Genomic DNA, 115,343 nt, shown 5'->3' with positions numbered 1-115,343 from the left:
TGTCGACATATTTCAATGAAACTGAAACAAGTACCGTACATTCACTACAAGAAATATTCTTTAACCTCCAGTTTATACATAGAACTTATTGCCTATCATATCCTCGCCAGACTGATATGTTTATTCCAGTGAAAAACGTTTTTTTTTATTATGATCTATCAACAAACGAGGTAAGATTGTATTGTGAATTATCAGAAGATTTCAGTAATAGAAACATTTTAAAAAGGTTGCCATCTACATTTATATTTGATAGAAAAGAAAAAGAAAGATATTTTATTAAGTCAAATGGCTCAACAACTATTAGCAATCCAACAAAGCCTTCAGTTTCTGACATTAATAATTTAATTAATTTCAATGAAGCTTTAAGAAAAGATTTAGTATTCATAAATGGTAGTTCCACATTGTGGTATATAAAAAGTAATGTTCGCGGACCAGCAAAAATTGACAGAAAATCAAGTACCTTAACACTTGGTGCAATGCATCGTTTAAGTGAGTTATGTAGATACAAACCACTGGAGTTTAGAAAATTCATGGATAGTGATAAAAATTGGTTAATAAACGAATTTATCCAACAATCTTCCGAACAATTTTTAGATGAGATTGCTAGTGAAATAACAGGTTATCATTTTTTAATTCCTAACATTAGATCAGCCAAATAATGAATATTTATATAGCTACAAGCCTAACACATATTCCACGAGAACATTTCGAAACATATGTTGAATCAATTCATAAACTTGCAAATCATATAAAAGAATTAGGACATGATGTAAAATACGCATTAATAAATAGTGACCCTCAACTTGAAGAAATTGTTGAAGAAAAGAAAGCTGAATATTGCTATTTATGGGATAGACAAATGGTAGAAGAATCTAATCTAATAATAGCAGAATGTAGCTTTTCATCAGTTGGTTTAGGAATAGAACTACAAATAGCTGAAGGAAGAAATATTCCTGCCATCTTACTATTTAAAGATTTTGGTGATAATAGAGCCTCAGAAGTTGGATATCAAAATCCAGATAAATCAGAACATAGATTACAAATAGGTAAAGGTTATATATCTTTAATGGCTCTAGGATTACCAAATGTAAATAAAGTTATTCAGTATTCAGAAATTGAAGATTGTTTTACTGAACTAAACTTTGAATAACAATACAGTATTTAGAAAGAATAAACAGAAGTTATGGAAATTTTTACAGAAAAAAATACATATTGTTAGAAGTAATTACTGTAAAGAATAAAAAAATTACACATACTGTCAGATCGGAATGTAGCTATAAAAATAATTTTAAATCCGATAGAATTATTTTTTTAGACGTTGCTTTTAGCATAATCACAGCTTCGTAATGACATTTTTTCAATTTTTTTCCACTACCACAATAACACATTGAATTTTGCTTAGTTTTAATTTGATGACAATATTCTTCTAGAAATTGATAGATTATTTTTTTGTCCGTTGTTTTTAACAGCTCTTGGTAAAACTGAATAGTGCCCTTTTCATGATGCTGATATTCATCTAGAATTTCTGACCGCCCGTATTTTTTAACAAGAACCCAAGAAAAATATTTTGTTAGATAATGATTAATAAAATCATATACTCTAATACCACCAGATTCTATTTTGTTTAAGTTATAGGTATGTTCTAAACATACCAAACCATCTTTGCTAAGATGATTATCAAGATTTTTTTCAATTTTATCATCTGTTAAAAACAACAAGGGAAAACTATTAGGATATTTTTTTCGATTAACGACAATGACAATATTAAAACTCTCAATTAGTTCACCTTTGTCATTCTTCAGATAAAAGCTGCCAGCAAATTTGTGAAACCCTTCAACTACCCCGAGATATTTCAATCCCGGGTTTGCTGAAATAATGGCAGCTTTGTCTTCCTCAAAATTTCTAATCTTGAAATTTCTATTTAAAGTAAGGTTTATAGCCTGTTGCATTTCTTTCTAATTCTGAAATATTATTTTGGATATGAATATTTGGTTGAACCGTATTTGGAAGCAGAAGTCCTCCGTTTCCGTCGTCTTGAATTTTGGGATGATTTCTCAGATATCTTTCCCAATTAAAATCATATTGTTTATATTTAAAACCTTCAGTAGAAATTTCATATATATAGTCTTTTTCTTCACCGTTTGTCTTATACTTTTTATACTTAAAGTAATCCTGATGATGCGGGCGGAAAGGTAAAATATTATCTCCTACTACTATGCCGTTGCTTTCTGCTTGAGCTTGCATTTTACAGGAAAGACTAGTATGAAGACTGGTCGTTGTTACTTCGCTACAATCGCCAATCCCTGTATTATGCCATAGTGTTGCATCATCATTTCCAAAGTCAATTCCAATTCTTGTATATATTCTACTTACCCCCTTTTGCTCAAACAAATCCTTTAAATCGTTTTTAACAAAATAATTAATAAAAGCACCTGCTAAAAGAGCATTTTCTACAGAAGTCTGTTTTGAAATACCTCGTCCTCCAAAATAAACCATTAACCCATCCCCTTGAAGTCTATGAATATATCCGTCAAAATGCCAACAAGTGTGAATAGCAGCATTTTGGATTAATCTACAAATTCCGGCTACAATATCAGGTGAATATTTTTTGAATAATCCTGTTGAGTTTTTCACATCTATAAACATAGAAACTATGTAATGATATTCCCCCGTTTCGGTATTTTTCAAATGTTGAAAACTCGGATGAGCTCCTAATTTCTCTTCATATTTACGAGGAATACCTGTGATAGAATCTAAAGCGCTAAGGCTTCTAAAATTAGCTTCATTCTTAGTTTTGTCTAGCCATGACATTTTTGGTATCTTATTGACACTTTCATTTAAAGTACCAGTACTAAATGATTTTTGAAATTGAGTAGATTTATCCTGATTAAGATAATAAGCAATTTCATCTGCGTAGTTTTTGTAAAGTTTTTCCATAATATTAATTAAAAATTTTTATTCCGATTATTATTATACAAGTAAAACAGCCCCCTAATAAACAAGTGGCAATCTTTAAATAAGAGAATTTTTTCTGAAGTCCCTTCGCCAAAAGATGTGACTGTTCAAGATAGTCTTCATATTTCTTATCCTCTGTTAAATCTTCGTACATACGCTTAAGACTTCCGAGTGATATATTGGCAACATTATTAAAATTTAGAACTGAACCACTTACGCAATCCGCCTGTTTACTGATGTATGGAATTATCGCCAATAAAGTTGTCCCGATACTCAACAAACAAAGAATTAAAGCAATCCAAACAAAAAAGATAACATCAATTTCTCCATTGATGTTATCTTTAATACTGTAATATCCAGTTATAATACCTCCCAGTAAAAAAGTATTAAGGGTTAGGAACAAGTTGCCTTTATTGTTGATACTGTCAAAATAATGATCATATCGATCAATTGAATGTTTCAACATTTCAATCTTATCTGCGGTTGCAATAGTATTAATGTTAGTACTCATATTTTAACCTTTTACATTTTTAGGGTCATTTCCATAGCTGTTCTTTTCTCTAATTGCACCATCTCGACCATGTATCAATAATTCTGATTCCTGATTCTTAGCAATTTCTCTAGCTTTCGTAATAGCTTGTTCTTGGGTATCAGTTATTAAAGTGTTTTTCTGATTACCCTCTCCTTTTACTGCCCATTTCCCTTGATGAGGCACGACGTGTTGATTTTTATTCATTATAAACTATTTTAAATATTAAATTTATTCCAATGACCTGTGTCAAATTTTTCATATGATGCTATTTTATCATTAGTAAGTACGAAATTAGCTACTATCTGCGCAATGTTTTTGCGTAGATATTTGAAGGATAATTTTTAACAAAATTTTATGATTTATTTTAGGAGAACTTGTATTGTCTTTTACGTTTTACCGTAAAAAACAATTCGCATTAATTAGTATATTGCCCATAACTAATTTTAAATACATGAAAATTCTAAAAATTGATTTCGAAAACTGTTTTGGTATTGGAAAATTGAAACATGAATTCGACTTTTGTAAAACAAATTCTTATCTGATTTATGCTCCAAACGGAACAATGAAAACGTCTTTTGCTAAAACATTTGATTTAATCTCCAAAAATGATAAAAAAGACCAACCAAAAGATTTAGTCTATAACAAAAAGTCAAAGTTCGATATTACATTTGATGATGAAGAGATGATCTCAGATTCAATTTTAGTAATTAATGCAGAAGACAGTTCCTACGATGCAACTCATAAAATTACATCATTTATAGCTCGAAAAGAGCTAAAGGAAAAATATGATAAAATATATAGTGAACTTGATGATGCCAAAAGTGAACTACTAAAAAAACTTAAAGCCATTTCAAAAAGCAATGATTGCGAAGTTGAATATGTTGGGACCTATAGTAATAATGCTAATATAGATTTTTTTGAGGTACTTACTTCTCATACTAAGCAACTTAATGAAAGTTCTGATAAAATTACCTTTAGATACAACGCAGTGTTTGACACTAAAGGAAATGTGAAAAAATTCTTGGATAAAAATGAAGATTTATTAGATGATTATGTAGAAAACTACAATCAAATCCTTTCAAATTCGAAACTGTTTAAACTGACCGGTGAAAATACATTTGGAACCTACCAAGCAAATGAAATTATTAAATCGATTGAAGATAATTCTTATTTTGATGCTGGTCATAAGTTTGTTTTAGAAGATGGAACAGAGATTACAGAATCATTTCAGCTAAAAGAAATCTATAATGCAGAACTCGCTCGAATAATTGCAGACGAAAAACTTAAAGAATCCTTTAATAAAGTAGACAAAGCAATTGGAGCTAATGTAGATTTAAGGTTGTTTAAACAAGTGATCGAAAAGGACAACTCAATTCTTGTCAGTTTAAAAGACTATGATGGTTTCAAAAAGAAAGTCTGGACTAGCTTCATGTCTGAAGTAAAAGAAGATGCTGAAAGCTTATCTAAAAAATATGAAGTGAAAAAGAAAGAACTTGACACTATCATTACAGAATCAAAAAAAGAACAAGAATTGTGGAAAGATATAATTGAAAAGTTCAATGATAGATTTTACGTTCCGTTCGAGGTTAAATTAGGCAATTTACATGATGTTATTTTGAAACGTGAAACGGCTAATCTAGAGTTTGTTTTTAAAGATAAAAATGAAGAACCTAAAAGACAGAGTAAGGATAATCTATTAAAAGTTTTAAGTAAAGGAGAAACAAGAGCATATTTTATATTACAATTTTTATTCGAGATAGAATCAAGAAAAAATACTGATGATAAAACTTTAATAATTTTTGATGATATCGCCGATTCTTTTGATTATAAAAATAAATTTGCAATAATCGAATATATAGCAGACCTCCATTATTCTGAAAATTTTAAATCACTTATTTTAACACATAATTTTGATTTTTACAGAACAATTGCCTCCCGTCTAAATATCGGACAACAATGCTACATGACATCGAAAGATGAAAATAGAAAAATTCACATTATTGAGTGGGTATATAAAGAGGATTTGTTTAAAGAATTTTTAAATAATTATAATGACCCCAAAACATTTATTAGCCTTATTCCGTTTGTTCGTAATATAATAGATTATTGTGATTCAAAAAACACAGACGACTATAAAAAGTTAACGAGCTGTCTCCATGAAAAACCAGATTCCAAAGAGATAACAATTGAAGATGTTTTTAGTATTTATAAAAATAGAATCACTAGGCTTAAAAGTTGCGAAATGGAACTTGAGAAAACAATCAAAATCCAAGATTTTATCTTTTCAACTGCAGATTATTTGATTGAGGAAAAAGAGATTTTAGAAATCTTATTGGAAAATAAGATTACACTAGCAATCGCATGTAGATTAAAAACCGAACAGTATATGATATCAAAGTTACCAAATGTAGATTTTATAAAACTAAAATCTGTTCAAACAAGAATTCTATCGAATATGTATAAAAAAAGATACCCTACCAGTAACAATCTAGGAATTATCGATAGAGTAAATTTGATGACACCTGAAAACATCCACATAAATTCTTTTATGTATGAACCTTTAGTTGATATGTCGGTTTATCATTTAATAGATCTTTACAAGAGTATAAAAAATTTAAAATAAGTAAAGTAAGATTTTTTTGAGTTTTTATAAAATTAAAATATATTTGTAAACGTAAACAGGTCATAGCGATTTAAGTTATAATCTTTAATTTTAAATCCATTAATTATGACAGTACACTGTTTACGTTGTGCTGGTTGGAAACCAGTGTTTGTGAGAGCCTATACAAGAATGCGCTTAGGCCGTTTAGAAAATGTTATCCAACACTGCAGGTCTAGACCTGGTCAGCACAGAAATTAGAAGCAAAGTTTCATTACTTTGCTTCATTTTTTTACCCCAATTTTGTTAACAGTTTATTCTAGGCGAACTTCGATTAGATAACAGATTATTATATTTACTAATAATTAGTAACCAATGTATACAACCAACCACGAAAATTTTAAATCGCAAGCAATCTACATTGATGGTAAAGACAAGACTGATGAGATAAAATCTTATTCTTTTGAGGGGAATAAATGTATAGTTGTGTATAAAAGCAGTGGTAAAGCCTATTCTTATCCTCAATATAGAATTAAGATGGTGAGATCTGCTATTCAAAGTGAGAGAGCCGGAAATATTTTTTCTTATCTAAAGGCGATTGCAGAAAGTGTTGGTTTGAAGACAGAGGAAGGCAATAACATTCTTGCCAATAGCTATGGAAGTATCCGTTTTATTCCTGAGACTTCTATTCTTTATAATTATCTTAACGGAAAAGAACCCGAAAAGAATTACCAAACCTATCCTATTGACATCTTTCCTTTTGGATTTAATCTGAGTCAGAGAACAGGAGTTGACCATGCATTTTCAAATCCTTTAAGTGTTATTGAAGGTCCTCCCGGAACAGGAAAAACCCAGACTATTCTTAATATTATTGCCAATGCAGTGATGAATAATCAGAGTGTGGCTGTTGTTTCAAGCAATAATTCGGCGACAAAAAATGTATTTGAGAAACTGGAGAGCAATGGAGTTTCTTTTATAGCGGCATTGTTGGGAAGCAGCCAGAACAAAAAAGAATTTATCGATGCTCAAACTGAAATCCCGGATCTGTCAGATTTTAGATTAGAGGAAGAACAGGAACAATCCCTTATGCAGTCTACTCCACTTCTTTTTACTGAACTTGCTGAAAAGTTGGAATTAAAGAATGAACTGGCTTTACTCAAACTGGAAATCGATAAGATCAAAACAGAGCATCAGCATTTTATGGATGATGTAGCTTTGGCAACGGAAATCCGTTTTAAAAAGAATATCAGTTCAGATCAGCTGCTTTCATTATGGGTGACATTGGAAGACTATGAGAAAACTGGTAAGAAGTTTTACTGGTGGCGCAAACTGATATTCCCTTTTTTGTATGGTGTGAGAGATAAGACTTTCTATACCTTAACATATGAAGAAATGATTAGGATTGTTCAGTCAAAATACTATGGAGTAAAAATTTCAGAGCTTACTCTCAGAAAGCAGGAGCTGCACAATACGTTCCAGCATTTTTCCTTCGATGATAAAATGAAAGAATATACGGAAGGATCCATGCAGCTGTTTAAAAACAAACTCTACCAAAAATATAAAGGAAATGAACGTTCAGAATATACTGAATGGGATCTTCGTTTTAATTCCGAAGAATTTATTAAAGATTATCCTGTCATTATGAGTACAACCTACTCATTAAGAAGAAGCCTTGCTGAAAATGTAGTCTACGATTATGTAATTGTTGATGAATCTTCGCAGGTGGATCTTGCAACGGGTGTACTCGCATTATCCTGCGCAAAACAGGCCGTCATTGTAGGAGATTTAAAACAGCTTCCCAATGTAGTAGATTCTGCAACAGCAGAAAATACGGATCAGATTTTTAAGAACTATGATATTCCGGAACCCTATAGATATTCTAATCATAGCCTCCTTTCTTCCATTATGGAAGTATTTCCAGAAATACCCAAAACACTTTTAAAAGAACATTATCGCTGCCATCCTAAAATCATCGATTTTTGTAACCGTAAGTTTTATAATGATCAGTTAATTATTCTTTCGGAAGGACAAACAGAAAGAGAACCTTTATTAATCTATAAAACAACTGAAGGCAATCACGCCCGCCAAAGAGAGAATCAGCGGCAGATTGATGTGATTATTCAGGAAATCATTCCACAGCAAAAGCTGGAAGGTGTAAATCTGGGAATTGTCACCCCTTATCGAAATCAGACCATCGCATTACAAAGAACCTTTCAGGGAACAGATATCAAAGCCGATACGGTGGATAAATTTCAGGGACGAGAAAATGATGTGATCATTCTCTCCACAGTAGATAATGAAATCTCCGAATTCACCGACAATCCAAACCGTCTGAATGTAGCCATTTCCAGAGCCAAAGATCAGCTGATTCTATTGGTGAACGGAAATGAAAGTGATAATGAAACGAATATCTCAGATCTTATCCGTTATATTGATTACAATAATTTCACTACAATAAATAGTGAGGTACACTCTATTTTTGACTACCTGTACAAAGGGTATGAAGAAAAAAGAAGAACACTTTTATCAGATCAAAAAAAGAAATCTGTTTTCGACAGTGAGAATCTAATGTATGCGTTAATCAGGGAAGTTTTGTCTGATGATCAATTTTCAAAATATGGCGTTATTCTTCACCATCTATTAAGAAATTTATTGTTAGATTTTTCAAGATTAAGTATTGAAGAAGAGCGTTACGCTAGACATCACGCCACGCATCTTGATTTTCTTATTTACAATAAGCTGGGAAAAAATCCTGTTTTAGCTATCGAAGTAGATGGATATGAATACCATAAAATGGAAAGTCAACAAGCAGAAAGAGATGTCATGAAAAATGAGATCTTGGAAAAGTATAAAATTCCTTTGTTAAGGTTTTCGACCACGGGAAGTGGGGAAAGAGAAAGATTAATAAGTACATTAAATCTTTTAAATAAATAACTTAGGAAGAGCTATCAAAGTCAGTTTGTAATTATTCCAATTTTGAAAAAGGATATTGAATCGTAAGAATTGAAGATTTTTCATGGCTATAAGAGCAAGCAGTCAATCTCAAAAATATAAATATTACAAGTTTTAAAACGAGCTATAGTCCTCTCAAGATTATCAATTAAAAACTATATTGAATTTAAGAAAGTACAACACTACTAATACCATTAATTCACTTTAGCCAATGCTTGTTAATTTACGTTGAAATAGATATTTTAGTCATTTTATAAATATGCAATTTGTTCTATTGTTTTGTGAGAATTAGTTTCTAATATCTCGACCATTTTTTCAAATCTGTTCTGCGATCTTTTACGCGAATTCCAATTCTTTTGAATAACGATTTTTCTATTTCTACTCCTTTTTCTATCTCAATTTCATAAACTTCGTATATGTCTTTAAGATAATAAATTTCTGAATCAACAAATCCCCATCTTTTTTTTAATAATTCAAATTCATTTTGATTTAGTTCTGCGGGCTTTTTGGAACTAAAAAATGCACTCAATTCGCTATAAATTGTTGCAATATGTTCTTCAAACAATGAAACGTCTCCATTTGCAAATCTTTCAGCATAATCTTTTGCCGTTGGATTTTCATTATTTAGTTTTTTGAATTCGTGACCATAACTTATTGCCATTGTGAAAAATTCGACAATATCAACATCGTAAGGTTCTCCCATGAGTTCTTTGAAATCTTTTACAAGATATTCATCTTCAAAATTATTACTGCGTTTCTGATTGCATTTTGAGCACAATAATCTAATATTATGTTCTTCTGTTGCTCCACCTTTAGACCACGGGATTATATGGTCAAAATGAATATTTTCATCTAAAACTGCATTTCCACAACTACGACAAATTTGATTTTCTCTTTTTAAGACTTTAAATTGAATAGTTCTTGGAATAATCCGGGAAATTCTTCTTAATTCTTTTGTTTCCGTAAATGGTTCCGCAACATAAAATACCGGACAGTCATGTCCGAAAATTCGACAACTCTTTTCGTCATTTTCAGTTTGAATAGGAAAATCTTCAACTAATGGACCGTAGGGACAATATTTTAGTTCCCAACAAGGTTTGCAGACCGAAGTAACTCTTTTATTCCAATCTATTTTCTTTCCCCAAGTTAAGAAGAAATCGTCTGATTTATCCATAGCATTATAATATGTTGGTTTTTTTATAAATCGTTTTTTGAGATTAATGCTTTCTTCTATCATCAATATATTTTATACTCACAATTTTATCTCGAATAAATTCAGTTTTGTTCTTTCTATCAATAAAAACATCATCAGAAATTCTATGAAAAAATTCACTTTCAATTTTTTCTCCTGTAATTAAGGTGATTACTCCATCAAACGTACTTGTTTCAACCTGCCTAATATTTTCCTCCAAACGTTTTTGTAGATCTTTTAGACCTTCAAAAGATTTTTCACTCTCTCTTTTGTTATTGTAATAGCTAATTATTCTTTGGGTTAGAATTCCCATCAAATATGAAATTAAAATTAATCCTAATATTTTCATGTAATCGTTTTTTGAGACTATTTTTTTAATTATTAATGTTACTGCTAATATTTAACTCCGAAATTAATCACTTATGGGTTATTTACAATCATTAAAACTGGAGCTCTATTAAGTTCTTTTATTTTTTCTTTAAGAAGTAAAATGCAGGTTCATTTCAGAATTTTGTGACTTCAAGACTTATTAGCATTGCTTTTTAAAAACTGCCCATCTTTGTATATATGCTTTTTTTGTAAGCTATACTCTACAGCTTCAAAAACCCTTTTTTTTATATCGTCCGTCACCCGGGAAAAACCAAATAATTTAGATACTAAAGGCACTAATTCTTTTGGCTGTATAGCAATAGAGTCGGAAATAACTTTTTGTATACCCAAATCAATTTCTTCGATAGAAATATATGATATTTTTCTAGAAGCAGATGGAAGAGTAGTTCTATTTCTAATCTCCAATTTTATTTCAGGATCATATAAAAAATCTCCTTTTTTTATTAATAGATTATTATCGACTGCGTAATCAACCGCATTTATTAAAGATGTACGGATACGGCTCCCTACTTTAGAGATACCATTGGCTTCGGCCATTCTCCTAGCAACTTCTTCAAAATGGACAGGACTTTCAGTTTTCACAACATTACAAATCCACTCACCAAGCTTTCCCACAGTATGTAGATGGAGCTCGCGGTCTGCAATTTCTGAAGATAATACAGCCTGTTCATATTCTGGATATACATGTTTTTCTTCTGCACTGGACTCCTCACGGATCAGGTTTCTGAGTTCCTCCATAAGTTCTTCCTCTAAACTATCATTATGTTCAACCTGTGTTTTTGCTCTTTTTACAGCTTCAGCAATCAGCCTAAGCTCTTCAGCTGTATTACGGAACCAATCCAAACTCCATACGTGAATTAGAGTCCAGCCCATGCCTTCAAGCACTGAATTTCTTAGTCGATCCCGATCTCTCGTTGATTGAGCATTTTGATAAGATCTTCCGTCACAGTTTATACCTAATAAGTATCTTCCCGGATGATCAGGATCTGCAATTGCCAAATCAATATAGAACCCTGCAGAACCTACTTTTTCCCGTACAATATAACCCTCTTTTTTAAGTGTTTCCGCCACTATGCTCTCAAACGGCTGGGGCTGGTAAGGCAACTCGCTCTTATTACTTTCAAATTTTCCATACTGAGCGAAATAGAGAAAACTTTTCAAAGCACGGATTCCAAATTTTGCATTAGGACCTATGATCATATCTGCCGCTGTAATATTAGTAAAGACCTCACAGCGAATTTTCGCTCTTGTAATCAGCACATTGAGTCTCCGTTCCCCTCCTTCATTATTAAGTGGCCCAAAACTCATCGGTACTTTCCCGTCTTCAGTTCTCCCGTAGCCTAAACTTATAAAAATAACATCTCTTTCATCTCCCTGTACATTTTCCAGGTTTTTCACAAAAAAAGGTTCGTCTGCATGCTCTCTAAAATAATTTTCGACCTCAGGATTTTTTCTTCTTCTTATTTCTATAGCGTTTTGAATTGCCTGCATTTGCGCTGTACTGAAGGCAACTACTCCCAGACTTAACTTGTGATTATTCAAGGCGTGTTGAATAACGGCATTTGCTACTTCCTCCGCTTCTCTCGGGTTGGTACGGGTTTTACCCTTATCATAATATGTATCCGGCAAATGATTAAATACCAGCCCCATCCTATTCTTTGATCCCGGGCTTGGGAAAATTACTAACTTATCTTCATAAAATTCCTGGTTAGAAAGACTAATCAGGGATTCATGTCGGCTTCTATAATGCCAACGCAACATCCGTTGTGGGGCTCCTTGTGCATCGCACATGCCTAAGATACTTTGCATATCGGCTGTAACGTTGTCTTCATCTTCTGTATCAGTATTCAGCTTATCAAAAAAGCTAGTCGGAGGCATTTGCTTGGTATCTCCTACTACCACAATCTGTCTTCCCCTCAGGATGGCTCCCAGTGCATCAACTGGTCTTACTTGGCTGGCTTCGTCAAAGATTACTAAGTCAAAATCAATACTGCTTGGAGGTAGAAAACTAGCAATTGACATTGGACTCATCATAAAAACAGGCTTGATCGCTTGGATTGCCATACCTGCCTCTTGCACTAGTCTCCGTACCGGCATATGTCTCGCTTTACGGTTAAATTCACTTTTCAATATATTGATCTGGCCACCACCGTCTTGCTTAGGCACTCCTTCCCAGTGCTTTAAAGCAACCTTTGCCCTGTTATAGTATTGTTTCAATACATCCATTCTTCTAAATCCAGCAATGGTTTCTTCGTGGGTAGAGCGTTCAAACTTTCTCAGTTCTGCACTTTCAATCATTGCCTGCTCAAGAATATAATCATACCAGGTCTTCTGAAAAGCAGTTTTTAAATAAAATGCAGCGTCGTCCCATTTTTCAACTGCCTTAATAAGAAAACCAGCTCCATTCTGTTGGATCTCATCCTTCAAAACATTCCATTGAACGACTTTATGGATTTCTTGCAGCTGTTCCTTCCAAAGGTTCAGAACCGCAACTTGCTTAGAGAGCTTAAAGCCTTCAATACCATTGCCCTCAAAATTCAGATGTCTAAATATTGCTTTGAAAGATTTCTGCTGCTCATCTGCAAAACGGCTAGTATTTTCTGAATATTGTCTTATAGTATCCTGATTTTTATTTTTTTCTAACAGCTCTATAATTTCTGGATAACCATCCCCTTTAGCTACAAAATTATGAACTCTCTGTAAATATTCTGTTCCCCTTTTCAACATTGCCCAATCTTTTTGCCGTTGAAACCAATTCTGACTATAAAGTTGGGTTCCCAATCTTTCGAAAGGCTGTAATGCTGAAGAAAGTCTTTTTTCTTCCATTATAATATTCACCAGCTCTAGCTTCTTTTCTAAAAGATCTGGCATTGGAGAATTTAACATGGAACCAAGCTTACTAACACTTTTTTTATAATCTCCGATAATGAATCTGTACCACTTTTTACCATGGACGATTAAATTTTGTCTGATTTCCATCATATCCTGGTTCCATGCTTCAGGAATAAATACTGAATCATAAGTACGATGGATCTCATCCAGTCTGCTACCAATCTCCAGCATCGTATCAATATCAGCTTTATTATTTAGCCATGCATTATCTCTTACAGACATTGAACCTATCCCAGGATTTTGCAGGATAAGGTCAACAGTATCCAAAGTTTTGTTGATTTCTTCAAGATCTAGCGGGATCCGAAATTCCAGATATTCAGAAAGTGTTTTTGAAGCATTTATGAGATTTTCCGTTAGCTCTATCCCATTTACCAGCAATTCTTTTGCAAGCTCTTCATCCTTAGGAAGAAAAACTGATAACGTACTGCCATAGAAGACCAGGTTCTCGGGAGATCCTATTTTATTAAGCCTTACCTGAATCTTTTCGGCACTTCGTTCAAGATCCCAGATTTCCGAAGAAGTTAACGTAGAGAGATTTTCTACATTGATTTTGGGAAATCTATAGCCTTTATTTTCGGCATCTATTTTTAACAACAGTCCTATTATGTCATGAACAGATAAGCCGCTTTGTCCGGCAGGGCGGTTTATCTCATCTGCATAGGCATTCAGCTCATTGATTACCGGTTCCAATAAACGGATTTCATTTTCAAGATGGGCCATCGTGGGTTTACCCAGTTCTAAAATTCGTTTCAACTCTCCGTGGAGTTCACGTTTATTAGCTTTATTACTGTGTAGCTCGAGACAGGCTTCACCTAAACCGATACTGTCCAATCTCCTTTTTACTACTTCCAGCGCAGCCATTTTTTCCGCCACAAACAGTACCTTTTTTCCGGTACCGATCGCATTGGCAATAAGATTGGTAATAGTCTGAGATTTTCCGGTTCCCGGAGGACCCTGAATGACCATATTTCTACCTTCATGCACTGCAAGCATTGCGATAACCTGGGAACTGTCTGCATCTACTACCTGCAATAACTTATTTGCATCTGTCTCCTTATCCAGCATGTGTTCTTCTCCAACTGTAGGTTGTGGCTCAGCAAATCCGTTTCCAAATAAAGACTGCAATATAGGATGGTCGTATGGTTTTTTGGTCTGTGGCCATTCGTTGCTGTCAAGATCATGATAGATCATGAATTTACCAAAGGAAAAGAACCCTAACTCAATAGCATTGGATTCTACCTTCCAGTTTTCAAGATGATTTATATGCTCCTGAATTGTATTAAAATATTCCTCGATATCAAGATCTTCATCCTCGGGGAGATTCGGAATAGTGATATTAAAATCCACCATCATTTTGGCCTGAAGAGATAAATTAGTTCCGATTTCACCACCAGTATATCGTAACCTAAATCTTTCGCTGGCACTTGACCGTTCTAATGCAACAGGAACAAGTATCAGTGGTGCTAATTTAAGATCCTCTTTGCCTGTTTCAAACCAGCAAAGCATTCCCAGTGATAAGAATAAGGTATTTACTCCCTGTTCTTCAATACTTGTTTTTGCTGCGTAGTAAGTATTTAGAATTTTTGTCTGAAGCTTTTGTTCTGATTCATTAGTTTGGAGTCTGGTATCGTTATAAGCATCCTGCAGCTCAGCTTCTGAAAGCGGTGGCAATTCAAAAAGTTCATCATCATCTTTACCAGGCCTGCCTAAAAAAGTCATCGCTTTATTCTGCTTTACCAGAATATTATAGATGGAAATTGACTGCTCCTGGACAATGTGTAAACCTCGGGCTTTTGGAATTTTGTAATTTAATAATGTATTACGCATCCCAAGATCCAGCAGCTCCTTTCTTGCCGCTTCTAGCTTAGGAGATAAGAGATCTTTCATATTCATGATTATTATAAGTCTCTAATGTAGAAAAAAAAGAGGATATTGAAAAACGGAAACACGTAAAAATTGTAGCGTCGTTTCGTTTGTTCTTATTTTAAATGATTGCTTTTGCTTCGAAACTTATTAAACTACCAAGGAAACTTGTCAGTTTCACTATCAGTCTGGTCTGGATATTCATAATGGCTATTCTTTAACCTTTCCGTAATTACCGTCAATACATCATCAGGTAAATCAGTAAATTTTTAATAATTTTATCCTTTCATTTCTTATGGATTATTACTTAAAATACAAAAGAAAGTGACAACAATCGGTCACTTTAAAAATCTCAAAATACTGCCCTTATTTAAATTTGACAACTCCCTAAAAGCTCGTGAAATTAACAACGTTCAAATTGTAATAGTAGATTTAAACCACTATTCATTTCTCTATATTAACAAAGGTTAAAAATGAAATAATAAAGAGCTTTCATTTTTAACCTTTAATTTTAACAATAGTGGGGTAATTCAAATTGCTTTGTCCTAATGACGACCTTTAGAAAATTACAGATCGTCATTACTATCAATAATAATTTATTTAACTATTATATTTAGATACCCATTTCGTTTTAAAGTCTGCACGGGCATTAATAAAATCAATATCAGTTCCTTGTGCAATTGCGTCAAGGGGAAAACGTAATGGACGTGTACCTTCTTCCATCTCGACTAACTCCAAAATTCCATCTGCAATTGTTTGAGGATTCATATTGAATTCTTGCATTTTACCAAAAAGTCCGGCTCCAATAGCATTGAACATTTCACTTGCAACAGGATTATATTCTTCTGTTATCTTTTCAAGATCTGAATTATTGCCCTGCTTAATTCCGGAATTCATTTCAGTAGGGTATACGCCAGGTTGAATGGTCACATTTTCTATATTGAACTGCTTCAGTTCATCCTGTAATGACTCCGTAATAGCTTCTACACTAAACTTTGAAGCAAGATAAGGACCCATAAAGGGTAAAGAATGAGCACTGGCACCTGATGTAAGATTAATGATCAGTCCATTTTTAGCCTGACGCATTGAAGGTAAAACTGCCTGATAAGTACGAACCACACCATAAAAATTAACCTCAAAGAACTTCTTTATCTGATCAATTGAGAAAGCTTCTACCAGTCCAAATCCTGCCAAACCTGCATTATTAACCAAAACATCAATCTTTCCGTATTTATCTAATGTATATCTGAAAGCATTTTTAACAGATGCATCGCTGGTAACATCTATTTCTACCACTTCCACATTTGGAATGCTAGAAAGTTCTTTGGCAACTGTCTCATTTTTGCCATTTGTTTCGCGCATTCCGGCAATAACAATATAACCTGCTTTTGAAAGTGTAATTGTAGTTAATTTTCCAAATCCGGTACTTGTTCCTGTTATGAATATTGTCTTTTTCATTATTTATAAATTTTAAGTTATTTAACAGGACAAAGATCAGAGATTATGCATTTATTTTTCATTGATAAATGCTTGAAAATAAACTTGACAAATGTCAATGAAATATATAATGATTATTTTTTAAGAATACTTTTTCTTATTCTGGTAAGGGTTTCTGGCGTAATCCCAATATAAGAAGCGATCATATGTTGTGGAATTCTATTAATAAGCATAGGATATGTTTGTATAAAGTTTTGATATTTTTCTTCAGCTGAGAAGCTAATATTTGCATGAATTCTATTTTGAGAAACTACAAAACTCTTTTGTAAAACTTTGTTAACTAAATCGTTTAATGTTGGAATTTCATTACAGAGCATAGTAAAATCTTCCTGTTTTATTAATATGACTTCTGAATTTTCAATAGCATCAATATTATACTTGGAAGGAGTTCCCTGAAGAAGACTTTCACGGTCGCCGGTCCAATAGTTTTCTGGAGAAAAGTTCATAATATGCTCTTTACCATGCTGATCAATAGAGAATGTTTTCAAAAATCCAGTACATATAAAGGCATTATACTTCCATATTTCTCCTTCGTGAAGTAAATATTGTCTTTTTCTTAATCTTTTAAGTATACAAACAGATTCAATAAGTGTTAATTCTTCATTTGACAAGTGTATTTTGTCTGTAAGATAACTTTTGAATATATTGAACATTTTGATATTTTAATACAAATATATGAAAGGGTAATTATTAAATTTAATCCCTAATAAATTAAAATATGACAATAGCGTTCTTATTTAAAATTAACAACTCCCTAATATAAAGGTTGAAACTGTAATCCCCTAAACACTTACTTTCACCCCAAAAGCAAAAACCTTCCCACAGAAGGCTTTCATATCCCCCTACCTCTCTTCCTACTCTGTTTCTTCTCCCCCTTCCACACATTCCTAAACGAAAACTCAAACTTCCCAATTCCCTTATCAAACCTCAAATATCCCTGATACCCCTTCCCATTCCTATCCACCAGCCCAACCACATACGCTACCTCCCCAGCCTTTAACTTCTCCACCTGCCATTTCTTAAGCCTTTTCCCTCTGAACACCTCCGGAACCTCTCTCAAATCTCCCGTTCCTATCCTCCTTACCTTCTTATCCAGCAAAAACTCCACATATCTTTTATCCGCATTATACTGAACCGCTGCATTAAACAGGGTCCCCCTCGCTGAAAGCATATTTTCAATAAACAGCGGTTTCCCTTCCCTAAGTATCTTTCTCTGCTCCTGATCCAAGGTCACTCCTTTGATCACCAGCGGAATTCTCACCCACTCAGCCCTTACCTGTACCAACTCATTGGTCAGCCTGTCCCTGCTGATAAGAGAAGGCACTAACTCCCCTGTAATCCCATGAACCAGATCCACCACCCTTCCCATATTCCCACTTACCATCAGATTCCTTTTATCTTCTTCTGAAAATACATGCACAAAGAAAGGCTTGGAAAAATCAGGCATTCTTCTTACTGGATGAAACCTGAGTTCCACTTCTCCAAAATCATTAGCCTGAAGAGAAAGCCTCGCTTCAATCGTACCCGATACTGTTCCCAGTTCAATACGTACCGGAACAAGCATCGGAGTTTTATATCCTTTCAGCATGGGTTCCAAAGCTCCCAGCTCTTCCAATCTTTCCTTATTCCACCCCAGCTTCTCAATCATCTTCCAGTCCACCTGTTCAGCCTTATATACATAACTATTTCCAGCATCCTTTCCCTTACCTGCTGTTTTCCCCTCTCCAGCTTTTCTATGTGCCTCCACCACATCAATGGAAATCTCATACTTCTTTAATACCTGTTTCACATCATTCGGAGCCTCATCCATATACTTCTGTAGGTTTAAAGCCGTCTGCTTCGCTTCATACTCTGTTACCTTAAAAAACGAAAACTCCAAAGGCTCTTTCAGCTGGTGATAAAATGTCGAATAAAACTCAGTAAAAGAATTCTCATTATGCTCAATACTCAGCATTTCATTAGGATTCAGATCCTCAGGACTTACTCTATTTACTTCTCCATTATCACCCAACCCCTTAACAATTCCTACTGTACCCGTTTCATGATGGAGCACCAGTAAGGTATCACCTGTTTTCCTAACCGTAACCCATTCATCATTTTTATTGTTATCCATAACCTAAATTATTGTGTACCGCGTAAGATATAAAATCGGACAGGTTTGTTACTATAATGGCAGGGAAAGGTCATAGTTGACATTAAGATCGGCAGGGAAAATAAAAAGATTACTTAAAAGAATAAAAAAATCCCGCAGAAGCGGGATTTTTTTATATCAATTCAAACTCAAAAACTTTCCGAGAAAGAAAGGAATTTTATAAATATGAAAAGTTAACTTTATTTTACTATTTCATATCAGGTGGAATATCTAACCTTTCCACATACTGAATGGAAGGAATATCTAAATGATCTATTTTATTGGCTCTATTAATATTTTCCAATAATAACTTATTTATCCAAGCCAGAAGCAAAGAATATTCTAGATTATTTTGGGCATTGTTTTCATGGGTAAAAACTTCATTTCTCCTTCTATCATCTTCCAAAACAATTACATTATTCAACTTAGCATCTGGAGATACTTTGTTATTTTTCCTATCTTCTAAAGAAATTTTGTAAAGCAGCTGTCCCAAAATTTTGCTTGTGTGCCTATCTATTTTAAATTCATAGCTTCCTTTTAGATCATAGGGATAATAAATATTTGACTTTAAAACTCCTGATTGACTTATCTGAACATCATATTCAAACAGATTATTATTGTTAAAATTTGTTTCTCCGAGTACATTAGAAACGTAAATATTATTATAATTCTCTTGCTCAGAAACAAATTTGTATGGCCTGAATTCCTTTAATTGATCTGCAAATATTACATTACTTTTGTTTCCCTCGGTTTTGGATATAAGCTCCATAGCTGAGGGTGTGCTATATGCTATCGTTGAAGGAGCTTCAATGAGAAATGAATACTGACCGTCATTCTTCAAAAATAGTACTTCCATATTCTCCTTTTTCTCCATGCACTGTACAACAGTACTCACTAAGGCTAAATTAATACCTAAAGCCGTCAATGCTTTTATCAATGGAATCTTTTGTAACATTTTGTTTTACAGATTTATAATATTGTTGTAAAATAGGTGATATATATTGAGTCCTTGCAGTATGATTTTGCTTTTCCTGATAGTGATCATAATATCTAACGCTCTGATATTTTTCATTTCCCGGTTTCTTTAAAAAATTAATAAGTCTATTATCATATCCGCTGCTTTGATTAAATTTTTTATCATCAGCGAAATCCTTTGCCTCGGGAAATGCATGTATAAAAGTTTCATGAGCGAATGTTTCAATCTGATTAGCCATTCTGTTCGGAGTATTATTATTCTCTACACTTACGGTAAAATTAGTTCTCCCATTTTTGTTTTCGACAGTTGTTTCACCGGATGCGCCTTGTGAAGCTGACGTTTTTGATATATTATTATCAAATGTCAGATCCATTCCCTTCTTATGGAATTCTCCGCTTTCCTTATACTTTATCCCTGCAATTACCTGATCTTTTTCTGCAAATTTTGATATCACAGCCTGACCTTCTTTAGATTTCGCAAAAAATTCAAAAGCTTTTATCTGTTGCTGATTTCCTTTCTTATAAATCTCTGATGGATCAACATGGGCCGGGCTCCTGCCATCAGGATCTGTAAACATTACCGGGTTATTAAAAGCATAATTGTAAGGACTATATCTTGTCATTTTCTCTGCCAATGGATCAATTACACCCCATCTGCCCAAATCACTCATATACATTCTCGCTCCGAAATCATGCCAGCCTGTTTCCTGCATTTCTTTTCCTCCAAACTTATAGTTATAATAACTTCCAAAGTTTGAGTAATTTGATCCTCCGATATGGTTTAACCCAAATGGATAATAATTATTGACATCCATTGTCTGAACTACCCCTGCATTGTTCTTACCAAAACTTACCCTTACATTCCCTAAATGATCTTTATAGTTGTAAATATAACGGTTTTCTGCAAAACTGTAAAACCCTTCTGGGGTACTTACAAAATCCAGTTTCCATGCCGCAAGCGGCGGAAGAACAGGTTTAAATGTTGAATAAGCCTGCGATTCATAGGCCGATTCCGTCTTGCATGTGATGCAGATCCCTCCATCATCTTCATATGAATACTGAAACCCATCCAGATAATCCGTCATTCGTATTGTTGGAAGCCCCATATGAGCCTGCTGACTGTATGTTTTACGAAGTTTCACTCCATCAGCACGGTATAAATGATTTATATTTGTTGTGCTTATATTTCCAACAGGATTAGTAAACTGCATACTAATTGAAACAGGCAGATTGATATGATTATAAACTATGGACTGGATTCCTTTATCCTTCATATCAGTCATATTTCCATTAAGGTCATAGCCAATAATATTGTTCCCACCTTCATATCCTGAGTTGTTAGGTGAATTTTCTATTACCTGATTCAGACGGTTTCCTATATATTTATATTCAAGATCATCCACCTGTGTGGCTGTAGTTCCTGATACAGGATAAGCATTCCTTTTCAGGGTCATAATATTTCCATTTAAATCATAGCTCAGATTTTCATTGAAATTATTATTATAGGGATTGGTAGCGCCAGGTTCTGTATAGATAGCATCTTTCAACCGGTTAAGAGGGTCATAAGTATAAGAATATCTTTTCAAGGCACCCTCCGAAGCATTTCTCCAATCTACCTCTGCGATATTTCCATTATACTTACCTGATGCTAAATTAGTGTATACAGGATTGTTATATTTAATTTCATACCCAAAGAGCTTTCCATTTAAAACAGCCGGATCATTGATTTTAGTCAGCCAGCCTCTTATATTATATTGGTAATCTATAGACTGTAATGGACTGGCAACATCAGTTCCTCCTACTTTCTTATTGGTAATCTGAGAAATCTCGTTATAAGTATTTTGTGCCAGAATCTCTGTTGGATTGCTGTCTACCTGGTGCTTATGTACCAACAGTCTGTTCTGGTTGTCATAATCAAACGTTTCTGTAATGACTCTTTCAGTATCACTATCCAGACGCTTATGTTTTGTTATAGTCTGCTTTGCTACCCCTGCAAAATCAAGTTTGGATTCTGTTTTAGTATATCCTCCTAAATGATTGATGGAATAAGTTCCTATCACTCTTCCTTTCTTATCATAATAGGTATAATCCTTTGACCAATTATCGTCATCAATATTCTTTACTAAAGTAAGGACAGGAAGGCTTTTGGTACTTAAACCTTCGGGTGTAGGAATAGCATTTAATGTGTGCTCTCCTAAAATATCCGTTGGAAAAGTAGGATTAAAAGTATATCCTGCAGGATAGGAATCATAATAATTAACACTTAAGACTTGTGCCAGACTTCCCGGGAGAGCCCTGTTGGTATAATAAATAGGCATTCCGCTTACGGTAAACGAGCCAGCACTTCTTATCTCAAAGGTATAAGCAGCTCCTGTAATAGTAGTTTGCAAAGACTGTCTTGTACTATTATTATTAGTAATAGCTGTAAACACCACTCTACCGAACTGGTCATACTTGGTTACCAACCACTTACCCTGATCTTTAAGATTTGTATCTTGGCTCATCACCAATTGATCGGCCTTATTATAAATCAGATATTCCCAGCCTTTTCCGGGAAGCTTCTTTTCTACTAACCTGTTCTTCTTATCATATTTGTACTGATAGCACAAATTGTCAAGAGTTACATCAGGGAAGAAGCCCGTTGTCAGACTTTTAACTGCATCTGAGGCAAGAGGAGGAATAACATAGGTAAGATTGCCATAAATATCATAAACATAATAGGTATCAGCTTTCTTCCCATCTACATATTTTCTTCGTAAAACAGTTCTATCTTCATTATTAATAAATTCCTCTGAAGTGTTGTTGTTTCCGTTTGCAGAGGTCCAATCCTCATTTTTGATTACTTTTTTTATTAAGCTACCTGTCCCATAAGTGGAACTGAATGATAATTTAGGATTATAAATATCCTGAGCAACTGCCAGATCAACATTATATTTTTTTACTTCGTCAGAAACTGTATTTACATCATCAGTAAATTTTATTTCGTGTCCGCTGTTTTTCTTCCAGGCCGTTCCAGGTGCTGACTGCATCAAAACCCTGTTTAATGGAGAGGCTTCAAATACATTTTCCGAAAATGCCGGTTCACCATTGTAAACAGATGAAGCTAAACCTGAAATTGTAGCTGCATCAACTAAAAGACCATTGTTTTGCATGGTTGGAACGGGTAAAAAATCCTTCGACTTCCTTCCAAGGTTATCATACTCAAAAGGAGTCACCAAATCTTTTCCTGAAGGTGTCTCTCCTTTGGCAACAATCTGCAATTCCCTTCCTAAACCATCATAATATACGATAGATGCTTTCTTCTTTCCAGAATCTCCTTGGTCCGTAAGATAGTTTACCGACATTATCTTATTCTGCGGAGTCCAGTTAGAAAGGTACGTCGAAATGTCCGCGGGTATGGGAACTGGCGATGTTAAATTCACAGATATGGTTCCCGAAAATCCAGTTAAAGAAATGGGCGTATTATGATAAATGGCTAACTGATTATCAACAATGAAGAACCGGTATCCTTTATCAGTAAAAAAGCTTCCAGCCGGAACAGGAATTTCTGTGTTGGGTAACGTTCCTACATAATCAGTTGGCCCTATTTTTCCTTGTTTTAAAGTGGTATCCGTAAAACCAGCACTAAAACTAAGACTGAGTACATTATTGGTGATACTCAATGTTACCCCACCACCACCACCATTGGAATACGTGGTAAGCAGATTCCAATTGTAATATTTGGAATAATTCGAAAATTGGGCTTTGATAATTGAGGTACTAAATACAAGTACCAATAAAACAATTCTATATATTGACTTCATCAGATTATTAGTTTTTAATTTCATATGTAAAACTCTTTACAAGTTTTCCATTCTGATCCTTCACATTCATCAACCGTCCAATATTATCATAGTTATAATATTCAATCACACCTGATGAATTCATGATACTGCTAACCCCAAACTCATTCTTGTAAGTGTACAATGTACAAAGATGATTAGGCAGAGCATTAATGATATTCGCCTGCTGCTGGATAATTTGGGTATAGTTAGGTGAGATTACGTTAAGCAAAGGCTTAAGCGTTGCCAGATATCCTAAAACAGTACTTTCATCTGTAATCTCGACACCTTCTATCTTCAATATCGGATATTTGTTATCGTAACCATAATAATAATAAGTATAGTTTCCGGTTGGTAGGTGTGCCTTCAAAATATGCCCGTCAGTATCATATTTATCAACGATCAACTTTTCGTCAAGTGCATTATTACCCTTAGCTTCCGATACTTTTTGAGGAAATATTCGGGAAGCCACAGCAGTTCCATTCGACGCCACTGTTGGAATAAGAGCATACTCTGTTATCGTTTTACTTAACAGCTCCTGATTGGCAAGTTTACTCGTTTCTACAACTGGGTACTCTCTTCGATTTACCATGGTTGTGTATGGCTCAGTACCATTTTTATCAAAAGAATAGAGGTAATTCTCGGATATTGATTTCCCATTGGTATCAATGAAGGATTTATTCTTCAGAAAATTATCCCCAAAGTTTCCCTGATCGGAAAAATTGCTATTTTCAACCATTTCAAAATACTGCCCGGCACTTCCATAAGTTCTGTTTTTTTTTGTGGTAAGGTTAAAGTCAGAATAGTACAATTCATATGCAGTTCCGGCAATAACAAATTCTTGTGTCTGCCCATTAGATTGAGGACAAGCAAGAAAAAATTTACCACTCAGCCCCCTTGCTGCTTGGGGAGAAGTTTCACTATAGGTGAAAATTTCCTCTTTTAACAGATCATTACTTGAATTATAAAATCTTCTTTCTTTGGGAAGACCTCTTTTATAACCGAACTCCGTATGAGGATCAAAAATGGAATTATTTTGTCCTAGTTTTCCACTATTAGGTAGATTAGGAAAATCTGAATAATTAGTAAAATTATTGACAATATATCCGTTATTCTCTGTTTTCTCAACCACTGTTGAATACTCAATCTGCGGTCCCATCAAGTTGGAAAGCTGTACTACAGATCCTATACTGAACTGGGTTTGATAGTAAGGAATACCATTCTCAGTAGGAATAAGAAAATTCTTTACATAATACACATTTTTTTGAAGCAATGTTCCTGAGGATACAGTAGAGTTGGTATCAATGGTATAGCTGTAGTCTTTTACAATCTTATTTTGTGGATCACTGAAATCCGACATTCTTTTTATCCTTACCCCACCGATAATTCCATTCCCCGAAACCAGGCTGCTGTTTGAATCCAGATATTTGGAATAGGTATGAGGTTCATATTCAAATATTGTATAGCCTTTCAAAGGATATGTAATTTTTGATAAGGTTCCAAAATACACTTTTGTAGGATCTGTTTCCCTTGAAGGCTCATGAATTGTAGGTGAATTATAGTCCAGAGAAAAAGGAGTAGACTTGTAATATCCGAAATGGTCTACATTAGTAGAAAGCAAGCCCGGAAGCTGATTAAAATTATTGTATTCGAAGGTATGATCAAATTGATTATCCACCGTTAATTTTTCCAGTTTCAATCTTTCAGCTGGGGTATTATTATAGCTGAATGAAACCTGTTTTAAGACATTGTTTTGGCTGTCTCTTGCTACAAATCCATCTAATTTTCTCCATTTCAATGCATTGATATACGAGTCAAAGTGTCCTGATGTGACATTGGGATTTGGGGTAACTCCATTCTGTAATCTTTTGATATAATAGAACATCGCATTTTCATAATCTCCCGGTAGGGCCAGCCCCGCCAGATAACTTAAGATATTGGAGAAAGCACTGTCTAGAGTAGGGTCTCCATTATTGTACCTGTATTTCAGTGAATTGTTAATTGATGATGAGAAATTAATTGTTCTTGCAGATTTTGTAGTAATGGATTTCAAATAAGTAGGAATGATCAGCTGTCCAGCAGCAACGACCTGATTACTTATACTGCTTCCGCCGCTACATCCCACCCCCGGAACGAATATATTACCATCAAACTGTTTGCTATATCCGCTAAAAGAATTCGTATTATAGAAGGATGCTATATAATCTCCTCTCTCATATTCAAAGGAATAAATCTTAGTTCCTTCTTTATCATATACTTCCGAAAGATACCAAGCATTAGCAATAACTGGATTCACCAATTGATTATAGAAGTCAGGAATGGTATATTCTATATTATCCTGTATACCTCCGAATATATATTTATTGCCTTGATCATCAGTCATGGTAATTTTACCAAGAACCTTTAAAAATGGTCTCTGATTGAAATTATTGGTAGCAGGAAAGTTCATTGGTGTAATCTTATCATTCATATTGATTTCCACCTTCATATTATCCTTAGAAGATACTTTCCAAACTCCATCAGAGCCCAGAAAGAATTTTCCTACATGGCCCATAAAGTTGAAAATAAAAATATCGGGTTCCAGGTCTGCTGCCGGATAAGTACTATTGGTTATACCTCCGTTTTTTAATACTGTTGTCATATTACTAACACTATTCCACTGGGCCCCATTAAGGGCAGGTGTATAGTAATAATAACCGCTCGCTATCCCCCATTGGCTGGAGCCCATAGGAACATCATTGGTGAATTTTTCGTCGAACGAAGTACCTTTAACGACTCTTGTAATCACACCTCCTGCATTGAATGTCCAGTTTTGTCCTACCCATCCAGGGGTATCACTCACTCTCACTCCTCCTGTATCATAACTTACACTTATATCTAATGGAATACCATTTTCATTAAGAGAATACAAAGGTATGCTTACATTGGCTCTTCCCGAAGAGAGATCCATTGGTACATCCCCGTATTTCCCTAAAGAAGCAGCATTGGGAGATTGTATATTTTTAGGCAGTTGTAGTGTCTGTGCCCATATCGAAACATTCGATATTAATGGCAGTGCCATTATTAAGAATATCTTTTTCATCATTATTTTTTTATCAGTTTTGCGTTTGAAGTTTTACCCGAATCAGTTTTTATCGTCACCAGATAAGCTCCCTGAACCAAAGCCTGAGTATTGATCTTTGTCACTCTGTTCTTAGTTTTTATATTTTGAAGCTGTCTTCCACTCATGTCGTACAACAAAATATCTGCATCCTTAAAATCAAAACCGATTTCTACATAAGCATAATCAGATACAGGGTTCGGATAGATCTTTATATCATACTGGGGAAGAAGCTCACTTACTTGCTTGTCTCCCAGCTTTACAATCTTCCAGTTTTCTTTACCTAACTCTTCTGCACTTGTTCCTGCAAGAATAATAGAACCATCTCTATTGAGTTTCAGATCTGAAAGTCTTTCTTCCTTCTTTCTGGATTCTCCTTTCACATGTTTTCTCCACTGTTCATTTCCATTATGATCAAGATATAGCATCCAGAAGGTTTCATCATCAGTTTGTATTCTTCCCTCAGCTTGAGTATAGCCCCCTAAAAGAATTCCTTTGGATGATTTATCGTCTGCTGAATGAATCACAATCATTCCCATCAGGATATCACGATTCTTGAAATTATAGGATTTCTGCCACTGCTCTTCTCCTCTTTCATTTAAAGCAATCAGCCAGAGGTCTGTGCCTTCTTCAATACCAACAGCTTTATTGCCTGACCTTTCTGATCTGGATTCTCCACCGACAATAAAACCATTTGAAGTTAATGCCAGTGTTCTGATATGGTCATCATCTTTCCCTCCAAAATTCTTTTCCCATTCAACTTTGCCATTTTTATCAAGTTTGACAATCCAGTAGTCGCCTTCACCAAAGTTTTCTGTCTGCTTACCCGTCTTATCTCCAATTACAACTCCACTTCTGGAATAAATTCCAAGCAATGCTCCGCCGTCTTTCGTTGGGATCATCTTTTCAACTTCATCAAGTCCGCGTCCTCCCAATGTTTGTTCAGATAATATTTTCCCTTCTTTGTCGAGTCTTACAATCCAGACGTCCTTAGAACCATAACCTTTAGAGGAGTTCTGTACATTCCCGGCAACAAAGAATCCCTGATCTATAGTCTGGATAACTGCTTTAGCTTCTTCATTCGAAGAGGTACCTAATGTTTTCTGCCACAATTCATCACCAAATTCATTGATCCGAATGAGCCAAATGTCTGAACCTCCCTTAGAATCTTCTTTTTTATCAAGTCCTTTTTCTGAATATGAGGTCCCAGAAATCAGAAAACCACCATCCTGGGTAGTGACAGTGGAAGATAAATAGTCGTGATTATTTCCTGATAAATATTTCTCGAAAACCTGTTCTCCCTGTTGATTCAATTTTATCAGGTGAAAGTCATAACCATTGTTTTGTTGGCTGTTTTGTTGGAGTTTTTCCGTTTGGATACTGCTTCCCGCGATAAGGTATTGCCAATCAATAGTAGTAGTAACCTGGCTTAAAAAATCCTGCGAACTGGACTTAATATCTTTCTGCCAGAGTACTTCCTGAGCAAATATCCCCATAGTAGTGCATAAGAGTAATGCACCCGTGTAGAGTTTTTTCATGCTTGTGCTGTAATTAATTTTAAGTAAATACTGATTTAATTATTGTGTATATTAGAAATACACAAAATGTATAGAATAATTATTGTTCATGGTTATGTTTTTGATGACTGCAAAATTAAACTTTTTAAAGTTTCGTCCAAAGGAATTGATTAACATTCTTTAATAATGCAAAGATATATCCGCAAAGCGACAAAATACGACGTATTATATTCTTGCTTAAGCAAAATATGAATCTAAAATTTGCACCATAAATAATCTGGATTATCCAAGGGATCATCTACTTTAGCATATTCTCTTCCCCAGCCTTTCTATGCACTTCCACCACATCAATAGAAATCTCATATTGCTTCAGCTCTTTTTTCTCTTCATCACAAGCCTTATCAATATGCTTCTGAAGATTTACAGCCGTCTGCTTTGCTTCATATTCCATTACTTCAAAAAATGAAAACTCCGAAGGCTCGCTCCTTCAGCTGGTGATAAAACGTAGAATAAAACTCAGTAAAAGAATTCTCATTACACTCAATACTGAGCATTTCATCACGGTTCAGCTCCTCAGGACCCACTCTATTCACTTCCCCATCCTCACCCAATCCCTTAATCCCAACAGTACCCGTTTCATGATGAAGCACCAGTAAAGTGTATCCTGTTTTCCTAACAGTAACCCATTCATCGTTTTTATTGCTATCCATGACTTAAATTATTGTGTACCATGTAAGATATAAAGTCGGACAGGTTTATTTTAAGTAATGGCAGCTAAATACCATATTTGTCACATGAGGGTATTCAAAAAAAAGCAGCCTCAATGAGACTGCTTTTCTATTACCTTACTTTATTTAACTTACGTTTACCATTTTAAATTATCAAGCAACTTGTCTTCATTTAAATTTAAGATAGCTATATTATTATTTTCTTTTCCTATAATATTGAATAAAACGAAATTATTAAATTCCTTTATCGGTAGATTTTCAGACAATTTATTCTCTCCACTAAAAGATATTAACTTCAAATCTCCATTAAGATTTTGATAGTAAAATTGGTGATTATTAATAAAGATTATAGGTCTCGAATATGCGATTGTACAAAATAAATAAATCGAATTACTACTAAGTAAATTTTCGTTAGTTTTAATATTGTAAATGTTAAATTTATTGTTTTGATATCGATAAGAATAATCACTATTATTGCTTAATTCTTTCACTATGTTAGGACGTTCAACAGGCAACATTAAAACTTGACTAATTTGCTTGGAATTTGCTCCCCTTAAAATTTCATTATAGTTCACATCAGTAGGAATTTTTCCTTTTTTCAGTATAGCAAATTCTATTATTTTTAGATTATCCAACAAATCAAAATTGTATGCATTAACATGTAAAAAAATATTTTTTTTATTTCTGAAAAAATATTTTGGGTGTTGATCTGGAATCATTTCTAAAAAAATTTCAATAGAATCATTATAATTATATTTTTTAGATAATTCTTGAACACATTCACCAATTATGATCCCTTTGTTAATTTCCTCTCTGTAAGAAAAACAGGATATATGTACTGTAACATTTCCACTAGTATGATGCAGTGTCACGTTTTTTGCATCGATATTTACAAAAAAAACACATATTAAAAATATTATTAGTTGCTTTATCATTTTCTTTGAATGTAGGTAACGATATACTTGAATGCACCATTGTATAGTGCGTTTTTGGAATAGGTTTATTATATGATAATCCAATCTAAATTATAATATATCATATTTTGTATCGAAATTAAAGATTGGTTTTATTTATAAAATTAATTTGATGATCATCTTTAATAAAGACTCACGCGCTGGTACATTGAGGTATATCATTACCAAAAATACTTCATAAAAATGAACTTTGCAATTCTTGTTTAATTTTACTTAAACGTACCAAATCATCAATAAAAGTGTTTGAAGATACACTCGTCTTGCACTTAAGGAGACAACTATTTGATAGTTGTCTCTCTTTTTTTATGCATAAGTAAGTTTTCTATCACAAACAGGACATGTCAAAAAGCCTCTAAGAAAAAACACTGATTGCAAATCATCTCTTTTAGCAGTAGCCTTTCTTTTCGTATTAACAACAGACTGTACCTGATCAAATAATGATTCCGATATTAAGGGTTCGTGTAAACCCTGCACAATTTGTTCTTCATTAGAGTTAATCTTAATAGATATTAATCCACAATAAATTGGATTACGCAAAACCCTAAAAAAGTGTGACCTTGAACACATTAATCCCTTATCATTAGCTATTTTTCTAATCTCAGAAATTCTATGATCATTCTGGATAACTTGATTGAAAGCCCATTTTATAATTTCGGCTTCAGGTTCTTTAGGAACAATAGCTTTTTTACCATCCATCAATGTTACATTGATAAATCCTATTGGCGCTTTATTAGGATATCTCCCCATTAGTTTTGCACGGCGAATACCATTCGCCGTATTTTGAGCTCTTCGGGTATTTTCTGCCTCTGGAACCGCTAAATACACAGCTAACATAACCGTACTTTCCGGCACGGAGAAATCAATAGGCTGATCAATAGCCATTGCCGTTGTCTTATACTTCCTAAGCTTTCCAATCATCTCGTAAGCATACTCCACATTACGGCTGAATCGATCCCATTTGATGAATAATATGTTTTTATTCTCTCCTGCCGATTTCTTTTTAATTTCGAAGAATAATTCTTTCCACTCAGGTCTATTGAAGTTTTTTGCAGAGTAATCTTCTCGATAAATTCCTTTGACTTCAATATTGTTGTATTTACAATACTTTAGTAATCTATCCTCCTGTTCCGGCAGGGAGTAACCTTTTCTTTTTTGTTCGTCTGTACTTACACGAACATATAAGTAAGCTGATTTCATATAATTAATGTATTTATTTGATTTACAAATTAATAATTTAAAAAAACATTAAATAAAAAGCTCTATATCCTATTATAACATTGGATTTATATTGTAACTGCAAACTCTAATAAATTGTTAAATATATTTTAGGAGTCAACTCAATTTGATTTCAATTACGGATTCCCATAAAAAGTTCATATAAAATAGATTTATTTTTGTTCAATGAGCAAATCAAATCGGCAGTTATACCTCCGATCCAAGTGAAGGAATTGGTGCAAATACTATTTTATTTGCAAAATCAAGCGAATCGGAATATGAGGATGAATACCGAATTACGAAGCATTATGAAGCAGATAAAGTTCACAAATTTCCCAATGAGGCTGTTAAGGAGATCATTTTAGGATTAAAGCTAACAGAAGAAGAAAAAAATGAAATACTTAAGATAGCACACAGCAAGTCTTCTCAAGCAAAATTTTACGAATCTAGTATGAACTTGTCTGAATTCAAATTAGACATCATTCCTTCCTTTAACTATGAAAATACTTCGAGACTGCATTTTAGGTATGCCCTAAATAGTCAAATTATGCTGTAATTCAATAAAAAGAAAATAACCAATGAAAATGAAAACAATGTTGAACATTTTAAACTTATATCCGATCTTGGAAAAATAGATTTACCAAGCAAAGAAGAACTTCAAAAGCATTTTGACGAAACTGGGCAGGGCTATATATTCGTTTTAGATACCTCCGTGTGTATTGATATTAAAGCTTAATAGGCTGGGGTAAAAACTCTAAAGCTGAAAAATCCAAAATTTTCAATTTAATCCAGTTCTGTCAAAAAAACAATGTCGAATATTTTGCAGTCTGGGGGCTCTTAGAATCATCATATGATCGTAAAAACCTTGAGGTAAAATATGACATGTTTGATGATTATTACAATAAACTACATTTTGCATTCAATATCCCTGTAAAAGAATTCAAAAAACTGGATTTTGACTACTACAGGGACTTTCATGTTGAAAATGAAATCCGAATCGATAAAAATATTGTCAAGTCAATAATCGAAAGTCGTGTTAATCCCTATTATGTTGGTCTATTAAAAATCTGTGAAATTGCTCAAAGAGGTCTGGGATTAAATCGTGCCGAAAAGAATGTAGAAGAATTTTTTAACTGGATAGAAAATGATCTAGGATTTATGCTAGGTTATGAACACCGATTGGCAATGCAGATTTTTGGAGGAAATTCAGATTATTGGAAAATGCTTCGTATAGGCTCAAAAAAAAGAAGTTGTTCTAAAAGAGGCAATGAAGACAGCATGGGATATATTGCATTCTAAACTCAGTACCAATAACGAACTATTATCTGAGTTGGTAGGCAGAAATATAAGAGCAATATTTGTTACTAAAGATGCTAGACTTTCTGATCTGCTTGCTCCTAAAATTGGTGAATATATCAGAGTATCCAATACAAAAGTTTCGACGATCGATCTTGATGATTATCCTAAGGTTTATTCGGTGGATTTCCTTACAAAAATGAATGAAAAAACGAAAAAACTTGCTAGAGAAAGGCTTTTCAGAGAGGATGATATAGATGAAAACTATGTTAGGACACTCATTACCGACTTAGAAAATAAATTGATTTGATTTTAAATGAGCGAATTTGACTTTTATAAGATGCTAAATTATATTTGGTTTAATACCATTGAAAATAAAAGATTTAACATGAATGCAGGACAAACATATATACTTGTTATAGCTGTAGAAAATTATCACGAAAGTAAAAACTTTGACACAGTTGATTTCGCCGAAAAAGATGCAAGAGATTTCATAGAAGCATTTAGAAAATTAAGTTTAGAGGATAAAAGTGTCTTCACAGAGCTCATTAACGATAAAGCAACTTTAAGCAATATCATTCAAGAAATAAAGAAGATCAGTAAAATAGCACAGAAAGACGACCGAATTATTATCTATTTTGCAGGACATGGATTTTACGAAGAAGGCGAAAATCTTCTTGCTCCTGTTGATGCGAGAAAAACTGAAAAAAAAGAGACTTGTGCTTCCGTTGAAGTTATTTTGGGACATTTGAAAAAATCTGCATCAACTCAGAAAATATTGTTCTTTGACTGCTGTCACAGCGGCTTCGAAGGAGGAGGAAGTGTTCGTGCTGCAGCTGATAGTTTTGAAATAGATGAACTTATATATCAATTTAGAGAAGAACAGTTCGTTGTAGGATTTGCCAGCTGTCAGAATCATCAAACTTCTGTCTCTAATGCAGCTTTAAAAAACGGTGTTTGGACACATTTTTTAATTAAAGCATTGACAGGAGAAGCCACAAGTATTTATGAGAAAGGATTATTATTCAGTGATCACTTACAGGATTATCTCAATAAAAACACTTCCGAGTACGTTAAATTTAACACTGTTAAAAAATTAGACCAGACACCAGTAAAGTTTGGAACAGAAACAAGCAGATTTATTATTGCCAATCTAAATCCAATCTTTGAAGCACAGGTAAAAAAAGCAGAAAATACGGACATTGCTTTGTTGAAAGTTTCCTTATTAGGAGAGGAGATTGATACAGTTAAAAAACTCCCAGGATTTCAGAGTGGAAGCCACAAAGTTCCAAGATTTGTTGCACAGTCCACAAGAAATTTTATTAGGGGAATTGCTGCTGATCTAATAAAAGATGAAATCAATGATTTAAGCAAAAAAATCCGAGATAATGTTGGTTACAATAGAAAAGACATAAGAGCTACTCTAGATAGCGGCAGTGGATCTATTGAAACACCGCATTTTGATTATAGCATGAATGTCGAGCAGTCAGAAGATGAACCAGGTGAATATATTCTAATCAGAAGACTTGAAAATTTAACCGATCCGAATCTGGCATCCAGTCCAGCTCTAAGTAAAATTTTCAGCAGTCATTTTGATAAGCTATCCTTTGAAACTGGGAAAGAAATCAACATAAATGATTTAATTGATAGAATTGAAGATTTAAAAAATCCCGCAATAAGAGTAGATTATGACGACGCAGATCTAAGTTCGTGTCAAATAAAAATCGAAGGATTAAATTATGAAATAGAGGTTGATCCTTCTTCTATAAATATTATTTACGACTACCAAACCAGTCCGGGCAATCTGGTATTAGCTTTCCAAGAGACTCGTAAAGCTTTACAGCAAAATCCGGAATTAAGACTTTTAGAATAAAATAATAGATATGTAAAATCGTATATTAATTTAAAAACAAAACTAAAACTATGCACCCACTCAATTACTCACTTCAAGATTTTGAAAAATTACTGAAAAGTAAAATTACTATTGATTATAAAAATTACAATGGAGAAATTGAAACAATCTCAGGCTATCTTATCGAAATACATCCAACTGATGCAGGAGACATTATGCCGCACAGTATCACCTTAGATCTTGGTACTGAGCAAAGAAATGTCAACGTTTTTACCATTGAAAAAATAACATATTAGATTGAATAAATAAAACTTCTTTTATGAAAGATAACTTGCTTATCCTAGCCGGTGCAGGTATAACTGCAGGACCGGATTTTTTTCATATTACAACTTCTTCTATTACAAAATCTTTTATCTCCTATAATCATCCAGATCTTACTGATGACAAAGAATTGGTCAAATTCATCTATAATGAATTCTGCTACTGGAATAAACTGGACGAGACAAAAATTGAAGATAATCTGCACCAAATCAATTTTGAAACAATTCTACAAATGATTGAGGAATTGTATTCTTATGTTGAAGATTATGAAAGATCGAATCGGTTTAAAAAATACCAGAATAGTGTAAAAAACTCCGTTTTTTCCTTAAATAAAAAATTGATCACCCAAATAAATAGAGTTCGCAATCCGAGAGGAAATCATTTCATTTTTATATTTCTTGAAAAATTATACAATCATCTTATAGATGAAATCTCAAGACAAATAAAGCCACATAATGAGAATTCCACTAATAAAGGCATGGCGGAATTCAGTAATTTCCTGGACGTAGCCTTTGACAAAAAACATACAACAGAAGAATTTACACACTAAATTATGATAATTGGTTTAATCAATTTAGAGATTATTTTGATGGATTTCCGTCAGATGTTTTTGATTCAAATGAAGTAATCAGCAACAGGTCTACAGATTGTTACTACAATCTCCACGGATGTATCTTATGGGAAATATGGAAGCCTATAAAAAAGAATAAAGAACCTGAGGAACGAAAATATATTCAAAGTTCTGGTAGCTATACTATTTCCAGGGAAGCACTACTCCATTCTCCTATCATTTCAGGTTATAATAAACTGACTAGAATCAATTCTAGTCCTTTTTTGGAAATTTTCCATTCTTTTACATCCGATTGCATTTCCGCTAAAAAAGTATTGATTATTGGTTACAGTTTTAACGATCCACACGTCAACAACAACCTTCAATTCATCGATAAAAATTCTAAAATAATAATTGTCCTTTATTACAATCATTCCTGTTTGGATGATTCGGAAAGTGATTTATATCGAATAATGCATGAAGTAAGTGATATTTTTAACACTAAATTTTCAACTTATAAAGTTAGGAGCGGGTTAGAACATACAGTTGATAGTGATAATGGGAGAATATCAATTTTTATTAATGGAATAGGTCAGTCATTTTATGATGAGTACCCTAAAATTTGGAACTAAAAGCGATCATTTTTAATGATTACTAAAATTAAAAATATTATAATGAAAAAGACAGATGTCATCAAATCAATAATTGAAACAGGATCAGAAATCTCAGGGGGCATAGGAAGCGCATTGCTTAGTGCCGTAATTCCAGGAACTACAGGAATTATTGTAGGCGGAGCGGCAGCACCTATACTAACAAAGATCTTTACCGATATTGGTACTGAAATACAAAACAGATTTTTAAGCTCAAGGGAAGTAATGAGAACAGGAGCTGCGTACACCTTTGCAATCGATAGGATACGACAAAATGAGAATGAAGGGCATACGCTAAGAGATGATGATTTTTTTGAGCCAATTGACAATAACCGCCCGGCATCAGAAGAATTATTGGAGGCTATAATCTTATCTGCCCAGCGGGAATCAGAAGAGTTGAAATTAAAATTTCTAGGCAATTTGTATGCTAACATTTGTTTCCATCCAGAAATCAATCGTGCGCACGCAAATCAAATCATTAAAAACTCCAACACACTATCATTTCAACAGTTTTGTATCTTGCAGCTATTTTATGAAAAGCTGCAAGATACAAGAGCTCTTAAGGTTCCCAAATTAAGAGCTGATGGAAATTGGGAGATTAAAGTGATAGATATTATTTCTGAGACACGGGAACTACAGCAAAAAGGTTTGATAAGCATTGACAGCAGAATGAATGAAAGTGATTTGTCTTCACCGATTCCTTTGGCAAAGGTAAATATCACTTCGGTGGGTAAAACTTTTTGCGAGTTGTTGTCATTAAATCAGATTGATAATGGCATTTTATCAAAATTAAACGACGTCACAGAAATTAAATATTAGATCATCTAAGCATTTGTTTTATTGGTACATTATGAACCTTGAAGTACCGGTAAAATAGTATGAAAAAATAAATTAAAGCAATGATGATTTGGAAAAAATCCCAGCTTTTGCTGGGATTTTTTTTCTGAGCAAAGTTGATTAACTATACTCAGAAATTAAATAAGATTAGTTTTATAAATGTCCCTCGTCTGCAAATGAATAATAACTTTCAGATGTCAGAATAATATGATCCAATAGCTTTAAATCTAAAACATTACCAGCTTCCTTGATCTTATTTGTCATTTTTATATCTTCGGTGGAAGGTTTTAGATTTCCAGAAGCATTATTATGACAGATAATAATTGTACTTGAGTTACATAACAGCGCTGCCTGCAAAATAATCCTTAAAGCTGCCTGCAACTATCAATATCAGTAATTACCACTAAGGAAATCATAAATAACGATATGTAGTCTTTTACAATGCAAAAATATCTTCAACATTTATCTATAATGATTCACCTCATTTATCCCTCCACATCTGATCCGTTACCAATTGTCAGCTTAACCAAATCAATAATGTAAAATCTTTGCAACCTCAGCTAAGGCCGTTTTTATATCACCTTTTTGAGATTGTGCTAAATAAAATTGATGTTCCAACCTCTCTATAAATGGATAGAAAAAATTAATATGTTCTATTATTCCCTGGTTTTCTACAACAAACAACCTTAAAGCTTCGGTTACCTTATTTAAGCCCTCTTCGCTTCCACCTGCCATATTTGCGAGAACCTCAGTAACATAGTTTTCAAGACGGTCAAAATCATCCCTGTCTTTTTTGGTTTTGGCTATTTTTAGCAAATCCATTATTTTTGGTAAATAAACCAGGTCTGTAACATTTTTCAGATAGGCTGCATCATAATAAAAATCAAATTCATCTTCGCAATCGTCATCGCTATGATTTAACATGTAGTTTAAATAATATAGTGTCCCCGCAGGATCTCCAACTCTTGTTAGTTGCTGTGATGCACGATATTTCTCTTGTTCAGGCTCCTGGTTATTTTCAATCAGGATTGTTAGAAATTCAGTAATTTCATTTTTATAGCTTCCTCTTACGAGGATAAGATTTATAATTTCCCATTTGATTGAATCATTTGGCACATTATAAAGAAGTGACAACAAATCTTTAGGATCTTCAACAAATTTATCAAAAGCTCTTAGAACTTCATTTTTGGCATAATGATCATGATCAATACCAGCTAAAGCAGTTAAAATAAATGGATATGCATCTTCCAATCCATTTTCAACAGCATAAATGGCATTATTCTTCCAGGATGTGTCATAATGAATATCATTTTTAAGATTTTCAATCACTCTCCTGGTAACCTCTTGCTTTCCCACTTGTTTTTCAATCACACTAAAGTCTAATGATTCTGAACTTCTACTTAAATCATCATAGGTTGTAAAATCAAGAATCTTTTCCTTATCTACGTTGATGTCAAATCTGGAAATATAATACCATAAAATCTGAACCTGTCTGTTAAATTTAACCCTGCTTCTATCACCATCATTAACAGTAATTGCATTTTTGATATCAGCTTTGGAAACCCTGTCTTTTACCCAATCAGCTAACTGATCTATCTGTGATTTTGTTAATTCTATTCTGGAATCTCCAGCCAGTTTATCCTTCAAATTATTAAAAAGATAGTCTTCAAACTTACCAGTTTGCTCAACAAAATCCAAAACCTGCTTAAGGTTAACGGTATTACCTCCTCTGGTGTACTCTGCAAGAAGCTCAAACGGACTATGAAGAATATCTGTTTCATCATATTTTTTGTGATTGTACAATAAATCCCAAGTAAGCTCACCAATATTATTTTGATCGAAAAACTGCACCAACTCCTGTTTGAATTGTTCTGGAGAGAAAAAAACAGCGGTATTCTTTTGTGCCCATTCCTTTTGCGCTTCTGTTACTTTGGGTTCACTTACATTATTCAATATTTTTGAGTTTGCCCTGATCTCTTTTTCCAGATACAGCAATTCATCTTTACTTTCACTGCTCCCGTACCATTTCACTTCATTGTAAAATTCCAAAAGTTTGTTATTTGTCAAATCATGCTCGTTGTACAGTCTGATAACATAATCTGTAACATCTTTATTTATTAGTTTTTTATAAAGACGGGCCCTTTCATAAGATGAAATATCACTATTTCCAAAAACCTCTTTAAATATCATTAATGAAGTCTTGGTTTCAATAAAAAAGTTACTGAAAATATCCAAGCTTTTTTCGTCACCAAGGCGTATATTGTATTTATAGGCCTTACTAATAAGATCATAAATATCAGGATACTGAGTGTACAGGTCTGCCGAATGATCAATGATACTCCTGAGAACTCTTTCCCTATGGTCAAGCCTGAACAGCATTCTTTTATTATTGTCATCAGAAAAATACTTAAGTATCTTTCTGAGTGCATCAATTTCAAACTTCGCTGAGAAGGCTTCTTCCAACTGCATACTTTCGTCTATTAAATTCACCTTCTCCCTGTCAGGATCTATCTCAGAAATATTCAGTCCTTCGATTAAATAATCAACATATTTACTTTCAAGCTTTGCCTTATGAATCAGCCTGTACATTCCCGAACGGATATACTGATTGTTACTTTTTCCATAGGTTGTCATCAGTTCGTCAATTAGTTCCTGATCTGCATATTTCAGAGATCCCATCGCATAAGCTGTAGCATTAAAATAATGGACGTCAGACACATCTTCAAAAATAAAGGTTCGCAGTGCTTCCTTTGTTTTTACATTTTCCTGAGACCCAAGAATCTGATCATCAATTAAATGAATGGCGTTCAGTCTGGTATATCTTGTGTTGTTTTTATCCAGTAGTTCTTTTAGCAGAAATTCATTGGCAGATTTCACCGGTGCGAAACGTGCAAGTTCCGTTGGAGTAAATTTGTTTGATCTTAGCCATACTCCTTGTTTTTTATAATGGTTGAAAATATTTGTAAAAATTTCCAATCTTATTTTAGCATCAATTTTATCTGGTTCGATCTTGACCAAAATTTCAGGATCAATATTCAGTATCCATTCGATTAATCCCTTTCTTTTTTCACTGTCAATAATACTCATTAAAAAAAACAACGTATTGACCCAGCTTGGTTTGATAATCTTACCTTTAAAAGAAATTATCCCCTTTATCTCTTCAACCGTCATTTCATGTAATGAGCTTGCCGCCAAAAATTCCTGAATATTGTTATGCTCAAATCCCCACATCTTGGGATCTGCATCAAAATTTTTGAATGTTGTAGAAAATTTTAATAATTCAAGTTCAGCAGGCTCTGGCAAGATTTGGGATAACTGATCAAAAGTAACATAATTCTTACCCATAAACTCCATAGTTAACGCCACTTTTCTCAACAGGCCCATTACTTTAACCTTCTGCAACTTTAAATTGGTTGTTCCCCTAAAATGTTGCTGGTCAAGGTCAAACCTTTTGTCAATGAATTCATTCAGTAAATCCACTTTACTGATTTTCAAATTCTTATGCGTTTTGTACTTTTCCAATAAAAGCTGAAGGAAAAACGGTTGTGTGATAAGATCTTTGAAATCTTTATCATAAGCCTCCTGTACAAAGTCACTACCGTTAATATGATATTCATCATTTGCATAGGTTACAATACTTTTAATATTAATTTCATCAAATAAATAAACATTAAAATCAGAAAGTGTACCTCCGGAAATGCCCGATGGAAATTCATAAAAATTAGTCCGGCAAGCGATAACAATGCGAATATTCTGAAATTTAGATGAAAAGGAATTTATCTTTCTGACCGCAGTATTAAAATTTGCAGGTTCAATCTCATCCAGACCATCCAAAATTACCAAGCAAATGTTTTCAGGGATTTTGTCCCAGTGTTCTGGTAGAAAATCTTCTATATTTTCATTAACATAGGTATTCATCCTTTGAAAAACCGGTACAAATGGCGAATCTGCTACAGAATGGATCGCTGCAAGATTAGATAATTCGGTAGACTTTCCTGATCCTGCACCTCCCAGTAGTACGATTCTTGATTCCTTTTCAACCAATTCGACCAATTCTTTTCCTTGATGAGCTCCAAAAAATACATCAATTGAATCTGCTTTTGTATCAAACGGACTTAGAGTGCGATGTATAACATTCTTATAGGGTTGCACCCCAATAATAAAGCGTGAAAAATCAATAGGATCGGAAGTATTGGTGCTTTCTTTGATCTCTTCAATAAATTCATTTTTGCCTTCGATTCTCTTTTTTCTTTCAACTTCCCATACCCACTCATCAAGTATTTGATAAATGCTGGTAATAAACTTAGTCGGATCCTCTGTATTGGGAAAAGAATGTACCCAACCATTTCCTTGGATTTCCCTTTTAAATTTCTTTACTTTCGACAACTCCTTTTTTTCATCTTCATCCTTAAAGTCCCGAGGCTCCTTGAAGAAAAAATAGATACCAATTTCTTCCCCATCTTTACGCTTTTGGACAGCATTACGGAACTCCTCTTCGGTTCCTGAACCATATGGTATTCCGGTAATGGGATCTTCAGCACCTGAAACCGTACCATACCTCATCCATAGCAATCCTATATAAATATCATATCCTGAAAATCTGATATTTATATCTTCCTGTGATCTGTTTCCCCAGGGAGCCACAATATCTTTAAAGTCCAAAACCTGAAACATGATTCCTCGGTTATTTACCGAAAACACATGATTTCTGGATTCACAAAGTTTTTTAATAATATCTTTCTCACGACTGACATCGCCGGGACAGGAAACAAAAACTCTTATCAGCGTAGTATTTACCATTAAAAATAAATTTGCGTAAATTTAACACTTTTTACATTTTTTTACAATATAAGGCAAAAAAATATTCAATAGAATTAAAGAATTCTATTGATAACTGATTGTCTGATCTTATAAAACAACATGTAAAACTAATCAGTTAAATAATCATCAAACTATCAAATTCATTATTGAAAAAGCATTTCTTAAACTAGTTGGAGTTTATTACGGATTTTAAATAAGAGATTTGCATTGTTCTAATAAGGAACTGGTAGTAGATAATCTTAGCATTACTAAGTACGAACTTCACAGAACATCATATCAGGCTAACCAAATAATATTGAATATACATGTCTAACATCTTAATTACCGGCGGAATCGGAAACCTCGGAAAAAGCTTACTTCAATATTAAAGCATGAGAAGATATCTTTCACAACAGGCGGGGGAAATAACAGGTCTCTGGCGGCCAATGATGTTCAATCGGAAGCTGAAAATTGCAAAAATAAACTGGGAAAGAGCGTAAGAAAATTTTTAAATTGGATAACAACATTTTACCATATTAATTAAAATATGATTTTTTTATTTAACAATTTAATTGAGATTATTTTGAAGCAACCCTATATCATAATGTACCAAATCTAATTTTATTAGTTTTTGTAGAATAATAGAAGCCACTCAAAAAATCTGTCACTGTTTTATTATGATAAAACTTTAAATACAATTAATATTTTTTTTGATTGATTTGTATATAGCAAAGTATAACTTAGATATTATTTAACACATTCAAAACGTTATCAATATCTGCAGCTAATTTGGTTGAATAGAGTATGATGTTCACAAGGCAGGATTATTTAATTCTATAATTTTTCTAAATTTTCCACCAAATGTTTCGATATTTCTTCGGTTATGGGTACAAGATCAGAACAGCTAATTAAAGACTCACTATTCCAAAGCTGATTTCTATCAGTTATGAAAATTAAATTACATGAAACATAAGCTAAAAGAAATTACTTAATAAAAGTGAGCTGTTTAATTCTTGTTTAATTTGACTTAATCGAACCAAATCCTCTATAAAAGAGTTTGAATAGACGCTCGTCGAGGTCAACAAAAGCCAAATGGTGCCACTTTAAGACAAGTGGCGCCATTTTTTTATTTTACTTTAATAAGAAATTAGTTTATTACCTCACCGCTTAATTGTATAAAAAGGTAATAAGATCAAACGGAGAAACTAATTATGAATTAGCTTTATAGAAAGGATTTGGCATGGTTTGTATATTCAATTGTATAATGATTTTTATCCTTTCCCACATAAATAAACTTATATTTTGGCAATTGTACTTCATTTAATTTGATCTCCTTCTTATTATCAATAATAATTATAACATTTTTATTATTAAAAATTGTACAAGCAGTCGTAAACCCTAACATTGATGCGGTTTCAGCCTTTTTATTAATAACTAAACTGTCTCCGTTTTTAACTGTTATTACATTCTTAAATTCGGATGTAAAAATTAAAAATGATTTATTTTTATCATATGCATTAAACTTTTCGATTAGTACCCTTGAGCGCACATTATCAACAACATTCATCTCTACACCATATTTCTCGGAGGTTTTAACAGTTGAACAACCGATAAAAAAAAATGAGAAAAAGCATATTATTTTGTTAACTATTTTCATATTTTATCTTGGTTGCTGTTGTTCTATTAGTTTTATTATCTCTGTTCTTTGCGCTGGAGTCAATTTTGTTCCAGGCGCTCCTTCACGCATTAAATTATCGGAGGGAGATGCTAAAGTAACTTTACTTTTATGTTTTTGCCCTGCTGTATGTATGTCTTCATGAGCACCAGTTTGTGCTAACTTTTTAGTATCTCTTTTCTCAAAGAGTAGATTTCCGTTTGTATCTTTAGACATTCCGTCAGTTGTATAAACGTTAATTTGAGTTCTATTTGTCTGAGTGTTATTATTATTATCAGCCATCCCATTAGTGTTTAATAATGTCCAGGTTAAGCTATCAGGATCCATATTTTTGAAATCATCAACATTGTTCGTATCATACGAAATAGTATAATCTCTAACAATGGTAGCATTATCACTTTCAGTAAAAGTAACATTAGTTAAGTTACCTTCAGAATCTTTTCCATTAAGTGACAAAGCAGTTTGTGCGTTTCTCTCTTGATTTAATATGGCCATTTGTGAATCAGACAAAACTCCATTCGTATTATTAACAGGCTTATACTTATAATTAATATTAACGGTTTTATTCTCTAAATTTCTGCGCGCTGACCACTCCAACCCTTCCAACTCTCTTCCGTCAATTACTCTATTCTCGGAAAATGCATATGTACTATTATATACAAACTTTTCAGATAAGGGATCAATATTAAAAAATCTTCCTAAATCAGACATATAATTTCTCCATTTAAAACTGTAAAAACCTGTTTCCTGTAATTCTTGTTCCTGATATTTATAATTTTTATACCCTCCCAATAATCCTTTATTACTTCCAATATGGTTCATTCCAAATGCATAATAATTATTGGTGTCAGTTATCTCTACAGCTCCAGTACTACCCTTGGCAAAACTTAACCTGCTATTTCCAAGATGATCCTTATACTGATAAATATAACGATTTTCCGTGAAACTGTAAAAACCTTCTGACGTAGAGACAAAGTCTAGTACCCACGAGGGTTGAATCGGCTTTAGAACATTGGCTTCACTTTCGTTTTTAAAAGCTTCCTGCTCAAATGCAACACTTGTCCGGCACCAAAGGCATGTTGATATTTCTGAATACTGGTATTGGAAACCATCCAGATAATCTGTCATATTGGTGGTTATCATTGTGCTTCCTTTACCGCCTTCGCTTCTATAGGTTTTACGGACTTTTGTTCCATCAGCTCTGTAGAGATAATTTAACCCAAAACCAGTGACCACCCCAAGAGGACTGTTTTGACTGATTGTATAAGTGTTAGGTAAATTGAGATAGTTGTACACAATACTTTGTATTCCTTTATCCTTCATGGTAGTCATATTCCCATTTGAATCATAATCAATAATATTATTACCACCTTCATATCCTGTATCATTCATCCCCGTTTCTATCACCTGATCCAAACGGTTTCCTGTATATTGATAGGTGAGATCATCTACCTGTACAAAAGTAGTTCCTTGGGATACAGGAGCGGCATTTCTTTTTAATGTCATGATATTCCCATTCAGATCATAACTCAGATACTCATCAAAATAACCGGTATTTCCTGTAGATGGTTCTTTATAGAATGCATTTTTTAACCTGTTCAATGCATCATATTCATAATTATAACGTTTCAGAAGATTTTCCGATCCGTTATTCCAGTCAATTTCAGCAATATTACCATTAAATTTTCCTACACTCTGAGAATTTACCGGATTTTGATACTTTATTTCATATCCAAACAGCTTTCCGTTCAGATTAGCAGGATCATTGATCTTTGTCAGCCATCCTCTAATGTTATACTGATAATCTATTTGTTGAAGCGGAGAGGCTACTGCAATACCTCCAACTTTCTTAGATGTCAACTGAGAAATTTCGTTATATGTATTTTGAGCTAGATATTCTACTGGGTTACTGTCAACCTGATGTTTGTGTAGCAGAAGCCTATTCTGATTATCATATTCAAAGTTTTCTGTGATAATTCTTTCGGTATCTGTTTCTAATCTCTTATGTTTGGTAATGGTCTGTTTGGGGAGTCCTGCAAAATCCAGTTTAGACTCTGTTCTGGTGTAGCCTCCCAGGTGGTTGATAGAATATTTCCCAATAACTCGTCCCTTAGCATCATAATAAGTATAATTCTTAGTCCAGTTGTCATCTTCAATATTCTTTACAAAGCTCATAACAGGAAACCCTTTCGTACTTCTTCCGTCTGCTGTAAGAGTTCCTGTAAGAACTGGTTCTCCCAAAACAGATAAAACAGATGGATTGAAACCATATTGAGGATAAGAATCATAATAGTTCACAGATAATAAAGTAACCCATTTAGATTCGTTAGGATAAGTAGTATCCGGATCGTAAAAAACATCCATGCCCTGCCTGTTAAAAACAACTGAACTATTTCGTAACATATTTCCAGAACCATCAGCTAATATTTGCTCTGCATTTCGGTCTCCTCCAGTAGCTATACCAGTAATAACAACTCTTCCAAACTTATCATACTGGGTATACAGCCATTGCCCTCTTTCATTTAATTCAGCATCCTGAGTTCCTACAATCCTATCTTGCTTGTCATATACCATGAATTCCTTCCCTTTTCCCGGAAGCTTTTTTTCTACCAGCCTTCCTCTTCCATCATATTTATACTGATAACACAGATTATTCAAAACCGTATCTGGAACCAGTACCCCAGGGCTTAAGTTTTTAATAAGATCTACCGCCTTAGGAGATAAAACATAGGCCAATTGATTATAGTTATTATAAACATAATAAGTGTCAGTACTTTCAGTTAGACTCAATATTTTTCTTATCATCACAACCTGATCCTTACCATTTTTAAATTCGATGGTTTTATTTCCATCCTCATCCGTTACTGTACTTTTATACAATTGATTCGCTGTATAAGGAGTAGAAACCGTGATCAATGTTTCGAAAGTATTATAATTAAAAACCGCATTATATTTCTTTACTTCGCCATCAACATTTGCGTTGTATCCAAATTTCACAGGTTTTGTGCTCCATGCCGTACCTACTTGTTTTTGTTCGAAAATCCTGTCCAAAGGGGAATTTTCTAAATTTTTGTGCACAAAAGGGGTATTGTCACCATAATAAGTTTGGGCTGCACCCCCTGCTCCTGATTGAATTCCACCGTTTAATGTATTCATAGGCGCTGGAAGCCAGGTATCAACCTGTCTTCCAAATCCGTCATAAGGTATTGTTGTTACCAGATCTTTTCCTGTAGGAGATGCTTTTATATTGACAATTTGTTTAGGTCTTCCCAACCCATCAAAATACTGAACGGTTTCAGTTGTTTTAGTTGGCTGATTATTGGTATCATAATCAAGATATGTTTTACTGTAGGTGTAGTTTTCTGTAGTGCTCAACTGGGCTTGTACAAAACCTGATATCATCAAAGCACCGATTGGAATTATGAGTTTCTTCAACGGTATTAGTTTTTATAGTTATATTTCATTTCTTTTAACACTTTTCCATCCATATCAATGATTTTTTCAAGCCTGCCATAAGCATCATAAATATAGCGTTCTCTGATACCTGATGGCGGAGTAATACTCCTTACCCCTACTAAAGGATCATAACTGTACGTAGTAATATTATAGTTTAACAGCCTGAAATAAGTACGGAAAGCATCCAATTTAGTAACAAGCTGGTTTTCTGCATCTTCTGGTTGCATGTTATAGAATGCGGGATTAGCATCTTTTTCAGAAGCTGTGAGAATATCTGCCAGCTGAGCCGAGGCGGCTTCTCCAATCTGTTCATAGGTAAGCCCTTCAACTTTAGCAATAGGATACGTCTTATTATATCCCCAAACTAAAGAAACCGGAACCCCACTCTTTGTAGTATACTGCAGAAGATTTCCTTTGTCATCATACTTATCATATTTGACTTCAGTATCCCAGCTGCCAGCTTTGATATCATACGACTGAACAGAAGTCGGAAGGTAGTTGTCCTGACTATCATATTTTGTTTGTGTAAAGCTTAGGGTTTTATTATCCGAAGTAACCTTTGTAGATAACGGAATACCAGTCATGTTTTTATTAACCAAACGGGTGTTTCCCCAGTCATTGGCATAGTCATAATCTGTATAAATAATTTGACTATCAGAAGTTGTCAATTTACTTGTATCCAGGTTTCCGGAAGCATTATATGTCAATTCTGTTTTTTTCACCAAAGCTGAGTTGCCAAAGAAAGAGGTTTCAATGCTAGTTTTAAGTCTTCGTTTGCCTGTAATGAGAGGACTTACCAAAAACTTATATTTAGTGACCGGCAAAGGATTTTGGTAAGTGTCACCAGTATAGGATAATCCAATTACAGGACAACCTGAGTTAAACTGATAAGGATAGAAATTATTACTTGGGTCATAAAGCCCTGTTGATGTTTTAACAATCCCAAATGAAGGGTATACCCCATAGGTATTGGGTAAATTATCATAGTTATTTATTTTTGAAGAGAGTTTATTTTGATTCTGATCAAAAACTTCAATCAATGTATTCTCCCCGTTGGAAGGAACATCTACTTTCGGCATACCTTTCAGGTAAGCTCCTTGTATATTGGTAAAATAGTATTTTGTATAACCTTTAGCTATTCCATCAATAACACTGATATCTTTCTCTGTAACCTCACTATAACCAAAAGGTTTATTTCCCCCTAGTCCAAAATCACTGGAATTGATTGAAATGTCATTAAATATTGAAATAGATTCGCTAGGACATCCTCCAGTAGTTGATGAAGGAAGAGATTTAGATGTTGCACCGCTGATAAGATTTATAGGATTAAATGCATAAATTAATTTTCCATCATTATACGTATATTCTTTATGGGATAATAATGTATTGTTTTCATAATTTTTTAATGACTTTATTCTTAAACCACTTCCATAGGATATGGAGGTATCAATATTCGTATTATCAAAATATGAAATACTACTTGATACAATTGCTCTATGCGTTCCATCTGTACTTCGATAATTGATACCATTTTCAACATATACATAATATTCTGTAGTTGGATCTACATCATCAACTACTGTTATTTCCTCATTCCAGGTGAGCTGATGCGTTTGTTCAAAAACACTACCCGGAACATCTACTTTCCATTCTTTAATAACGGTCTCAACCTGTTGCCCATTAACTATCTTTTTCTTACGAAACTGTATTTTGCATTTCGCCATCTCATTCCAATCACCATAGTGAACTTCCGGATAATTTGGTCCCATATAGCCATCATATATGGTATTGTAAAACTTTATTGTTTTGTTGGGAAGCTTGAAGGAAGAACCTTTGACAAAAATAGCTCCATTTGGCTCAGCTCCACGATGATTAACGGTTTGACTTTTATTACCATTTTGTAATTGAGTAACAGTTGGTATAAATTGATTGGTAAATGTATTGGATTCATACTCGAATTCAGTACGTCCACCTGTGGGGTAAGATATTTTTTTAAGGATGTTTGTTGCCACATAGTTGACATTTGTATATCTCATGCTCCCCAAATAAGAACTGGGTGTTAGTCCATAGTTTTTATAGGGAGCTGTTTTGAAATAATCAAAATATGATAAATCCGGAAGAAGATTTACGCTGCCTTCTCCATTATTATACCCGTAAAAATCTGAGCTTTTCATCTTATCAGGCATTATATTGGTTGTGTCATATTCAAAAGTATACGGAGGAATAGCTATAGGAACAGAATTACCCATTGGATCATAATTAACTTCCTGGATAGAATTTAATTTTAACCTTTTATTTTTATAGCCTTCTTCCGGTGTATTGTTAATGGAATTAATTGGAAAATAATTTTGATTAAATACAAAACTTTTAATTTTTTTATTACTGTATTTCGACAGAATATCAACAGAACTTAATTTTTTGATTGGGGTCGCAGTAAAATGCGGGCGGATATCCTCCCTGTTATCCAAATTAAATTTTATCTTGGTATCTTCAGTTTCGATACCTATCAATGTTTTCTTATCATTAATTACAGCATTCGAACTACTACTTTCAGCAGGGCTACTAGAAAAATTAGTCAGATGAACGACTTGTGTAGGATATTGCTGATAGGTACTCTCATCCTGATAGGTGAATATAATAACTTTACCACTTACAAGTTCAATTCTGTTCACTTTAAAAGTATATGATAAGTCAGCTGTGCTGGTCTGATCAGTTGTTGATTTTTCAATAGCATAAAAATAAAATTTATCACCTTTGTTGGTAGTTGCTATCCAACCATCCGTATTTCTGGAGAATTTCACATCATCATTACTTTCTAAAAAAAGTATTTCATTATTGTTTTCCGGATTGTAAAAAAATCTACCTGAATATCCATAAAAATTATAAGAAAAAATATCCGGCTGTCCCTTTTTACTCTTTAAACTGGTTATAATATCATAAGAATCATCTGTCGCTGGTTGAGCTCCACCAGGAAGAAGACCTACATTATAATCATTTGCTCCATATTGAAGTCTATACATTGGGCTTTCCGATTGAACAGTAGAAAAATTATTTTTAAAAATACTATAACCCAAAGTGCTGGCAAAACCGTCTCCTCCTGTTACAAAGTCTTCGCTGCCTCTAATTTCCTGTGTAATGGTTCCTTCAGGCAAAAAATTCCACCCAAGGCCTACCCATGTAGCTTCATCAGCAACTTTAATACCTGAGGTATGATAACTTAAAGCTAATGGAATTTCAATATTATCTATTTTAAGAGTATAAAGAGGTATTGAAACTTCCGCTGTTCCAGTATAATGACCTACAGGAATATCTCCAAACCGGCCTAATAATGCAACTTCAGGAGATGTAGGAACATTTTTCACACTTGGGTCATACTGGTTGACTGTAGTTTGCCCTGAAGCATAATTTAATGTAGCTAATAATAAAATTATAGCTATTGTAGTTTTCTTCATGAAAATAATTAGTTTTTATTTTTGATCACCTTTGCATTCGCTGTTTTGTTACTATCAGTTTTTATGGTTACCAGATAGGCTCCCTGAATAAGTGCCTGAGTATTAATCTTGGTCACTTTGTTTTTAGTTTTAATACTCTGAAGCTGTCTTCCGCTCATGTCATACAATAGAATATCTGCATCCTTAAAATCAAAGCCGATTTCAACATAGGCATAATCTGATACAGGATTCGGATAGATCTTGATATCATACTTCTCGATTAATTGATCCACCTGCTTGTCTCCAAGCTTTACAATCTTCCAGTTCTCTTTACCCAATTCTTCTGCACTGGTTCCGGCCAAAATAATCGAACCATCTCTGTTGAGTTTTAAGTCAGAAAGCCTTTCTTCTTTCTTTCTGGATTCTCCTTTAACATGCTTTCTCCACTGCTCAGTACCATTCTGATCCAAATACAGCATCCAGAAAGTTTCATCATCGGTTTCTATTCTTCCTTCTGCCTGGGTATAGCCACCTAATAAAATTCCTTTCGAAGATTTATCATCTGCCGAGTGAAGAATGCTCATACTCATCAGAATATCACGATTACCAAAATTGTAGGATTTCTGCCACTGCTCTTCGCCTCTTTCATTTAATGATATCAGCCAAAGGTCCGATCCTTCTTCAAGGCCTGCCGTTTTATTCCCTGATCTTTCTGATCTGGATTCACCACCAATGATAAAGCCTGTTGAAGTTAATGCCAGGGTTCTCAAATGATCATCTCCTTTCCCTCCAAAGTTCTTTTCCCATTCTACCCTTCCGTTTTTGTCAAGCTTCACGATCCAGTAGTCGCCCTCACCAAAATTTTCAGTTTTCTTTGTTCCTCCAAGTGTACTTCTTGAATAAATTCCCAGTAATGCTCCGCCGTCTTTCGTCGGGATCATCTTCTCCACTTCATCCAATCCTTTTCCACCTAATATTAACTGTGATAGTTCTTTTCCATTTTTGTCCAGTTTTGTGATCCAAACATCTTTGGAGCCGTAGCCTTTTGAAGAACTTTGCACGTTTCCAGCAACAAAAAATCCCAGATCTGTTGTCTGGATAACAGCCCTTGCTTCTTCATCAGAAGAACTGCCTAATGTTTTCTGCCATAGTTCATCACCGAATTCATTGATCCGGATCAGCCAGATATCGGAGCCTCCCTTAGAATCATCTTTCTTATCCAACCCTTTGGAAGAATAGCTGGTGCCTGCTACTAAAAATCCTCCATCTTGTGTAGTAACAGTTGCTGACAGATAATCATGGTTTAATCCTGAAAAATACTTTTCCCAGACCTCTTCTCCCTGTTGGTTTAGCTTTACCAGGTGAAAATCATAACCGTTATTTTGCTTCTGGCTGCCAGCCGCTTGCGACTGGCTTTTAGACTGTATTGAACTTCCTGTGATAAGATACTGCTGATCAATAGTTGTGGTAATCTGGCTTAAAAAATCCTGGGTAGAGGATTTGATATCTTTCTGCCATACCACCTCTTGGGCAGAAGTGCCCAGAAAAGTGCATAAAGTAAGCACTCCGAGATAGATTTTCTTCATTCCCGTATTGTTGTTTTTTGAGTTAGTAATTAGTTTTATTAAAACGTTGCAAATTTAACATTTTTTAAGAAACGACAAAAATTTGCTTTTATTATAGTTAAAATGATTACAATTAGATTTAGACCATATAATTTATACTTATTTCACAAAAATATATTGCTTAAACGACAAAACATGTCGTTTATAAAATATTCGGCTTCCTTAGCAAGTAGAAATTATCTTTGTAGCTATAATAATAGTAGATCCATTACGCGCTATTATTAAATAATATAGGGTCTAGAATACCACATTTAAATTCTTTTTAACTGAGTTTTTTATTTTTGTCAGTATTATCTATTTTTTTTCAATTTAGCTTATGAAACCATCTCCTGAATTTGAAGTTCGATACGTAAAGAAGTTCTTTATCATACTTTTTTAAGAGATCTGCCGGATGAAGAATTGAAGCCAATTAAAAATTATTCAATTTCTAATTATAGCCAGTTGAAAAGCTATTGACGCTTCAACGCTGGCAACCGGAAGCTATCTTCTTTCAGCAAAAACTAAAAATGGAGAAATCCTGCGTCATACATTTATCAAAAAATAAATGTAATGGTAAAGAATTTTAAGAGATAACAATTCAACTGATATTGTAGTACTGTTAGAAAACAAGCATTTCTTAGAGCACTATTTTATGATACAAGTAACAAACAAATCCCTAACGTTAAAATTCGTTAATTTCAGCTAGTATATAATAATTATTTGTGAGATTTGTTACGAACATAAAAAATATTAGTATGAAAAATTTAAAAAAGCTTAAAAAAGCAGAATTAAAAACAATCGTTGGCGGAGCAGATTGTACCAGGCTATGTTTTATCAATGATAAATTAACATGCGTTCCATACAGTTCATGTGGCGGCCCTGGACTTGAGCCATAAAAATTAATAGCCTGTTTTTCAAATACGTATTTCTAGAATATTTTCAACACTCTAGTAAAATTTCTGAAAAACAGGTTATTATCTTATACAAAACATCTATATACACCTAAGAATCAAGAACTAATCTAAATGTCAGATTAATCCGCTCTTTCATGGGCACTATTGATTTAGCGATCCGATGCTCCCAGTTCTCCTGCAAATCCCCTTTCATAATAAGCAGCGAACCATGCGGAAGCGGTAAGCTGTACTTGCTTGCATGATGGTCTTTTTTCCTGAAATCAAAGTTTCTGGTTTGCCCAAGGCTGATAGAGGCAATCACAGGCCGTTTACCATACCGGCTTTCCTTGTCTCTATGCCAGGCTACAGAATCATTATGGTTTCTGTAAAGATTCAGCAAGACTCCATTAAACTGACAGCCAAACTCCTGTTCTATCCTTTCCTTTAACGAAAACAGCTCAGGAGTCCACAGATTCGTTGGTCTTTTCCCTTCTTCAGGCCCATAATCTTTCGGATCCCCATACCACGCGGTTAACCGTGGAGTCAATACCATTTTATCATACATCTTCTGGGTACGCTGTTCCCATGGAGCGGTATTGAGCAGCGTATCTTTCAACCGGTCAGCTTCTTCCTTACTTAGAAAATGCTCCCTGTATTCCAAAAGATCCTTTGGAAATTCATAGAATTCTTCCGTATCAAATAAACTTAACTGATTCATAACTCTTACTAACAAAATTTCCCAAATTATTACTGTATCTTATGTCTTGGCAGTCCAATCTCATGGGCCTGCGGATAAGGTTTTCTATAGGTCATGCTCACGTCTACCTTAATCTGCCTGTGGATATCATATTGTTTTTCTTTATCATAGGCATAACGGGGATCAGGAATCATGGGCATCTTTGCCATTTTATGAATGGTAACGGTAGGAAAATGAAAATCAACTTCTACTGTTCCCAAGAGCAAATAGCACCCGCCTCCCTGAAAATCATATTGCCTAAGACTATCCGGAAAATGGGCCGTATCAAAATACTCTCCGTTCACATCAATCCAGGTTCCAAAATACATGGTCCCTTTCTTGGTTGGCACATGCTTTCTTGAAATCAGATAAGCCAGCATCTTAACCTGCCGTTTATGAAACTTCAATAAATCTTTTACCAAAACAGAACCCCGGTATCGGGTCTGCAGCAGATCAAAAGGACTGCATGAAACAGGAAATCCAATGAGTTCAATTTCATCAAATGCATCCTCAAAGTGTTCCCGTTTTAATTCAGGAAGTTTAAATTCCTGAACTGGTTCTTCAATCAGCATAAGCCCTCTGTATTCAGGCTTAAAGTTGACCAAGAGCATTCTTGCTTCTACCAGGAGCTCATTTTTAGGCTTTCCCGTAAAGCGCAATGCTCCGGTAAAAATCAGGATCTGTACGGTTTCAATACCTATGGGAACACGCCTTATAAAGTTCTCCAATGAGGTATACAATCCATTGATTTCCCGCTCTTCAATAATACCGTGGGCAATTCTTGTTTCAAGTCCTTCCAAAAGCATTAAACCCAGGTAGATCTCCTTTCCTTTCAGTGTTGTTTGATATTCGCTGGTATTAATACAGGGAACCTGGATGTTTCCCCCTGACATTTTTGCTTCATGAATATAGACTTCAGTCCGGTAAAACCCTCCCTGGTTATTGATCACTGACACCATAAATTCCAATGGATAATACACTTTTAAATACAAACTCTGATAACTCTCCACCGCATAGGATGCCGAATGGGCCTTACAGAAAGAATACCCTGCAAAAGATTCAATCTGCCGGTAAGCCTCAGCGGTAAGCAGTTCTGAATGGCCCTTCTCTTTACAGGAAGCAAAGAAATTGGCTTTTACTTCCTGAAGCTTTTTAATAGATCTTCCTTTTCCACTCATAGCTCTTCGCAGAATATCACCATCTGCCAGAGATAACCCACCAAAATACTGGGCAATTTTAATAACATCCTCCTGGTACACCATAATGCCGTAGGTTTCTTTCAGATGCTCTTGAAATACCGCATGAAAATATTCAAACTGATCCGGATGGTTATGCCTGAAAATATATTCCCGCATCATTCCGCTTTGTGCCACTCCAGGCCGAATAATGGAGGAAGCAGCAACAAGGGTTCTGTAATTATCACATTTCAGCCTTCTTAAAAGACCGCGCATGGCAGGAGATTCTATATAAAAACAGCCAATAGTTTTTCCTACCGCCAGATATTCATTGGTCTTTTCTTCATCTTTCGACAGTGCCGTATCCCGGATATCCACGGTGATTCCTCTTGTCTTCTTAATAAGAGCTACCGTATCATTAATGGTTCCCAGCCCCCTCTGTGAAAGAATATCAAATTTTTCCAGCCCGATGTCTTCTGCCACATTCATATCAAACTGAACAATCGGAAACCCTTTGGGAGGCATTTCAAGAGCCGTATAACAGGTAATAGGCTCTTCAGAAATCAGAATCCCGCAGGAATGCATGCTCCTTTGATTGGGGAATTTTTCGAGCAGCTTCCCATATTTTTGGACCATCTGAACCACTGTGTTCCGGTCATGATTTTCCATAGGTTTTGCCACCAGATCATCCAACTCTTCTTTAGGAAGCCCGAATACTTTTCCCACCTCTCTGAAAATCGACCTGTATTTAAACTCTACATTGGTTCCGCAAAAGGCCACATGATCTTTTCCATACCGGTCAAAAATGTATTCCAATATCGCATCCCTGTTCTGCCAGCTCCAGTCGATATCAAAATCAGGCGGAGATTTGCGGTTAAGATTTAAGAAACGTTCAAAATACAGATCCAGTTCCAGCGGACAGATGTCCGTTATTCCCAGACAGTAGCTCACAATAGAATTAGCACCACTGCCCCGTCCCACATGCATAAACCCCATACTGTTGCTATAGCAGATAATATCCCAGGTTATTAAAAAGTAAGAACAGAAATTAAGCTCATCAATTACTTTCAGTTCTTTTTCCACTCTTTTTCCAGCCACTTCATGATCCTTTCCATAGCGCTTTTCCAATCCTGAATACGCCAGCCTCCGCAGTAACTTTACATCATCTGCTTTTGACTTCGTGTAAAACTGCTTATTCCTTACTTTTTTAAAATCAAATTCAAAGCTGCACTGCTTCAGCATTTCTTTTGTCTTTTTAACGATCTCAGGATATCTTTCAAATGCTTTTACGATTTCCTGCCCGGTAATAAAATATTCTGACTTCCTGCAGACATCCCTTTTAGTGAGCTTTGATAATAAAGTATTATGATCAATGGCTCTTAGAATTTTATGCAGTTTATATTCTTCATCGGTCCTGAACGTAACGGGATGCAGGACCACCATTCTTGAAATCAGTTTTTGATATTCGGGTCTTATCAAGAAATTAAGTTCTTCTATTCTGACTCCTATCCGCTCATTTTCCTTTAATGTTTCAGGAATATTACTCATAGGATAGACTACAAAGACATTTTTAAATTCAGGCGCCGTTTCTGAGAGCTCCATACCGTCACAGTTATGCTGAGTAATAATCGTATTGACTTCTCCTATTCCCGAAAACTCCTTTGCTATAGCAATATACAAGAGCTTCCCCTCCTTACGGACCTCAACTCCCGCCATTGGTTTAATACCGACCCGTTCACATTCTTTCTTAAAATCATAGATCCCGGTAATGGTATTGATATCCGTCAGGACCAGTTCCCTGCTCCCTGATTCATAAGCCTGCTTCACGAGTTCTTCTATGGATAAAGTTCCATAACGAAGGCTGTGAAAAGAATGACAATTCAAAAACATTGCTGAAAATTTAAAGTTCTATTTTTCAAAATCAAAACCTGAAGCCCTGCCTACTGCTCCCATACCATAGCGGTTCTTCAGATAATCCATGGTCTGGTACAAGTTCATCTGCTCTTCAGTATCTTCAAACAGGTTCATTTGATGGTTTCCGTGAACGAGCCCTGTAAAACGCAGTCCTATCAGACGGAGCCGCATTCTTCGGGTATACACTTTATTGAATAATTCCAAAGCTACTCTTGACAAAGTATGATCTGCAGAAGTATAAGAAACTTTGATTTGTTTGGTTTCTGTATCAAAATTGGCATACCGTATTTTTACAACCACTGTTGAAGTCAGCCATTTTTCCTGTCTCAGCTGATATGCTAACTGTTCAGCCATTCCTGATATCAGTCTTTTCAGTTCTGCAACATCCATAGTATCATTGGTAAAAGTTCTTTCTGTAGAAATTGATTTTCTTTCCGAATAAGGAACTACAGGATTTTCATCAATTCCATTCGCTTTTTTCCAAAGTTCTTTTCCGTTCACGCCAATCATCTGTTGCAATACCAACATGGGCATTTCAGATAAAGTATGAATGGTACGGATTCCAATCCTTGATAGTAACTGAAAAGTCTTATCTCCCACCATCGGAATCTTTTTAATGGATAGTGGATTTAAAAAAGGTTTGATCTCCAGATCTTTAATTTCCAGTCTGCCTACCGGTTTTGCTTCTCCCGTCCCTATCTTTGAAACCGTTTTATTGGCAGATAAGGCAAAACTTATGGGAAGTCCTGTTTCTTTGGTAACGGCTGCGGCAATTTCCCGAGTCCACTGATAACAGCCAAAAAACTGATCCATTCCTGAAAGATCCAGATAAAACTCATCGATACTCGCCTTTTCCATCACCGGAACTCTTTCCTGAATAATTTCAGTCACGGTATGCGATAAATTAGAATACAGTTCATGATCTCCCCGAATTACTTTGGCATCCGGACATAAACGGAGTGCCATTCGGATCGGCATGGCGGAACGGACTCCGAATTTTCTGGCCTCATAAGAGCATGATGCTACCACTCCACGGTCACCCCCGCCTATAATGAGGGGAATCCCGTTAAGTTGAGAGTTGTTGCGTCTCTCACAGGATACAAAGAAGGTATCCAGGTCCATATGTACAATCGCTCGGTTCACGTTACAAAATTAGATACTAATTGTATCTTTTTTTATATATTTGCAGATACAATTTGTATCAATGTCAATTTTTTCAGATAACATCAGGTTTTTAAGAACTCAGAAAAAATTATCCCAGCAGGAGCTTGCGGATAAAATTTTAATGAGCAGGGTCCGGTATTCAAAATATGAGGACGGACGTTCAGAAGCTCCTTACGAACTACTGATCAGAATTTCAAAGTATTTCAATTTGAGCATTGATTTACTCCTTACAGTGGATATCAGGAAATATCCTTTAGAAGATGTGTTAAGGCTCCCGGACAATAGAATTGTTTTACCGGTTGTTGTTGACCAGTTGGGTAATAACAGTATTGAAATTGTTCCCCAAAAAGCTTCCATGGGATATTTATCAGGATATAGTGATCCCGAATACATCGAGAGTCTGCAGAGAATTTCATTACCATTTCTGACCAACGGAAAATACAGGGCATTCCCGGCGCAAGGTGATTCTATGCCGCCCTTTAAAGACGGCTCTTATATTATCGGAAAATATATAGAGAACATCGAAGATCTTAAACCGGGAAAAAGTTATGTTATCGTCACTCTAAATGATGGTATTTCTTATAAAAGGTTTACCTCTTTTAATGAAAAATCAATAACTGTGGCAGCTGACAATTCATTCTATAAACCGTATGATATCCCTTTAGGAGAGATTGTTGAAATCTGGCAGTATGCTTCAGGAATATTTCCGGAGGATTTTGAACCTGAGCATTTTGAAAACTCTAATGTAAAGGAAATGCTCCTTGAGATCCGAAAAGATATCCGGATACTCGATGAAAAGCTTTCAAAGACCGATTAAATTAAAACAGTCTACTCTATACTATTTACTATAACTATGATTATCTCTTATTACGATTTTCAAAACTTAACCGACCGTCAGGCACAATATGATTTTGTACTTGCCCATGGACATATCATCAGTGAAAGAACAGTTTCACAACTAAGATATGTTTTGTATGAAGTTTCAAATTTTTCAGTGGAACTGATCTATGATATTACTAACGATAAAATCAATGGAATGAATCTTTTTGAAAATAAATCTCATTATAAATAGAAGAAATAGTTATGTTTTTTAAAGACTTACAGAAGGAGAAATAAAGAATATTTTTCCAACTTGTTAATTTTTCATTTATATTTTTGGTGGTAGTTTTATTTCTATTTATCAAGTCCAAGTTGTTTTCTAAACTCAAGGGTTAATCTGTAATGTTCTTCAATTGGAATTTCTTTTTTTGATACTTTATTTATATCCTTACCTTGCTCAGTCCATAAGTAAGGAAAAAAGCTAAATACTTGGTCATTTTTGAGTTTTGTTACATCTTTTTTCCAATCTAGCCATCTATAATCTTTGTAAAACTCTTTCAAATTGTTATTAAAACAAAAATTTAAAAAGTCACTGTAAGTAAGATCAAGAGGTTCATACTCTAAATTATCAGGAGCCAAATAATAAACTTTTCCTAAATCACTACCAAGTCCACCCCCATTAAGAATAAAAATACCCCCTATTGCATCGTCAGCAATTAAAAGATATGGAGCTGGCTGTCCATAATCCTTAAATGTTTTTCCTTTATTCCATTCAGGTAGTGACCTGTTCAATTTGTCGCTACCTGAGCCCAGAATTCTTATCCATCCATTATCAACTAAAAGTCCACCTGTCATATATATAATTGAACCCATTGGGGAGTAGGTTGTAACTTGAGTTTTATATAAGGCATCCTTCGCTTTGTTTGTGTCACCAGGCAAGATTTCCACTTTATTTTCAGCAGAGTCTATCCATTCTTTTACAAGATTCCACCCTGGATCTTTATCATTTATTAATTCATCAATAGATCGCATTTTTGTTTGTCCATAAGTTGTTAATGAGAATAAGCATAATATGATAATTGTCAAAAATTTTGTCATATCGGATCGTTTTTTAAAACTTTAATTTTTATTAGAATCCAAAGTTCCAGCCCCCAGTTATCAATCTATTTATTCTCATTCCTTTTCATACTTAGAAAAAAATTATAAATAAGATAATTACCACAATTAACGCGAAAGTATAAGACTCTTTTTTTATAAAATATTGAGTTTTTATTACCGTTATTGGGGATAGGAATTTTTATTTTACTTCATCTTCAAATTCTAAAAAATCTTCATGAAGGCCTTGGATCATCTGCCCTGTAGATTCAAAATTCTCATCGGTCTTCATCAGTGTCCAGCTTATTTTATCTCGGTCAGCTTCCTGGTTTCCTTCATCTAAGAGTCCAACGACATTGTAAATAATACCTTTAGAATAGGAGGTTAGAAAACTCAATAATTTGTCCTCTCCAACGATGTCTTTTATAGCATTATATTTTTCCTCTACTTCATCATCAAAGTCAGCGGCCATAGCGATATTGTCATCTGTAGATTTTGCAATATCGAATAGAGACTTAAGAATAAGAAATCTAGCAAACTGTGGTATTCCCTCCATGACTTCACTAGAAGCCCAACTGGACGGATTTTTGGCACCTGCTTTGCGCAGTCTCAGGACTAAGCTTTCATATTCTTCTTTTTGTAAGTCTGTGAATGTAGATCTCATGGGTTCTTTATATTTTTTATCAGCGGAATAATGCTGAATATTTTTATTCTTTAATTAAAATACAACTCAAATTGATGGGTACCAAAATACTGTTATCTGAAGAATTATATATTATTTAATTTTCAAATTTTATTGGTTCGCTCCATAGAATTTCATATTTATTGTTCTTGACTTTTTCCCAGTAAGCTCCAAAAGAATAATATTTATTTGGAAAAATAATTTTTTTGAATCCAATTTTGAAATATTTCCTTTTTGAATTAGGATTTTTTGTCACCAGTAATTTATATTTTTCAGAAGTATTTTTTTCAAAATTTATATATACAGGAAAGTTAGAATCACATCTAAAAGTTTCAAACGAAAAATCATTGTTGTCAAGTAGGAAATTGCTATTATATGAGCAACTCATAATTCCATATAATTTATTATTATTTTTATTTTTTATAAATTGAATTTCTACTTCTTGACCAGTTTTTTCAGGATGATATTCTTTTAAGTATTGATTATTATTTCGATTTAAATTTATATTCACAGTTTTAATATCCATTTTTAATTCTGGTTTTTCTTTGCAAGAAAATATTAAAAGTAGCATTGATAAAAATAGTGGCAACCTCATTTGGAATAAAAATTTTGTGATATTGCGTTGGAACTGATCTACGATACTACTAACGATAAAATCAACGGAATGAATCTTTTTGAGAATAAGTCTCATTATAAATAGAAGAAATAGTTACGATTATTATTTGATTCTTTTTGGAGGCAAATTGATAATGTTTTAATCTACTTTCTCTAATTCAAGAACAGTTTTTGTGTGGTCAATATTGGTGTATTCAAGTTTTACAAAACCATATTTGGGATTGAAATAAGAAATAAGTTCAGTTTTACCAATTCTGCTATTTGCTGTTGCATGAACAATATAACATTCCAAATTCCCCAACTTCGTTAGTATATTTTTTTTATCCTTTATTTCATAAGAGTATTTATTTTCAATGCTTCCTTTCCATTCAAGCCATCTCTTTTCTGACCAATGATCTCCAATTTCCAGACTCCAGGTCCATTTTGTTCCTATCTGATAAGGTGCTTTGATGTAAGGAAAAGGATTAATTTCTAAAATTTTAAAAAAATCATTTCTTGGCGGATGTATCCAGACGTTCATTTCGTTCTCAATTGCACCGGTTTCTTCTGAGCTCATAAGTTCGTTATTAGCCATGACATACTCGTACCCTATGGCTGTTTGATTATAATCAGGATTAATTCTTTCAAACGGATTTCCTGGCCGAGGTCTTAGAATTAAATGATTTATAGTTTCCATATTTTGTCTATCAATCTCCACAAATTCCCAATCAGCAATACTATAACCTTCGGGCTGTAGAATTTCCTTCCCTTTTTTTATCAGAAATTTCTCTCCTTTTATATTCTGATAGAAATAGGAGTAAGTAAATTTTTTCCCAATTGTGTATATGATATTATTGCTGTTATAAACTTCATTCAACATTCTGATGCCATCAGGTTTTTCAACTGTTATACCATCATCAATAATATATTTTTCAGAATCTGTTTGTGAAAAACAAGAAATACTCAATATAATGAATGGTATTATTTTAATAGGGCTCATTTATAAATATTTAGGCTGGTGATTGTTTCAAATATACTGCTTTTTTGAACTCAGAAATCATCACCATTTAATTCGATACTGTTCTGTGATTTACCTAAATAAAATCCTGTTTCATTATTCATAAAACAGGATAAAACACAAATGATGAAAAAATACATCTCAAGATTGAGACATATTAAAATTAATTATTTTTTTTAGATAATACAGTAAAATCGGTTACAAAAGATTGTTTTCCAGACAATCCAAGCCAAATACTCATCTTTACTGCCATTTTCATCTGATCTGGTCCTATCCTCTTAACTTCACTGTTAATTCAAAATTTAACATCATGGAAGATAGCACAAACACTCAAAACCCTGATCCCTCTTCACTCAATACTCTATTGGTTTTCAATTCCAAAACCCAGAAGATTGAAGCGGTAAAGACTGTTGATGAAAAAGGAAATCTGATGACAGTACCCAATACTCAAAAAAATCAAAATCAGTTTTTAAAAATTGATAAAAACGGTGACCCGCTCTCCAACTTTTTTTCCAATTTTCTTAGCCAGCTCAAAAACCCGACTTTATTCAACTTCTTCACTTGCCCATTCAAAGAATCTGAAAAGATTGGAAAACAGATTCAGCACCACCTAAAACATCCAAGTACGGAGGGCCAAGAATTTCTAAACACCTATAAAATAGTAAACCCAAACACCAATATTATGAGTACAAACCCATTATCAGAAAAAGAGTATCAATATTCCCCGGATCAGATTGACTGGGAAATGATGTCAAAATTTGGCTTAACCCAGGAAAAATTAGAAAAAGCAAATGCTTTGGAACCCATGTTAAGAGGATTTAAAACCAACGGCCTTCTCCCAATTAGTCTGAATCTAGGAACAGCGCTTATCCGAATAGACGCCCGCCTTTCACTCAGCACCAATGATGCAGGAGATGTAAGGATTAATCTCCATGGCATCAGAAAAGAACCCAATTTCAATTTTAAGTTTCTGGGCCATGAATTTACCCCTGAAGACAGACAGAATTTAATAGAAAACGGAAATATGGGACGTGTGGTGGATCTTATCAACCCAAAAACTGATGAAATCATTCCCTCCCTTATCAGCAGAGACCGGCTGACCAATGAGCTCGTTGCTTACAAAGTAGAGCATATCAGAATTCCTGATGAGATCAAGGGTATCAGATTAGATGAATCCCAAAAACAAACGCTGATAGAAGGCAAAGCCCTTTATCTGGAAGGAATGATCTCTACCAAGGGAGAACCATTCAGTGCCCATGTTCAGTTTAATGCAGATAAAAAATATGTTGAATTTCTTTTTGATCACAATCAGAGTCAGCAACAATCTCAATCACATTCACAGACCGAAGCCCCAAGAACATTCAGAGGCAAGGAATTAAATGATGACCAGTATGACCGGTTTAAAGCCGGCCAAACGATTTATTTAGACGGACTGCTGGATAAAAAGAATCAGCCTTACCAGGGATATATCACCCTTAATCAGGAAAACGGAAAGATCGATTTTTCATTTCAGAATCCTGACAAAATCCAGCAGCAGACAAAACCTACGGAGGAGCACAAAACACAGACAGCAGTGAATTCGGAAGGCAAAACCAATGAAGCCACCAAACATGTAAAGGAACCTTTACAGAAAGGCCAGCAGTCACCGAAAGACAAAAGCCAGCAGGTCAAACAGAACAAACCTCAGCCCCGCGCTGGAAAACGTATATAATACCAATTTCAATCTATATTATTATGAAAGTAGTATTAGCAGAGAAGCCAAGTATTGCCAGAGAAATAGCCATAGTCTTAGGAGCAACAGAAAAAAAAGAGGGATATCTGACAGGTAATGGCTATGCCGTTACCTGGGCTTTTGGTCATTTAATCACCTTGGGTATGCCGGAAGATTATGGAATTTCAGCTTTTAACAAGCAGGTGCTGCCCGTTTTGCCCAACCCTTTTAAACTGATCATCAGAAAGGTAAAAAAAGGCAGTCAGCTGATCACTGATCCGGACGCATCCAAACAGTTAAAAATAATAGAAAAGTTGTTTCGTGCATGCAGCAGTATCATCGTTGCTACGGATGCAGGAAGAGAAGGTGAACTGATTTTCCGGTATATTTATGAATATCTGAACTGTACCCAGCCATTTGAAAGATTATGGATCAGTTCTCTCACTGAAAAAGCCATAAAGCAGGGTTTTCAAAACCTGAAGCCCGGTCACCTATATGATGGATTGTTTCAATCTGCTCAACGCAGAAGCAGAGCCAATTGGTTATTGGGAATCAATACCACTCAGGCATTGACTATTGCAGCTGGTAACGGCTTATATTCACTAGGCAGGGTTCAGACTCCGACATTGGCCTTACTCTGTAAACGTTATCAGGAGCATACAAATTTTAAGAGTCAAAACTACTGGCAGATTGAGCTGATGCATCAAAAAGATTTTATGGAGTTCAAAAGTCTTGTTGAGTTCAAGTTCAGCGAAAGAAAACAAGCTGAAGACCTTGTCAAATCACTAGAAAGAACCCGGGCAACAGCAACAGTCTCCACTATTAATACAAAAACAATAACAGAACAGGCTCCCCTTCTGTTTGATTTGACCGGCCTGCAAAAGGAAGCCAACAAAAGATTCAGCTTTAGTGCTGAGAAAACACTAAATATTGCCCAAAGCCTCTACGAAAGAAAGTTCATTACTTATCCACGGACCGGCAGTCCATACATTCCTCAAGATGTATGGCCCGACATTCCCGATCTCATAAGAATTCTGCAGAAAATAGAACCCTATAAAAGCACAGCAGGCACAATCCCATGGGGAAACTTCAATAAAAGTATCGTGAATAACAGCAAAGTTACCGATCATCATGGAATTCTTATTACTGAAAAAATTCCTTCAGCACTTACTGCAGAAGAAAATGCAATCTATGAGATGATTGCTTTTCGTCTGCTCGAAGCCGTTTCACAACCTTGTGTCAAAGAAATCACAGAGATCACTGTACAGGTACTTCACCATGATTTTACCGTTAAAGGATGCAGGATATTGCAAACAGGCTGGCGTAGTATCAACAGAAACTTTTCTGAATACCTTGAAGAGTTCCGGGAGCTTCCTGATCTAAAGGAGGGCGCAGAAGTAAAAATTAAAACGATTACAGTACTGGAAAAGAAAGCCCAGCCTCAAAATCTTTTTACTGAAGGGACTCTGCTGTCTGCAATGGAAAATGCAGGCAAAAGCATTGAAGAAACAGAACAGCGAAAAGCCTTAATGAAGATCGGCATCGGCACTCCCGCAACACGCGCATCCATTATTGAAACGCTTCTTGAGAAAGATTATATCAGAAGAGAAAAAAAACTGCTAATTCCTACTGACAAAGGCTTAGGGGTATACAATCTGATAAAGGACAAAAAAATCGCAGATATTTCCATGACTGCAGAATGGGAGCTGTCATTGCAGAATATTGAGAATAACGAACTGAGTGCAGCTGAATTCCAAAAGAACATTGAAAGCTATACAAAGTCTGTCACAGAAGAATTACTGCAGATTCACCTTGAGAAACCTTATCTCCCTGTCCTTCTGTGTCCTAAATGCAGAACTCAGCAATTGATTATTGATGACAGTATGGTACAATGTCCTGATACACATTGCGACTGGCAGCAGTTCCGACATGTCTGCAGAGTCCGGATTGAAATTCCCGACATTGAAAGACTTATCAAAAATGGAAGGACTTCATTGATCAAAGGCATGAAAAGCAGATCAGGAAAACTTTTTAATGCGTATATGACACTCAATGACAAGGCTGAAAGTTCTTTTGAGTTTGAAAGCAAACAAGGAAAAACAGCCAAACCCGCCTCGTCTTTAGCCCCTCAAAACAACTTCTATAAAAAGCTAACCTAATTTATAATACAACCTATAGACACTGTAAATCGAAAAATAGGATCATATGTTTTAAATTTGCACCCGATTCTCATAGTTAATTTGAGTTTTCATGGTTATTAGTTTTTATCCCCGGACTCCGGGGATTTTTAATTTCATTTTACTCCTTTGGTATTAAATGCTGCAACTCGGGGTCAGCTTTAATGCGCTCCATTTCATTTTCAATAATCCTGACAATATCAAGCTTCACTTTTTTATAATTCTCTTCAATAAGCGCTGTCATCCTATCTTCTCCATGTTCATTGACAAAAGATAGAATCTCAGGGATGGGCTGATACGACTTCGTTTCATCTGCTACCTTTTCATGATCTACAACGATCTCAGCATGAAACATTTTCTGTTCAATCCTTTCATCAAAATTATCAGATACAGCTCCCACAAACATTCCCTGGCTTAATGTTGAAATTTTAGAGGCCGGTATTAAACTGTCCAATTGAGTAGATATAGAGCTCGATGTATCATTTCGGTTGATGGTCATGCTCTGCCTTTTCTGCAAAACCTTTCCAAAACGTTCCGAAAGATTTTTCGCGGTATCTCCTACCACCTGTCCGCTGAATATATTGCCCACTGTATTCTGGATCACTTTACTTTCTTTATCTCCATAATCTCTTGCCAGCTGTGAGAAATCCTGAAACCCCAGACATACTGCTACCTTATTGCTTCTTGCTGTTGCAATCAGATTATCAAGCCCCCGGAAATAAATGGTGGGAAGCTCATCAATAATGACTGAACTTTTTAACTGTCCTTTTTTATTGATAAGCTTTACAATCCTTGAATTATACAAACCCAGCGCCGCCGAGTAGATATTCTGCCGGTCAGGATTATTTCCGACACATAAAATCTTAGGCTCTTTGGGATTGTTGATATCCAGGGAAAAGTCATCTCCTGTCATTACCCAGTATAATTGAGGGGATATCATTCGTGATAAAGGAATTTTTGCAGAGGCAATTTGTCCCTGAAGCTGATCCTGCGCCCCGCCCTGCCATGCATCCATAAAAGGAGAAAGATAATTTTCCAGATCAGCATAAGAAGTCAAAATGGTAAAAACATCGGAATACTTTTTATTCAGCAGTTCAATGGCATGAGGAAAAGTACAGTATTTACCCTTTTCATACATCTTCAGGAACCATATAATAGCTGCCAGTAATATAATAGGAGATTCCACAAAGAAGTCTCCCTGCTTTTGGATCCAGCTCCGGTTCAGATTTAACATGATGGTGTATGCCGCTTCATAGGCATCCGATATATCGGTCATAAAATCAGGATTCAAAGGATTACACCGGTGGCTTCTTCTCGGATCATCAAAATTAATCACATAAAACTTCGGTTTTACTGTATACCGATCATGATATTTCAGTACATGGTTATAGGCTATAGTCGAGAGATCATCAAACTTAAAATCATAGATATACATGGAAAAACCCTTTTCTATCTGCTGTTTGATATAGTTGTTGACAATAGCATAGGATTTCCCTGACCCTGGCGTCCCTAGAACAATAGTTGCCCTGAATGGATTGATAATATTAATCCAGCCCTGATTCCATTTTCCTTTATAGTAGAATTTAGTGGGAAGATTGACAGAGTATTCATTTTTCATCAGCCGGGTTTCCTGCATAAAGCTTTCATTCTCATTGTTGAAGACATCATCCATCAGGTTATTTTTTAATAATCTGCTCATCCATACGCCAGCCATCATCAAAAAGATATATCCTGCTGACATTAAGGACATATAAAGAATATTCCCAATACCTCCAGGCCATTTTAACAGAAAAGTATTGAAGAAAAACAATATAAACCCAATTCCCAGAAACCCACTAATCTGAGTCCATGTGATTTTCTCATTTTTTACTCCTTTTGTTCCCAAACAGCTTAAAGAGAGTAAGAGAATAGCAAAAACTTTCGTATACAAAGGATGAGAAAATAGCCCCGCTGTTCTCTGAAAATTCTGCAGTATTGTATTAATAACTTCCAATGTCCACCCTTTTTCCAGAAAAAAAGGATAGCAGTACCAGTAATAATGCATCAGCAGCATTAAAATACTGACCGACCGCATAAATGCCATAATTTTGGCTAGTCCTCTGAGATCATCTTCACCCTGCATATCAATTTTTTTAAGTTAGGATAATGAATTTAGTGGGTGACAGAAAGTAGATTTCTACGCTGGCAGTTTCTGTCGTTATAAGGAAGTATTTGGCACCGTAAAAAAACTATTTTTACAATGAATCGTATAATCTATTGATAAAGGAATTTCTAAATTTGTCCCATAACAAAATGTCTATGAAACCCATCCCATCAAAATACACAGATCTACTCGACAGCATAGGATCCGCTATTGAGGTAGCAAGACAAAACGCAGTGAAAGTAGTCAATACTGAACTGGTGAAAGCGAATTGGGAATTGGTAGGCACAATGTCAATTTTCGAGGAAAAACAAGAACAGGTTCTGAGATTCTTACTTCAAATCTCAGAAAAATGGTCGTTTTACAATATGTTTATGCGAAATATTTTTATTACAATACTTTTTTGCGACTGTAAAACTCCAAATGTTTGGAGTGTTTATAAATCATTAACCATGAAAAACGACATTTACATTGTCTTTTAATCCTACAGTAAATTTTGTAATTTTGATAGATGATAGAGAGAACACAAGAATTCAACCAGGATCTTTACAGCTCCATTGCAAAAATTATTGCTGATGCTAAAGACCAAGTTTACAGAAATAGCAATACTATATTACTTAAAATGTATTGGGAAATTGGACAGCTTATTATTAAAGATGAACAAAATGGTGAATTACGGGCAAAGTATGGTAAGTCTGTTTTGAAAAATCTTGCAAATCATCTATCATTGGAATTTGGAAAAGGGTTTGACGAGAGAAATCTTAATAATATGCGGGCTTTTTTCGTTGCATTTCCAATTTGGAACGCAGTGCGTACCGAATTGAGTTGGACGCACTATAGGATTATAAGCAGGATCGACAATCCAGATCACAGGATACAGTATGTGGAACATTGTGTTGAAGGAAACTGGAATACCAGAACTCTTCAAAGAAACATTGACAGTCAATATTTAGGAAGACTATTAAAATTTCCAAAAGTAGAAAGCAAAGAAATATCGAGTTATATTAAAGATCCTTATATTTTTGAGTTTTTAGGTCTTCCTTCAGATAAATCACAAACTGAAACACAAATAGAAACAGCTTTAATTACTCATCTTCAGCAGTTTTTAATGGAATTGGGAAAAGGATTTGCATTTGTAGCAAGACAGCAGCATATTGTTACTGATACCTCAGATTTCTTTATAGATCTTGTATTTTATAATTATTATCTGAAATGCTTTGTGTTAGTTGATCTTAAAACCCACAAACTGACCCACGAAACTATAGGGCAAATGGATATGTATGTCAGAATGTATAATGATCTTAAAAAAGGAGTTGATGATAATCCCACAATAGGTATTATTTTATGCACCGAAAAAGATGAAACGGTTGTAAAATATTCTGTCATGTCAGAAAATGAGAAGTTGTTTGCAAGTAAATACAGAATATATCTTCCAGACGAACAAGAACTGAAACAGCTGATAGAAGCAGATAGGATAAAGCTTGAACTAGATAGTTTAAATTAATCAAAATACATACATCTCTATATCTCGAGCTAATTTGGTTTATTAAAATTTCTGCTGAAGTTATAGGAAAATTCGAAAATTACTTTGGAAAAGATGTGATTAAACTGCATAAACTTAAATAATACTTCTAATAATAGTCTATTTCTAAAATATAAAATAACTAAGGTGTGATGCATTGTATTTTTATATTTTAAAAGTATTTTATCTTAATTTTATTTGTAATTTAACAATCTGACCTAAGTGTCACATATAGAATAACTTGGTGCAAACCTGAGATATTTCCATATTGTAACAAGAAAATAGATAATCAAAAGATTGCAATAAAACAGTACCATGATAAAATCTGTCAATATCAAATTGTTATTAGTCCTTCTTGCCATTGTTTTTGCGTTTGATTTAGCATTTATTGCTATGGATCATAGTTCCTGGCGGTTTTTTACCAAACCACTGTTGTTACCTATTATTATCTGGTTTTATTTTACTTATTCTAAACAGGATGTATTTCGGATAAACCAATGGTTTTTGTCTGGATTAATTTTGAGCTTTTTGGGTGATGTGTTTTTGTTATTTGGATGGGGATTTATGCCCGGTTTGGGAAGCTTTTTATTGGCTCATATTTGTTACATCGTTTATTTTTTTAAGATTAAAAAGAAAAATGTATGGAGTTGGCTTCCCTTTGTTTTTCTATATTTAGGCTCATTTATTTACTATATATATCCTTATTTAAACGAAATGAAGATACCCGTGGTGATTTACGGAATTACCATTGCTACGATGCTGTATTTTAGTATCAGCACTTATTCTTTATTATTAATCCTAGGAGCTATTTTGTTTGTAATATCAGATTCTGTATTGGCCATTAATATGTTCGTACAGCATAGTACTGAGAAAGAACTTGTTGTGATGATTACTTATGTTTTAGCTCAATTGATGTTGGTGTTGGGAGTGGTTGGTATTGAAAAAAAGAACAGAATTATTCAATAAAATGAAGACCTATGAAAAGAAAAGATAACCGATTTTTTCATAGTATTGGCTTGTTCTGTCCGTTGGATTTTACTGATCCTGTTACTTATTTTATCCCTGTGTTTATCTTGTTGATATTAGGGGAAATATTTTTGTATCAAATTCCTCAAAAAGTATTCACAAAAAGACTCATCAAAGATAATGTATCGAGTATCGGATTGGGGATAGGGGCAGTAATGTTAGACTTTGGGATGAAAGCTATTTCATTATCCTACTTTTTTTGGATTTACAATCATTTTAGACTTACCGATATTTTCGGAATCAAAGATTTCAATAAATTCTTCACTTTAAAATGGCATGCAGATCACTGGTGGCTTTGGTTATTGGTTATGATTGTTCAGGATTTTGGCTTTTATTGGCATCATCGACTGAGTCATAAAATCAGATTATTTTGGACAGGCCATGTCAATCATCATTCAGCTACTCATCTGAGTCTTGCTATTGCATTGCGTCAAGGATGGTTTGAAATCATATATCGAGACATTTGGTATATCCCTTTTATCATTATTGGTTTTCATCCTATTATGATTGCTATGATGCATCAATTTAACTTGATTTTTCAATTTTGGCCGCATACCAATGCTATTGGAAAATTAGGGTGGTTCGATAAAGTATTCAATTCTCCATCCAACCATCGGGTGCATCACTCCCGAAAAATTGAGGATTTAGATAATAACTATGGGGGCATTTTGATGATTTGGGATCATCTTTTCGGCACGTACAAAGCGGAAGAAAAGAAAACGACGGATTACGGAATCTATCATAACATTCATACTTATAATGTTTTTCATATCGTCTTTGATGAGTTTGGAAATATGATAAAGGACATCCGAAATGCACCTACATGGAAAGCGAAGTTGGGGTATATTTTCAATGCTCCGGGCTGGCATCATCATGATAAAGATGAGCGGATTTCTACTTTGAAGCGGGAATTAGAAGAAAAGACGAATTGATGGTTGTCTTGCATAAAAGTGTAAATTAGCAAAGAAAACAAATACGATTCTCGTCAGATATGCAATTACAGCGCAAAGTTCAGGCTATTCTGGAGAAAGAAGGATAGCATCCACTACCATTTTCTTTTCTTTTTACGTTTCTTTATCCGCCGGGCAAAAATTTCCTCTTCATGATCTTCTCCTTCTGCCATAGGTAAAAGCCCGGGAAACAGAACTGACGTTTCATCATTGGAAGAGGTATCATTATCCCCATTCTTCATAAATCCAAATAAAGGATGAAGCTGATCAGAGCGTAATTGATCTAACGGCGAATGTTTAGACAGAGGAAATTTTAGTTCAGAAGATTTTTCCGTGTTTTGCTGATCCTTCCAAAGATCATTAAAGGCATTGGCTGAATACTCCTTTCCCAGATTTGAGCCATTCCATACAGTTTTTGAATGGTGATCAATGAAGGTGATCCCATAAATACGCCCGGAATCATTTCTTCTGACAACGGTAGTAATATCTCTGGACTTTAACCTTTCAATAAAATCACCTTCCCCTTTACTATATTTGAGAGCATTGTCAATTCCGGTTTTAATCTCAAACCTGCCGGAAGAGTTTAAAACTAGTTCTTTGCTTTTTAAAAAGTGTAATTCCAATACAGCCAGTCCGGCACCCCTACCAATCCTGGAAGCCTTAATGGGAGGTCCGATCTTGTTTTTACTTGTATCCAATGCAAAATACACCAGTCCACGCTGAGGTTCACCGTGCAACTCTCCTTCAATTTTCTCAACCGCTATATTAAAAAGTGAAAGCAGCGCATTATACTCTCCAAGGGTCTTAAACGAATACTCCCAAGATATATTTCTGATCACGGAAGCTATCTGACGTCTAACATTTCCCTTATGATAATCAACAGGACTAAAAATCAGGCCTTTTTCAGAACTCTTCTGCTCTACTGCGGGCAGTAAATTATAAGTCTTTTCCAATTTTCTGCATATTTCCATTGAACGCCTTTTTTCAAACTTATCTGAAATTTTGCGGCCGTTTTCATCGACGCATACAGAAACAATATGCACATGAGTACGGTCAATATCGGTATGCTTGAATACAATATAGGGCTGCTCTCCATAACCCATCTCCTCCATGTACTTTTCTGCCATCTTTATAAAATCCGTCTCACTGACCTTGTCCTTGGGATCCGGGTTAAGTGATAGATGAAGGGTATGCTTTTCCGTATTTCTATTGGCAGCTAAATAAGGATCAAAAGATTCTGCCAGCTGTGATATGGTATACCTGCCGTTTGGAGTTTCAACCATTTTATTCATGAATAAAATCTTACCTTTTTCCTGCTCTACTTTATTATGATTGTAAGCCAGCACACCATACAAATTACTGCTTCTTCCAATTTTTGCAATCATTATGCTGTTATTTTTTCAAGCTCCGGTTGTTGAATTCGTCAGTCAATTCAATAATTCCCCTGCATAAAACCGCCAGTTCAGCGGTATTTTTTTCCAGGCGATACAGAAATGCTGCTGCTTTTTTTTCAGTAAAATGCGTATATAATAATTTAACCACCTGATTGTAATTGACTCCTACTGCTCTGAACTGAGCATAAAAAGAAGTTAGTCTCATATAAAAATCAACGGTTCCCTTATCTATTTTCACTGTTTTTATCTCTTTTGAGAATAGCAAAGACGTTATAAATTGAGCTTTATTATCCATTCCCGAAGCTTCAAAAAGAGAGAGGAACTTATTATTATCCTTATCATTTAGCCGAAAAACATACCGGTGGATGCATGGATCTATCTTTGGCTTTCTTCCACCTTTACACCTTTGTTTTTTTCTCTGATCATTCATTAGACATCCATTTAAAGTTAATAACCTCGACTTTGGAGAGCGTTTCCATGCTCCCGGCAGGGCAAGTTGTTTTGAGGCACAAAAAACAGTTATGAGACACTCAAAACACAACTTGCCGTGTTCCGATGAACACCCTGTCTACCTCATCACAAAACTTATCGTAACAAGTGCCCAACAAAATTCAGATGTTGTATAGAACTGCAAACTCTCCCTAAAAATCACTACAACAATGTATACAGAATCAACCATATATATATACTCCTGCCGGCTACCAACTACTGCCAAATCATTCCATTAACCACTTAAAAGTCAGCATTTGTTTTGGTTTTGTTTTCATTTACAGTAAAATATAAAACTGATTATAAAAGGAGTAAAAAATAAAGAGGTAAAGTTTTACAAGTTTAAAAGTGTAAAAGCAATTTTAAGTCTTTAAGAGTCATCATATAACCAACAAAACAATTGCAGATAGAAACAGAAACGAAGGTAAATGTATACAGACATCCAAAATAATACATCCACTAAAAGATATGTAAATACATACTGATCAAAAGAAAATAAAATTACAAACCAATAATAAACAAGTATATAATGAAAGCAACAAAAAATCCTTTAAAAGTAAGTTTCTTTACCCAAAAAGGAGGCGTAGGAAAATCAACGATGACCACATTAATATCCAGTATACTGCATTATCGATTAGGCTTTAATGTTTTAGTCATGGACTGCGATTTTCCGCAATACAGCATTAGCAATATGAGAGAACGTGATAAAAAGGCAATCATGGTCCATGAATACCATAAAAAAGCGGCGATGAAACAGTTTCAGCTGATTAACAAAAAAGCTTTCCCCATTATACGCTGCAAAGCAGAGGATGCATTAGAGCAAACATCAAACTACATTAACCAGAGTGCTGCAGTTCCGGACCTAATCTTTTTTGACCTGCCGGGTACCGCTAATACCAAAGGTGTTCTGACCACCTTGAAAACAATGGATTTCATCTTTGCTCCCATAACCGCTGACCGGCTGGTTGTAGAAAGCACATTGGGATTTACCAAAGCATTCCTGGGTCTTCCCCATGCAGCGCATGGCAGTAAAGAACAAGCGATCTGGCTCTTTTGGAATCAGATTGATGGAAGAGAGAAAACAGGATTATATGAAATATACGAGAAGACTATTGCAGCACTCCAGCTGAATATCATGGGAACAAGGATTATGGATAGCAAGCGTTTTCGTAAAGAGTCTGAGGATACAGGTAACAACATTTTCAGGTCTACTCTATTACCTGCGGATCTTTCACTCTTAAAAGCGACCAGAATGAATCTATTTATCGAGGAATTCCTACAAATCACACCACTATAAAACTTGAACAATGAGAACAGATAAAGAAAAAAATGAGTTTGAAAAACCCCATATTGATGAAGAATACCTGATGCAGATCATCAGTGGTGATCAGAGTGCTCCAGAGGTGAAGAGCAATGAAGCTAAAGAATCTATGCATCAAAAGCCAAGGGAAAAAGTAAGAAGCAGTACATCCAAAAAAGCGCACTATGAGGGCCTCTTCCTCATCAACCGGTTTCCTTCGGGACGTAATGGTAAGGTTGTTTATATAAGACCCGAATATCACGAAAGACTTTTGAGAATTGTACAAATCAGCCGGGAGGAAAGAACAACGTTATACTCGTACATCGATAATATCCTTGAGCAGCATTTTCTGGAATACGGAAATGAGATCACTGAGTATTTCAACAATCATTTTAAACCCATTTTATAACCATGGAAATTCTCATTATTACAAGCCTATTGATCATTATCCTGCTATTACTGCATGAAAAAATCAGTATTAAAAAATCCCCTTCTCCCATCATAAAAAATCAAACAAACATTAAAAAACCCTATCCTATTATAGGAGAAACCAAAACATCACTAAGCCACTCAGAGACAATACCCTCCCTTAAAGGACAAAAAGAAGAACCTGAGTTTGATCCCTCTAATTTAGACATAGAATATGACATCAGAGAAAATGTACATCTTCAAAATCCGCAGGAAGAACCGGAATATGGTTTTAATAGCAGCCTTGATTTTACTGAAGAGGAAGAAGAATGGAAAAAATATAGAATAATTGATGAAAATGACGGTTTTGCCCAGGGAGCTACCTTTGAAGAACTAAGCGCTGTGCAGATGATCTTACAGCAAAAAGTTGGTGATCCATCTGAAAAGGAAGCAGCAGCAGCGGCAGTTCAGAAAATATACGGAACCGAATTATTCATCCTATTGGAAAATTCTATGGAAAACGCTTCCCAAATCATTGCCGAGCTATTGGATAATAGTTTTACTCATGCTGAGGAAACCGGTTCTTCCACTTTGCGGACAGACGATATGAAAGATTTCAATATTGAAAATTTCACCTGATCATTTAATTGAATGAATTCCTAAATTCTACAGGAGAAAGCCCGGTCTGAACCCTGAACATTTTACTGAACGACTGTGGATGTTCAAAGCCTAATTCATAGGCTATTTCAGCTACCGTCAAATCAGTGGAAATCAATCTTTCCTTAGCTTTTTCAGTGACCTTCTCACGAATGTACTGCTGGGTATTTTTCCCGATCACCGAACGTAAAACATCACTCAGATAGCCCGGTGAGATATTGAGCTGATCTGAAAGATACTGCACAGTGGGAAGACCCTGATGCATTAAATCCTGATCATTAAGGTAATCGTCCAGGATGGTTTCTGTTTTTTGAAGAACATCGTTATTGACTACTTTTCTGGTAATAAACTGACGTTTGTAAAATCTGTTGACATAACTTAAGAGCAGTTCTATCTGCGCAATCACTACCTCCTGACTGAATTCATCAACGCGGCTATTGAGCTCCTGTTCCATAATCCTGAAAACAGAAAGAATGATTTCCTTCTCAGGGTCTGATACATGCAGAGCCTCATTAGATGAGTACGAAAAATAGCTGTATTGCTTTATTTTACCGGCTATAGGATGCCCCAGCAAAAAGTCAGGATGAATCAACAGCAAATAGCAGTAAGTTTCGCTGTTGTAATCCGTGCTCCCTACCAATTGATTAGGAGCCAGAAACAGCATGCTGCCCTCATTGTAGTCGTAAAAACTTCTGCCGTACTTGAGTCTTCCTTTGTTTCTTGTGATAAAAGTAATCTTATAGAAACTCAAAAGGTTGTAGACTGGTGCCATCTCTGCATTGAAAGGATTGTCTTTATTGAAATGGATAAGACTGATCAGAGGATGCTGTGGGGCAGGCAGTCCGAAGGCTTTATGGCTTTCCGATATCGATATAAACCGTATCAATTTATCCTCTTTGCTTTTCATACTATAAATGTATAAAAAACCTATGACTGTGGATCATAGGTTTAATGTTAAAAATCTTACCACGGAAGATCATTATCTTTTCTGCCAAAATTCGCAGGGCCGGTAAAACTACCTGTCGGAAGGTCTTCTGCCAACGCTACTCTGATCGGTTCCTTTGAACCTTCTTCAACGGAGTCAGTTCCCTCAAAATTATTAAGTGCCGTGGCCGTAAAGCCCGGACTCACCATATGAACTTTGATATTGGTCTTCTCCAGTTCTATGGCTAAAGAGAGAAAAATTCCATTGAGCGCCGTCTTAGAAGCCCCATATACTGCATCAAAATGTACACGATACGGGTTTTCGGGATTAGCATTGATCGTAAGAGAACCCAAAGCGCTGGAAACCGTCACAATACGTGAAGCAGGAGCTTTATGTAATAATGGCAGGAAAGCCTGTGTAAGAGAAAGGGTTCCAAACACATTGGTATCCCATACCGATTTCAGTTCATCTATTGGTACAATACTCGCACGCTGCGAGCCCAATATTTCTTCCATAGTGCGGCCGGCTTTTCCCACATGAGAGATCGCCGCATTATTAACAAGCAGGGTAAGGTATCCGTATTCACCTTCAATAGTTTCTACAGCGGCTCTAATCGACTCATTATCGGTAATATCCAGCTGAATTGCTTTTGCTTTCCCACCTATTTCAGCTGTGGCTGCCTGACCTTTTTGTAAATTACGGGAACCTGCATAGACCACGTATCCGTTTTCTGCCAGCGCTTTAGCAATCTGAAATCCCACTCCGGTGTTAGCACCCGATACCAGTGCTATCTTATTTTCATTGTTCTTTATCATATTCATTGATTTAAATTTTGTACAGCAAAGTTGCAGAATACAGAAACTATACATGTAGTCAAATTGAGGATATTTGAAGCCGTATTGAGGTTTCAATGGGAATGTAACAGGATATAATTCTTACAACAGGAATCCGGCAAGATAACTTATCGATGCCAAACAATTCCTCCGGACTCCGAATTTCAATTAAGCACCCTGCTACCCTACATCTTTGTCTCAGCACCCGTAAAGTGCGGGTTTTAGTCAACCAAAAATCTACTATTATGAAAAGACAAAGAAAAAAAATCATGCTCACGGCTTTGCTCCTGGCAATGAGCTGGAGTATCAATGCTCAAGGTAATGGTTCCGCCGGAATTACTGAGGCCACACAGATGGTCACTTCTTATTTTGATCCTGCTACAAAGCTTATTTATGCGATCGGCGCTGTTGTAGGACTCATCGGAGGGGTCAAAGTATATAACAAATTCAGCAGTGGTGATCCTGATACCAGTAAGACTGCTGCCAGCTGGTTCGGAGCCTGTATCTTCTTAATTGTGGCGGCAACCATTCTGCGCTCATTCTTCCTTTAATCAAATAATGATGAACATCTATCACATTAATAAAGGAATAGGAAGGACCGTTGAGTTCAAAGGATTGAAAGCACAGTACCTGTTTATTTTTGCAGGCGGATTATTAGCAGTACTGATACTGATGATGATCATGTATATGACTGGTGTAAACACTTATCTCTGTCTTGTTTTCGGCGGAGCCAGTGCCGGTATTCTGATTTGGAAAACCTTCTCTCTCAACAGAAAATACGGAGAGCACGGACTGATGAAATTGGGAGCTAAAAAGAAGCATCCCCGATATATCATCAGCAGAAGGTCAATCTATAGATATCTAAAATCGAACTCCAAAAAAGCTTCACCATGAGAAATCAATCAAAAGCGGCAACATTGGAAAGCAGGTTTCCATTACTGGCTGTTGAAGAAAACTGTATTATCTCTAAAGATGCAGATGTTACCGTTTGCTTTAAAGTCAGTTTACCTGAGCTGTTTACTGTAGCTTCAGCTGAGTATGAAGCCATTCATTCAGCCTGGTTCAAGGCAGTGAAAACACTACCGGACTATTGTATTGTGCATAAGCAGGATTGGTTTATTAAGGAAAACTACAGAGCGAATCTCTCCGGTGATGATCAAAGCTTTCTATCCAAATCATTTGAGAGGCACTTTAACGAAAGACCTTTTCTGAATCATTACTGCTATCTCTTTATCACCAAAACCACTAAGGAAAGAATGAAAATGCAGAGCAATTTCTCATCCCTCTGTAAAGGGATTTTAATTCCTAAAGAAATAAGGGATAAAGATATCATTAGCAGATTTATGGAAGCGGTGGATCAGTTTGAAAGGATCATGAGTGACAGCGGATATATTTTTCTAGAGCGAATGACTGCAGATGAAATTACCGGAACTGATAAACAGTCAGGCTTGCTTGAACAGTATCTCACACTATCCAGAGAAGCCAACCCATCTTTACAGGATCTGAATCTTGGTGCAGAAGCAATGCGTATCGGAAACAACCGTATCAGTATGCATACTTTGTCTGACACTGATGATCTTCCGGCAACTGTTTCTTCCCACAGCCGATATGAAAAGCTCAGCACGGACCGAAGTGACTGCCTGCTTTCATTTGCATCTCCGGTAGGACTGCTGTTAAGCTGTAATCATATCTACAATCAGTACCTGTTTATTGACAACAGTGATGATAACCTTCGCCAATTTGAAAAATCTGCCAGAAATATGCATTCTCTGGCAAGGTACAGCAGAGCCAATCAGATCAACAAGGAATGGATCGAAAAATATCTGAATGAAGCCCATTCCTATGGACTTCAATCCATCCGTGCCCATTTTAATGTGATGTCATGGTCGGACAATCCGGCTGAACTCAAACAGCTAAAGAATGATACCGGGAGCGCCTTGGCACTTATGGAATGTAAACCCCGTCATAACACCACAGATACTGCTACATTATACTGGGCAGGTATTCCCGGAAATGCCGGAGATTTTCCGAGCGAAGAAAGCTTCTACACCTTCATAGAACCTGCTTTATGTTTTTTCACAGAAGAAACCAATTATCAGAGCTCACCATCCCCGTTCGGCATTAAGATGGCAGACCGGCTCACGGGTAAACCTATCCATCTGGATATTTCTGATCTTCCAATGAAGCAGGGCATTATCACCAACAGAAACAAGTTTATCCTCGGTCCCTCGGGAAGCGGTAAATCTTTCTTTACCAATCACATGGTCAGGCAGTATTATGAACAGGGAGCTCACATTCTTATGGTCGACACCGGAAATTCCTACCAGGGATTATGCGAACTGATCAAAGGCAAAACCAAAGGCGAAGACGGAGTTTATTTTACCTATACAGAAGATCATCCAATTGCTTTTAATCCTTTCTACACTGATGACGGCGTATTTGACATTGAGAAGAGAGAAAGCATTAAAACACTGATTCTGACTCTATGGAAAAGAGATGATGAACCACCGACACGTTCTGAGGAAGTGGCACTGTCTAATGCTGTCAGTGGATACATTGAAAAGATTAAAAGCTTTGACGGGCACTCTTCCTTTAATGGCTTTTATGAATATGTCAGAAATGATTATCAAAGAATATTGGAACAGAAAAAAGTCAGGGAAAAGGATTTTGACATCGCCAACTTCCTGAATGTTCTGGAGCCTTACTATAAAGGCGGTGAATATGATTATCTGTTGAATTCAGACAAACAGTTAGATCTACTGTCCAAGCGGTTCATCGTTTTCGAGATTGATGCGATTAAAGACCATAAGATCCTTTTTCCGATTGTAACCATCATTATTATGGAAGTCTTCATCAATAAGATGCGGAGACTGAAGGGAATAAGAAAACTCATCCTCATTGAAGAAGCATGGAAAGCAATTGCTAAAGAAGGCATGGCAGAGTACATCAAGTATCTGTTTAAAACCGTAAGAAAATTTTTCGGTGAAGCGATTGTGGTTACGCAGGAGGTGGATGACATTATTCATTCCCCTATTGTTAAGGAAAGTATCATTAACAGTTCTGACTGTAAGATCCTTCTGGACCAGCGTAAGTACATGAATAAATTTGATGATATCCAGGCTATGCTGGGATTGACTGACAAAGAAAAGTCTCAGGTTTTATCGATCAACATGAATAATGATCCTAAAAGACTCTACAAAGAAGTATGGATTGGCTTGGGTGGAACTCATTCGACAGTGTATGCCACAGAAGTTTCTACAGAAGAATATTTGGCGTATACAACCGAAGAGACTGAAAAAATGGAAGTCATGAATCTGGCTCTGGAACTTGATGGCAATGTAGAGCATGCCATTAAGAGGATTTCTCTTAGGAGAATCAAACCAAACAAAAAAGAATATTAAATCAATTAAAATTTTACGACAATGAAACATTCAATCATTACAACAATGATAATACTTGCTATGATAATATCATCATTTGCAAAAGCACAATTTGTGGTTACCGACCCTGCCAACCTGGCATCGGGTATTCTGAATTCAGCCAATGAAATTGTACAGACTTCATCCACAGTTTCCAACGTGGTCAAGAACTTCAATGAAGTGAAGAAGGTATATGAACAGGGCAAGGAATATTATGACAAACTTAAAGCTGTAAATAATCTGGTTAAGGATGCCCGTAAGGTTCAGCAGACGGTTTTACTCGTGGGAGATGTTTCGGAGCTGTATGTCAACAATTTCGGGAAGATGCTCAGTGATCCTAATTTCAATGCGCAGGAACTCACAGCTATTGCCAATGGCTACTCTACCTTACTCAATGAAAGCACCGAACTGCTCAAAGAATTAAAGCAAATTGTCACTTCAACCAACTTATCATTGAATGACAAAGAAAGAATGGATATTATTGACCGGGTATACAAAGAGGTCAAGAATTATCATAATCTGGTTAGATATTATACCAATAAGAATATCTCTGTCAGCTACCTGAGGGCTAAAAAGCAGAATAATACCCAAAGGGTCCTGAATCTGTATGGAACAGCTAATCAAAAATACTGGTAAGATGGAACCTAATAATTTACATGAAGTCCTTCGTTCTGTCTATGAAGAGATGATGCCATTATGTGTAGATATGGCAGCAGTAGCAAAAGGAGTAGCTGGACTAGGTGCATTATTTTATGTATCATTAAAAGTATGGCAGGCATTAAGCCGCGCCGAACCTATTGATCTGTTTCCGATGTTAAGACCCTTTGCTATCGGTATCTGCATCATGTTTTTTTCAACGCTGGTACTAGGAAGCATTAACGGGGTTTTGAATCCGGTGGTTCAGGGAAGCCATTCGATGCTGGAAGGTCAGGTCTTAGATCTCAATGAACTGCAGCAGAAAAAAGATCTTTTGGAAAAAGAGGCCATGCTTCGAAACCCTGAAATGGCCTATCTTATTTCAGATGAAGAATTTGATAAAAAGCTGGAAGAGCTCGGATGGTCACCATCAGATCTGGTCACCATGTCAGGAATGTATATCGAAAGAGAAATGTTCGCCATTAAGAAAGATATCAGAGACGGATTCCGTGAATTTCTGGAAATACTCTTTCAGGCTGCAGCTTTGGTCATCGATACGATCAGAACATTTTTTCTCATTGTATTATCTATTCTCGGACCTATTGCTTTTGCCATATCGGTATGGGATGGTTTTCAGTCCACTCTTACCCAATGGTTAACCCGGTACATCAGTGTGTATTTATGGCTTCCCGTAGCAGATATGTTCAGTGCTGTTCTTGCCAAGATCCAGTCATTGATTATTGAAAGGGATATCGAGATGCTCGCTGATCCCGACTTTATCCCTGACACTTCCAATACGGTGTATATCATCTATATGATCATTGGAATCATCGGGTATTTTACGGTTCCTACGGTTACAGGATGGGTCATTCAGGCAGGAGGTGCCGGAAACTTTATGCGCAATGTTACGCAGATGGCACAGAAATCAGGAAATGTTGCAGGGGCTGCGGCCGGTTCAGCAGCGGGCAACATATCCGGCAGGCTTCTTAAATAATAAAATCATAAAACAATGGAATTTAAAACCTTAAGAAATATAGAAAACAGTTTCAAGCAGATCAGGCTGTTCACTTTTGTATTTGCCCTGCTATGCCTGGGAGTTGTTGGTATAGCTGTTTATAAGTCATACAGCTTTGCAGAGCAGCAGAGACAAAAGATTTATGTATTGGACAATGGTAAATCATTGATGGTCGCACTTTCTCAGGATATGTCCATCAACAGACCGGTAGAAGCAAGGGAACATGTACGACGCTTCCATGAACTGTTCTTTACTGTAGCTCCTGATAAAGATGCGATTGAAAGCAATGTGAAAAGAGCATTCAATCTGGCAGACCAGTCGGCGTTCAACTATTATAAAGACCTTTCTGAAAAAGGATACTACAACCGAATCATCAGCGGAAATATACAACAGAGAATTGAAGTTGACAGTATAGCTGCGGATTTCAGCAGCTATCCCTATGCAGTCAAGACATATGGCAGGCAGTTTATTATTCGTTCAAGCAACCTGACGATAAGAAACCTGATCACCCGGTGTTCATTGGTTAATTCTGTCCGATCTGACAGCAATCCCCAGGGATTTACAATTGAAAAGTTCAATGTCGTTGAGAATAAAGATTTAGAAACAGTTAACCGATAAAAGGAAGGAGCATGAAAAAATTAACAATAAGAATTGATCAGTGGGTAAAAAGTTCTGAGGCCCAATGGAAAACATTTCCGATAAAAAAGCAACGTTTTCTGACCGCACTATTTTTTACAGGATATTCACTAATGACCTTACTGATGATCATTCAGATAGCATCGAAAAAAGGAAGTGACAGCAAAGATATGCCATCCATAAGGCATATCATTACCAAGCCTGCCGATATAACAATCAAAAGTAAAGAAGGTTACCACTCAGTCTATAATTCCTCACAAAATAATCAAGATGAAAGACCAAAATAGTTCCAATATCAGAGTAACGGAAGATGATAAAAATGATGAACCAAAAAACCGTAAGCTGACCATTGACCAGTTGAAGAAACCTGTCATTTACTTTTTAATGACCATTGCATGTGCAGGGTGTTTGTATTTGATTTTTAACCCCAAAGAAGAGAAAGACCATAGTGCAAAGACAGGGTTCAATTCAGTTATTCCCCAGGCCTCTGATGGCCAGCTGCAGTCCGATAAACAGAAAGCGTATGAACAGCAATTACTGGAGCAGAAAAATGAAGAAAAGAAAAATGCGCTCACAACCTTATCGGATTACTGGACTGATTCTTCACAAGATACCTCAGCTCCAAATCCGATACTTTTACAAAATGAATCTGGCGCTGCACCACTATCCAATCAGAATCCAACCAGCAGTTATCGGAATGCCCAGCAGGCATTAAGCTCATTTTACAGCAGGGACGATCAGGAAGTCAATACGCTTAAAAGGGAAATCCACAGACTAAAGACAGAAGCTTCCCAACGCGAAGCAGTACCTGCCGGCACCAGCATTAATGATCAACTGGAACTGATGGAAAGATCTTATCAGCTGGCCGCCAAATATCTTCCGGCATCCAAGCAGGAAGTGTCTGAAAATAAAAGTGAGATAAAAGAAGTATCAGCTTCTGCTAAGGTCAGAATCACTGTTGCAACACCTGTCAAGCATTCTGTGATTTCAAGTTTGTACCGGGATTCTTCAGACAGTACTATTTTCCGCAGTTTAAATAATAAAAGATTTACCGGAATTCAAGATGAGCAGTTTCAGCAATCTATACCCGGAAACAGCATCCGGGCTGCTATCCATGAAACAAAAATCGTAATCTCTGAAAGCATAATCTCAATAAGGTTATTGGAGTCTATCATGCTTGGAAAAATACAACTCCCTGTCGGAACCCTGTTGAAAGCTAAGGCTAACTTTCAAGGTGGAAGATTATACCTGAACATCTCTACCATAGCGTATGGGGGAATTATTGAAGCTGTTGATATTAATATCCATGATAATGATGGACAATTGGGACTGTATATACCCTATTCCTCCGAACAAAACGCTCTCAGTGATATTGCTGCCAATATGGGCCAGAACTCAGGAACAAACATCATGATGACCCGGTCTGCAGGACAGCAGATGACTGCTGATCTGACCAAAGGACTCATTCAGGGAGTATCAGGATATTTTCAGAAAAAAGTCAGACAGCAAAAAATTACTGTCAAAACGGGACACCTTGTGTTTTTAGTTTCAAAAAATAATTAACAAATACACATATAATAATGAGAATAACATTTAATATTAAGCTATTGGCAATTGTTTTAACTTCTTTCCTATCCACTGTTACAGCTCAGGATACCATTGGGTTTAGAGCACTCTATAAGGCAAGGATTGATCCACAGAAAATGCAAGTCACATATGATAAAACAACACACCTCTTATTTCCTTCTCCTATAAAATATGTTGATTTAGGCAGTGATTATATTACGGCTGGCAAAACTAATGATTTAGAAAACGTTTTAAGAATTAAAGCTGCCGTAAAAGATTTTGAACCCGAAACCAATTTTTCAGTGGTTACCCAAGATGGCAAGTTCTATAGTTTTGATGTATTGTACAGCCCTTATCCTGAGGCTCTCAGCTATGATCTTTCAAAATTACGAACGGACACTTACAAAGGAAATATTTCTGAAATCCTTTTCGAAGAACTGAAAGGTGATTCCTCCTCTGTTACAGATCATATCATGAAAACACTTAGTGAAAGTTCAAAACGCAGTATCAGGCACATCCATTCGAAAAGTGATGGCATAGAATTCATAGTAAAGTCATTGAACCTGTATAATGGAAAGTTCTATTTTGTTCTGCAAATTAAGAACAGCCGAAATATTAATTATCAGGTTGATTATATCAATTTCAAAATCACTGATAAAAAAAACCTGAAGCGTACCGCTGTTCAGGACAAAATACTATATCCACTTCGGGCATATTCTTCTACACTGAATGTCAAAAACAGGTCTACAGTTGAAAACGTTTATCTTTTTAACCAATTTACTTTACCTAACGATCAGGTATTGTTTATTGAAATATTTGAAAAAAACGGCGGCCGTCATCGGCGGGTCAAAATAAAGAATAAAGACTTAATCAAAGCAGAGCTCATCGAAAAACATTTCTAATACCAAAATAAAATTTTACTGCGAAAAGACACTTTGACTGTAGGGGGATCTGTCTTTTCGCCCGAAATTTAGAAGCAAAAACGGCAATTAAAACTTGCCGTTTTTTATTGTTCGTAAAATTCCAAAATCACTTAAAGCAATCCTTCATCAGCAAATGATAGATATTCCGTAGAAGTTAAAATACAATGGTCAAGCAGTTGTATACTTAAAAACTCCGATGCGTTCTTTATCTTACCAGTCATTTTTACATCTTCGGATGATGGCTTTAAATTTCCTGATGGATGATTATGTGCAACAATAAGAGATGATGCATTACATAAAAGTGCGGCCTGCATGATAATTCTAATGTCTACCAAGGTTGAGGAAATTCCTGATTCCGAAATTCTTTTTATTCCCAGAACCTTATGGGCGTGATTCAAATAGAGTGCATAAAATGATTCCCTATAATCAATTTCACCACTATCAAAATGTGCCCTGAATACTTCAATGGCATCATTGGAATTAGTTATTAATTTTTCAGCATTCCCCTCCCTTGAATAGGTTAATTTAATTTCATTGACAATATTAAAGTTCATTTGTTTTACTCCGTGTACGGCGGAGCCTTTATTTTCCCGTACCTGCTTAATAAAATTAATTCCCTTTTCCTATTAAAGCCCTCGTGTTGCTGATATTTTTCAAAAGAAAAACCGGAAAAAAGAAAGCAGAAAATTGTTACGGGCAAGGTAAAAGCCAAAAGGAAACGGAATAAATGGAGGGTACCATTTGGGAGGAAACCGTTTATGCCGTAGTCTTTTGGCAGGACTAGGAAGGCTGGCCGTTACAACTTGGCTGCCTTTTTACCGGTTTATTATGCAAAATAATGATGAGTGTTTTTTCCACCATCAGACACCATATCTTGACTCTTACAATACATAGATATATTTGAATTGTTATCATCCGGCTGCACTATCTATTCAATATATTAATGTGTTTTTATTATCAGTTCAATATGCATCTTTAAGATCTGTACTATTATGATCTTACTCATATCATGACTAAAGTTAAATTTCGAAATTTGATTTTCAACCCATACACCAATACAATATTTTATGAAAAAATTATTTTTATCAATAGCCGCAGCAGGTTTCCTTATTTCGGCATGTAAAAAGAAGGATACAACAAATAATATCTCTGTTACGGACTCCGCTCTACTCAGAGAAGTTACTCAGATACTGTAGCTTCAACAGTCGGGGATACTCAAGGCATTAAAACAAGCAATGACAGTATTAATACAAAGAATCACGTCGGAGGAAGAAAAACCAGTAATAATAATACGGGTAATGGTACGGGCAATATCAATGCAGCAGTTTCAGACAGTGCACACAATCTACAAGGAAGATCTCGTAGTGTAAACAAATAGGTAGCTATTCTTTACGTATTTGTTGTTTTTTCCGATGCACTTTAATAGAGAAAGTGTGTCTAAAGTTTTCTATCCTATTGAGTACCATTTGCAAATAGGTAACATAGGATATCCTATACCTCATTAGATTATAAAAAAGACTGATTAAAAAAAAGGATTTTCTCCAGTAAATTATAGGAATAATACTGAGATATTTTTACGGGAAATCTCAAAGAATAAAACAAACACGCTTATCTATCCTCTCAAATGAATAACACAATAATCCTACACACAGCCAATGAATTTGTATCAAAAGGCGATTATGAAAGTTTTTTAGCTTACTGTACCTCTGACACGAAATGGGTATTCGTTGGTGAGCGCATCCTTAATGGGAAAGAAGAAGTCCGTGCGTATATGAAAGAATTCTATAAAGAACCACCTATTTTCAGTGTCGAAAAGACTATCGAAGATGGCGATTTTGTTATGGTAACGGGGAAAATCCAATTAAAAAATAAAGCCGGAAAGTATGAACATTTTGATTACTGTGATATCTGGCGATTTGCTGATGGCAAAATAGCAGAACTAAAAGCGTTTGTTATAGAGAAGAAACCTTAAAGCATCGTTTCAATTATCTTAATTCTGGGGATAATTTACTTGAATGAACTGAAGCCGTGTTTCAAGCATCATTATTTTTAATATTGATCTATGCCATTAGGTTTATGAAATTTAGACTATCATTCTAAAAAATATTAGAATGAATAATCTATTGGCAGAACCATGGCCACCATTAAAGTAATATTAAAAAAATAGGTTTATTACGATCTAAGGAAATTAATTCGAATCCTTCACTTTCTCAAAAACGGAAAAAAGCAGCTTTCGTAGGTAAAATCTAATTCATATTTATGCTATTAAGCTAATCGTATTCCGCTTTCCTATTTTGAAATAACGCAATCTTCGTTGAGCAGAATCAGGAAAATTATCCGTTAATTTGCCCTCAGTGATTACAAATGAATTGGTCTTCTTTGGAAACAATTAAGTGAATGGGAAAAGTAAATTAGCAGCTTCTATTATTACAAGAAGGCTGTTTCTCAATGATCAATACAAAATTTGTCACCCATCGAGCTTAAGAATATCATCCGCTGCCATTTTTTTAATAGTACGTATAACTGTTTCGACACGTAGCCCCGTTAAATTGGCAATTTGCTGTCTGGTAAGCGGAACCTGATATAAATAAGAACTTTGCTTTAATGAATTTTCCTTATAATAATCCAGTAAAGATTTTATTTTCAATACCGGGTCTATGACTGAATTACTAAGCAGCATTATATATTTATAGAAAAGCCGGTCAGAAAGATAACGGAACATGGTAAAAATCAATTCCATATTTTCACTCAGCATATTCAAAAAGCTGGATTTTGGTAATTTAAGAATTTTGCAATCAGTTCTTGCAATGGCATTCATTGGATAGTTCTTATCCCCAAAAAGTAAAGATTCTCCGAAGCTCTGCCCTTCAAAAATGATATTGAGTGTAAACTCCTTCCCGTCCTCATAGTAATTATTTAATTCTACCGTTCCCGTAACAATCTGGAAATAATAATGGGGAATGCCTCCCATTTCATAAATAGTTTCCTTTGCGGGATAATTTTCGTAAACTGCTCAATTTTCGAGCAAAAGATCTTCATCGATAATCATACTATTAATTTTTTTGGTTATTGTTACGAATGAATCTCTCAATAAAACGGCCAGTATTTTAAGTGCAAATTTTAAACAAATCAGGTTTTTTTATCCTTTGAGGATAAAGACATGGTTGCTGATCATTATTTCGTAAATCTTCAACTAAGAATAGATACCAAATTTATTTCCCTAAATCATATAAATTCAGGTTGTTATTAATAAGGTAAAGTTTGAGGTATAGAAAATATAGGTATTCTTAAGTAAGCATAGTATAGTTATATTGGGAACATAATATCTCCCTTTGTAACACTATGAGAATATTCGACATAATCATTGGTGACTAATGCAGTTATGCATTAATTGGCAATACCGCAATATTATTAGGCCTGGAACCTTGATAATATAAGTTTTTACTGGTATCTATTATCTTAGTAATTCAGTACATCTTTCAAAAGGTAATAATATGCTCCTTTCTTTGCCATTTGATGAAAATAAGTTTCTAACAACTGTTGATAATTTTAGTTTAGGTTCTGCTGTTCTTATTTTCTTTAATCTTATTATTACAAATATAGCATAATAATAAGATTTATATTATGATGCTGATCATATAAAAAAAAACCAAGGACAAATCATTTTTTAGTAATTGTATTTTCATGGCTGTTTCACAAGTTTCTTTTAAAATAATTTTCCTAATTATACTTCTGTCGTGAATAATAATGCAGCTATTTAAAATTTTAGCGAAGGCTATGATATACTTAGCTGGTATATCTAAGTATATCATAGCCTAAATTAATATTTGATTAAGAACACTTTTATAACATCCTAAAATAAATTCAGTATAATACAACTGTGCATCCAGTGCCTGAGTCTTATCATGAAGTTCTATGCGTTTGGAAAGCACAATCTCTCCTTTGTAACTGAATGAACAGAATGAATACACTTTAAATCCCGAATTTCTTACAGATGCAGCATATCCAGTAGAAGCAATTCCCCAATCTGTTCCAAATGATTCAGCGACCTTTGCAGCCATTGTATCAGCCATTTTTTGAGTTTCAAAACCATTTTCCTTAACTTCAATTTGATTTATATCTAAAAATTGAACTTTTTCAGGTAATGTAAAAGTCGTTATTCCCCCTTTGTAAAACAGTTTTGCATTAGCCATTTGGGAAAAAGCGAGCTGTATTAATCCCGAGGTTACGCTTTCTGCTATAGAAACCGTTTCATTCATTGTAATAAGTGAAGTACTGATATAATCAAGTAAACTTTGCTGGAATTTCATTGCATCTACTATTTAATGTTGATATAAAAAAACTTTTTACACTGCTGAAATCAATTTTCAAATAACGTCATAATCATTCATGGTTGTTACAAAATAATGTTCAATCATTTCCTTGGCATTTTCGCACATTGACAAAAGATCTTCTATGGCCATATCTTCAAAAATGAAATCATCATGAACTTCAATAATGAATTCAGTCACTTTTTCGGTGTTCATCAGGTCATAGGCCATTAAATCATTTAAATTATTTAATCTGCATTCTTCCTTAAAAAAAGGAAGCTTCCGGGAAATTGAGTTCTTAAACTGAAAAAGATGTATTGTTTTCATGACTTGCTGTATTGAATTTATAATAAGAACGGTCTGTTTTGTATGTGAAAAAAATACTTATTTATATTCAGACAGACTCTTTTTGTGGACTCAGTTGATGAAATTTATTATATACCAACATGGCTAAAAAGGACAGAGACCATAGGTTCCTATCCTTAATTAATTAAAATCTTGTGAAAACAGTCTCCTATTTTATTGGGATTTTAATATACTCATTATCAAATTTGAGAATCCTTAAGCCTATTAATTTTATCATGGTTTATATTGGCTTTTTACAGTCTTTTTTACTAATAGAATGTTTTAATACCGGAGACCAGCACTTTGTATGACAGATACTTTCAACCGCTTACTCTATTTTTCAGTCTAAAATTATTTATGATGATATAAACTTTATGGATCTGATAAGTTCCTGATTATTATACTACAAAGATGGCCTTTAGAGTATATACTAAGCTATATATATCCGGAATAATCTTACATATATCCCACCTTTTATAAGTCTTCCAGATTTCCAAGACGCCTTTGTTTCAACTGCTTGTAAAATGAAGGGGAAAGCCCTGTAATCTTTTTAAACTGGTTAGAAAGATGGGCTACACTGCTGTAATTGAGTTTATAAGAGATTTCTGTAAGATTGAGTTCATCATATAACAGTAATTCTTTTACCTTTTCTACTTTATTAATAATGATAAAATGCTGAAGTGTCATTCCTTTTACTTCTGAAAAGGTATTGGCAAGATAAGTATAATCATATCCTAATTTTTCACTTACATAATCTGAGAAATTTTCTTTTGGGAGTTCATCTGAATAATGAATCATTTCTATGACTACATTTTTTATTTTTTCTATCAGGATACTTTTTTTATCATCTAATACTTCAAGTCCTGTTTTAAGTAAATTTTCTTTCAGAATTTGTCTTAGCTCAGCGCTGATATCATCCAATAATTCTACAGTTCCCAAATCGACAATAGCATTTTTAATGCCCAGCCTTTCCAATTCCTGATGGACAACCATTTTGCAGCGCAAGCTTACCATATATTTTATATACAACTTCATCTCCCTTACTATTTATATCTGTCAATTATTTCATTAACAGTTATTTAACCAAAGTTAGTCTATTAAATCGGAAATATCTATGATTTATGCAACAAATTGAAAGACAATTGCAAAGCTTTCCCTTTTTAATGATTGAAATTTACAATTACTAAAAAATATTTCAAATGTCAAAAGAAAAAGACGGAAAAAAGAAGTCGGATAAAACGCCACCCGCAAAATCCGCAAAAGAGAAACGGGAAGATAAGATGAATAAACGAAGAGACAGGGAAAACGAAGCCCAAAATACCAGCAACTAAATGGTATCCCTGAAAAAAGACGGAATTATACTCAGAAAAACGACATTAGACTTTGAGAGTGAAGGTGTTTTAAACCCCGCAGTTATTAAGGATAACGGAAAAATACATTTATTATACAGGGCTGTTGCCAAGAATAATTTCTCCAGTATCGGATACTGTATACTCTCAGATTATAAAACTATAAAAACCCGGTTAAGCAATCCGGTTATCATCCCTGAGTTTGAATACGAAAAACATGGTGTTGAAGATCCAAGAATTGTAAAAATCGATCACTTATTTTACCTTACTTATACCAGTTATGACGGGGTTAATGCATTGGGAGCTCTTGCCCTATCTGAGGATCTTATATCATGGAAAAAGCTGGGCATTATTGTTCCCAAAATTCCATACAAAAAATTTAGACTTTTATTAAAATCTCAAGGTGAAATAGGAGAAAAGTACAGACGCTTCAATACACTACCGTCTATTCATAAAAAGAATAAAGATGTCTTCCTTTGGGATAAAAATGTAATATTTTTCCCAAGAAAAATTAAAGGTAAGCTTTATTTTCTTCATCGCATAAGACCCGATATCCAAATTGCAAGTATAGAAAATATTGAAGATCTGAATACTGATTTCTGGAAAGACTATTTCCTTCATTTTAAAGAATATATAGTTTTATCTCCTCGATATGAGCATGAAGTAAGCTATATTGGTGGCGGATGTCCTCCCATAGAAACAGAACATGGATGGCTTTTAATCTATCATGGCGTACAGGATACCATTGAAGGGTATGTTTACAGCGCATGCGCTGCTTTACTGAATCTTGATAACCCTGAGAAAGCAATTTCAAGACTTCCATATCCTCTTTTTAAACCCGAAGAAAAATGGGAACAGAGGGGGGAAGTGAACAATGTCTGCTTCCCTACCGGAACTATCCTAAAAGGAGATACACTCTATATTTACTACGGAGCAGCAGATAAAAGAGTTGCTGTTGCTTCTTTAAATATCCAGGAATTACTGAAAGAATTACTACAGTACACATCATAACTGACTATTCACTACAGAATATCAGACTTTAAAACAGATATCAACATGAACAAAAATATAAAATCAGACGTGGAGGAAAAGGCAAAAAGACGATCTGTACACAGTAATAAAAACACAATTTATCATAGACCTGAAATTATCTTTATAAGTACTTTTCCTCCTAAAGTGTGCGGTATTGCAACCTATTGTCAAGACCTTATAAACTCACTTCAGCTAAAGTTCAAAGAATCTTTTACCATCACCATCTGCCCAATGGAAACTGAAGACGAAAGCTATCGATACGAAGAAAATCCTCAATATCGGCTCAATACATCCGATGCAATTTCTTATTTGGAGCTAGCTGATAAAATCAACAAAAATGACAATATTCAATTGGTTATGCTCCAGCATGAATTTGGATTTTTCACTGAAGCTAAAAACGGATTACTGCTTTTTCTTCAAAATTTAGAGAAAGACGTCATCATTACTTTTCACACCGTTCTGCCGAAACCGGATTTGGAATTAAAAGAAAAGGTAAAAGAAATCAGCAGTTTTGTAAAATCTATTATCGTAATGACCGGTATTTCTGCGGATATCCTTTCTTATGATTATGATATTCCGGCTGAAAAAATTAAAGTAATACCCCATGGCACTCATTTACTGCCATTTATCGATAAGATTTCACTAAAAGCGAAATACGGATTTAATGATAAAAAAGTTCTTTCAACATTTGGTTTATTGGGTTCTGGGAAAAATATTGAAACCACTTTAGAAGCTTTGCCTGAAATTATTACAAAAAACCCCGATGTAATGTTTCTGATTATTGGAAAAACGCATCCCGGCATCATTAAATATGAAGGTGAGAAATATCGTGATTTTTTGCAGGATACTATTAAAAGGCTCCATCTGGAAAAACATACTTACTTTATCAACCAGTACCTGCCTTTAGATGAGTTGTTGGATTATCTTCAGCTTACCAATATTTATCTTTTCACTTCAAAAGACAGAAATCAGGCAGTAAGTGGTACTTTTTCCTACGCCATCAGTTGTGGTTGCCCTGTGGTTTCCACTCCTATTCCCCATGCTTTGGAAGTACTGAATGAAGACCTGGGAATCATTATTGATTTTGAAGATCCGAAACAGCTTGCTGTTGCCGTGAATACATTACTAAAAAATGAAACTGCACAGGAAAAATTACGGTCAAATAGTTTGGAAAAAATGGCTCCCACAGCCTGGGAGAATTCCTCTATTTCACATGCCCTATTATTTCAACAATATAGCAAAGACAACATGACATTACATTATGCATTTCCCATCATCAATCTCAGCCATATAAAAAATATGACAACAGATTTTGGAATGATCCAGTTTTCTAAAATCAATAAACCTGATATCAATTCCGGATATACTTTGGATGATAATGCCCGCGCTATGATTGTAGCCTGCAGACATTATGAGCTGAGCAAAGATGAATCTGACCTAGACTTAATCTCCACTTATCTAAAATTTATTAAGTTTTGTCAACAACCGGATGGTAGTTTTCTTAACTATGTGAATCAAAACAAGGAATTTGCTCAGCAGAATTATGAAACCAATCTTGAAGATTCCAATGGAAGGGCTGTCTGGGCACTGGGATATCTACTTTCAACAAAAACAATCTTACCTCAACAGTTTTATGATGAAGCAGAATCAGTAATTGAAAAAAGTCTTCCATTGATTGAGAAAATCCATTCTACCCGAGCAATGGGCTTTATCATCAAAGGTTTACATTATCAAAATTCAGAAATCAATATTCCATTATTGAAAAAGCTGGCCAATCGTCTGGTGAAAATGTACCAGCATGAAAAGCACAAAGACTGGCATTGGTTTGAAAGTTATCTGACCTATGGAAACAGTTTACTTCCAGAGGCTTTATTATGCGCATGGATTACTACCAAAGACGAAATGTACAAGCAAATTGCCAATGAATCATTCAGGTTTCTGCTTTCTAAAATATTTATTAAGGGGGAAATCAAAGTAATTTCCAATAAAGGATGGTTGCAGAAAGAAACGATTAAAAGTCCTGAATCAATTGGCGGGGAGCAGCCCATAGATGTTGCTTACACCATACTGACATTATCTACATTCTATCAAGTTTTTAAGGATGAAAAATACTTGCAGATGATGAGGAGTGCTTTTAATTGGTTTTTAGGAAAAAATCATTTACATCAGATCATTTATAACCCTGCAACGGGTGGCTGTTATGACGGTCTTGAAGAAAAAAATGTTAATCTTAATCAGGGAGCAGAATCAACCGTCAGCTATCTCATGGCAAGGCTCTGTTTTCCAAAATAAGTAGTTTACTTTTTCAACCAGCAACCAACCCTATGATCAAAACTCTGATATCAGTCATTTATCTGCAACTCTGTAATAAGACCTCGCATTAAAAAGTCATGCTTAAAAAAAATACCCTAAGGAGAGTTAAAAATAAATGTACTAATTCTACTCCATATACGACAATAATAAAAAGAATCACATGACTTGCAGCATATTAATGTAATTTATTTACATATACATTTACTGTTCATAATAGTTGTACATTCTCATTAGTACAATTAACTCTCCCCTAAAAAGGAGGGTTTTGTTATATACTCTCCTCCTAGGCATTAGAAAGGTTAAAGTGAAAATTCTAATTTTCATCATCATGCTACCGCTGACCACTCCTTTAAAGATGTTATCGTTTTAGTAAGAGTAACAAATACTATAGCTTTCAGAAACCATCAAAACGAAATAAGACAAAGCAACGATATTCCAAACAAATTTGAATTCTAACATTATGCTATGATCGGAGGAATAATAAAGTATAGTAATGTTATGTTTTCTGAATGGCGTAATTATATATTGTATCTTCACTAAGATATAAATACAATCTTGTCTTAAAAATTCCTAAAAATGTTTTTTTCAAGATATAGACACGCTCTATTGTATGTAGCTTTTGTAACTGATAATCAGCCAGAAAACATTCTATATCATCTATATTTCCTCCAATTAATTGATCTTCTGATATAATATTCCGACTTTTATCGTGGAAGTAATATTTTTTACTAGTCATATCGATAAATAATTTTTATTTGCAAAATCTTTTTTCTGTTCAGAGTACTTCTTCAAACTTTTAAAGTATTGGCTTAACCCAAGTTGTGAACCAGTTTCTATATTATCTCATTAGTTTTTATTTGATATTTCAATATTTGGGCAATACCTTTATAATTATGAGCCTTCAAACGTTTTTTGTGGCTTCATTTGATGAAATATATTCTATATCAACCATCATATCATATAAACTACAGCTAGCCGTTTCAATATATATCAAGCTATAATGTATAACTTAAATAGGTTTATGGTACAATTGTAATAAAAAGATAAATTAAAAATATAGCAATTAGTACAATTCCCTGCATGATATTAGTTCTGCCTGTTGCCAGTGAAACAGTAATAATAAAAAGCGATAGTCCTAAAAGTATTGTTGATTTGATATCAATTCCTAATGTCATTCTTATACCGGTTATTACAGATATAATGGCAATCGCAGGAATACTTAGTCCGATACTCGCCAAAGCTGAACCAAAAGCCAGATTTAATGACGTTTGGATCTGATCACTTTTTGCAGCTCTGAATGCAGCCAGACCTTCCGGAAGCAGAACAATACCAGCAATAATGATACCTACAAGAGATTTGGGGGCACCCACAGAAACAACTATATGCTCAACATCCTTTGAAAGAAGTTTTGCCAGCAAAACGACTATTCCCAGGGATAAAATTAACAATATACAATTGATATATAATTGTTTTCTGGAAATTATTTTATTATTACTTTCTACAGGCAGATTCTTGGATAATTTGTTTTGTGGAGAAATGAAAAAGCTTCGATGTCTAAAAGTCTGGATCATGGTAAATCCAAGATAGAGTCCTAAAGAAATCAAGGCAATAAAAAGCAGTTGGAAGGACGTGTATTCACCTCCGAGATGGCTTACCGTATAATTGGGCAGAATAAGCACAAAAATAATAACAGAGGTAAGCGTAATCAGTGCAGTACTTACCCCTTGTAGTGTAAAACTTTGTTCTCTATATCTTAAAGAACCTATTACAATACAGCCCCCAATGATTCCCGTAAGGATTATCATCACTGCTGCAAAAACCGTATCTCTGGCAAGAGTAATGGTTTCCAACCCTTTTGCTCCCATCATAATGGAAATAATAAGCCCTACTTCTATGACCGTAATGGCAAATGCCAGAAGTAAAGTACCGAATGGCTCTCCCAAACGATGAGCAATGACTTCGGAATGATACACAGCAGCCAAAACACTTCCCATCAAGAATAAAGCAAGAATCACAGAGTAATATCCTGAATCGAAAACAGAATTTCCAACATAAGAAAGCCACGCCAGAATAGGAACCCAAAAAGTCCACATCTCTAAATATTTTTTTATATTCATAAAAACATTATTATTGTCTACTATTGAATTGTCCTTTGGAGAAATTATAAGATTTATATTCTCTTTTTCAAAACAGTTTCGATAAATGATTTAAAGCAGAGAGAAGATACCGGAAATATCAAATAATGAAAAAATGAATATGTCGGAGGTTAGAGTTCAGATCGCCAGTTCAATGCAGTTATTCAGCAATATACGAATAATCATTCACTATTTGAATATAAATTAGTATTTTAAGTTTATAATCATTTCCCAGGCTTATAACTTCTATTACTATATCAGAGTAATCAAAGCGGTTCTTTTATGAAAACCCGGATTTCAGATACACAAAACAAGCTGCAATTTTATAAAAGTGTGATATGTGCAACATAAAAGAAACAATCTATAATACAATAGATTATTAAACGCCCAACTTTGTAACGTAGCAATGAAGTTACACTAAAATCCACCTTATGGACACAAACCACAACAAAGGCAACAAATTTTTCAAAACTCCTGGAGACTGGATTGAACAGTCAAAACAATTGAAAGAAAAATTTTCAACATTAACGGATAACGATCTGAAACTTGAAGAAGGTCAAGAAAAGGAAATGTTAGAAAGAATCGGAAACAGACTAAGAAAAAACCGTGAAGAAGTTCTCAATATTATTAAAGAAATTAATCTTTCATAAATTGTTTTCAAGAATAGTTAAAACCTATGAAAAAGATATATTTATCAAAATGTTTTAACTAGAAAAAGGGATGGGATATTAGACAGTTCTATCCCTTTTATTTACAGTACCTCCTACTCTTTTTATGTTTAAACCAACTGTGATGAATCATAAAGAACTTGAGAAATCAAAAGTATATATTACCAACCAGATTGTAGAATACATTCCGAATTCTGTTGGCAGTAAAACAATACTGGAAAAAGTTACAGGCAACATCAGTGCTTTATCGTTTGATGACAAAGAAGGGTTATCTGAAAAAACTTCTCCTTTTGGTGCTTTTGCACAAATTATTGAAGGTAAAGCAGAAATCATTATAGACGGAGCTTCTTATTTTATGAAAGAAGGTGAATGCATTATCATTCCCGCCCATACATCTCATTCGATAAAAGGAAATAAACGCTTTAAGATGATAGTAACAATAATAAAAAGCGGCTATGAATAATCTAAACACTATATCTATTTTAACGAAAAAGATATTTAAAAAAACAGTGGAAATCCAAAAAGAATTTCCTGAACTGTATGAACTTCTAGATGAAACTCCACTATTTTTTTCTGAGAAAGAAAAAAATATCACGATAAAAGATTTAAGACAATATCTTATTTCCCTTATCATACAGCAAAAATCCTTTGAAAAAGGGATTATTAAGAAAAAAGACTTACAATAAAACTCTGATGAAAAAGCTAAATAAACACTCAAAGAAGAAATTAGGGCTCAGAAATAAAAAAAATGCCTCAAGAAGAATCTATTACTCACAGTTTGTTACTTTATTCTATATCAGGAATACTAATATCACCCTTGAAAGAGATGCAACGGAAATTCTTAGAATGTTAAAAGAATTACAGCAACTTACCAACAGATCAAGATTGATATTTAGTACGTATTGCAGCTTGAGTCAACATAATCTTTGGCAGTCCGTTTTAGAAGATATCAGCAATAATATAAAATATATTAGAATACAGTTTGAATATATACTGGAGAATATAATAAAAAAAATAAAATCAATTCAATTTTATTCTGGAAGCAAAACGATACTTATACGAATGAACTGGCAGCCCATCATAGAAAACTTGTTCAGCTGGCAGGTCAGATTTTACCGGAAGAAGAAAGATTATCATGGAGGGCAAGTATCTGTAACTTTTATGAGGAAATTTTTTCTTTACTCACTCCTCTTACCTGGATGTGCCGGCTTGAATTAGACTTTATAGAAAAATATTCACTAAGAGTCTTTAGCCAAACAGCTATGGATATTATTCAAGATATTCCAAAAAATTACACTTTACAGGAAGCAAAGAAATATGAACATGACTACTTAAAATTATTAACTAACTACAATCATGAATTCCATAAAAAAAATAACTTTTGGAACAGTTTATTATACATGCTTTCAAGTGGCATGTACCCACTACTATCAGAACGTACATTATCTAAAAGATGGATCAACAGAAGATTAAAAGAAAAGCATTCTTAGTACATTCATAATAGCTGCAACCTAAATTTTTCATTTTAAATATTTTTCCAATGAAAACAATACATCTCTTTCGGTTTAACGATTCTATTTTCCGTAAAATTCCTTTTTTCAAAGAAGAACATAGGTTGAAAACCGATGTAACCGAGCTCGATTTAATGAATATTGAAATAGTAACCGAATATATCGTGAAAACCCATGATGACTTTAGTTTCGACAACACATCAGGAAATGATCTTTTATCAATGTGCAAAAAAGCTCAAAAAACAATTGAACATTACTTTGTGATAAGACTGGATCACTATGATTTTATTTAAAACTGTTAAATCAGCCAATACTACTCTCACTAATGCAACTTTTAACGATCAACTAATAACTCGTTTATATACAATCGCCAAACAAGGTCTCCCACGGACAAACAAAACTATTTTGTAATTTCCAAAACCTCTTACTCTATAATTTAAGGGTAAATAGAAGTAAGATGGAAAGAGAAGAGGTAACAAAACTAACTCCTGAAAAAGTAGTTAAAGTCCTGAAAGAAAAGGGAACAATTGTAAATACTGAAGAGGCTAAGGCTATACTCAACTTTATTAAGACAATTGCTAATATTGCAGTAAATCAGTATCTTAGTGGACGCGATTTGGATTTTATCGATCCCAAACAATAATGCTGATGTTATGAGACAAGCTGATTTATATATACGTGTATCTACAGATGAACAAGCAGATAAGGGATACTCTCAACGAGATCAGGAAGATCGTTTGAGAAAATACTGTGAAATCAAAGGTATCACCATAAGGAATGTTTACATTGAGGATTATTCAGCTAAGACCTTTAATAGACCTGAATGGCAAAAGTACTTAGCAGCTCTACGGAAAATAAAAAAGAATACAACAACTTCGCTATTACTATTCACAAAATGGGATAGGTTTAGCCGTAATGCCGGTGATGCATACCAAATGATCAATCTGCTGCGCTCCTTTAGCGTAGAACCAGAAGCCATTGAACAACCCCTTGATTTCGACATTCCGGAAAACAAGATAATGCTCGCATTTTATCTTGCCACCCCTGAAGTTGAAAATGATCGTAGATCACTGAATACTTTTTACGGAATGAGACGTGCTAAAAAAGAAGGCCGGTATATGGGGACAGCACCTTTAGGCTATCGCAATAAAATAACAGAAGATAATAAGAAATATATCGGTATACATGAAGTCGAAGGACCTTTATTAAAATGGGCCTTCGAACAGATTATTCTGAACAATTACAATACTGAACAAATATGGAAAATGCTACGCTTTAGAACCGATGGCAAATACAGATTCAGTAAAAATAATTTTTGGGTCGCTTTAAGAAACCCATTGTATTGCGGAAAAATATTTATCCCGGCTCATAAAGATGAAAAGGCACATTTTGTTTTGGGCCAGCATGAACCACTCATAACCGAAAGTATGTTCAATGAAGTCCAGCAAATACTTGATGGAAGAAAGAGAAAAATCAAACCCAAAGTAGTTTCAATTGATAATTTGCCTTTACGAGGATTCCTGAAATGTCATAAATGTGGTAAAATGCTCACCGGAAGTGCATCAAAAGGAAAAATGGGAGTCTATTACAACTATTATCATTGTTCAAGCTCATGTGGTGTCCGATTTAAAGCAGAAATTGCTAATGATATTTTTCTCAAACAACTTAAATCCTTAATACCTAAAAAAGGAATAATAGATGTTTTTATAGAAGCATTCACTGAAGATTTTAATGTACAAACGAAAACTCAAAACGCAGAAAGGACAAATATATTAAATCAAATTGCAGAATTAAACAATCGTAAAAGGAAAGCTCTTATCCAAAAGATTGACGGTGATATTGAAGCTGATGATTATATTTTTCTGAAAAAATATATCACTGAAAAAATTGAACAATTAGAAGTAAGATTGAATAATTTATCTTCTGTAAACACCGAAATCAAAGACCTATTTAAATCTGGGCTAAAAAAGATTGCAAATCTTGACAAACGCTATCAGAAGGGGAATGCAGAAGAAAAGAGACGTATCATAAGTTCGATGTTCCCTGATTATTTGGTTTTTGACGGAACACTACATCGAACTCTAAGAATGAATTCAGCAGTCGAACTTATCTATCAGGATACCAATAAATTAAATGGTAAAAAAAATGGGACAAATCTATCTTTTTTAGATTTGTCCCAACAAGTGACCCGGCTGGGATTCGAACCCAGGACCCATACATTAAAAGTGTATTGCTCTACCAGCTGAGCTACCGAGTCGGCCACTTACTTTTTTAAGTAAATCCCTTTGTTTAAGGGACTGCAAAGATAGAAAAACCCTCTTTAAATCCAAATTTTTCTATGCTTTTTTATGATAAAAAAACCATCAAAAAAGTCAAACACTTGTTTATAAATCAATTACGTTTACATTTTTTTTCAATAAAAATTACAGAATCTGTACCCCATTAATTAAAAATAAAATTTTCGCCAATCTTTACTCTTGACAAAAATTTTAAAATCCTTCTATTTTACTGCTAAACTCACCTTTCGGATTTCTTATTCTGATATTCAAAAATCTCGATAATATTATCCATTGTCTCCTTACCCAGATGTTTTCCAATCAGATAAAGAGCAGCGTCAATTCCAGCTGTAATTCCAGCTGTAGTTATCAACTGTCCCTGATCCACATAACGAATATTCCTGATCACATTTGCCTCCGGATTATACTGTTCTAAAGTATCTAACAACATACTATGGGTGGTAATATCATGGTTTTCAAGGATACCTGTTCCGGAAAGCAGCATACTTCCTGTACATACTGTAAACACAATAGCTCCTTCATTATAATTATTACTGATCCATTTCAGAACTGTTTCCTGAAAATCCATATCCTGGATATATTTCATAATGTGTTCAGGATTTGCTCCGGGAACCACAATCATATCCGGCTTAGGACAGGTATGAATATCGTAAGTAGGAATAGCAGCCATCGTATTGGCTTCCATATACACGGGTTCTTTTGTTTTTCCGACTGTAAAGCAGTGATAAGAGTTGGGATGTACAACATTCGCCTTAACGAAAACATCCAAAGGACCATTTAAATCAAGAGCTTCTACCTGATCATAAATTAAAAATGCGACATTCATTGTTTTAGTGTCTTGTTTCATAATTCTTTTATTTTTAAGATGATTATTTTTTTTTGTAAAGGCATAGTTCTTCCCTACCGATCATTGAGAATGGTCAGTTTCATTTTAAATCAGAACAGAAAAAAATTATTCTGTAGTTTTAAACGCTTTCCGATATTGAGCCGGAGAAAGGGAAATATTTTTAAGGAATACCCGGCGAAGCGAAACGGCATTGCTAAATCCACATTTAACGGCAATCATATCAATGCTCATCTCAGTATATTCCAGCATATTTTTAGCCTGATCCAGTCTCATTTTTTCAAGAAACCGGCCGGGAGTCAATCCTGATTCTTTTAGAAATACTCTGGAAAAATTACGGGGACTCATATTCAGTGACTCAGCAATATACTCTACTGTTATAGCTTCATTTAGCTTATCTTTCAACAGGTCACGAACTTCTTTTGTAAAAGGAGACATTATTTCATATTCCGGCAGCGCATCTCCAAACTGAGACTGCATTCCGGATCTTTTTAAAGGCAGAACAAGATGACGGGCAACTTCTGTTGCCAGAGGCTTTCCAAAATCTTCTTCTAAAAGTGCCAGTGCAAGATCCATCCCGGAAGAAACACCTCCCGAAGTATAGATAGGTTTATCACAAATAAAAAAAGGATTGACATTCACTTCCAGCTTTGGATAACACTTTTGAAGTGTGTCTGCAAATTTCCAGTGGGTGGTTACCTGCTTGCCATCCAACAGCCCTGCTTTGGCAAGAACAAATGCGCCTACACAGACAGATCCCAGCCGTCTTACGTCTGATTTTATATTCTGAAGATAATGATAGAGATCATGGCTGATTTCCTCCAGTACACTCAACGTTGTCCCTGCTACAAGCAAAGTATCTACAGCGAAATCAATATCATAAATGGTATGACTACATGATAATGGCATTCCTGAACTGGAATAGATAACCTTCTCTGAAGTTCCGGAAACGAGGTACACATGATAGCCGCTATCCATTTTATCAATGTTCAGAAAACGGTTGGCTGCTGTAAAAACGTCCCATGGTCCGGCAATATCAAGCAGCTGTACCTGTGGTAAAGCCAGAAGTACTATATTTTTCATTCCTGTATGTTGTCCTTCTTTCTTCATATCTCGTTCTGTATGAGTACAAATGTAGAGAGAAAGGATCTTGTCTGCAATGACAAAAAACATACAATTCCGGCCATAAGTGTTCATCCATTTTCTAACAGAATAAAAGAGGCCGCCTTATCAGACAGCCTCAGCACTCTACTATAAAATTAGCTAACAAGCTATACTTTTAAATTATGATTGTCTCATTTATGCAGGAGACAGTCTGCGTGATTTCAGATAAAGAGCTGTACGGTTGAGATAAGGGAAGAGAAAAATCAATAACAGAGAGGCAGCAAGAAGCCAAACCATCATTTCATAATAATCCATTGCAAAACGGACATGATCCTGAACATTCATTCTTCCTACCAATAACTTATTGGCAGCTTTTACAGCCTTATCTTCAGACATTCCTCTTGCAACAAGCTTTGCCGTCTGCTGATGAAGAAAATTTTTAACTTCCGGATCTACAGCACTTAAATGATCCTGAAAAGCATTGTAATGACGACTTTTTTCAAAGAGTTCAAAAAAATTGATCAGAGCAATGCTGATACAAAATCCGAGATATCGTATAGCTAATGCTGTTGCAGCAGCGGAAGGTCCAATAACAGCAGGAACGGAAGAAATAATATAAATAATCGTTGGAACCATTATCAATCCTACCCCTAATCCCTGAAGAAATAACGGAATATAATAATTAAACTCATCAGCCTGAACATCAAAAGAATAATACATTAACCCATGAAAGATCAATAGCATTAAAAAGCCAGGTCCCCAGATATACCGTATATTTTTCTTTTGTAAAACCATACAACAGGCAATAATGACCCCAATAACCAACCCTGCAAGATTGAAAATATTAATATAGGATATATGGAATGGATCTAAATGCAGTTCTGAGGCAAAATAGGTATTGACAATTCCTGAGGCAAACCTACAGATATACATCACGAAAAGTATTAGTAAACCTACTTTAAAGTTCCTGTATCTGAAAACCTGCAGATCAATATAAGGTCTTTTAATAGCCTGCTGACGGAATATGGAGATTCCTGCTAAAACAATAATTCCGATGACACTTCCTAAAATCCGGCTATCTTCCAGCCAATAATATTCCTGCCCAAAAATGGTTATATATCCTACCAAAACCAATATCGTACTGAAAAGTCCAAAACTCTGCCAGTCCAGTTTATACAAGTGAAATCTTGCATCGGTTCTGTAATTACTCATAGCTAAAGTCAGGAAAACAAGCCCCGGAAGATAAGAGAATATGGCAGTTTTATAAACGATATTAAAATTATAGGAATCGATGAGATCTGCAGTAATCAGATTATTGAATGGCAAAGCACAAATTAAGATTCCAAAAAATACAGAAAAACTGATCTCCCGCCCTCTTTCACTGCTTAATCTTGTAAAAATAAGAGTCAGTGAAAGGTTTACATTTCCGGCAAATAACATTCCCTGCACAAAACGAACCGGAAATAAAATATAGACTTCACGGGTGAAATAGCATATCAGACAAGCCAGAATCTGCAATGTGGTGAACAGAAGAAAATATTCTTTTGCAGCCAGGAAACTGAAAAATCGTCTTTCCAGGCTATAAAATCCTACATAACCTGCATAAAATAATGCTACTGAAAACTGGATATCCGCTGGTTCACATCCATAATATCCGGCGGCGGCATTCAGATTAGACAATGGCAGAAAAAAGATAATGATTCCCGGAAGTGTCATTGAAAAAAGAATAATTTTCACCAACCATTCCGGAGCCCATTTTTTGAAATAGGGCATTTGTCTTTTAGCCATTGGAATGCTTTTTATTGGCGTAAACATTCACATTCATTCCTACTTTCAGAACATCAATCTGACTTCTTTGTCCATCCACTCTGATTCTTACAGGAATACGCTGTACAATTTTCACGTAATTCCCTGTAGAGTTATCTGGTGGAAGCAGTGAAAAACTTGAACCTGTTGCAGGAGAAAGGGAAATAATCGTTCCCTGGAATTCTTTGTCCGGATAAGAATCCGCAACAATTTTCACGTGATCTCCGATATGCATATCCTTGATCTGAGTTTCTTTATAATTGGCTACCACCCATTTATCGGTTTCATTATTGACAATAAAAGCCAGCGTTTCTCCGGCATCAATCATCTGCCCAACCTCAACGGTTCTTCTTCCCATCCTTCCGTCATATGCTGCGGTCACTGCGGTATAACTTACATCCAGCTTATGACGGTCCAGCAATGCTTCCAGTCTTGCAATTTCTGCTAAAACAACTGTTTTTTCTGCCCGTATATCATTGATCTTGGATACCGAAGCGGCATAATTATCCTGTGAAGACTGATAATCGCTTTCATTGACATCCAGGGTTGCTTTCACATCCTCAAGACGTTGTTTGGTCGCAGATTCTTCATCATACAACTTTTTATATCGGTTATAATCAAGCTGTTGTTTCCAGACCTTTGCTTTACTGGCATCTACCTGAGCCATTGCTGCTGCAGCTTCCTTTTCTGTAGTTCCTGTCGTACTTTCCAATACTCTCAATTGGGCACGGGCTTTCTGAATGGCAGCCTGAGTCTGTTTTTCCTGAAGAATATATTCTCGATTATCAATAATCAAAAGAGTATCTCCTTTTTTAACTTCCTGATTCTCTTCAAACTTTACAGCTACAATGAATCCTCCGGCTCTTGAAATAATAGGATTGACATATTCCTGAACCTGTGCATCATTAGTCTGCTCATATGCATAATAATTTTTTAAGGTAAAACCACCCCAGACAGCAAGTGCGGTAACGATTACAACTGAAATCCATCCTGTGATCTTCGTGATCATTCTATCGGTGGGAGTATATTTTTTTTTCATTGTATTATAAAACGCCTGTAATGTTTTGTAGTAAATAATAATTATTTTGTGCCATAATTTTGGCGGCTTCAAGCTCGAATTTTGTCTGAAGCAGCTGTATATCTGCATCCAAAAGCTCAGTGATAAGAGAAGTCTGGCTGAAGTAAGTATTTTTGATAATACGTGCATTTTCCTTTGCCTGAGCCACATTGGCTTCTGCCACTTTTATCTGTTCTAAAGCTTCCTGGTAACGCAGATAAGCTTCTTTCACCTGTTGTCTTACTTTATCTTCCGTATCCTTGTGCACTTCCTCTTCTTTCTCAAACTCCAGCTGGGCAGCCTTTACTTTATGGGTGTTATGGTAAAGGGAAGAGATAGAAAACGATGCTTTAATTCCAACGATTCCCAATGAATACCAATAAGGATTATAGGGATAAAGGAAAATCTGCGGATTGGCATAATAAAATTCACCATACATCCCTATTTTAGGTCTTACATTGGCTTTTACCTGTTTCAGTTTGATTATGCTCAATGCTGTCTGCTGTTCAGAAACATGATAATCAAAAGAATGATCCAGTGCCAGTTTGAGATACTCAGTATAAGTTGTACTCTCATTCCACTGATTAAACGGTGCTTCAGGGATAACAATCTGCTCATCCGGAATCCCCAGAATAATATTCAGTTTCTGCATTGCAATGAGGATATCATTTTCTATAGTCACCAGAGCCATTTTTCTTTTGGAAAGTTCCAGTTCAATCCTTAAAACATCACTTTTCAATACCACTCCATTTTTATAAAGAGTCTGTATCTCTTTAAGCTGTGTCTTCTGATCAGTGATATCCTGTTTGATAAGATTTCTGAAGATTAATGTTTTCTGTAATTCAAGATAAAGAGCTGCAGTTTTATAATGTATGTCTGAAACCGACTGTTCTTTCTGAATATCCTTAATTTTCTGAAGGGTCTGATTTTCCTTAATCTTAAGATTCAGCTTATTTCCGTTATAAATGTTAAGGTAAAAATCTGCTCCGGCTCTGTACAGCGTATGAATCACTTCATGCTGTGTTGGTTTAGAAAAAATTCCGTTTTCATAGATGGGAATATTGGAAGCTTTTTCTGCAGAACCTTTAACTTCTATTTCCGGAAGACGCTCTCTTTTGGCATCTTTTACTTCAGCTTCGGCAATGTCTACATTGATGGTATTGATTCTGATATGACGGCTGTTTTCTTCCGCTTTTTGCCATGCGTCTTTTAGGGAGAGTCGTATGGTATCCTTTGTTGGACTGCCGGTCTGAGCTGATATAGTGGATGAAATTCCAAGCATCAGCAATCCGGCGACATAAATTTTCATTTGAATTTTTGAATTATTGCATTGCAAATTTATCAGCAATCCGGAAATTTTATTTATCTAAAATAGTCAACTTTTACATGATTCCGGCCAAATGATTATATTTGCATTTTCAATGGTATTTTAAAATTTTTTATGGGATTAATTGCTGCGCTTCCGGACATTGATAAAGACGATAAAAGTGTATTTGTCATGCACGAAAAATCAGAAAAACTGATTCCTTTTCACAAACATACGAAAGGACAGCTGAGCTATGTGGAAGGTGGAATTGCCTATATTACGATTGATAACAGAACCTATGTGGTTCCGGCAAGACATTTCTTCTGGATTCCGCAGGGAATGGAACATATTTTAGAAATCGGACATACGGCAACAGTTCTGCGTTCTCTTTATTTCTATGCCCATGATGATATCTCAGATCCTTTCTACAGCAGACTGGGCATTTATCCGGCATCAGAACTTCTGATTCAGATGATTAAATATTCTGAAATCTGGGATGAAAAACATGTTACGGCAAAAGATGAAAATTTTGAATTTTTAGTTGCTCTAAAAAAAATCCTTCCCAAAACTCACAAACAGCCATTACCCATTATTTTGCCCGCCACCCATAACAAACAGATGATGAAAATTGTATCTTATCTGGAATGGAATATCGGGGAAAAATTGACTCTGTCCAATGTCAGCAGCAAATTTGGTTTGAGTGAACGTTCTCTGTCACGACTTTTCAAGGCTGATATGGATATTTCATTCCTCCAGTATTTAAAAACATTAAGAATCATCAAAGCGATCGAATTGCTTTTAAATACAGACAAACCCATCAATGAAATTGCCGATGATGTGGGCTACAGCTCTATCAGCGCCTTCAGTGATACTTTTCATGAGTTTACCCAATCGAGACCATCTGATCTTAGAAAGAGTAATAAAGCGACTCAAAACATGATGGGCTAAACGCTCCACGTATGATCTTCATCAGATTGAAAAAAAAATAAAAGACTAATTTATCTTTTATTAAAAATATCTTTCTATATTTGTCCCATAAAACTCAGTAAAATGTTTTCAAAAACGTGCGAATATGCTTTAAGAGCCTTGATCTATATTGCCCAGCAGTCTAAAAATGGCAGCAGGGTCGGGATTAAGGATATTTCAAAAAGCATCCATTCACCGGAGCATTTTATTGCTAAAATATTGCAGGATCTGAGCAGAAAAGGATTTGTTCAATCTGCCAAAGGTCCGAATGGAGGTTTCTATATGGATCAGAAAAACCTGGATACTTCCATTGCTGATATTGTAAGAGAAATTGATGGAGACAAACTTTTTACCGGTTGCGGACTTGGCCTGGATCAGTGTTCGGAAACACATCCGTGCCCTCTTCATGATCAGTTCAAAAGCATCAGACAGGATCTTCGAATTATGCTTGAAACCTCAAAAATTCAAATGTTTGTTGATAATCTGGACTTACAGCTTACTCATTTGAGGGCTTAAAAAAATTTAAATAAATAAAAGATAAAAAGATCTTTTAATATTAAATAAATTAAAAATGAAATTATATCTCAAAAATCCTTTAGTGCTGATGCTGCTCTGCCTGATGACCGGAATGTTTCTGACTATAAGCTTCCTGGAGACACCGTTGAAGTTTCAGGTTCAGGGAATCACCCTTCCGACGGCATTAGGATTAGGAAAACTCATGTTTGGACTCTCTTCAAAAATACAATGGGGATTTCTTATTGTAATACTGATATTGATGTTTATCAGTTGGAAAAATTATACGAAAACTGACTTTATAATTCTGGCTGTTTTACTTTCTATACTTGCTTTAGAACAGTTCTGGATGCTGCCAATACTTGATTCCCGGGTCGATCTACTTTTATCAGGAAAAGCATTATCTCCTACTCCATTACACGACTATTTTATTTATGCTGAAACCGCAAAAGCCTTAATACTCACTATAGCCATCATTTTACAATTCAAAAGAAATACAGTTCAATAATAACACTATTCATTATGAAAACACTCGTTCAAAATACCATTATTGCATTGACTTTAACCACATTATTATTTTCCTGTTCCAAACCGGAAACGACTCCCATTCCACAGGCTGAACCTTATTCTGAACAACAAGTTGTCCAACCACAGCCAGTGGAAACAGTCCCTGAAGCTACAGCTTCCTCAGATGCATCAAAACATGAAGGATTGAAATTAATTGAAGGAACAGATTGCCTTACCTGTCATAAAATAGATTCAAAATTAATAGGTCCTTCTTATCAGGAAGTTGCAGCAAAATATACGGATGCAGATCTCGATATGCTGGCACAGAAAATCATTGACGGTGGAAAAGGCAATTGGGGCGAAATTCCCATGACTCCTCATACAGGATTGAGTAAAGAGAATGCCCGACAGATGGTAAAATATATTCTATCTCTCAAAAAGTAATTAAAAAAATTTTAAAATAATAAAAGACAAAAAAGTATTATATTATGAATACAAGAACAGACTTTATAGGAAATATGGTGGCTGAAGATTTCAGAACAGCTGCAATTTTTAAAAGACATGGTATCGATTTCTGCTGTAAAGGCGGAAGAACTATTGAAGAGGCATGCAGTAATAAGAAACTTGCTCCTGAAAAAATTTATGAAGAACTGGAAGCTCTTCCAAAAAATGAAGCTTCTGCAATAGACTTCAACAGCTGGCCGCTAGATCTTCTGACAGATTATATTGAGAAAACCCATCACCGTTATGTAGAAGAAAAAACTCCTGTTTTGCAGGCATTTCTTGATAAATTATGCAAAGTACATGGTGGCAGACATCCTGAACTGTTTGAAATCAATTCTTTATTTAATGAATCGGCACACGATCTGGCTGCCCATATGAAAAAAGAAGAACTGATTCTGTTCCCGTTTGTCAAAAATATGGTGAAAGCTAAAATATCCGGGAGTTCTTTTCCAAAGCCTCATTTTGGAACTGTAGAAAATCCGGTCCATATGATGGAACATGATCACACAGTAGAAGGTGACCGTTTCAGAAGGATCGCAGAAATTACAAATGAATACCTTCCTCCTGCAGATGCCTGCAATACTTATAAAGTAGCTTTTGCCATGCTTCAGGATTTTGAAAATGACCTGCATAAACACATCCACCTTGAGAATAATATCCTTTTCCCCAAAGCCATCCGACTGGAAAAAGAATTTGCCGTTGAATCTTAAAAATTAATACAGAATGACACCTAAAAAACTTTGGATATGGCTTGCTGTAGTAATGATTGCTTCGTTTGCTGTTCTTATTTTCTATGGAACTGAAATTTACAGAAAAATTCCACCCATTCCGGACAAAATAGTAAGCACAGATGGAACGGTGATCGCAACTGCACAGGATATTAAAGACGGACAGAACGTCTGGCAGTCTATTGGTGGACAAACAGTAGGAAGTATCTGGGGACATGGTGCCTATATTGCTCCGGACTGGACGGCTGATTACCTTCACCGCGAATCTGTTCTTCTGCTTGATGAACTGGCAAAAAAGGATGGTAAAGTTTACAAAGAACTTCCGGATGAAGAACAGGCCAAATATCAGGTCTTGCTGAAAAAAGAACTTCGTACCAATACTTTTAATGAAAGCAATAATGAAATTGTTTTCTCTCCTGAGCGGGCGAAAGTGCAGAAACAGCTTGCACAGTATTATTCAAAATTATTTATGAATGATGATTCCATGGCAAAACTTCGTGATCAGTACGCCATTCCTGAGAATACCATTAAAGATACGGGCAGAATGGCTAAAATGAATACTTTCTTTGCATGGAGTACATGGGTATGCATCACGGAAAGGCCGGGAGATGATGTGACCTATACCAATAACTGGCCGCATGATGAATCGGTTGGAAACGTTCCTCCTCCTTCACTGCATTTATGGTCAGGGTTCAGTATATTACTTTTATTAGGTTCAGTAGGCCTTTTGGTATTTTATCATGCCAGAAACAAAGAAGAAGAAATCAGTGAAGCTCTGCCGCTGGAAGATCCACTTCGAAATATGAAACCTACCCCTTCTATGAAAGCCACTTTGAAATACATTTGGGTCGTTGCTCTGCTAATCCTTGTTCAAATGCTTGCCGGTGTAGTTACAGCCCATTATGGTGTGGAAGGAAGCGGGTTTTATGGGATTCCTTTGGACCAGTTTTTACCACAGTCGGTTTCCAGAAGCTGGCATGTACAGCTAGCGATATTCTGGATTGCCACCTCATGGCTGGCCACCGGGCTTTATATTGCTCCCGCAGTTTCAGGGTATGAACCGAAATATCAGAAACTGGGAGTGAATATATTATTCGGAGCCTTATTGATTGTTGTGCTGGGATCTTTAACCGGACAATGGCTTGGTGTGATGCAAAAACTTGGACTGGTGGATAATTTCCTTTGGGGACATCAGGGGTATGAATATGTGGAACTGGGAAGAGTGTGGCAGATCTTACTGCTTATCGGGCTTATTCTCTGGTTGGTTTTAATGGTCAGAGCCTTGCTTCCAGCCTTGAAACGTAAAGATGGAGACCGTCATTTGCTAACCCTATTTACCCTTTCATCCGTAGCCATTGCATTATTTTATGGAGCAGGATTAATGTATGGAAGACAAACTCATATGGCGATTGCCGAATATTGGAGATGGTGGGTTGTTCATCTTTGGGTAGAAGGATTTTTTGAAGTTTTTGCAACGGTAGTGGCTGCCTTTTTATTTACAAGACTGGGATTATTAAGGCTGAAATCTGCCACCAGTGCCGTTTTATTTTCTACCATTATTTTTCTTGGCGGAGGAATTCTGGGGACATTCCATCATTTGTATTTCAGTGCTACGCCTACCGCTGTACTTGCTTTAGGAGCAACTTTCAGTGCCCTTGAAATAGTCCCGCTTGTTCTGATAGGTTATGAAGCTTACCAAAATTATCAACTGAGTAAATCAACCCAATGGATTCAGGCTTACAAATGGCCTATCTACTGCTTCATTGCCATGTGTTTCTGGAATTTCCTTGGTGCAGGGATCTTCGGGTTTGCCATCAACCCTCCTATTGCATTGTATTACATCCAGGGACTGAATACCACTGCTGTACACGGTCATGCGGCGTTGTTCGGAGTTTATGGGATTCTGGGAATCGGATTAATGATGTTTGTTTTGCGAGGACTTTATCCTGACCGACAGTGGAATGATAAATTAATTGGCTGGGCTTTCTGGATGATTAATATCGGATTACTGGTGATGGTAACCATCAGTCTTCTTCCAATAGGCATCATGCAGTCTGTTGCCTCTATAAAAGAAGGTTACTGGTATGCACGTTCTGCAGAGTTCATGCAGACGGACATCATGCATTTTCTGAGATGGATGCGTGTGCCGGGAGATATTTTACTGGCTGCCGGTGAACTGCTTTTGGTTATTTTTATTATCGGACTGAAATTTGGCTGGTCGTTGAAAGAAAAACGATAGTAGAAATGGTTCAAATCTCATAGGTTTTTAATCTTTAAAATTTGATGATTTTTACATTACTTGAATTTAATTTTTAACGCAAAGGAATATTATCATTATGTTTATTTAAGGAAGCGAAGAAGAGCGACTTTGTCGTGGATGAAGCATTATGGTAATACATTCGCTTAAAAACGATCAATGAAATTGATCAAACCTATTTGCTCCCTCAATATATAAAATCAAGCATTTAATTCTTTGCGTTTATAAAATGAGATTCTATTAACTCATCCTGATTTATATTAAAAAAGCCTTTAAATATTGAATTTAAAGGCTTTTTTATATGTTTTACTGTGTCACTTTCATCATTGAATTTGTAATTTCAATTTCTTTTTTCCTGGAATATGTGGAATCAAAAGGCTCCATGACATTGAATAAATACTGATAAAAAGGAGTAATCTGGCGTACATTTTCAGCTTCCTTCCCTGCTTTTTCTTTGCCCATCTGTTGAAGTCCTTTGATAAAAACACTGAATTTCTTATCAATAGGTTCCATCGATTTTAAAAGATACGCATGCGCTTTTTCTTTCTGCCCCAAAGTCTTGTAGGCATCTGTAACGGCTGCAACAACAAGTGCATATTCCATCGGTTTAGACCTCATCTGTCTTTTGGCTGCTGCTTTAAATGAAGGAGAAAGGTTCTGGTAATAATCATATTCTTCAAATATTCCCTTTTTGAGTGTTTCAGCCAGCTGAAGACCTTTCTGTTCCTTTCCTGCAACAATATATCCGGTAACCATCGCACTTAATGAACGTGGATCATTGTATTTCTCCACAGGAATTTCTTTTGCGGCAAGATCCAGCAACTCCAACGCTTTAGCTTTCTGCCCATTGACAACCAGTGCAGATACAGCTCTGCTCACGGACATTCTGTAGCCCAAAATATTTGATGTAGCCGTTTCATCATAATAAATACTTAAATCTTTAAAATTTCCCCATCTGAAGTTTTTCACCACCTGATAAAGAGAATTCGCATCTACCCTTCCTTTGTCTCCATCCGGACTCTGCGGAGTATGAATAGGAACCAGTCTGTAGCTGAAACCATCAAACTGAAGATATTCATCCAGATAAAAAATATTTTCACTGTCATACATCCCGCCTGAAGAGAAATTAATCGGACGTTTCCAATCGAAATTAGCCAGCATATCCAGCATCATCAGATTACTTTTATAAAGCGTATTGGCTTCATAATTAATCATAATCTGGTCTACAGCTTGTGGAAGATCTGCCTGAGTAATGATCCCCGATTTCACTGCATTTTCTTTATTTACCGGAAGAATAAATTTGCTCACCGGAAGAATATTGTATTTTTCATATTGTTTTTCTCCGAAGTACATTTTCAGCAATTCATCTTTTTCGGATGACTGTAATTTCAGAAATTTCATAGCATCTTTCAATGTCAGAGAATCCTGGGTCAGATATTTTCTGAATTCCTGGAAAGCAGTGTCCGGAGCACCCTGTTCTTTCAGCATTTGGAAAAGTTCTTCCCAGTTTTCTTTTTTCATCAGATATACCTGATCATTTACCCCATCTCTATATTCTTCATGCGTTAATTCACCCGGAATCCCCTTCGCATTGTAAGTTTTTCTTTTCACCTGATCAATATTCCATGGAGTGGCTAAAAGGGTAAAGTTCACCGTTTTCACATCATCCCTGAATCTTTCCGTTTCCTGAATCGCCCATACCGGAAAGGTATCATTATCACCATAAATGAAAATAATATCATCTTTTGGCAACGAACGTAAAAATGAATAGGCATAATCACGGGCTGCTGTTTTCTTACTTCTGTCATGCGAGGTGTAATTCTGAAAGCCCATCATCAAAGGAATTCCTAGTAAAATAAGCCCAAGAATAATGTTGGCAGCATTGGATTTAACCTTAGACTGAATCAGCCAAAGTAGGAATCCCGCTCCCAGACCAATCCAAATGGCAAAGGCATAAAATGAACCTACCATGGCATAATCTCTTTCCCTTACTTCAAATGGTTTTACTCCGGTATAGAAAACAATTCCCATACTTGTCAGAACAAACAGCGAAAGCATCGCATAAAACCTTCCAAAGTCTCTGTTGAGCTGGAAAAAGAAGCCAATCAATCCTAAAATCAGCGGCAAAAAGAAAAACTTTACGGTACTTTCATTTTTAAACTTTGCAGG

95 protein-coding genes, 1 tRNA gene and 1 pseudogene (2 of these 97 only partly in view) are annotated in these 115,343 nt (G+C 35.2%); 48 read left to right on the top strand and 49 right to left on the bottom strand.

The genetic code is table 11. From position 1 onward, the window contains the following. Both ACKTTZ_RS17565 and ACKTTZ_RS17560 read left to right on the top strand, forming a co-directional pair. Nucleotides 1–659 carry the 3' portion of a YaaC family protein gene (locus tag ACKTTZ_RS17565; RefSeq protein WP_407846174.1) on the top strand. It extends 385 nt beyond the left edge of the window, so the window shows 659 of its 1,044 coding nt (coding positions 386–1,044); its start codon lies beyond the left edge, outside the window; the stop codon is at nt 657–659. Further along, nucleotides 659–1,150, top strand: coding sequence for a hypothetical protein (locus ACKTTZ_RS17560; RefSeq protein ID WP_407846173.1), 492 nt, complete (start codon nt 659–661; stop codon nt 1,148–1,150). The genes ACKTTZ_RS17565 and ACKTTZ_RS17560 overlap by 1 nt, the downstream gene beginning before the upstream one ends. Nucleotides 1,151–1,274: 124 nt before the next feature. On the opposite strand, the gene ACKTTZ_RS17555 is transcribed toward ACKTTZ_RS17560, so the two are convergent. From ACKTTZ_RS17555 to ACKTTZ_RS17540, 4 genes are read right to left on the bottom strand one after another with little or no spacing between them, the layout of a single operon-like run. Further along, a complete protein-coding gene (locus ACKTTZ_RS17555; protein ID WP_407846172.1) occupies nt 1,275–1,949 on the bottom strand; it encodes an SEC-C domain-containing protein in 675 nt (224 codons plus the stop codon). After that, nucleotides 1,918–2,937, bottom strand: a complete 1,020-nt coding sequence (locus ACKTTZ_RS17550) for a hypothetical protein (protein WP_407846171.1) — start codon at nt 2,935–2,937, stop codon at nt 1,918–1,920. Before ACKTTZ_RS17550 ends, ACKTTZ_RS17555 begins: the two co-directional genes overlap by 32 nt. A 4-nt stretch (nt 2,938–2,941) precedes the next feature. Beyond that, nucleotides 2,942–3,466 (bottom strand): Pycsar system effector family protein, encoded by a 525-nt coding sequence (locus ACKTTZ_RS17545; RefSeq protein ID WP_131797336.1) that lies wholly within the window; start codon nt 3,464–3,466, stop codon nt 2,942–2,944. Between the two features lie 3 nt (nt 3,467–3,469). Continuing rightward, a complete protein-coding gene (locus ACKTTZ_RS17540) occupies nt 3,470–3,691 on the bottom strand; it encodes a DUF2188 domain-containing protein (protein ID WP_407846170.1) in 222 nt (73 codons plus the stop codon). A gap of 247 nt (nt 3,692–3,938) precedes the next feature. On the opposite strand from ACKTTZ_RS17540, the gene ACKTTZ_RS17535 reads away from it, so the two are divergent. Together ACKTTZ_RS17535 and ACKTTZ_RS17530 are read left to right on the top strand one after the other, a co-directional pair. Next, entirely contained in the window at nt 3,939–6,110 is a 2,172-nt protein-coding gene (locus tag ACKTTZ_RS17535; RefSeq protein ID WP_407846169.1) for a hypothetical protein, read from the top strand. A 351-nt stretch (nt 6,111–6,461) separates the two neighbouring features. Beyond that, a complete protein-coding gene (locus ACKTTZ_RS17530) occupies nt 6,462–9,020 on the top strand; it encodes an AAA domain-containing protein (RefSeq protein WP_407846168.1) in 2,559 nt (852 codons plus the stop codon). Between the two features lie 313 nt (nt 9,021–9,333). On the opposite strand, the gene ACKTTZ_RS17525 is transcribed toward ACKTTZ_RS17530, so the two are convergent. The 14 genes from ACKTTZ_RS17525 to ACKTTZ_RS17460 all read right to left on the bottom strand — a co-directional run bounded on the left by ACKTTZ_RS17525 (nt 9,334) and on the right by ACKTTZ_RS17460 (nt 31,315). Beyond that, on the bottom strand, nt 9,334–10,275 hold the full coding sequence (locus ACKTTZ_RS17525; RefSeq protein ID WP_407846167.1) for an HNH endonuclease: 942 nt from the start codon (nt 10,273–10,275) through the stop codon (nt 9,334–9,336). Further along, nucleotides 10,256–10,579 carry a hypothetical protein gene (locus ACKTTZ_RS17520; RefSeq protein ID WP_407846166.1) on the bottom strand — a complete coding sequence of 108 codons (324 nt, stop codon included), beginning with the start codon at nt 10,577–10,579 and terminating at the stop codon, nt 10,256–10,258. Before ACKTTZ_RS17520 ends, ACKTTZ_RS17525 begins: the two co-directional genes overlap by 20 nt. 170 nt (nt 10,580–10,749) lie before the next feature. Beyond that, nucleotides 10,750–15,339, bottom strand: a complete 4,590-nt coding sequence (locus ACKTTZ_RS17515) for a DUF3320 domain-containing protein (RefSeq protein WP_407846165.1) — start codon at nt 15,337–15,339, stop codon at nt 10,750–10,752. Between the two features lie 636 nt (nt 15,340–15,975). Continuing rightward, nucleotides 15,976–16,833, bottom strand: coding sequence for an SDR family oxidoreductase (locus ACKTTZ_RS17510; protein WP_407846164.1), 858 nt, complete (start codon nt 16,831–16,833; stop codon nt 15,976–15,978). A gap of 113 nt (nt 16,834–16,946) precedes the next feature. Beyond that, a complete protein-coding gene (locus ACKTTZ_RS17505; protein WP_407846163.1) occupies nt 16,947–17,483 on the bottom strand; it encodes a Crp/Fnr family transcriptional regulator in 537 nt (178 codons plus the stop codon). 221 nt (nt 17,484–17,704) lie between these two features. Continuing rightward, nucleotides 17,705–18,985, bottom strand: a complete 1,281-nt coding sequence (locus ACKTTZ_RS17500) for a DUF3945 domain-containing protein (RefSeq protein ID WP_407846162.1) — start codon at nt 18,983–18,985, stop codon at nt 17,705–17,707. A gap of 226 nt (nt 18,986–19,211) precedes the next feature. After that, nucleotides 19,212–19,859, bottom strand: a complete 648-nt coding sequence (locus tag ACKTTZ_RS17495; protein WP_407846161.1) for a hypothetical protein — start codon at nt 19,857–19,859, stop codon at nt 19,212–19,214. Between the two features lie 49 nt (nt 19,860–19,908). Continuing rightward, a complete protein-coding gene (locus ACKTTZ_RS17490) occupies nt 19,909–23,781 on the bottom strand; it encodes a DUF6443 domain-containing protein (protein ID WP_407846160.1) in 3,873 nt (1,290 codons plus the stop codon). A 7-nt stretch (nt 23,782–23,788) separates the two neighbouring features. Beyond that, nucleotides 23,789–26,884, bottom strand: coding sequence for a hypothetical protein (locus ACKTTZ_RS17485; protein WP_407846159.1), 3,096 nt, complete (start codon nt 26,882–26,884; stop codon nt 23,789–23,791). Then, nucleotides 26,884–28,437, bottom strand: a complete 1,554-nt coding sequence (locus ACKTTZ_RS17480; RefSeq protein WP_407846158.1) for a T9SS type A sorting domain-containing protein — start codon at nt 28,435–28,437, stop codon at nt 26,884–26,886. The genes ACKTTZ_RS17485 and ACKTTZ_RS17480 overlap by 1 nt, the downstream gene beginning before the upstream one ends. A gap of 277 nt (nt 28,438–28,714) precedes the next feature. Then, nucleotides 28,715–28,867 (bottom strand): hypothetical protein, encoded by a 153-nt coding sequence (locus ACKTTZ_RS17475; RefSeq protein WP_407846157.1) that lies wholly within the window; start codon nt 28,865–28,867, stop codon nt 28,715–28,717. A gap of 4 nt (nt 28,868–28,871) precedes the next feature. Then, a complete protein-coding gene (locus tag ACKTTZ_RS17470) occupies nt 28,872–29,126 on the bottom strand; it encodes a hypothetical protein (protein WP_407846156.1) in 255 nt (84 codons plus the stop codon). A 155-nt stretch (nt 29,127–29,281) separates the two neighbouring features. Continuing rightward, nucleotides 29,282–30,079, bottom strand: a complete 798-nt coding sequence (locus ACKTTZ_RS17465; protein ID WP_407846155.1) for a hypothetical protein — start codon at nt 30,077–30,079, stop codon at nt 29,282–29,284. 342 nt (nt 30,080–30,421) lie between these two features. Beyond that, nucleotides 30,422–31,315 (bottom strand): recombinase family protein, encoded by an 894-nt coding sequence (locus tag ACKTTZ_RS17460; protein ID WP_407846154.1) that lies wholly within the window; start codon nt 31,313–31,315, stop codon nt 30,422–30,424. Between the two features lie 900 nt (nt 31,316–32,215). On the opposite strand from ACKTTZ_RS17460, the gene ACKTTZ_RS17455 reads away from it, so the two are divergent. Genes ACKTTZ_RS17455 through ACKTTZ_RS17425 form a run of 7 tightly spaced genes read left to right on the top strand, consistent with a single transcriptional unit; the run spans nt 32,216 to nt 36,821 of the window. After that, a complete protein-coding gene (locus tag ACKTTZ_RS17455) occupies nt 32,216–32,632 on the top strand; it encodes a hypothetical protein (RefSeq protein ID WP_407846153.1) in 417 nt (138 codons plus the stop codon). Beyond that, the gene (locus tag ACKTTZ_RS17450) at nt 32,601–32,939 is read left to right on the top strand and encodes a hypothetical protein (RefSeq protein WP_407846152.1); all 339 of its coding nucleotides are present in this window, start codon (nt 32,601–32,603) and stop codon (nt 32,937–32,939) included. Before ACKTTZ_RS17455 ends, ACKTTZ_RS17450 begins: the two co-directional genes overlap by 32 nt. A 6-nt stretch (nt 32,940–32,945) precedes the next feature. After that, on the top strand, nt 32,946–34,502 hold the full coding sequence (locus ACKTTZ_RS17445) for a caspase domain-containing protein (protein ID WP_407846151.1): 1,557 nt from the start codon (nt 32,946–32,948) through the stop codon (nt 34,500–34,502). Between the two features lie 50 nt (nt 34,503–34,552). Beyond that, on the top strand, nt 34,553–34,777 hold the full coding sequence (locus ACKTTZ_RS17440) for a hypothetical protein (protein ID WP_407846150.1): 225 nt from the start codon (nt 34,553–34,555) through the stop codon (nt 34,775–34,777). A gap of 23 nt (nt 34,778–34,800) precedes the next feature. Continuing rightward, the gene (locus ACKTTZ_RS17435; RefSeq protein WP_407846149.1) at nt 34,801–35,352 is read left to right on the top strand and encodes a hypothetical protein; all 552 of its coding nucleotides are present in this window, start codon (nt 34,801–34,803) and stop codon (nt 35,350–35,352) included. After that, the gene (locus tag ACKTTZ_RS17430; protein ID WP_407849182.1) at nt 35,340–35,984 is read left to right on the top strand and encodes an SIR2 family protein; all 645 of its coding nucleotides are present in this window, start codon (nt 35,340–35,342) and stop codon (nt 35,982–35,984) included. Before ACKTTZ_RS17435 ends, ACKTTZ_RS17430 begins: the two co-directional genes overlap by 13 nt. Nucleotides 35,985–36,026: 42 nt before the next feature. Then, complete coding sequence (locus ACKTTZ_RS17425; RefSeq protein ID WP_407846148.1) at nt 36,027–36,821, top strand: hypothetical protein; 795 nt, start codon at nt 36,027–36,029, stop codon at nt 36,819–36,821. Between the two features lie 171 nt (nt 36,822–36,992). Here the strand turns inward: ACKTTZ_RS17425 and ACKTTZ_RS17420 are convergent, their stop codons facing one another. From ACKTTZ_RS17420 to ACKTTZ_RS17395, 6 genes are all read right to left on the bottom strand, one after another. Then, the gene (locus ACKTTZ_RS17420; protein ID WP_407849180.1) at nt 36,993–37,196 is read right to left on the bottom strand and encodes a JAB domain-containing protein; all 204 of its coding nucleotides are present in this window, start codon (nt 37,194–37,196) and stop codon (nt 36,993–36,995) included. A 174-nt stretch (nt 37,197–37,370) separates the two neighbouring features. Then, nucleotides 37,371–41,639 carry an NACHT domain-containing protein gene (locus ACKTTZ_RS17415; RefSeq protein WP_407846147.1) on the bottom strand — a complete coding sequence of 1,423 codons (4,269 nt, stop codon included), beginning with the start codon at nt 41,637–41,639 and terminating at the stop codon, nt 37,371–37,373. A 1,222-nt stretch (nt 41,640–42,861) separates the two neighbouring features. Continuing rightward, complete coding sequence (locus tag ACKTTZ_RS17410; RefSeq protein ID WP_407846146.1) at nt 42,862–43,296, bottom strand: hypothetical protein; 435 nt, start codon at nt 43,294–43,296, stop codon at nt 42,862–42,864. 3 nt (nt 43,297–43,299) lie between these two features. After that, nucleotides 43,300–46,749 carry a DUF6443 domain-containing protein gene (locus ACKTTZ_RS17405; protein ID WP_407846145.1) on the bottom strand — a complete coding sequence of 1,150 codons (3,450 nt, stop codon included), beginning with the start codon at nt 46,747–46,749 and terminating at the stop codon, nt 43,300–43,302. Nucleotides 46,750–46,754: 5 nt separating this feature from the next. Then, nucleotides 46,755–50,222, bottom strand: a complete 3,468-nt coding sequence (locus ACKTTZ_RS17400; protein ID WP_407846144.1) for a hypothetical protein — start codon at nt 50,220–50,222, stop codon at nt 46,755–46,757. An 8-nt stretch (nt 50,223–50,230) separates the two neighbouring features. Further along, the gene (locus ACKTTZ_RS17395) at nt 50,231–51,787 is read right to left on the bottom strand and encodes a T9SS type A sorting domain-containing protein (protein WP_407846143.1); all 1,557 of its coding nucleotides are present in this window, start codon (nt 51,785–51,787) and stop codon (nt 50,231–50,233) included. A 773-nt stretch (nt 51,788–52,560) separates the two neighbouring features. Here ACKTTZ_RS17395 and ACKTTZ_RS17390 point away from each other — a divergent pair. Then, nucleotides 52,561–52,701, top strand: a complete 141-nt coding sequence (locus ACKTTZ_RS17390) for a bacteriocin-like protein (protein WP_255815894.1) — start codon at nt 52,561–52,563, stop codon at nt 52,699–52,701. 106 nt (nt 52,702–52,807) lie between these two features. Here ACKTTZ_RS17390 and ACKTTZ_RS17385 read toward each other — a convergent pair whose 3' ends face one another. Genes ACKTTZ_RS17385 through dinB form a run of 3 tightly spaced genes read right to left on the bottom strand, consistent with a single transcriptional unit; the run spans nt 52,808 to nt 57,666 of the window. Further along, on the bottom strand, nt 52,808–53,416 hold the full coding sequence (locus ACKTTZ_RS17385; protein WP_407846142.1) for an alpha-ketoglutarate-dependent dioxygenase AlkB family protein: 609 nt from the start codon (nt 53,414–53,416) through the stop codon (nt 52,808–52,810). 29 nt (nt 53,417–53,445) lie between these two features. After that, nucleotides 53,446–56,499 carry a DNA polymerase III subunit alpha gene (locus tag ACKTTZ_RS17380; protein WP_407846141.1) on the bottom strand — a complete coding sequence of 1,018 codons (3,054 nt, stop codon included), beginning with the start codon at nt 56,497–56,499 and terminating at the stop codon, nt 53,446–53,448. An 18-nt stretch (nt 56,500–56,517) separates the two neighbouring features. Further along, a complete protein-coding gene (dinB, locus tag ACKTTZ_RS17375; RefSeq protein WP_407846140.1) occupies nt 56,518–57,666 on the bottom strand; it encodes a DNA polymerase IV in 1,149 nt (382 codons plus the stop codon). A gap of 61 nt (nt 57,667–57,727) precedes the next feature. On the opposite strand from dinB, the gene ACKTTZ_RS17370 reads away from it, so the two are divergent. Continuing rightward, nucleotides 57,728–58,504: an XRE family transcriptional regulator gene (locus tag ACKTTZ_RS17370; RefSeq protein ID WP_407846139.1), complete on the top strand. Its 777-nt coding sequence runs from the start codon at nt 57,728–57,730 to the stop codon at nt 58,502–58,504. A 36-nt stretch (nt 58,505–58,540) separates the two neighbouring features. Further along, nucleotides 58,541–58,759: a hypothetical protein gene (locus tag ACKTTZ_RS17365; protein ID WP_407846138.1), complete on the top strand. Its 219-nt coding sequence runs from the start codon at nt 58,541–58,543 to the stop codon at nt 58,757–58,759. Between the two features lie 101 nt (nt 58,760–58,860). Here the strand turns inward: ACKTTZ_RS17365 and ACKTTZ_RS17360 are convergent, their stop codons facing one another. The 4 genes from ACKTTZ_RS17360 to ACKTTZ_RS17345 all read right to left on the bottom strand — a co-directional run bounded on the left by ACKTTZ_RS17360 (nt 58,861) and on the right by ACKTTZ_RS17345 (nt 61,877). Beyond that, the gene (locus ACKTTZ_RS17360) at nt 58,861–59,604 is read right to left on the bottom strand and encodes a DUF2625 domain-containing protein (protein WP_407846137.1); all 744 of its coding nucleotides are present in this window, start codon (nt 59,602–59,604) and stop codon (nt 58,861–58,863) included. Between the two features lie 199 nt (nt 59,605–59,803). Next, nucleotides 59,804–60,265: a hypothetical protein gene (locus ACKTTZ_RS17355; RefSeq protein ID WP_407846136.1), complete on the bottom strand. Its 462-nt coding sequence runs from the start codon at nt 60,263–60,265 to the stop codon at nt 59,804–59,806. A 115-nt stretch (nt 60,266–60,380) separates the two neighbouring features. Beyond that, a complete protein-coding gene (locus ACKTTZ_RS17350; protein WP_407846135.1) occupies nt 60,381–60,974 on the bottom strand; it encodes a hypothetical protein in 594 nt (197 codons plus the stop codon). A 63-nt stretch (nt 60,975–61,037) separates the two neighbouring features. Beyond that, nucleotides 61,038–61,877, bottom strand: coding sequence for a hypothetical protein (locus tag ACKTTZ_RS17345; RefSeq protein ID WP_407846134.1), 840 nt, complete (start codon nt 61,875–61,877; stop codon nt 61,038–61,040). A 328-nt stretch (nt 61,878–62,205) separates the two neighbouring features. On the opposite strand from ACKTTZ_RS17345, the gene ACKTTZ_RS17340 reads away from it, so the two are divergent. Together ACKTTZ_RS17340 and ACKTTZ_RS17335 are read left to right on the top strand one after the other, a co-directional pair. Next, nucleotides 62,206–63,606, top strand: a complete 1,401-nt coding sequence (locus ACKTTZ_RS17340; RefSeq protein WP_407846133.1) for a DUF3945 domain-containing protein — start codon at nt 62,206–62,208, stop codon at nt 63,604–63,606. Between the two features lie 23 nt (nt 63,607–63,629). Continuing rightward, nucleotides 63,630–65,765, top strand: a complete 2,136-nt coding sequence (locus ACKTTZ_RS17335) for a DNA topoisomerase (RefSeq protein ID WP_407846132.1) — start codon at nt 63,630–63,632, stop codon at nt 65,763–65,765. 139 nt (nt 65,766–65,904) lie between these two features. Here ACKTTZ_RS17335 and mobC read toward each other — a convergent pair whose 3' ends face one another. After that, complete coding sequence (gene mobC, locus ACKTTZ_RS17330; protein ID WP_407846130.1) at nt 65,905–67,905, bottom strand: conjugal transfer protein MobC; 2,001 nt, start codon at nt 67,903–67,905, stop codon at nt 65,905–65,907. A gap of 176 nt (nt 67,906–68,081) precedes the next feature. Between mobC and ACKTTZ_RS17325 the strand changes: the two genes are divergently transcribed. From ACKTTZ_RS17325 to ACKTTZ_RS17310, 4 genes are all read left to right on the top strand, one after another. Next, complete coding sequence (locus ACKTTZ_RS17325; RefSeq protein ID WP_407846129.1) at nt 68,082–68,405, top strand: hypothetical protein; 324 nt, start codon at nt 68,082–68,084, stop codon at nt 68,403–68,405. 29 nt (nt 68,406–68,434) lie between these two features. Then, nucleotides 68,435–69,427: a YhcG family protein gene (locus ACKTTZ_RS17320; protein ID WP_407846128.1), complete on the top strand. Its 993-nt coding sequence runs from the start codon at nt 68,435–68,437 to the stop codon at nt 69,425–69,427. Between the two features lie 333 nt (nt 69,428–69,760). Continuing rightward, complete coding sequence (locus tag ACKTTZ_RS17315; RefSeq protein WP_407846127.1) at nt 69,761–70,411, top strand: lysoplasmalogenase; 651 nt, start codon at nt 69,761–69,763, stop codon at nt 70,409–70,411. Between the two features lie 11 nt (nt 70,412–70,422). Beyond that, nucleotides 70,423–71,403 carry a sterol desaturase family protein gene (locus ACKTTZ_RS17310; protein WP_407846126.1) on the top strand — a complete coding sequence of 327 codons (981 nt, stop codon included), beginning with the start codon at nt 70,423–70,425 and terminating at the stop codon, nt 71,401–71,403. Between the two features lie 113 nt (nt 71,404–71,516). On the opposite strand, the gene mobB is transcribed toward ACKTTZ_RS17310, so the two are convergent. Together mobB and mobA are read right to left on the bottom strand one after the other, a co-directional pair. After that, complete coding sequence (gene mobB, locus ACKTTZ_RS17305; RefSeq protein WP_407846125.1) at nt 71,517–72,806, bottom strand: conjugal transfer protein MobB; 1,290 nt, start codon at nt 72,804–72,806, stop codon at nt 71,517–71,519. 7 nt (nt 72,807–72,813) lie between these two features. After that, nucleotides 72,814–73,245: a conjugal transfer protein MobA gene (mobA, locus tag ACKTTZ_RS17300; protein WP_407846124.1), complete on the bottom strand. Its 432-nt coding sequence runs from the start codon at nt 73,243–73,245 to the stop codon at nt 72,814–72,816. Nucleotides 73,246–73,833: 588 nt separating this feature from the next. On the opposite strand from mobA, the gene ACKTTZ_RS17295 reads away from it, so the two are divergent. From ACKTTZ_RS17295 to ACKTTZ_RS17285, 3 genes are read left to right on the top strand one after another with little or no spacing between them, the layout of a single operon-like run. Beyond that, nucleotides 73,834–74,601, top strand: coding sequence for a ParA family protein (locus ACKTTZ_RS17295; protein WP_407846123.1), 768 nt, complete (start codon nt 73,834–73,836; stop codon nt 74,599–74,601). Between the two features lie 10 nt (nt 74,602–74,611). Further along, nucleotides 74,612–75,013 carry a DUF3408 domain-containing protein gene (locus ACKTTZ_RS17290; RefSeq protein WP_407846122.1) on the top strand — a complete coding sequence of 134 codons (402 nt, stop codon included), beginning with the start codon at nt 74,612–74,614 and terminating at the stop codon, nt 75,011–75,013. Nucleotides 75,014–75,015: 2 nt separating this feature from the next. Then, nucleotides 75,016–75,651, top strand: coding sequence for a conjugal transfer protein TraD (locus ACKTTZ_RS17285; protein ID WP_407846121.1), 636 nt, complete (start codon nt 75,016–75,018; stop codon nt 75,649–75,651). A 4-nt stretch (nt 75,652–75,655) separates the two neighbouring features. Here ACKTTZ_RS17285 and ACKTTZ_RS17280 read toward each other — a convergent pair whose 3' ends face one another. Then, nucleotides 75,656–76,576: a helix-turn-helix domain-containing protein gene (locus ACKTTZ_RS17280; protein ID WP_407846120.1), complete on the bottom strand. Its 921-nt coding sequence runs from the start codon at nt 76,574–76,576 to the stop codon at nt 75,656–75,658. A gap of 56 nt (nt 76,577–76,632) precedes the next feature. Next, the gene (locus ACKTTZ_RS17275) at nt 76,633–77,409 is read right to left on the bottom strand and encodes an SDR family NAD(P)-dependent oxidoreductase (RefSeq protein WP_407846119.1); all 777 of its coding nucleotides are present in this window, start codon (nt 77,407–77,409) and stop codon (nt 76,633–76,635) included. A gap of 263 nt (nt 77,410–77,672) precedes the next feature. Here ACKTTZ_RS17275 and ACKTTZ_RS17270 point away from each other — a divergent pair, with 263 nt between their 5' ends. From ACKTTZ_RS17270 to traN, 9 genes are read left to right on the top strand one after another with little or no spacing between them, the layout of a single operon-like run. Beyond that, nucleotides 77,673–77,978, top strand: coding sequence for a DUF4134 domain-containing protein (locus tag ACKTTZ_RS17270; protein WP_407846118.1), 306 nt, complete (start codon nt 77,673–77,675; stop codon nt 77,976–77,978). Between the two features lie 10 nt (nt 77,979–77,988). After that, a complete protein-coding gene (locus ACKTTZ_RS17265) occupies nt 77,989–78,321 on the top strand; it encodes a DUF4133 domain-containing protein (RefSeq protein ID WP_407849178.1) in 333 nt (110 codons plus the stop codon). Next, nucleotides 78,318–80,828, top strand: coding sequence for a TraG family conjugative transposon ATPase (locus ACKTTZ_RS17260; protein ID WP_407846117.1), 2,511 nt, complete (start codon nt 78,318–78,320; stop codon nt 80,826–80,828). The genes ACKTTZ_RS17265 and ACKTTZ_RS17260 overlap by 4 nt, the downstream gene beginning before the upstream one ends. Before the next feature lie 45 nt (nt 80,829–80,873). Continuing rightward, on the top strand, nt 80,874–81,482 hold the full coding sequence (locus ACKTTZ_RS17255) for a DUF4141 domain-containing protein (RefSeq protein WP_407849176.1): 609 nt from the start codon (nt 80,874–80,876) through the stop codon (nt 81,480–81,482). Nucleotide 81,483: 1 nt separating this feature from the next. Then, nucleotides 81,484–82,476 carry a conjugative transposon protein TraJ gene (traJ, locus tag ACKTTZ_RS17250; protein ID WP_407846116.1) on the top strand — a complete coding sequence of 331 codons (993 nt, stop codon included), beginning with the start codon at nt 81,484–81,486 and terminating at the stop codon, nt 82,474–82,476. A 15-nt stretch (nt 82,477–82,491) separates the two neighbouring features. Continuing rightward, the gene (gene traK / locus ACKTTZ_RS17245; RefSeq protein WP_407846115.1) at nt 82,492–83,115 is read left to right on the top strand and encodes a conjugative transposon protein TraK; all 624 of its coding nucleotides are present in this window, start codon (nt 82,492–82,494) and stop codon (nt 83,113–83,115) included. Nucleotides 83,116–83,126: 11 nt separating this feature from the next. Next, on the top strand, nt 83,127–83,420 hold the full coding sequence (locus ACKTTZ_RS17240) for a hypothetical protein (protein WP_407846114.1): 294 nt from the start codon (nt 83,127–83,129) through the stop codon (nt 83,418–83,420). After that, nucleotides 83,404–84,696 (top strand): conjugative transposon protein TraM, encoded by a 1,293-nt coding sequence (gene traM / locus ACKTTZ_RS17235; protein WP_407846113.1) that lies wholly within the window; start codon nt 83,404–83,406, stop codon nt 84,694–84,696. The genes ACKTTZ_RS17240 and traM overlap by 17 nt, the downstream gene beginning before the upstream one ends. 17 nt (nt 84,697–84,713) lie before the next feature. Further along, entirely contained in the window at nt 84,714–85,601 is an 888-nt protein-coding gene (gene traN, locus ACKTTZ_RS17230) for a conjugative transposon protein TraN (protein WP_407846112.1), read from the top strand. Nucleotides 85,602–85,732: 131 nt separating this feature from the next. Here traN and ACKTTZ_RS17225 read toward each other — a convergent pair whose 3' ends face one another. After that, complete coding sequence (locus tag ACKTTZ_RS17225; RefSeq protein WP_407846111.1) at nt 85,733–86,176, bottom strand: RadC family protein; 444 nt, start codon at nt 86,174–86,176, stop codon at nt 85,733–85,735. 1,070 nt (nt 86,177–87,246) lie between these two features. Between ACKTTZ_RS17225 and ACKTTZ_RS17220 the strand changes: the two genes are divergently transcribed. After that, nucleotides 87,247–87,594: a nuclear transport factor 2 family protein gene (locus ACKTTZ_RS17220; RefSeq protein ID WP_407846110.1), complete on the top strand. Its 348-nt coding sequence runs from the start codon at nt 87,247–87,249 to the stop codon at nt 87,592–87,594. Nucleotides 87,595–88,089: 495 nt separating this feature from the next. On the opposite strand, the gene ACKTTZ_RS17215 is transcribed toward ACKTTZ_RS17220, so the two are convergent. The 4 genes from ACKTTZ_RS17215 to ACKTTZ_RS17200 all read right to left on the bottom strand — a co-directional run bounded on the left by ACKTTZ_RS17215 (nt 88,090) and on the right by ACKTTZ_RS17200 (nt 91,312). Next, nucleotides 88,090–88,593 (bottom strand): Crp/Fnr family transcriptional regulator, encoded by a 504-nt coding sequence (locus ACKTTZ_RS17215; RefSeq protein WP_407846109.1) that lies wholly within the window; start codon nt 88,591–88,593, stop codon nt 88,090–88,092. A gap of 844 nt (nt 88,594–89,437) precedes the next feature. After that, nucleotides 89,438–89,932 carry a CinA family protein gene (locus tag ACKTTZ_RS17210; protein ID WP_213278755.1) on the bottom strand — a complete coding sequence of 165 codons (495 nt, stop codon included), beginning with the start codon at nt 89,930–89,932 and terminating at the stop codon, nt 89,438–89,440. 57 nt (nt 89,933–89,989) lie between these two features. Continuing rightward, nucleotides 89,990–90,259: a heme oxygenase gene (locus ACKTTZ_RS17205; RefSeq protein WP_309870410.1), complete on the bottom strand. Its 270-nt coding sequence runs from the start codon at nt 90,257–90,259 to the stop codon at nt 89,990–89,992. A 492-nt stretch (nt 90,260–90,751) separates the two neighbouring features. Beyond that, on the bottom strand, nt 90,752–91,312 hold the full coding sequence (locus ACKTTZ_RS17200; protein ID WP_309870409.1) for an AraC family transcriptional regulator: 561 nt from the start codon (nt 91,310–91,312) through the stop codon (nt 90,752–90,754). 164 nt (nt 91,313–91,476) lie between these two features. On the opposite strand from ACKTTZ_RS17200, the gene ACKTTZ_RS17195 reads away from it, so the two are divergent. Genes ACKTTZ_RS17195 through ACKTTZ_RS17185 form a run of 3 tightly spaced genes read left to right on the top strand, consistent with a single transcriptional unit; the run spans nt 91,477 to nt 94,950 of the window. Then, entirely contained in the window at nt 91,477–91,608 is a 132-nt protein-coding gene (locus ACKTTZ_RS17195; RefSeq protein ID WP_260543939.1) for a hypothetical protein, read from the top strand. After that, entirely contained in the window at nt 91,609–92,637 is a 1,029-nt protein-coding gene (locus ACKTTZ_RS17190; RefSeq protein WP_407846108.1) for a pesticidal protein Cry7Aa, read from the top strand. Nucleotides 92,638–92,682: 45 nt separating this feature from the next. Further along, the gene (locus ACKTTZ_RS17185; protein WP_407846107.1) at nt 92,683–94,950 is read left to right on the top strand and encodes a glycosyltransferase; all 2,268 of its coding nucleotides are present in this window, start codon (nt 92,683–92,685) and stop codon (nt 94,948–94,950) included. 1,040 nt (nt 94,951–95,990) lie between these two features. Here ACKTTZ_RS17185 and ACKTTZ_RS17180 read toward each other — a convergent pair. Then, nucleotides 95,991–97,088 (bottom strand): calcium:proton antiporter, encoded by a 1,098-nt coding sequence (locus tag ACKTTZ_RS17180; protein WP_407846106.1) that lies wholly within the window; start codon nt 97,086–97,088, stop codon nt 95,991–95,993. Nucleotides 97,089–97,537: 449 nt separating this feature from the next. Here ACKTTZ_RS17180 and ACKTTZ_RS17175 point away from each other — a divergent pair, with 449 nt between their 5' ends. The 6 genes and pseudogenes from ACKTTZ_RS17175 to ACKTTZ_RS17150 form a co-directional block, all read left to right on the top strand. Continuing rightward, complete coding sequence (locus ACKTTZ_RS17175) at nt 97,538–97,756, top strand: hypothetical protein (RefSeq protein ID WP_103247406.1); 219 nt, start codon at nt 97,538–97,540, stop codon at nt 97,754–97,756. Between the two features lie 142 nt (nt 97,757–97,898). Next, nucleotides 97,899–98,237 (top strand): cupin domain-containing protein, encoded by a 339-nt coding sequence (locus ACKTTZ_RS17170; protein WP_407846105.1) that lies wholly within the window; start codon nt 97,899–97,901, stop codon nt 98,235–98,237. Further along, nucleotides 98,230–98,460 carry a hypothetical protein gene (locus ACKTTZ_RS17165; RefSeq protein ID WP_047387951.1) on the top strand — a complete coding sequence of 77 codons (231 nt, stop codon included), beginning with the start codon at nt 98,230–98,232 and terminating at the stop codon, nt 98,458–98,460. The genes ACKTTZ_RS17170 and ACKTTZ_RS17165 overlap by 8 nt, the downstream gene beginning before the upstream one ends. A gap of 854 nt (nt 98,461–99,314) precedes the next feature. Beyond that, on the top strand, nt 99,315–99,578 hold the full coding sequence (locus ACKTTZ_RS17160; protein ID WP_309870399.1) for a heme oxygenase: 264 nt from the start codon (nt 99,315–99,317) through the stop codon (nt 99,576–99,578). 164 nt (nt 99,579–99,742) lie between these two features. Continuing rightward, entirely contained in the window at nt 99,743–99,928 is a 186-nt protein-coding gene (locus tag ACKTTZ_RS17155) for a hypothetical protein (RefSeq protein WP_407846104.1), read from the top strand. 10 nt (nt 99,929–99,938) lie between these two features. Then, nucleotides 99,939–100,736, top strand: a pseudogene (locus ACKTTZ_RS17150) (recombinase family protein); the annotation flags it as partial. A gap of 733 nt (nt 100,737–101,469) precedes the next feature. Here the strand turns inward: ACKTTZ_RS17150 and ACKTTZ_RS17145 are convergent. From ACKTTZ_RS17145 to ACKTTZ_RS17120, 6 genes are all read right to left on the bottom strand, one after another. Beyond that, nucleotides 101,470–101,542 (bottom strand) — tRNA-Lys (locus ACKTTZ_RS17145). Nucleotides 101,543–101,802: 260 nt separating this feature from the next. Further along, nucleotides 101,803–102,429, bottom strand: a complete 627-nt coding sequence (locus ACKTTZ_RS17140) for a DJ-1/PfpI family protein (protein WP_253317733.1) — start codon at nt 102,427–102,429, stop codon at nt 101,803–101,805. Nucleotides 102,430–102,534: 105 nt separating this feature from the next. Then, nucleotides 102,535–103,536, bottom strand: a complete 1,002-nt coding sequence (locus tag ACKTTZ_RS17135) for a GlxA family transcriptional regulator (RefSeq protein ID WP_034698761.1) — start codon at nt 103,534–103,536, stop codon at nt 102,535–102,537. A gap of 189 nt (nt 103,537–103,725) precedes the next feature. Then, on the bottom strand, nt 103,726–105,318 hold the full coding sequence (locus tag ACKTTZ_RS17130; RefSeq protein WP_034698763.1) for a beta-carotene 15,15'-monooxygenase: 1,593 nt from the start codon (nt 105,316–105,318) through the stop codon (nt 103,726–103,728). Further along, a complete protein-coding gene (locus tag ACKTTZ_RS17125; protein ID WP_407846103.1) occupies nt 105,311–106,375 on the bottom strand; it encodes an HlyD family secretion protein in 1,065 nt (354 codons plus the stop codon). Before ACKTTZ_RS17125 ends, ACKTTZ_RS17130 begins: the two co-directional genes overlap by 8 nt. Before the next feature lie 4 nt (nt 106,376–106,379). Beyond that, complete coding sequence (locus tag ACKTTZ_RS17120) at nt 106,380–107,702, bottom strand: TolC family protein (RefSeq protein WP_407846102.1); 1,323 nt, start codon at nt 107,700–107,702, stop codon at nt 106,380–106,382. Nucleotides 107,703–107,834: 132 nt separating this feature from the next. Here ACKTTZ_RS17120 and ACKTTZ_RS17115 point away from each other — a divergent pair, with 132 nt between their 5' ends. From ACKTTZ_RS17115 to ACKTTZ_RS17090, 6 genes are all read left to right on the top strand, one after another. Continuing rightward, nucleotides 107,835–108,647 carry a helix-turn-helix domain-containing protein gene (locus tag ACKTTZ_RS17115; protein WP_407846101.1) on the top strand — a complete coding sequence of 271 codons (813 nt, stop codon included), beginning with the start codon at nt 107,835–107,837 and terminating at the stop codon, nt 108,645–108,647. 102 nt (nt 108,648–108,749) lie between these two features. After that, entirely contained in the window at nt 108,750–109,181 is a 432-nt protein-coding gene (locus tag ACKTTZ_RS17110; protein WP_034698775.1) for an Rrf2 family transcriptional regulator, read from the top strand. Between the two features lie 55 nt (nt 109,182–109,236). Then, entirely contained in the window at nt 109,237–109,686 is a 450-nt protein-coding gene (locus ACKTTZ_RS17105; RefSeq protein ID WP_407846100.1) for a hypothetical protein, read from the top strand. A 14-nt stretch (nt 109,687–109,700) separates the two neighbouring features. Further along, a complete protein-coding gene (locus ACKTTZ_RS17100) occupies nt 109,701–110,129 on the top strand; it encodes a c-type cytochrome (RefSeq protein WP_051934579.1) in 429 nt (142 codons plus the stop codon). A gap of 44 nt (nt 110,130–110,173) precedes the next feature. Beyond that, on the top strand, nt 110,174–110,899 hold the full coding sequence (gene ric / locus ACKTTZ_RS17095) for an iron-sulfur cluster repair di-iron protein (protein WP_407846099.1): 726 nt from the start codon (nt 110,174–110,176) through the stop codon (nt 110,897–110,899). Between the two features lie 13 nt (nt 110,900–110,912). Further along, entirely contained in the window at nt 110,913–113,156 is a 2,244-nt protein-coding gene (locus tag ACKTTZ_RS17090) for a nitric-oxide reductase large subunit (RefSeq protein ID WP_407846098.1), read from the top strand. Nucleotides 113,157–113,480: 324 nt separating this feature from the next. Here the strand turns inward: ACKTTZ_RS17090 and ACKTTZ_RS17085 are convergent, their stop codons facing one another. Beyond that, nucleotides 113,481–115,343, bottom strand: the 3' portion of a protein-coding gene (locus ACKTTZ_RS17085; protein ID WP_407846097.1) for a DUF2723 domain-containing protein. 1,623 nt of this gene lie beyond the right edge of the window; only the last 1,863 of its 3,486 coding nucleotides appear in the window; the start codon falls outside the window, past its right edge — the gene reads right to left on this strand; its stop codon occupies nt 113,481–113,483.

Source organism: Chryseobacterium sp. KCF3-3 (assembly GCF_045865955.1).
In the GTDB taxonomy this organism is placed as follows: domain Bacteria; phylum Bacteroidota; class Bacteroidia; order Flavobacteriales; family Weeksellaceae; genus Chryseobacterium.
This window is presented reverse-complemented; position numbering and strand designations above follow the sequence as displayed.

What these genes read in the sequence shown, in the direction of transcription:
- ACKTTZ_RS17560 (WP_407846173.1), top strand. Translation starts at nt 659, where the DNA reads ATGAATATTTATATAGCTACAAGCCTAACACATATTCCACGAGAACAT.
- ACKTTZ_RS17555 (WP_407846172.1), bottom strand. Translation starts at nt 1,949, where the DNA reads ATGCAACAGGCTATAAACCTTACTTTAAATAGAAATTTCAAGATTAGA.
- ACKTTZ_RS17550 (WP_407846171.1), bottom strand. Translation starts at nt 2,937, where the DNA reads ATGGAAAAACTTTACAAAAACTACGCAGATGAAATTGCTTATTATCTT.
- ACKTTZ_RS17545 (WP_131797336.1), bottom strand. Translation starts at nt 3,466, where the DNA reads ATGAGTACTAACATTAATACTATTGCAACCGCAGATAAGATTGAAATG.
- ACKTTZ_RS17540 (WP_407846170.1), bottom strand. Translation starts at nt 3,691, where the DNA reads ATGAATAAAAATCAACACGTCGTGCCTCATCAAGGGAAATGGGCAGTA.
- ACKTTZ_RS17535 (WP_407846169.1), top strand. Translation starts at nt 3,939, where the DNA reads ATGAAAATTCTAAAAATTGATTTCGAAAACTGTTTTGGTATTGGAAAA.
- ACKTTZ_RS17530 (WP_407846168.1), top strand. Translation starts at nt 6,462, where the DNA reads ATGTATACAACCAACCACGAAAATTTTAAATCGCAAGCAATCTACATT.
- ACKTTZ_RS17525 (WP_407846167.1), bottom strand. Translation starts at nt 10,275, where the DNA reads ATGATAGAAGAAAGCATTAATCTCAAAAAACGATTTATAAAAAAACCA.
- ACKTTZ_RS17520 (WP_407846166.1), bottom strand. Translation starts at nt 10,579, where the DNA reads ATGAAAATATTAGGATTAATTTTAATTTCATATTTGATGGGAATTCTA.
- ACKTTZ_RS17515 (WP_407846165.1), bottom strand. Translation starts at nt 15,339, where the DNA reads ATGCGTAATACATTATTAAATTACAAAATTCCAAAAGCCCGAGGTTTA.
- ACKTTZ_RS17510 (WP_407846164.1), bottom strand. Translation starts at nt 16,833, where the DNA reads ATGAAAAAGACAATATTCATAACAGGAACAAGTACCGGATTTGGAAAA.
- ACKTTZ_RS17500 (WP_407846162.1), bottom strand. Translation starts at nt 18,985, where the DNA reads ATGGATAACAATAAAAATGATGAATGGGTTACGGTTAGGAAAACAGGT.
- ACKTTZ_RS17495 (WP_407846161.1), bottom strand. Translation starts at nt 19,859, where the DNA reads ATGGAAGTACTATTTTTGAAGAATGACGGTCAGTATTCATTTCTCATT.
- ACKTTZ_RS17490 (WP_407846160.1), bottom strand. Translation starts at nt 23,781, where the DNA reads ATGAAGTCAATATATAGAATTGTTTTATTGGTACTTGTATTTAGTACC.
- ACKTTZ_RS17485 (WP_407846159.1), bottom strand. Translation starts at nt 26,884, where the DNA reads ATGATGAAAAAGATATTCTTAATAATGGCACTGCCATTAATATCGAAT.
- ACKTTZ_RS17480 (WP_407846158.1), bottom strand. Translation starts at nt 28,437, where the DNA reads ATGAAAAAACTCTACACGGGTGCATTACTCTTATGCACTACTATGGGG.
- ACKTTZ_RS17475 (WP_407846157.1), bottom strand. Translation starts at nt 28,867, where the DNA reads ATGGAATATGAAGCAAAGCAGACGGCTGTAAATCTTCAGAAGCATATT.
- ACKTTZ_RS17470 (WP_407846156.1), bottom strand. Translation starts at nt 29,126, where the DNA reads ATGGATAGCAATAAAAACGATGAATGGGTTACTGTTAGGAAAACAGGA.
- ACKTTZ_RS17465 (WP_407846155.1), bottom strand. Translation starts at nt 30,079, where the DNA reads ATGATAAAGCAACTAATAATATTTTTAATATGTGTTTTTTTTGTAAAT.
- ACKTTZ_RS17460 (WP_407846154.1), bottom strand. Translation starts at nt 31,315, where the DNA reads ATGAAATCAGCTTACTTATATGTTCGTGTAAGTACAGACGAACAAAAA.
- ACKTTZ_RS17455 (WP_407846153.1), top strand. Translation starts at nt 32,216, where the DNA reads ATGTTTGATGATTATTACAATAAACTACATTTTGCATTCAATATCCCT.
- ACKTTZ_RS17450 (WP_407846152.1), top strand. Translation starts at nt 32,601, where the DNA reads ATGAAGACAGCATGGGATATATTGCATTCTAAACTCAGTACCAATAAC.
- ACKTTZ_RS17445 (WP_407846151.1), top strand. Translation starts at nt 32,946, where the DNA reads ATGAGCGAATTTGACTTTTATAAGATGCTAAATTATATTTGGTTTAAT.
- ACKTTZ_RS17440 (WP_407846150.1), top strand. Translation starts at nt 34,553, where the DNA reads ATGCACCCACTCAATTACTCACTTCAAGATTTTGAAAAATTACTGAAA.
- ACKTTZ_RS17435 (WP_407846149.1), top strand. Translation starts at nt 34,801, where the DNA reads ATGAAAGATAACTTGCTTATCCTAGCCGGTGCAGGTATAACTGCAGGA.
- ACKTTZ_RS17425 (WP_407846148.1), top strand. Translation starts at nt 36,027, where the DNA reads ATGAAAAAGACAGATGTCATCAAATCAATAATTGAAACAGGATCAGAA.
- ACKTTZ_RS17415 (WP_407846147.1), bottom strand. Translation starts at nt 41,639, where the DNA reads ATGGTAAATACTACGCTGATAAGAGTTTTTGTTTCCTGTCCCGGCGAT.
- ACKTTZ_RS17410 (WP_407846146.1), bottom strand. Translation starts at nt 43,296, where the DNA reads ATGAAAATAGTTAACAAAATAATATGCTTTTTCTCATTTTTTTTTATC.
- ACKTTZ_RS17400 (WP_407846144.1), bottom strand. Translation starts at nt 50,222, where the DNA reads ATGAAGAAAACTACAATAGCTATAATTTTATTATTAGCTACATTAAAT.
- ACKTTZ_RS17395 (WP_407846143.1), bottom strand. Translation starts at nt 51,787, where the DNA reads ATGAAGAAAATCTATCTCGGAGTGCTTACTTTATGCACTTTTCTGGGC.
- ACKTTZ_RS17390 (WP_255815894.1), top strand. Translation starts at nt 52,561, where the DNA reads ATGAAAAATTTAAAAAAGCTTAAAAAAGCAGAATTAAAAACAATCGTT.
- ACKTTZ_RS17385 (WP_407846142.1), bottom strand. Translation starts at nt 53,416, where the DNA reads ATGAATCAGTTAAGTTTATTTGATACGGAAGAATTCTATGAATTTCCA.
- ACKTTZ_RS17380 (WP_407846141.1), bottom strand. Translation starts at nt 56,499, where the DNA reads ATGTTTTTGAATTGTCATTCTTTTCACAGCCTTCGTTATGGAACTTTA.
- ACKTTZ_RS17370 (WP_407846139.1), top strand. Translation starts at nt 57,728, where the DNA reads ATGTCAATTTTTTCAGATAACATCAGGTTTTTAAGAACTCAGAAAAAA.
- ACKTTZ_RS17365 (WP_407846138.1), top strand. Translation starts at nt 58,541, where the DNA reads ATGATTATCTCTTATTACGATTTTCAAAACTTAACCGACCGTCAGGCA.
- ACKTTZ_RS17360 (WP_407846137.1), bottom strand. Translation starts at nt 59,604, where the DNA reads ATGACAAAATTTTTGACAATTATCATATTATGCTTATTCTCATTAACA.
- ACKTTZ_RS17355 (WP_407846136.1), bottom strand. Translation starts at nt 60,265, where the DNA reads ATGAGATCTACATTCACAGACTTACAAAAAGAAGAATATGAAAGCTTA.
- ACKTTZ_RS17350 (WP_407846135.1), bottom strand. Translation starts at nt 60,974, where the DNA reads ATGAGACTTATTCTCAAAAAGATTCATTCCGTTGATTTTATCGTTAGT.
- ACKTTZ_RS17345 (WP_407846134.1), bottom strand. Translation starts at nt 61,877, where the DNA reads ATGAGCCCTATTAAAATAATACCATTCATTATATTGAGTATTTCTTGT.
- ACKTTZ_RS17340 (WP_407846133.1), top strand. Translation starts at nt 62,206, where the DNA reads ATGGAAGATAGCACAAACACTCAAAACCCTGATCCCTCTTCACTCAAT.
- ACKTTZ_RS17335 (WP_407846132.1), top strand. Translation starts at nt 63,630, where the DNA reads ATGAAAGTAGTATTAGCAGAGAAGCCAAGTATTGCCAGAGAAATAGCC.
- mobC (WP_407846130.1), bottom strand. Translation starts at nt 67,905, where the DNA reads ATGCAGGGTGAAGATGATCTCAGAGGACTAGCCAAAATTATGGCATTT.
- ACKTTZ_RS17325 (WP_407846129.1), top strand. Translation starts at nt 68,082, where the DNA reads ATGAAACCCATCCCATCAAAATACACAGATCTACTCGACAGCATAGGA.
- ACKTTZ_RS17320 (WP_407846128.1), top strand. Translation starts at nt 68,435, where the DNA reads ATGATAGAGAGAACACAAGAATTCAACCAGGATCTTTACAGCTCCATT.
- ACKTTZ_RS17315 (WP_407846127.1), top strand. Translation starts at nt 69,761, where the DNA reads ATGATAAAATCTGTCAATATCAAATTGTTATTAGTCCTTCTTGCCATT.
- ACKTTZ_RS17310 (WP_407846126.1), top strand. Translation starts at nt 70,423, where the DNA reads ATGAAAAGAAAAGATAACCGATTTTTTCATAGTATTGGCTTGTTCTGT.
- mobB (WP_407846125.1), bottom strand. Translation starts at nt 72,806, where the DNA reads ATGATTGCAAAAATTGGAAGAAGCAGTAATTTGTATGGTGTGCTGGCT.
- mobA (WP_407846124.1), bottom strand. Translation starts at nt 73,245, where the DNA reads ATGAATGATCAGAGAAAAAAACAAAGGTGTAAAGGTGGAAGAAAGCCA.
- ACKTTZ_RS17295 (WP_407846123.1), top strand. Translation starts at nt 73,834, where the DNA reads ATGAAAGCAACAAAAAATCCTTTAAAAGTAAGTTTCTTTACCCAAAAA.
- ACKTTZ_RS17290 (WP_407846122.1), top strand. Translation starts at nt 74,612, where the DNA reads ATGAGAACAGATAAAGAAAAAAATGAGTTTGAAAAACCCCATATTGAT.
- ACKTTZ_RS17285 (WP_407846121.1), top strand. Translation starts at nt 75,016, where the DNA reads ATGGAAATTCTCATTATTACAAGCCTATTGATCATTATCCTGCTATTA.
- ACKTTZ_RS17280 (WP_407846120.1), bottom strand. Translation starts at nt 76,576, where the DNA reads ATGAAAAGCAAAGAGGATAAATTGATACGGTTTATATCGATATCGGAA.
- ACKTTZ_RS17275 (WP_407846119.1), bottom strand. Translation starts at nt 77,409, where the DNA reads ATGATAAAGAACAATGAAAATAAGATAGCACTGGTATCGGGTGCTAAC.
- ACKTTZ_RS17270 (WP_407846118.1), top strand. Translation starts at nt 77,673, where the DNA reads ATGAAAAGACAAAGAAAAAAAATCATGCTCACGGCTTTGCTCCTGGCA.
- ACKTTZ_RS17265 (WP_407849178.1), top strand. Translation starts at nt 77,989, where the DNA reads ATGAACATCTATCACATTAATAAAGGAATAGGAAGGACCGTTGAGTTC.
- ACKTTZ_RS17260 (WP_407846117.1), top strand. Translation starts at nt 78,318, where the DNA reads ATGAGAAATCAATCAAAAGCGGCAACATTGGAAAGCAGGTTTCCATTA.
- ACKTTZ_RS17255 (WP_407849176.1), top strand. Translation starts at nt 80,874, where the DNA reads ATGATAATACTTGCTATGATAATATCATCATTTGCAAAAGCACAATTT.
- traJ (WP_407846116.1), top strand. Translation starts at nt 81,484, where the DNA reads ATGGAACCTAATAATTTACATGAAGTCCTTCGTTCTGTCTATGAAGAG.
- traK (WP_407846115.1), top strand. Translation starts at nt 82,492, where the DNA reads ATGGAATTTAAAACCTTAAGAAATATAGAAAACAGTTTCAAGCAGATC.
- ACKTTZ_RS17240 (WP_407846114.1), top strand. Translation starts at nt 83,127, where the DNA reads ATGAAAAAATTAACAATAAGAATTGATCAGTGGGTAAAAAGTTCTGAG.
- traM (WP_407846113.1), top strand. Translation starts at nt 83,404, where the DNA reads ATGAAAGACCAAAATAGTTCCAATATCAGAGTAACGGAAGATGATAAA.
- traN (WP_407846112.1), top strand. Translation starts at nt 84,714, where the DNA reads ATGAGAATAACATTTAATATTAAGCTATTGGCAATTGTTTTAACTTCT.
- ACKTTZ_RS17225 (WP_407846111.1), bottom strand. Translation starts at nt 86,176, where the DNA reads ATGAACTTTAATATTGTCAATGAAATTAAATTAACCTATTCAAGGGAG.
- ACKTTZ_RS17220 (WP_407846110.1), top strand. Translation starts at nt 87,247, where the DNA reads ATGAATAACACAATAATCCTACACACAGCCAATGAATTTGTATCAAAA.
- ACKTTZ_RS17215 (WP_407846109.1), bottom strand. Translation starts at nt 88,593, where the DNA reads ATGGGAGGCATTCCCCATTATTATTTCCAGATTGTTACGGGAACGGTA.
- ACKTTZ_RS17210 (WP_213278755.1), bottom strand. Translation starts at nt 89,932, where the DNA reads ATGAAATTCCAGCAAAGTTTACTTGATTATATCAGTACTTCACTTATT.
- ACKTTZ_RS17205 (WP_309870410.1), bottom strand. Translation starts at nt 90,259, where the DNA reads ATGAAAACAATACATCTTTTTCAGTTTAAGAACTCAATTTCCCGGAAG.
- ACKTTZ_RS17200 (WP_309870409.1), bottom strand. Translation starts at nt 91,312, where the DNA reads ATGAAGTTGTATATAAAATATATGGTAAGCTTGCGCTGCAAAATGGTT.
- ACKTTZ_RS17195 (WP_260543939.1), top strand. Translation starts at nt 91,477, where the DNA reads ATGTCAAAAGAAAAAGACGGAAAAAAGAAGTCGGATAAAACGCCACCC.
- ACKTTZ_RS17190 (WP_407846108.1), top strand. Translation starts at nt 91,609, where the DNA reads ATGGTATCCCTGAAAAAAGACGGAATTATACTCAGAAAAACGACATTA.
- ACKTTZ_RS17185 (WP_407846107.1), top strand. Translation starts at nt 92,683, where the DNA reads ATGAACAAAAATATAAAATCAGACGTGGAGGAAAAGGCAAAAAGACGA.
- ACKTTZ_RS17180 (WP_407846106.1), bottom strand. Translation starts at nt 97,088, where the DNA reads ATGAATATAAAAAAATATTTAGAGATGTGGACTTTTTGGGTTCCTATT.
- ACKTTZ_RS17175 (WP_103247406.1), top strand. Translation starts at nt 97,538, where the DNA reads ATGGACACAAACCACAACAAAGGCAACAAATTTTTCAAAACTCCTGGA.
- ACKTTZ_RS17170 (WP_407846105.1), top strand. Translation starts at nt 97,899, where the DNA reads ATGAATCATAAAGAACTTGAGAAATCAAAAGTATATATTACCAACCAG.
- ACKTTZ_RS17165 (WP_047387951.1), top strand. Translation starts at nt 98,230, where the DNA reads ATGAATAATCTAAACACTATATCTATTTTAACGAAAAAGATATTTAAA.
- ACKTTZ_RS17160 (WP_309870399.1), top strand. Translation starts at nt 99,315, where the DNA reads ATGAAAACAATACATCTCTTTCGGTTTAACGATTCTATTTTCCGTAAA.
- ACKTTZ_RS17155 (WP_407846104.1), top strand. Translation starts at nt 99,743, where the DNA reads ATGGAAAGAGAAGAGGTAACAAAACTAACTCCTGAAAAAGTAGTTAAA.
- ACKTTZ_RS17140 (WP_253317733.1), bottom strand. Translation starts at nt 102,429, where the DNA reads ATGAAACAAGACACTAAAACAATGAATGTCGCATTTTTAATTTATGAT.
- ACKTTZ_RS17135 (WP_034698761.1), bottom strand. Translation starts at nt 103,536, where the DNA reads ATGAAGAAAGAAGGACAACATACAGGAATGAAAAATATAGTACTTCTG.
- ACKTTZ_RS17130 (WP_034698763.1), bottom strand. Translation starts at nt 105,318, where the DNA reads ATGGCTAAAAGACAAATGCCCTATTTCAAAAAATGGGCTCCGGAATGG.
- ACKTTZ_RS17125 (WP_407846103.1), bottom strand. Translation starts at nt 106,375, where the DNA reads ATGAAAAAAAAATATACTCCCACCGATAGAATGATCACGAAGATCACA.
- ACKTTZ_RS17120 (WP_407846102.1), bottom strand. Translation starts at nt 107,702, where the DNA reads ATGAAAATTTATGTCGCCGGATTGCTGATGCTTGGAATTTCATCCACT.
- ACKTTZ_RS17115 (WP_407846101.1), top strand. Translation starts at nt 107,835, where the DNA reads ATGGGATTAATTGCTGCGCTTCCGGACATTGATAAAGACGATAAAAGT.
- ACKTTZ_RS17110 (WP_034698775.1), top strand. Translation starts at nt 108,750, where the DNA reads ATGTTTTCAAAAACGTGCGAATATGCTTTAAGAGCCTTGATCTATATT.
- ACKTTZ_RS17105 (WP_407846100.1), top strand. Translation starts at nt 109,237, where the DNA reads ATGAAATTATATCTCAAAAATCCTTTAGTGCTGATGCTGCTCTGCCTG.
- ACKTTZ_RS17100 (WP_051934579.1), top strand. Translation starts at nt 109,701, where the DNA reads ATGAAAACACTCGTTCAAAATACCATTATTGCATTGACTTTAACCACA.
- ric (WP_407846099.1), top strand. Translation starts at nt 110,174, where the DNA reads ATGAATACAAGAACAGACTTTATAGGAAATATGGTGGCTGAAGATTTC.
- ACKTTZ_RS17090 (WP_407846098.1), top strand. Translation starts at nt 110,913, where the DNA reads ATGACACCTAAAAAACTTTGGATATGGCTTGCTGTAGTAATGATTGCT.